80 protein-coding genes, 6 tRNA genes and 1 pseudogene (2 of these 87 running past the window's edge) are annotated in these 115,343 nt (G+C 66.7%); 26 read left to right on the top strand and 61 right to left on the bottom strand.

The window, feature by feature from the left end:
• Positions 1–225: the start of a URC4/urg3 family protein gene (locus QM741_RS10215; protein WP_415207600.1), read on the bottom strand. It extends 987 nt beyond the left edge of the window; the window shows 225 of its 1,212 coding nt (coding positions 1–225); its start codon is at positions 223–225; its stop codon lies beyond the left edge, outside the window.
• 61 nt (positions 226–286) lie between these two features.
• Complete coding sequence (locus tag QM741_RS10210) at positions 287–1,543, bottom strand: GTP cyclohydrolase II (protein ID WP_415207599.1); 1,257 nt, start codon at positions 1,541–1,543, stop codon at positions 287–289.
• Positions 1,544–1,890: 347 nt separating this feature from the next.
• On the opposite strand from QM741_RS10210, the gene metK reads away from it, so the two are divergent.
• Positions 1,891–3,084 (top strand): methionine adenosyltransferase, encoded by a 1,194-nt coding sequence (gene metK, locus QM741_RS10205; protein ID WP_415207598.1) that lies wholly within the window; start codon positions 1,891–1,893, stop codon positions 3,082–3,084.
• A 134-nt stretch (positions 3,085–3,218) separates the two neighbouring features.
• Here metK and QM741_RS10200 read toward each other — a convergent pair whose 3' ends face one another.
• Positions 3,219–3,506 (bottom strand): hypothetical protein, encoded by a 288-nt coding sequence (locus tag QM741_RS10200; protein WP_415207597.1) that lies wholly within the window; start codon positions 3,504–3,506, stop codon positions 3,219–3,221.
• A gap of 177 nt (positions 3,507–3,683) precedes the next feature.
• On the opposite strand from QM741_RS10200, the gene QM741_RS10195 reads away from it, so the two are divergent.
• Complete coding sequence (locus QM741_RS10195; protein ID WP_415207596.1) at positions 3,684–5,837, top strand: S9 family peptidase; 2,154 nt, start codon at positions 3,684–3,686, stop codon at positions 5,835–5,837.
• 195 nt (positions 5,838–6,032) lie between these two features.
• On the opposite strand, the pseudogene QM741_RS10190 reads toward QM741_RS10195, so the two are convergent.
• Positions 6,033–6,831 (bottom strand): annotated as a pseudogene (locus QM741_RS10190) (DNA-directed RNA polymerase subunit beta'); the annotation flags it as partial.
• Positions 6,832–6,860: 29 nt separating this feature from the next.
• On the opposite strand from QM741_RS10190, the gene QM741_RS10185 reads away from it, so the two are divergent.
• Genes QM741_RS10185 through QM741_RS10175 form a run of 3 tightly spaced genes read left to right on the top strand, consistent with a single transcriptional unit; the run spans position 6,861 to position 8,247 of the window.
• Positions 6,861–7,292: a putative toxin-antitoxin system toxin component, PIN family gene (locus tag QM741_RS10185; RefSeq protein WP_415207595.1), complete on the top strand. Its 432-nt coding sequence runs from the start codon at positions 6,861–6,863 to the stop codon at positions 7,290–7,292.
• Positions 7,289–7,528, top strand: a complete 240-nt coding sequence (locus QM741_RS10180) for a ribbon-helix-helix protein, CopG family (RefSeq protein ID WP_415207594.1) — start codon at positions 7,289–7,291, stop codon at positions 7,526–7,528. Before QM741_RS10185 ends, QM741_RS10180 begins: the two co-directional genes overlap by 4 nt.
• A gap of 59 nt (positions 7,529–7,587) precedes the next feature.
• Positions 7,588–8,247, top strand: a complete 660-nt coding sequence (locus QM741_RS10175; RefSeq protein WP_415207593.1) for an ECF-type sigma factor — start codon at positions 7,588–7,590, stop codon at positions 8,245–8,247.
• 22 nt (positions 8,248–8,269) lie between these two features.
• On the opposite strand, the gene QM741_RS10170 is transcribed toward QM741_RS10175, so the two are convergent.
• The gene (locus QM741_RS10170) at positions 8,270–9,583 is read right to left on the bottom strand and encodes a hypothetical protein (RefSeq protein ID WP_415207592.1); all 1,314 of its coding nucleotides are present in this window, start codon (positions 9,581–9,583) and stop codon (positions 8,270–8,272) included.
• Positions 9,584–9,660: 77 nt separating this feature from the next.
• Positions 9,661–11,223: an InlB B-repeat-containing protein gene (locus tag QM741_RS10165; protein ID WP_415207591.1), complete on the bottom strand. Its 1,563-nt coding sequence runs from the start codon at positions 11,221–11,223 to the stop codon at positions 9,661–9,663.
• Positions 11,224–11,397: 174 nt separating this feature from the next.
• On the opposite strand from QM741_RS10165, the gene QM741_RS10160 reads away from it, so the two are divergent.
• Positions 11,398–13,989 (top strand): protein kinase domain-containing protein, encoded by a 2,592-nt coding sequence (locus QM741_RS10160; RefSeq protein WP_415207590.1) that lies wholly within the window; start codon positions 11,398–11,400, stop codon positions 13,987–13,989.
• 56 nt (positions 13,990–14,045) lie between these two features.
• Here QM741_RS10160 and kdsB read toward each other — a convergent pair whose 3' ends face one another.
• The 35 genes from kdsB to QM741_RS09985 form a co-directional block, all read right to left on the bottom strand.
• Positions 14,046–14,816, bottom strand: a complete 771-nt coding sequence (gene kdsB / locus QM741_RS10155; RefSeq protein ID WP_415207589.1) for a 3-deoxy-manno-octulosonate cytidylyltransferase — start codon at positions 14,814–14,816, stop codon at positions 14,046–14,048.
• Positions 14,817–14,968: 152 nt separating this feature from the next.
• Positions 14,969–19,165: a DNA-directed RNA polymerase subunit beta' gene (rpoC, locus tag QM741_RS10150; protein ID WP_415207588.1), complete on the bottom strand. Its 4,197-nt coding sequence runs from the start codon at positions 19,163–19,165 to the stop codon at positions 14,969–14,971.
• A gap of 101 nt (positions 19,166–19,266) precedes the next feature.
• Positions 19,267–23,430: a DNA-directed RNA polymerase subunit beta gene (rpoB, locus tag QM741_RS10145; protein WP_415207587.1), complete on the bottom strand. Its 4,164-nt coding sequence runs from the start codon at positions 23,428–23,430 to the stop codon at positions 19,267–19,269.
• 240 nt (positions 23,431–23,670) lie between these two features.
• Positions 23,671–24,054 (bottom strand): 50S ribosomal protein L7/L12, encoded by a 384-nt coding sequence (rplL, locus tag QM741_RS10140; RefSeq protein ID WP_415207586.1) that lies wholly within the window; start codon positions 24,052–24,054, stop codon positions 23,671–23,673.
• 57 nt (positions 24,055–24,111) lie between these two features.
• Positions 24,112–24,639, bottom strand: coding sequence for a 50S ribosomal protein L10 (rplJ, locus tag QM741_RS10135; RefSeq protein WP_415207585.1), 528 nt, complete (start codon positions 24,637–24,639; stop codon positions 24,112–24,114).
• A gap of 383 nt (positions 24,640–25,022) precedes the next feature.
• Complete coding sequence (gene rplA, locus QM741_RS10130; RefSeq protein WP_415207584.1) at positions 25,023–25,724, bottom strand: 50S ribosomal protein L1; 702 nt, start codon at positions 25,722–25,724, stop codon at positions 25,023–25,025.
• Between the two features lie 2 nt (positions 25,725–25,726).
• Entirely contained in the window at positions 25,727–26,155 is a 429-nt protein-coding gene (gene rplK / locus QM741_RS10125; RefSeq protein ID WP_018974751.1) for a 50S ribosomal protein L11, read from the bottom strand.
• Between the two features lie 130 nt (positions 26,156–26,285).
• Positions 26,286–26,846, bottom strand: a complete 561-nt coding sequence (nusG, locus tag QM741_RS10120; RefSeq protein WP_415207583.1) for a transcription termination/antitermination protein NusG — start codon at positions 26,844–26,846, stop codon at positions 26,286–26,288.
• A 5-nt stretch (positions 26,847–26,851) separates the two neighbouring features.
• Entirely contained in the window at positions 26,852–27,235 is a 384-nt protein-coding gene (secE, locus tag QM741_RS10115; protein ID WP_415207582.1) for a preprotein translocase subunit SecE, read from the bottom strand.
• 122 nt (positions 27,236–27,357) lie between these two features.
• Positions 27,358–27,433 (bottom strand) — tRNA-Trp (locus QM741_RS10110).
• Positions 27,434–27,523: 90 nt separating this feature from the next.
• Positions 27,524–28,714 (bottom strand): elongation factor Tu, encoded by a 1,191-nt coding sequence (gene tuf, locus QM741_RS10105; RefSeq protein WP_415207581.1) that lies wholly within the window; start codon positions 28,712–28,714, stop codon positions 27,524–27,526.
• An 85-nt stretch (positions 28,715–28,799) separates the two neighbouring features.
• Positions 28,800–28,875, bottom strand: a tRNA-Thr gene (locus QM741_RS10100).
• A gap of 133 nt (positions 28,876–29,008) precedes the next feature.
• Positions 29,009–29,082, bottom strand: a tRNA-Gly gene (locus QM741_RS10095).
• A gap of 81 nt (positions 29,083–29,163) precedes the next feature.
• A tRNA-Tyr gene (locus tag QM741_RS10090) sits at positions 29,164–29,249 on the bottom strand.
• Positions 29,250–29,286: 37 nt separating this feature from the next.
• A tRNA-Tyr gene (locus QM741_RS10085) sits at positions 29,287–29,449 on the bottom strand.
• A 59-nt stretch (positions 29,450–29,508) separates the two neighbouring features.
• The gene (locus QM741_RS10080) at positions 29,509–30,021 is read right to left on the bottom strand and encodes an acyl-CoA thioesterase (RefSeq protein ID WP_415207580.1); all 513 of its coding nucleotides are present in this window, start codon (positions 30,019–30,021) and stop codon (positions 29,509–29,511) included.
• A gap of 36 nt (positions 30,022–30,057) precedes the next feature.
• Positions 30,058–31,149: a redox-regulated ATPase YchF gene (gene ychF, locus QM741_RS10075; protein WP_415207579.1), complete on the bottom strand. Its 1,092-nt coding sequence runs from the start codon at positions 31,147–31,149 to the stop codon at positions 30,058–30,060.
• Positions 31,150–31,350: 201 nt separating this feature from the next.
• The gene (pth, locus tag QM741_RS10070; protein WP_415207578.1) at positions 31,351–31,938 is read right to left on the bottom strand and encodes an aminoacyl-tRNA hydrolase; all 588 of its coding nucleotides are present in this window, start codon (positions 31,936–31,938) and stop codon (positions 31,351–31,353) included.
• A gap of 72 nt (positions 31,939–32,010) precedes the next feature.
• Positions 32,011–32,697, bottom strand: a complete 687-nt coding sequence (locus QM741_RS10065; protein WP_415207577.1) for a 50S ribosomal protein L25/general stress protein Ctc — start codon at positions 32,695–32,697, stop codon at positions 32,011–32,013.
• 152 nt (positions 32,698–32,849) lie between these two features.
• Positions 32,850–33,860, bottom strand: coding sequence for a ribose-phosphate diphosphokinase (locus QM741_RS10060; protein WP_415207576.1), 1,011 nt, complete (start codon positions 33,858–33,860; stop codon positions 32,850–32,852).
• Positions 33,861–33,900: 40 nt separating this feature from the next.
• A tRNA-Gln gene (locus QM741_RS10055) sits at positions 33,901–33,975 on the bottom strand.
• A 111-nt stretch (positions 33,976–34,086) separates the two neighbouring features.
• Positions 34,087–34,980 carry a 4-(cytidine 5'-diphospho)-2-C-methyl-D-erythritol kinase gene (gene ispE / locus QM741_RS10050; RefSeq protein WP_415207575.1) on the bottom strand — a complete coding sequence of 298 codons (894 nt, stop codon included), beginning with the start codon at positions 34,978–34,980 and terminating at the stop codon, positions 34,087–34,089.
• A complete protein-coding gene (locus tag QM741_RS10045) occupies positions 34,977–35,543 on the bottom strand; it encodes an outer membrane lipoprotein LolB (protein ID WP_415207574.1) in 567 nt (188 codons plus the stop codon). Before QM741_RS10045 ends, ispE begins: the two co-directional genes overlap by 4 nt.
• Positions 35,544–35,910: 367 nt before the next feature.
• Entirely contained in the window at positions 35,911–37,098 is a 1,188-nt protein-coding gene (locus tag QM741_RS10040) for a CaiB/BaiF CoA transferase family protein (RefSeq protein ID WP_415207573.1), read from the bottom strand.
• A 94-nt stretch (positions 37,099–37,192) separates the two neighbouring features.
• Entirely contained in the window at positions 37,193–39,046 is a 1,854-nt protein-coding gene (locus tag QM741_RS10035; RefSeq protein ID WP_415207572.1) for a glycoside hydrolase family 127 protein, read from the bottom strand.
• Positions 39,043–41,877: a ThuA domain-containing protein gene (locus QM741_RS10030; RefSeq protein ID WP_415207571.1), complete on the bottom strand. Its 2,835-nt coding sequence runs from the start codon at positions 41,875–41,877 to the stop codon at positions 39,043–39,045. Before QM741_RS10030 ends, QM741_RS10035 begins: the two co-directional genes overlap by 4 nt.
• A gap of 223 nt (positions 41,878–42,100) precedes the next feature.
• Positions 42,101–44,251, bottom strand: coding sequence for a formylglycine-generating enzyme family protein (locus QM741_RS10025; protein ID WP_415207570.1), 2,151 nt, complete (start codon positions 44,249–44,251; stop codon positions 42,101–42,103).
• Between the two features lie 141 nt (positions 44,252–44,392).
• Positions 44,393–45,667: a serine hydrolase domain-containing protein gene (locus tag QM741_RS10020; RefSeq protein ID WP_415207569.1), complete on the bottom strand. Its 1,275-nt coding sequence runs from the start codon at positions 45,665–45,667 to the stop codon at positions 44,393–44,395.
• A gap of 8 nt (positions 45,668–45,675) precedes the next feature.
• A complete protein-coding gene (locus QM741_RS10015; protein ID WP_415207568.1) occupies positions 45,676–47,853 on the bottom strand; it encodes a TonB-dependent receptor in 2,178 nt (725 codons plus the stop codon).
• 174 nt (positions 47,854–48,027) lie between these two features.
• Positions 48,028–48,912 (bottom strand): LysR family transcriptional regulator, encoded by an 885-nt coding sequence (locus QM741_RS10010; RefSeq protein WP_415207567.1) that lies wholly within the window; start codon positions 48,910–48,912, stop codon positions 48,028–48,030.
• Between the two features lie 66 nt (positions 48,913–48,978).
• Positions 48,979–51,369 (bottom strand): sodium:solute symporter family transporter, encoded by a 2,391-nt coding sequence (locus QM741_RS10005; protein WP_415207566.1) that lies wholly within the window; start codon positions 51,367–51,369, stop codon positions 48,979–48,981.
• Between the two features lie 86 nt (positions 51,370–51,455).
• Positions 51,456–52,340, bottom strand: coding sequence for an HpcH/HpaI aldolase/citrate lyase family protein (locus QM741_RS10000; RefSeq protein WP_415207565.1), 885 nt, complete (start codon positions 52,338–52,340; stop codon positions 51,456–51,458).
• Between the two features lie 103 nt (positions 52,341–52,443).
• Complete coding sequence (locus QM741_RS09995; RefSeq protein WP_415209105.1) at positions 52,444–53,526, bottom strand: DUF475 domain-containing protein; 1,083 nt, start codon at positions 53,524–53,526, stop codon at positions 52,444–52,446.
• A gap of 287 nt (positions 53,527–53,813) precedes the next feature.
• Positions 53,814–55,463: a M28 family metallopeptidase gene (locus QM741_RS09990; protein ID WP_415207564.1), complete on the bottom strand. Its 1,650-nt coding sequence runs from the start codon at positions 55,461–55,463 to the stop codon at positions 53,814–53,816.
• Between the two features lie 66 nt (positions 55,464–55,529).
• Positions 55,530–57,314, bottom strand: coding sequence for a tetratricopeptide repeat protein (locus QM741_RS09985; RefSeq protein WP_415207563.1), 1,785 nt, complete (start codon positions 57,312–57,314; stop codon positions 55,530–55,532).
• A 171-nt stretch (positions 57,315–57,485) separates the two neighbouring features.
• Between QM741_RS09985 and hemA the strand changes: the two genes are divergently transcribed.
• From hemA to ppk2, 5 genes are all read left to right on the top strand, one after another.
• Positions 57,486–58,757, top strand: a complete 1,272-nt coding sequence (hemA, locus tag QM741_RS09980) for a glutamyl-tRNA reductase (protein ID WP_415207562.1) — start codon at positions 57,486–57,488, stop codon at positions 58,755–58,757.
• A gap of 88 nt (positions 58,758–58,845) precedes the next feature.
• Positions 58,846–59,946 (top strand): peptide chain release factor 1, encoded by a 1,101-nt coding sequence (prfA, locus tag QM741_RS09975; protein WP_415207561.1) that lies wholly within the window; start codon positions 58,846–58,848, stop codon positions 59,944–59,946.
• Positions 59,943–62,021 carry a tetratricopeptide repeat protein gene (locus tag QM741_RS09970; protein WP_415207560.1) on the top strand — a complete coding sequence of 693 codons (2,079 nt, stop codon included), beginning with the start codon at positions 59,943–59,945 and terminating at the stop codon, positions 62,019–62,021. Before prfA ends, QM741_RS09970 begins: the two co-directional genes overlap by 4 nt.
• A gap of 9 nt (positions 62,022–62,030) precedes the next feature.
• Positions 62,031–62,552, top strand: coding sequence for a molybdenum cofactor biosynthesis protein B (gene moaB, locus QM741_RS09965; protein WP_415207559.1), 522 nt, complete (start codon positions 62,031–62,033; stop codon positions 62,550–62,552).
• Positions 62,553–62,610: 58 nt separating this feature from the next.
• On the top strand, positions 62,611–63,378 hold the full coding sequence (ppk2, locus tag QM741_RS09960) for a polyphosphate kinase 2 (RefSeq protein WP_415207558.1): 768 nt from the start codon (positions 62,611–62,613) through the stop codon (positions 63,376–63,378).
• A 96-nt stretch (positions 63,379–63,474) separates the two neighbouring features.
• Here the strand turns inward: ppk2 and QM741_RS09955 are convergent, their stop codons facing one another.
• Positions 63,475–63,939 (bottom strand): TlpA disulfide reductase family protein, encoded by a 465-nt coding sequence (locus QM741_RS09955; RefSeq protein ID WP_415207557.1) that lies wholly within the window; start codon positions 63,937–63,939, stop codon positions 63,475–63,477.
• Positions 63,940–63,959: 20 nt separating this feature from the next.
• Positions 63,960–65,234 carry a YihY family inner membrane protein gene (locus QM741_RS09950; protein ID WP_415207556.1) on the bottom strand — a complete coding sequence of 425 codons (1,275 nt, stop codon included), beginning with the start codon at positions 65,232–65,234 and terminating at the stop codon, positions 63,960–63,962.
• A 79-nt stretch (positions 65,235–65,313) separates the two neighbouring features.
• Here QM741_RS09950 and wrbA point away from each other — a divergent pair, with 79 nt between their 5' ends.
• The 3 genes from wrbA to QM741_RS09935 are packed head-to-tail and all read left to right on the top strand — an operon-like array spanning position 65,314 to position 67,876.
• The gene (wrbA, locus tag QM741_RS09945; RefSeq protein ID WP_415207555.1) at positions 65,314–65,907 is read left to right on the top strand and encodes an NAD(P)H:quinone oxidoreductase; all 594 of its coding nucleotides are present in this window, start codon (positions 65,314–65,316) and stop codon (positions 65,905–65,907) included.
• A complete protein-coding gene (locus tag QM741_RS09940) occupies positions 65,904–66,254 on the top strand; it encodes a DUF2069 domain-containing protein (RefSeq protein WP_415207554.1) in 351 nt (116 codons plus the stop codon). Before wrbA ends, QM741_RS09940 begins: the two co-directional genes overlap by 4 nt.
• An 8-nt stretch (positions 66,255–66,262) precedes the next feature.
• Complete coding sequence (locus QM741_RS09935) at positions 66,263–67,876, top strand: acyl-CoA dehydrogenase family protein (RefSeq protein ID WP_415207553.1); 1,614 nt, start codon at positions 66,263–66,265, stop codon at positions 67,874–67,876.
• Positions 67,877–67,953: 77 nt separating this feature from the next.
• On the opposite strand, the gene QM741_RS09930 is transcribed toward QM741_RS09935, so the two are convergent.
• Complete coding sequence (locus QM741_RS09930) at positions 67,954–68,967, bottom strand: N(4)-(beta-N-acetylglucosaminyl)-L-asparaginase (RefSeq protein WP_415207552.1); 1,014 nt, start codon at positions 68,965–68,967, stop codon at positions 67,954–67,956.
• Positions 68,968–69,060: 93 nt separating this feature from the next.
• Between QM741_RS09930 and QM741_RS09925 the strand changes: the two genes are divergently transcribed.
• Positions 69,061–69,549, top strand: a complete 489-nt coding sequence (locus QM741_RS09925; protein WP_415207551.1) for an asparaginase domain-containing protein — start codon at positions 69,061–69,063, stop codon at positions 69,547–69,549.
• Positions 69,550–69,615: 66 nt separating this feature from the next.
• Here the strand turns inward: QM741_RS09925 and sufT are convergent, their stop codons facing one another.
• Both sufT and QM741_RS09915 read right to left on the bottom strand, forming a co-directional pair.
• A complete protein-coding gene (gene sufT, locus QM741_RS09920) occupies positions 69,616–70,173 on the bottom strand; it encodes a putative Fe-S cluster assembly protein SufT (RefSeq protein ID WP_415207550.1) in 558 nt (185 codons plus the stop codon).
• A gap of 135 nt (positions 70,174–70,308) precedes the next feature.
• Positions 70,309–71,760 carry a PLP-dependent aminotransferase family protein gene (locus QM741_RS09915; protein WP_415207549.1) on the bottom strand — a complete coding sequence of 484 codons (1,452 nt, stop codon included), beginning with the start codon at positions 71,758–71,760 and terminating at the stop codon, positions 70,309–70,311.
• A gap of 101 nt (positions 71,761–71,861) precedes the next feature.
• Here QM741_RS09915 and QM741_RS09910 point away from each other — a divergent pair, with 101 nt between their 5' ends.
• From QM741_RS09910 to dusB, 5 genes are all read left to right on the top strand, one after another.
• Complete coding sequence (locus QM741_RS09910) at positions 71,862–72,500, top strand: FMN-binding negative transcriptional regulator (protein WP_415207548.1); 639 nt, start codon at positions 71,862–71,864, stop codon at positions 72,498–72,500.
• Positions 72,497–72,952, top strand: coding sequence for a GNAT family N-acetyltransferase (locus QM741_RS09905; RefSeq protein WP_415207547.1), 456 nt, complete (start codon positions 72,497–72,499; stop codon positions 72,950–72,952). The genes QM741_RS09910 and QM741_RS09905 overlap by 4 nt, the downstream gene beginning before the upstream one ends.
• Positions 72,949–73,560 carry a GNAT family N-acetyltransferase gene (locus QM741_RS09900; RefSeq protein WP_415207546.1) on the top strand — a complete coding sequence of 204 codons (612 nt, stop codon included), beginning with the start codon at positions 72,949–72,951 and terminating at the stop codon, positions 73,558–73,560. Before QM741_RS09905 ends, QM741_RS09900 begins: the two co-directional genes overlap by 4 nt.
• Before the next feature lie 117 nt (positions 73,561–73,677).
• Entirely contained in the window at positions 73,678–75,021 is a 1,344-nt protein-coding gene (locus QM741_RS09895; RefSeq protein ID WP_415207545.1) for a nucleoside permease, read from the top strand.
• A gap of 88 nt (positions 75,022–75,109) precedes the next feature.
• Entirely contained in the window at positions 75,110–76,093 is a 984-nt protein-coding gene (dusB, locus tag QM741_RS09890) for a tRNA dihydrouridine synthase DusB (RefSeq protein WP_415207544.1), read from the top strand.
• Here dusB and QM741_RS09885 read toward each other — a convergent pair.
• The gene (locus QM741_RS09885; protein WP_415207543.1) at positions 76,044–76,973 is read right to left on the bottom strand and encodes a LysR family transcriptional regulator; all 930 of its coding nucleotides are present in this window, start codon (positions 76,971–76,973) and stop codon (positions 76,044–76,046) included. The genes dusB and QM741_RS09885 overlap by 50 nt on opposite strands.
• Positions 76,974–77,063: 90 nt before the next feature.
• Between QM741_RS09885 and QM741_RS09880 the strand changes: the two genes are divergently transcribed.
• The gene (locus QM741_RS09880; RefSeq protein WP_415207542.1) at positions 77,064–78,110 is read left to right on the top strand and encodes a YeiH family protein; all 1,047 of its coding nucleotides are present in this window, start codon (positions 77,064–77,066) and stop codon (positions 78,108–78,110) included.
• Between the two features lie 42 nt (positions 78,111–78,152).
• Here QM741_RS09880 and QM741_RS09875 read toward each other — a convergent pair whose 3' ends face one another.
• Together QM741_RS09875 and QM741_RS09870 are read right to left on the bottom strand one after the other, a co-directional pair.
• A complete protein-coding gene (locus QM741_RS09875; RefSeq protein ID WP_415207541.1) occupies positions 78,153–78,932 on the bottom strand; it encodes a pseudouridine synthase in 780 nt (259 codons plus the stop codon).
• Positions 78,933–79,043: 111 nt separating this feature from the next.
• On the bottom strand, positions 79,044–80,114 hold the full coding sequence (locus QM741_RS09870) for an OmpA family protein (protein ID WP_415207540.1): 1,071 nt from the start codon (positions 80,112–80,114) through the stop codon (positions 79,044–79,046).
• Between the two features lie 410 nt (positions 80,115–80,524).
• Between QM741_RS09870 and QM741_RS09865 the strand changes: the two genes are divergently transcribed.
• A complete protein-coding gene (locus tag QM741_RS09865) occupies positions 80,525–82,534 on the top strand; it encodes an OPT family oligopeptide transporter (protein ID WP_415207539.1) in 2,010 nt (669 codons plus the stop codon).
• Positions 82,535–82,660: 126 nt separating this feature from the next.
• Complete coding sequence (locus tag QM741_RS09860; protein ID WP_415209104.1) at positions 82,661–87,331, top strand: DEAD/DEAH box helicase; 4,671 nt, start codon at positions 82,661–82,663, stop codon at positions 87,329–87,331.
• Between the two features lie 64 nt (positions 87,332–87,395).
• Here QM741_RS09860 and QM741_RS09855 read toward each other — a convergent pair whose 3' ends face one another.
• From QM741_RS09855 to QM741_RS09845, 3 genes are all read right to left on the bottom strand, one after another.
• On the bottom strand, positions 87,396–88,301 hold the full coding sequence (locus QM741_RS09855) for an RNA polymerase sigma factor RpoD/SigA (protein WP_415207538.1): 906 nt from the start codon (positions 88,299–88,301) through the stop codon (positions 87,396–87,398).
• Between the two features lie 109 nt (positions 88,302–88,410).
• Positions 88,411–89,559: an acyltransferase family protein gene (locus QM741_RS09850; RefSeq protein WP_415207537.1), complete on the bottom strand. Its 1,149-nt coding sequence runs from the start codon at positions 89,557–89,559 to the stop codon at positions 88,411–88,413.
• On the bottom strand, positions 89,556–91,874 hold the full coding sequence (locus QM741_RS09845; RefSeq protein WP_415207536.1) for an alpha-N-acetylglucosaminidase: 2,319 nt from the start codon (positions 91,872–91,874) through the stop codon (positions 89,556–89,558). Before QM741_RS09845 ends, QM741_RS09850 begins: the two co-directional genes overlap by 4 nt.
• A 127-nt stretch (positions 91,875–92,001) precedes the next feature.
• Between QM741_RS09845 and QM741_RS09840 the strand changes: the two genes are divergently transcribed.
• The gene (locus QM741_RS09840) at positions 92,002–94,143 is read left to right on the top strand and encodes a RelA/SpoT family protein (RefSeq protein WP_415207535.1); all 2,142 of its coding nucleotides are present in this window, start codon (positions 92,002–92,004) and stop codon (positions 94,141–94,143) included.
• 69 nt (positions 94,144–94,212) lie between these two features.
• Here the strand turns inward: QM741_RS09840 and QM741_RS09835 are convergent, their stop codons facing one another.
• From QM741_RS09835 to QM741_RS09825, 3 genes are all read right to left on the bottom strand, one after another.
• The gene (locus tag QM741_RS09835; RefSeq protein ID WP_415207534.1) at positions 94,213–95,301 is read right to left on the bottom strand and encodes a hypothetical protein; all 1,089 of its coding nucleotides are present in this window, start codon (positions 95,299–95,301) and stop codon (positions 94,213–94,215) included.
• A gap of 420 nt (positions 95,302–95,721) precedes the next feature.
• Positions 95,722–98,130 carry a protein kinase domain-containing protein gene (locus QM741_RS09830; RefSeq protein ID WP_415207533.1) on the bottom strand — a complete coding sequence of 803 codons (2,409 nt, stop codon included), beginning with the start codon at positions 98,128–98,130 and terminating at the stop codon, positions 95,722–95,724.
• Between the two features lie 10 nt (positions 98,131–98,140).
• Positions 98,141–98,695: an ECF-type sigma factor gene (locus QM741_RS09825; RefSeq protein WP_415207532.1), complete on the bottom strand. Its 555-nt coding sequence runs from the start codon at positions 98,693–98,695 to the stop codon at positions 98,141–98,143.
• Between the two features lie 269 nt (positions 98,696–98,964).
• Between QM741_RS09825 and QM741_RS09820 the strand changes: the two genes are divergently transcribed.
• Entirely contained in the window at positions 98,965–100,164 is a 1,200-nt protein-coding gene (locus QM741_RS09820) for a hypothetical protein (RefSeq protein WP_415207531.1), read from the top strand.
• 259 nt (positions 100,165–100,423) lie between these two features.
• On the opposite strand, the gene QM741_RS09815 is transcribed toward QM741_RS09820, so the two are convergent.
• The 6 genes from QM741_RS09815 to QM741_RS09790 all read right to left on the bottom strand — a co-directional run bounded on the left by QM741_RS09815 (position 100,424) and on the right by QM741_RS09790 (position 114,477).
• Entirely contained in the window at positions 100,424–109,705 is a 9,282-nt protein-coding gene (locus QM741_RS09815) for a PASTA domain-containing protein (RefSeq protein WP_415207530.1), read from the bottom strand.
• A gap of 198 nt (positions 109,706–109,903) precedes the next feature.
• Entirely contained in the window at positions 109,904–111,595 is a 1,692-nt protein-coding gene (locus tag QM741_RS09810; protein WP_415207529.1) for a hypothetical protein, read from the bottom strand.
• A complete protein-coding gene (locus tag QM741_RS09805; RefSeq protein ID WP_415207528.1) occupies positions 111,592–112,554 on the bottom strand; it encodes an aspartate carbamoyltransferase catalytic subunit in 963 nt (320 codons plus the stop codon). The genes QM741_RS09810 and QM741_RS09805 overlap by 4 nt, the downstream gene beginning before the upstream one ends.
• A 99-nt stretch (positions 112,555–112,653) precedes the next feature.
• Positions 112,654–113,103, bottom strand: coding sequence for a Holliday junction resolvase RuvX (ruvX, locus tag QM741_RS09800; protein WP_415207527.1), 450 nt, complete (start codon positions 113,101–113,103; stop codon positions 112,654–112,656).
• Between the two features lie 36 nt (positions 113,104–113,139).
• A complete protein-coding gene (locus tag QM741_RS09795) occupies positions 113,140–113,703 on the bottom strand; it encodes a YqgE/AlgH family protein (RefSeq protein WP_415207526.1) in 564 nt (187 codons plus the stop codon).
• Positions 113,704–113,787: 84 nt separating this feature from the next.
• Positions 113,788–114,477: a hypothetical protein gene (locus QM741_RS09790; RefSeq protein ID WP_415207525.1), complete on the bottom strand. Its 690-nt coding sequence runs from the start codon at positions 114,475–114,477 to the stop codon at positions 113,788–113,790.
• 113 nt (positions 114,478–114,590) lie between these two features.
• Between QM741_RS09790 and mtnA the strand changes: the two genes are divergently transcribed.
• A protein-coding gene (gene mtnA, locus QM741_RS09785) for an S-methyl-5-thioribose-1-phosphate isomerase (RefSeq protein ID WP_415207524.1) crosses the window boundary here: on the top strand, positions 114,591–115,343 show its 5' portion. 315 nt of this gene lie beyond the right edge of the window; only the first 753 of its 1,068 coding nucleotides appear in the window; its start codon is at positions 114,591–114,593; the stop codon falls past the right edge of the window.

Raw genomic sequence — 115,343 nt, 5'->3', positions numbered from 1 at the left:
CTGCGCGACCAGTTCGCCCCAGCGGTCGATGCCGCCGGCCTCGAAATGGCGGCGGCGGCTGTGGATCGGCACGTCGAGGTCGGGAAAGCGCTTGCGCATCACCCCGAGCACGTAGTCGGCGCAGGCGTCGAGCTTGTCCTCGTGCCAGCTGAAATGCGGCGTCCGGCCCGCTTCGGCCGCGACCATGATGCGCGCGCAGCGCTCGCGCACGGCGGCGGCGCTCAACAGTTTCAGCGCAGCGTCTCTTTCCCGATTCCCGGCTGCGGCTGCCGACTCCCCGTCGCCGTCATTCATTGAGGCCGCGTCCCTTGGCCTTCGCCAGTTCGTCCGTGCCGGGCGCGGCTTCGGTGCTGAAGTAGCCCGCGGCGACCTTCGCGTCCATCTCCACGCGCGCATCCTGCGGAATCAGCTCGTCGGGAATCGCGACGCGCTCGACCACCTCGATGCCCTGCTCGGTCAGCGCGCCATGCTTCATGTTGCTCATCGACGCCCAGCGATCGATGCGCCGGATGCCGAGCCAGTGGAACACGTCGGGCATCAGCTCCTGGAAGCGCATATCCTGCACGCCGGCGACGCATTCGGTGCGGGCGAAATAGGTCTCGGCACGATCGCCGCCCTGCTGGCGCTTGCGCGCGTTGTAGACGAGGAACTTGGTCACCTCGCCGAGCGCGCGGCCCTCCTTGCGGTTGTAGACGACGAGGCCGACGCCACCCTGCTGCGCCATTTCGATGCAGACCTCGATGCCGTGGGCGAGATACGGGCGGCAAGTGCAGATGTCCGAGCCGAACACGTCCGAGCCGTTGCATTCGTCGTGCACGCGGCAGGCGACCTTCGTTTCGTTTTTGCCGAGCCGGGTGATGTCGCCGAAGAAGTACAGCGTCATGCCGCCGATCGGCGGCAGGAACACGTGCAGGTCGGAACGCGTGACCAGCTCGGAAAACATGCCGCCGGTCTGCTCGAACAGGCCGCGGCGCAGGTCCGATTCCTTGATGCCGAAACGCTGCGCGATGCCGGGCAGATACCAGACCGGATCGACCGCGGCCTTGGTCACCTTGACGTCGCCGTTCGCATGCAGGATGTGGCCGTCGGCTTTCAGGCGCCCCGCCTCGATCGCGTCCTTGAGCTCGGGCATGTTGATGTGCGCGCGCGTCACCGCGATCGTCGGACGGATGTCGGCGCCGGCGGCGATCTCGCCGGCGAACGCGGTCGCGACCATGTGGCCCCACGGATCGAGCGAAACGATCTTGTCCTGGCCCTGCGCGTTCTTCTCCCACCACTGCGCGTGCGGACCGATCGCGTCGGCCGGCATGGTATTGGTCAGGTCGGGACGATGGCCGCGGTCGAGCCGGCCCGAGGCGATCGCCAGCGCGCGGTACACCGCGTAGGCGCCCGAATGGGTGCCGATGACGTTGCGTTTGGCGGGATCGGTCAGCGAGGCGATGATCGGCCCGCGCTGCTTCGGCGTCGGTGCTCCCCAGTGGATCGGCGCCGCCTGACTGCGGCTGTCGGGATGCGAGGTCAGGACGATATGACGTGAATTCATGTTTTTATGCGATCACAAAGATGCAGCATAGCGGGTTTTGGGAGCGTGTAAAGTGGGCCTTGTTTCCCTTCTCCCACCGGGAGAAGGTGGCGCGGCAGCGCCGGATGAGGGAAGAGCATACTGGTTCCGCAACGCATTCATGGCTGGAATGCTTTTCCCTCGTCCGCCCCTTCGGGGCACCTTCTCCCGGCGGCAGAAGGGAGGAAATGAATAGCCGTCTAAACGTCCAAACAAACAGGCGCTGAATCGCCGATGGCCGCGCGGCGACCGAAGCTGCAAACGGGTAGCGATCCGTGTATGATGCGCGATTTACATCTTTCCATCCGAATCAAAGGATAAATGCCGACATGAGCACCACCCTGTTCACCTCCGAATCGGTGTCCGAAGGTCATCCGGACAAGGTCGCCGACCAGATCTCCGACGCCGTCCTCGATGCCATCCTCGCGCAGGACAAGAAGGCGCGCGTCGCCTGCGAAACGCTGGTGAAGACGGGCGTGGCGATCGTCGCCGGCGAGATCACCACTTCGGCGTGGGTGGACATCGAGGCGCTGACGCGCAAGGTCATCCTCGACATCGGCTACAACTCCAGCGACGTCGGTTTCGATGGCGCCACCTGCGGCGTCATCAACCTGATCGGCAAGCAGTCGCCCGACATCAACCAGGGCGTCGACCGCAAGTCGCCCGAGGAACAGGGCGCCGGCGACCAGGGCCTGATGTTCGGCTACGCGACCAACGAGACGCGCGAATTCATGCCGGCCGCAATCCACTATTCGCACCGCCTCGTCGAGCAGCAGACCAAGGTGCGCAAGAAGGGCAAGCTCAAGTGGCTGCGCCCCGACGCGAAGTCGCAGGTCACGCTGCGCTACGAGGACGGCAAGGCCGTCGCGATCGACGCCGTCGTGCTGTCGACCCAGCACGATCCGTCGGTCAAGCAGAAGGACCTGATCGCCGGCGTGCGCGAGGAAATCCTCAATCCGGTGCTGCCGGCCAAGTGGATCCACAAGGGCACCAAGTTCCACATCAACCCGACCGGCAAGTTCGTGATCGGCGGCCCGGTCGGCGACTGCGGCCTGACCGGCCGCAAGATCATCGTCGACACCTACGGCGGCTGGGCCCGCCACGGCGGCGGCGCGTTCTCGGGCAAGGATCCGTCGAAGGTCGACCGCTCGGCCGCCTATGCCGCGCGCTACGTCGCCAAGAACATCGTCGCGGCCGGCCTCGCCGACCGCTGCGAAATCCAGGTCAGCTACGCGATCGGCGTGGCCGAGCCGACCAGCATCTCGGTGACCACGTTCGGCACCGGCAAGATCAGCGACGAGAAGATCGAGAAGCTGATCCGCAAGCATTTCGACCTGCGCCCGTACGGCATCATCAAGATGCTCGACCTGATCCACCCAATGTATCAGCAGACCGCCGCGCACGGCCACTTCGGCCGCGTCCCGCAGCTGGTCAGGCTGCCGAACGGCGAGACCTTCACCACGTTCTCGTGGGAAAAGACCGACAAGGCCGAGGCGCTGCGCGCGGATGCGAAGCTGAAATAACCGTCCAGCTTCGCCAACCCACGAAAAAGGCCGCGAATGCGGCCTTTTTCATTGCTACACAGCGGAAATTCCGCCGAAACCGGGCGACATGAGTCTTCATCACATCAACCGGCCTCCGACGTTCCCGGGGCGGTTCAGTTGCGCCACGACTCGACCAACGCCACGAATGTCGGCGTGTCGGTACGCAGGATTTCCCGATGCGCACGCTCTTTTTCCGGCACGTCGGCGGCAACCCACACGGAGGTTTTCGGCGCGAACACGGGCGCGAGCTCGATCACGACGCGCCCGGCCGGCAGTTGCGGATACAGCGTGTTGTCGGGATCGAGCGACGCCAGTCCGAGAGCTTGGACGCAGCCAGCACTTGATCCATCGTCGGCGGGCTGGGTGTGTCCGCCGCCATCGCGATAAAAGCCGGCAGACAACAGACGAGCCCCATCACGGTAATGCGCAAGATTTTCATCGTTCGTTTACCCGTCGCGATACACTGGATCGGCACGTTGCGCTTACCGCCGTGGCGCACACGCAATCGCCGTGGATAGTATGCAGCCTCGCGACACAGCGGCGTACGCCACCGAAATTCCGAGTCAGGAGGATTTGTCATGTACCGATCGTATTCGTTCGCGCTCGCCGCGCTTCTCGGCGTGACGTGCGTGTCGTCCAACGCGGCGGCGGCTTCATCCCGCGCCAGTTTCACGCTCGATCAGGTTCTGTCCTATTCGTTTCCGCAGAGCCTGAAGGCGGCGGAGCATGCCGACCGCATCGCGTGGACGATCAATCAGGCCGGCGTGCGCAATATGTGGGTGGCGCAAGGCCCTGCGTTCACCCCGCGGCAGGTCACGCGCTTCACGGACGACGACGGACAGGAAATCACGCAGCTCGCGTTTTCGCCCGACGGCAAGGAACTGGTATTCGTGCGCGGCGGCGATCACGATGCGAACTGGCCGGTGAAGATTCCTCCGAATCCGGCAGCAGGCACGATCGAACCCGAGGTGATGCTATGGGCGGTCGATCTGGATGCCGGCACCGCGCGCGCACTCATCGCGGGCGACGAACCCGCGATTTCGTCGACTGGCGAGCTTGCCTACATCAAGGATGGCCAGGTCTGGACCGCGCCGCTTGCCGCAGGCAGCAAGGACAAGCCCAAACGCCTGTTCTTCGATCGCGGCAAGGTCGGCGACCTGCGCTGGTCGCCGGACGGAAAGCGTTTGGCGTTCGTGTCGAACCGCGACGATCACGCCTTCATCGGCGTGTTTGTCGATGCCGCCACGCCGATCCGGTACCTCGCGCCATCGAGCGGAATGGACGGATCGCCGCGCTGGTCGCCCGACGGCACGCACATCGCCTTTACGCGCCGGCCCGGCAAGGGCGGAGCGCCGCAACCGATGCTGACGCAGACGCCGCAGCCGTGGTCCATCTGGATCGCCGATGCGGGCACCCGGGAGGGCCGTGCGGTTTGGCAAAGCCCCGACACGCTGCCCGGTTCGTATCCGCAAACGCGGGGCGAGGCGAACCTGCATTGGGCCAACGGCGGCTCGCGGCTGGTGTTCCTGGCCTACCTCGACGGCTGGCCGCACCTGTATTCGATGGCGGCCGACGGTGGCGCGCCGCTCCTGCTGACGCCGGGCGATTTCATGGTGGAAGACGTGGTGATGTCGCCCGACGCCCGCTCGGTCGTCTACAGCGCCAACACCGGCACTACGAAAGGCGACGACGACCGCCGTCATCTGTTCAAGGTGGCGGTGGATCGCGCCGCACCGGTCGCGCTGACTTCGGGTACGGACATCCAGACCTCGCCCGTCGCGGCCAGCGATGCCATCGCCTGCATCGTCGCCGGCGCGCAGCGCCCGCCGCTCGTTGCGGTGATGAATGCGTCGGGCGGCGACCGGCGCCTGCTGCAACCCGATCTGGTGCCCGGGGATTTCCCCACCGCCCAACTGGTGACCCCGCAGGCAGTGAGCTTCAAGGCCGCCGACGGCATCTCGATTCATGGCCAGCTTTTCGACAACGCCGACGCCGGCGCGCACAAACCCGGCGTGATCTTCGTGCACGGCGGGCCGGAGCGGCAGATGCTGCTCGGTTGGCACTACATGGGTTACTACGCCAACGACTATGCGGTGAACCAGTATCTGGCAACGCATGGCTTCATCGTGTTGTCGGTGAACTACCGGCTCGGAATCGGCTATGGCTACGCGTTCCACAATCCGCCGCATGCGGGCCCGGCGGGAGCGTCCGAATATCAGGATGTGGTCGCCGGCGCGAAGTTCCTGCAACAGGTGCGCGGCGTCGATCCCGCGCGCATCGGCATCTGGGGCGGCTCTTACGGCGGGTATCTCACCGCGCTCGCGCTGGCGCGCGATTCCGACATCTTCAAGGCCGGCGTGGACCTGCACGGCCTGCACGACTGGTCGCGCGACATCGGCTGGTGGTTCGACCACGATGCGAACAAACGCTACGAGCAGGGCGACTATGCGCAGGCCCTGAAGGTGGCTTGGGAATCCTCGCCGGACGCCGCCATCGCCACGTGGAAATCGCCGGTGCTGCTGATCCAGGGCGACGACGACCGCAACGTGCAGTTCTTCCAGGTGGAAGACGTGGTGCCGCGACTGAGAAAACAACAGGTGCCGTTCGAGGAAATGGTGATCCCCGACGAAATCCACGATTTCCTGCGTTATGCGTCGTGGCGGCAAGCAGACGCGGCGACCGTGGATTTCCTCGAACGCAAGCTCGGCGTCGCGCAGCGCCGCAACCAATGAACCGACGCGAACGAATCGGGCTGGCGCGGAAGCGAAACCGCCCGCGCCACGTTAATGGAATAGAGTTCTTAACTCTTCCCCTTGCCGGGTGAGTAGAGGGCTTTCACCTCCAAGCAGGTGCGCCCTGCCGCCCGCACCGAAAAAGAGCCGCTTGCGCGACCCTTTTCGTTACTGCCTGGCGAAGACTCTCGCCATTTACTCCCCGTGCGCCTCGCCGACGAACTCGGTGACGCCGCCGCGCAGCGTCTCGAAGTCGGCGTCGGACAGCGCGCCGGCCTTCTTGCGGCGCTGGCTGTGGTAGGCCAGGCCGGTGCCCGCAGGAATCAGGCGGCCGACGATGACGTTCTCCTTGAGCCCGCGCAGCGTGTCGCGCGTGCCGCGCACGGCCGCCTCGGTGAGCACGCGCGTGGTCTCCTGGAACGAAGCCGCCGAGATGAACGACTCCGTCGCCAGCGACGCCTTGGTGATGCCGAGCAGCATCGGATCGAACTGCGCCTCCCGCTCGTCGCGCGCCTTGGCGCGCGCGTTCTCGTCGGCGACCCGCTTGCGGTCGCTCTGCTCGCCCTTGAGATAGCGCGTATCGCCGGGAACGGTGATCTCGACCTTGCGCAACATCTGGCGAATGATCGCTTCGATGTGCTTGTCGTTGATGCGCACGCCCTGCAGGCGGTACACGTCCTGGATTTCCTTGACCAGGTACGCGGCCAGCGGCTCCACGCCGAGCAAACGGAGAATGTCGTGCGGATTCGGCTCGCCATCGACGACGGTTTCGCCCTTCTCCACGTGCTCGCCCTCGAACACGATGACCTGACGCCACTTCGGAATCAGTTCCTCGTGATCGTTGCCGTCGGCGTCCTTGATGATGAGGCGCTGCTTGCCCTTGGTGTCCTTGCCGAAGCTGACCACGCCGGAGACTTCCGCGAGAATCGCCGGTTCCTTCGGCTTGCGGGCTTCGAACAGAATCCGCTGCGCGAGGTAGACCGCCGGTGATGTCGGCCTTGACTGGGCTAAATGATAGCAAATATGCTGTCACTTGTGAATGACATCGTATTGGATACCAGCGTTTTCGTAGCTATCCTTCGCTCCACAGGCGGCACGGCTCGTGAAGTGCTGCGTCGCTGTTTGCAAGGACAGTACTGCCCTTTGTTCGGCAATGCGTCGTGGCTGGAATACGAAGACGTGCTGGGTCGCGGAATCGTGGACACCACAACGAGTGAAGCCGAAAGGCAGATCGTTCTGGCGGCGCTCGCGCGAACAGGGCGCTGGGTGCAGGTGTATTACGGATGGCGCCCCAACCTGCGCGACGAAGGTGACAGCCATTTGATTGAACTTGCTGTCGCAGGCAATGCCACCGCCATCGTCACGCACAATGTCCGCGACTTGCGCAGCGGCGAACTGATCTGGCCGGCACTGCGCATCCTGACGCCGGCACAATGCCTGAAGGAGTTGTCATGAGCACGCTCACCATCCGCATTCCCGACAACACAGCCGAAAGATTGAAATTGCTAGCACGCAGCCGCGGCTTGAGCGTGAACAAGCTGGTCGAGGAATTGAGCACACAGGCGCTGTCAGCGTTCGATGCGGAAACGCGATTCCGCGCAATGGCGGCGCGCGGCGATGCGGCGCAGGCGCTTGCCATCCTTGATCGTCTGGACCGACGGAGCCAAAAGGCTTCAAGAAGGTCAACCTGACCCCGTTTCCCGCGCGGCGGCATTCGCCGCCCCGCCTCCCTTCCGCCGGGCATGCCACGATGACCGACCCCGCAGCCGATTCCGAACCTCATTCCGCGGACGAAGCCCTGACCACGCTGCTGCACCGCTACGCCGCGGGCGACGACGGCGCGATGGCGCGGCTGATGCCGCGCGTCTACGACGAGTTGCACCGCGCCGCGCGCCGCCAGTTGCAGCAGGAACGCGCCGACCACACGCTGCAGCCGACCGCGCTGGTCAACGAGGTCTTCCTGCGCCTCGCCGACCGGCGCGAGCTCGAACTCAACGACCGCGCGCATTTCATCCGCCTCGCCGCGCAGATCATGCGCCACGTGCTCGTCGACCATGCGCGCGCGCAGCGCGCGCAGAAGCGCGGCGGCGACGTCGCCGTGACCAGCCTCGACCGCCTCGAACAGAGTTCCGGCGTTCCCTCGGTGAGCGACGCCGGCGCCGACGACGAAGGCGGCGCCTTGCGCGTGGAGCTGGATTTCCTCGCCCTCGATGCCGCGCTCGACAATCTCGCCAAACTGTCCGAGCGCCAGGTCCAGGTCGTCCACCTGCGTTATTTCGGCGGCCTGTCGATCGAGGAAGTCGCGCAGACGCTCGACCTCTCGCCGGCCACGGTCAAGCGCGACTGGACCATGGCGCGGCTGTTCCTGCGCCGCGAACTCGAGGCGGCGCAGGTGCAACCGCCGGGTTGACGCCGGCGGCCATCCGCCGCGATCAGTGCCCGAACAGGCCCTTGAGCGCGTCGACCGGGCCTTTCTTTTCTGCCTTGCCGCGATTGCCGTCGTCGCGGCCGCCGTCGTCGCCGCGCCCGCGGCCGTTCATCGACGCCGCGTTTTCGCCGAGCATGTTCATCGCCACCGACTTGTTGCGCACGCGCGCGACCCAGTCGGGCGACCACGAGACCGGTGCGTTCGCCGGCTTCGGCGGATACGAAAAATTCGCCTCGTTGCCGTAGGCGATGCCCTGCAGCATCGCAGTCTTCGCCTCGGCGAAGATGCCGGCCGGCACCTCGCATTCGGTCGTCGCCGGCGCGAGCAGCACCTTCTCGCGCAGCCACTTGTCGACGTTCGCGTTCGAGGCGTAGTTCATCAGGCCGGTGCCCGATTCGGGCGGCTCGGACGAACTCCATAGCACGAGGTCGGGCGCGCCGGACTTGTCCTCGCTCGCGCTCATCGCGGTGAGCAGGTAGGCGCGCGCCTGCGCGATCGGCTGCCAGCGCACGCGGATCGACTCGGCGAGCTTGCCGCCGGATTCGACGCGGAAGCTCGGCATGAAATCCTGGTCGCGCGACAGGGTGAACTTCAGATTGTCGGGCACGCCCTCGCCGCTCACGACGTGCTCGCCGGCGAGCGAGGCGCCGCGCGCGACGCGCGAGTTCTCCTTGTCGTTCGGCCAGATCGCGTAGCCTGCTTCCGCGCGCGCGCCGCGGTCGGGCACGCTGCGGCCCTGCATGAAGCCGGCATAGTCCTGCGTCGAAAAATGCGCCATGTCGATCACGCGCGGCTGGCCCGGCTTCACCGTCGCGCCGCAGCCCCAGTAGAACAGGATGCGACCGCGCGGGCGTTCGGGATACGTCGGATCGTCGCTGCCGCCGACGCCTTCGCGCGGCGGCGTGACCAAGTGCAGCGGCTCGGCGCCGAGATCGGCACGCTGCGGAATCTCCTGCGTCGCGCTCGTGCCGCCCGGCTTGTTCGCCGTGTACAGCGCGATATCGATCTGCCGGCCCGGCATGCCCATCGACTTGGTCAAGCCGAAGTTGCCGACGCCCTTGGCGCGGCGCCCGTCGCGGCCCTGCGCCGCGTGCGTGCCCATCATGCCGCCCATCATGCGGCCGGCGATGCCGCTCATTTCGGGCATCTCGTCCATGCCCATGAGGTTGTAGGTGGCCAGGTCCATCCAGTACTGCGCGATCGGGCCGCGCGCGGCGGCGGGCTTCGGCGCTTCGGCAGCGCCGGCGGTCGAGGCAAGAACGAACGCGACCGCAGCGGTCAGCGGCGAGAAACGGCGGACGAAAATCCGGATGGTCATGACGGTTTCCTTTTTCGAGTGGCGACCCCGAACGAGGTCTTTGGCAATTCATTGAGCGCGCAACCGCGCGAATCGGCTCATCGCGGCCGCAGAGTTCCCAACCCGAGCAATGCCGCCAGCGTCGCGAGCAGACACAAGGCCTGCAAGCCGAACAGCGGCGCCGGCTTGAGCGCGGCCGTGGACGCAGGCACGGCGTTGAAGCTGGCGGTGATGCTGCGCACAGCCGCGATGTTGCTCAACGTGCAGGCCGTGCCATTCACGCTGTCGCAGCCGCTGAAGCCGCTGAAGACATAGCCCGCGTTGGCGCTGACCGTGCAGGTGACCGTGCTGCCGGCGGCGGCCGTGGCGGGGCAACTCGTGAACGTGCCGGCGCCCGCGGGAGTCACGCTGGCGGCAATCGAAAACTGCGCGGGCGCGGCGGCGGCCGTGAGCTTGAATATCTGCCAGCTGTTGCTCGCCCCCACGTAAACCGTGCCGTCGCCGGCCACCGCCACGCCGACCGGACCGCTGAACGTCAGCGCCGTGCCGGTGCTGTCGCGCAGCGTGCTGATCTCGCCGGCGGCCGTGACCACGCGCACCACGCCGTCCCAGTAGTGGGTCAGGAAGACGTCGTTGCCCGCATCCACCGCCACGCCGTAGGAATAACCGAGCTTGGCCGACGAGGCCGTTCCGTCGACCACGCCCGCGCCCGCGTTGCCGTTGGCGCAATCGCCGAGCACGGTGCTCACGGTGGCGCTGGCCACGTCGATCTTGCGCAGACAGGGACTGTCGGTGTCGGTGTCGTACAGCGCGCTGCCGTCGCGGGTGATCGCCAGACCGTTCGGCCGCGCCATCTTGGCGGCCGTGCCCACGCCGTCCTGGAAAGCCTGCGTGCCGTCTCCGGCCAGCGTGCTCACCGTGCCGTCGACCGCCACCTTGCGCACGCGAAAATTCTCTAGGTCGGCTACGAACAGATTGCCCGCGCCGTCGAGCGCGATGCTGGCGGGGGTGTTGAACAGCGGCGCGGCCGGGCTATCGGCGTAACCGCTGGCGGTGCTGCCCGTCCAGGTGTCGTAGGTCGCGGCGTTCGGAGCGATCTTGTTGATGCGGTGATGGTCGCTCACGTACAGGGTGCCGTCCTGGGCCAGCGCCAAGCCGACCGTAGCGTTCATCGGCTGCCCCGGAGTGACGTTGGCGCCGCCGCCGAGGGTCGTGTCGATCTTGAACACCGAATCGCCCACGGCCGCGTAGAGAGTGGCGCCGCTCGCGTCGAGCGCCAGCGCATGAGGCGATGCGACCGTCGCCGTCAGCAACTCCGCCGTCCAGGGCTGGATGGTGAGCACGGCGGCGCTGCTGGTCGTCGTGCCGTCCGCGTTCGTCACCTTCACGCGATATTGCACGCCATTGTCGGCCAACTGTTTGGCGCCCGTGGTGTAACTGGCGGCGTTGCCGGAACCGCCGACGATGTAGTGCCAGTTGACGCCGCCGTCGGTGCTGCTTTCCCATTCGTAATCCGTGGCGCCAGTGGCCTGCACGCTCAGCGTGGCGGTCAGGCCCTGGCTGACCGCGGCGCTGGCCGGCTGCGAGGTGATGACCGGCGCGGCGGCCTGCGCCCAAGCGGTGATCAACGACAGCACTGCGCCGCATGGATATTTGTACATGATTGGTTTCTCCCGAGATGATTCGCAGGTCGTGATCCGCCGCCCGATGCGGGCGAGCGCTGTTCTGTTCCAATCTCTTCAGCGTAGAATCGGAAAAACCGGCTCATCGGGGACTGGCGCGACGAGATTCGCGCCGGGATGAGCCGTTCGGGATTGCGTTGCGCTCCAGGGGTTATGGATTCCGTACGCTGGCAGAAGCTGACCGACATCGTCGGTGAATGTCTGGACTTGCCCGTCGCCGAGCGCGATGCGTTCGTTCGTGCGCGCAGCGGCGACGACGAGGCGCTGTACCGCGAAGTGCTGGCGTGGATCGCGAACGCCGCTTCGGACGGCGACGATTTCCTGCGGCAACCGCCGCAGATGGATACGCGCTTGCTGCAGGCCGCCGCGGCCGCGGGCGGCGCGTCGAACTGGATCGGCCGGCGCTTCGGCCCTTACCGCATCGTCGGCGAGGTCGCCCGCGGCGGCATGGGCAGCGTGTTCAAGGCCGTGCGCGACGACGACGAATACCGCAAGGAAGTCGCGATCAAGCTGATCCGCTCCGATCTCGGCGGCGAGGTGATCGCCGCGCGCTTCCGCAGGGAGCGCCAGATCCTCGCCGGCCTCGACCATCCGAACATCGCGCGCCTGATCGACGGCGGCACGACCGAAGAAGGTCTGCCCTATCTGGTCATGGATTACGTCGACGGCGAGCCGATCGACCGCCATTGCCACCGGCTCGCGCTCGGCGTGCGCGAGCGCCTGCAGCTGTTCTGCGACGTCTGCGCTGCCGTCCAGTTCGCGCACCAGCGCCTGATCGTGCACCGCGACCTCAAGCCGAGCAACATCCTGATCGACCGCGACGGCAACGTGAAACTGCTCGACTTCGGCATCGCCCGCCTGATCGATTCGGCCGCTGCCGGCGAACCGACCACGATCCACGCCTTCACCCCCGAATACGCCAGCCCGGAGCAGGTCAAGGGCGAGGCGATCACCACCGCCAGCGACGTCTACTCGCTCGGCGTGCTGCTCTACCGCCTGCTCGCCGGGCGCAGCCCGTACCGTTCGGACAATTCGCAACTGCACGCGCTCGTGCACGAGATCGTCAGCACCGATCCGCCGAAGCCGAGCGCGACCGCGCAAACCGGGCGCGATTCCCCGCCCGCAGCGCAAACGCTGGACGCCGAACGCCTGCGCCGCGCGCTGCGCGGCGACCTCGACACGATCGTGCTGATGGCGCTGCGCAAGGAACCGGCGCAACGCTACGCCTCGGTCGAGCAGTTCGCCGACGACGTGCGCCGCCATCTCGACGACCGGCCCGTGCGTGCGCGCGACGGCGCGCTCGCCTACCGCGCGCGCAAGTTCCTCGTGCGCCATCGCCTCGGCGTGACCCTCGGCGCGCTCGCCGTCGCCGGTCTGCTCACGCTGTCGGTCTACGCGCTCCAACAGGCGCACAGTGCGCGTGCGGAAAGAGCGCGCGCGGAACGCCACTTCAACGGCGTGCGCGACCTGGCCAATCGCTTCATCAGCGACGTGTTCCTGCAAATCGTCGACGTGCCCGGCACGGCGAAAGCGCAGCAGACACTGCTCGACACCGGCATCGACTATCTCAATCGGCTCGGCACCGACGCCGGCAACAACCGCGCGCTGCTGCTCGAAATCGCGCTCGGCTATGTCAAGCTCGCGCAGATTCAGGAGCGCGCGTTGATGCCGCCGGCGAAACGCACGCAGGCCGCCAATCTCGCTCTCGACATGATCGAGCGCGCCGAGGCGATCGCGCCCGCCGACGTCGCATCGAAGCACCTTCGCCTGCGGGCGCAAACCCTGCTCGCCGGCAGTGAAGCCGACGCGCAGAATTTCGATGCGGCGAAAGCTCACTTCGAAGCCGCCGCCGCGCTCGCGCGCGAGGCGCACGACGCGAACGAACCGTCCGAGATGGCGGAATCGCGCGCGACCGCCTTCGCCGACTTCGCCAATTCGACGGGCATCGACATCCCCGTGGATCGCCGTCTCGCCCTGCTGCGCGAGGCCCATGCCAGCAGCGAAGCCGCGCTGCGCACGGCGAAGAACGACCGCAACCGCGACGACATCGAAAACACGCTCGCCGCGACTTCGCTCTACCTCGCCCGCGCACAACAGGAAGACCGCGCCGATCCGAAGCGGCGCGAGAAGGCGCTCGCTTACGCGCAGGATGCGATCCGCCGCCAGGGAGCGCTCTACGCGAGAGACCCGCACAACATCAAGAATCTCGTCAATCTCGCGCTCGAGTCCGCCACGGCCGCAACGATCGCGGGCCAGATGGGCGACTACGCCGCGGCGCGCGAGTTCTACCGCAAGGCCGGCGTCTACGACGAAGAAATGCAGCGCCAGGATCCGGGCCAACCCACCGCGATGGTCAACCGCATCGGCATGCGTCTGGAACGGATCGATATGGAACTGCGCGCGAACGCCTCGCCGCGCGCGCAGCTCGAAGAACTCGCCGCGACCGAACGCATGGTGCAGCAATTGCCCGACTATCTTGCCGGGCAGCGCCAGATGATCGCGGTGCGCGCATGGATCGACGCGCTCCGGGCCGAATTCAGCCTGCGCCGCAGCGAGGAAGCCGATCTTGCGCCGGCCGCGCGCATCGCGCTCAAGCGCGAAGCGATCGTCCTGTTCGAGAACTCGAACGCGTTGATTGCGCGAATCCCCGAGATGATCGACGAACAAACCCGGCACCTCGTCGAGCTCGTCCGCACCGGCGAGGCGCGCGCACGCGCCTCGCTGGATAAGCTGCAGGCGCATTGACCGGTCGTTTCGCCGGCGTCACGCCCGCGAGGACGGAGGATTGATCGAAGAGACCCTCACCGCTCGCGCAGGAGTTTGTCCGCGTGGGCCAGATCCTCGGCCGTATCGACGCCCGGCGGAAACGGCTCCGGTGCGATGCGCACCGCGATGCGGTAGCCGTGTTCGAGCGCGCGCAACTGTTCCAGCGATTCGATACGCTCGAGCGCCGTCGGCGCGAGCGCGGCGAAGCGACGCAGGAATCCGGCACGGTAGGCGTAGATGCCGATATGACGCAGGAACTCGATGCCCGCCGGCAACTTCGTCCGACTCCCGGCTTCCGCAAACGCATCGCGCGCCCAAGGCAACGGCGCGCGGCTGAAATACAACGCCGATTCGTCGCGCGCACGCACGACCTTGACGCAGTTCGGATTGAACAATTCTTCTGCCGACGCGACGGGCGTCGCCAGCGTCGCCATCGGCACGTCGTTCTGCGCGAGCGCGGCGGCGACCTCGCGGATGCCGCTCGCCGGCGCCAGCGGTTCGTCGCCCTGCAGGTTGACCACGATCGCCTCGTCGGGCCATCCCAGCGTCTGCGCGCATTCGGCGAGGCGATCGCTGCCCGAGGCGTGATCGGCGTGCGTCATCGCGACCGTCGCGCCGCAACCGTCGAGCGCCGCGACGATGCGCGCGTCGTCGGTCGCGACGACGACCTGCGCCGCGCCGGCCGTCTGCGCGCGGCGCACGACGTGGCGAATCATCGGCTCCTTCGCCAGCGGCAGCAGCGGCTTGCCGGGCAGGCGCGTGGAGGCATAGCGTGCGGGAATCGCGACGATGAAAGGAACCTGCATGGAACTTGTCCGTCCGACGAATCGTGGATGCGCCGGATGATAATCCAGGACGGCGCATGAGCGCCCGATCCGCACCTGCAACGAGAAGCAAAAAACGAAAAAGGCCGCTTGCGCGACCCTTTTCGTTACTGCCTGGCGAAGACTCTCGCCATTTACTCCCCGTGCGCCTCGCCGACGAACTCGGTGACGCCCCCACGCAGCGTCTCGAAATCGGCGTCGGACAGCGCGCCGGCCTTCTTGCGACGCTGGCTGTGGTAGGCCAAACCGGTTCCCGCCGGGATCAGGCGACCGACGATGACGTTCTCCTTGAGCCCGCGCAGCGTGTCGCGCGTGCCGCGCACGGCCGCCTCGGTGAGCACGCGCGTGGTCTCCTGGAACGAAGCCGCCGAGATGAACGACTCCGTCGCCAGCGACGCCTTGGTGATGCCGAGCAGCATCGGATCGAACTGCGCCTCCCGCTCGTCGCGCGCCTTGGCGCGCGCGTTCTCGTCGGCGACCCGCTTGCGGTCGCTCTGCTCGCCCTTGAGATAGCGCGTATCGCCGGGAACGGTGATCTCGACCTTGCGCAACATCTGGCGAATGATCGCTTCGATGTGCTTGTCGTTGATGCGCACGCCCTGCAGGCGGTACACGTCCTGGATTTCCTTGACCAGGTACGCGGCCAGCGGCTCCACGCCGAGCAAACGGAGAATGTCGTGCGGATTCGGCTCGCCATCGACGACGGTTTCGCCCTTCTCCACGTGCTCGCCCTCGAACACGATGACCTGACGCCACTTCGGAATCAGTTCCTCGTGATCGTTGCCGTCGGCGTCCTTGATGATGAGGCGCTGCTTGCCCTTGGTGTCCTTGCCGAAGCTGACCACGCCGGAGACTTCCGCGAGAATCGCCGGTTCCTTCGGCTTGCGGGCTTCGAACAGATCCGCTACGCGAGGTAGACCGCCGGTGATGTCGCGGGTCTTCGAGGTTTCCTGCGGGATACGCGCGATGACGTCGCCGACGCCGACTTCCGCGCCGTCCTGCAGCGAGATGATCGCACCGGCAGGCAGGAAGTACTGCGCCGAAATGTCGGTGCCCGGCAGGCGCAGTTCCTTGCCCTTCTTGTCTTCCAGACGCACGATCGGACGCAGATCCTTGGCCTGCGTGCCGCGGCGCTTCGGATCGGTGACGACCGCCGACTCGAGGCCGGTCAGCTCGTCGGTCTGCGCCTGCACGGTGACGCCGTCGATGAAGTCGATGAAGCGCACCTTGCCGGCCACTTCGGTGACGATCGGATGCGTGTGCGGATCCCAGTTGGCGATGGTCTGGCCGGCCTTGACCGCCGCGCCGTCCTTGACCGAGATCGTCGCGCCGTAAGGCACCTTGTAGCGCTCGCGCTCGCGGCCGTGCGCGTCCATGATCGACAGTTCGCCCGAACGCGACACGGCGACGAGGTGGCCGGCGCTGTGCTGCACGGTCTTCAAGTTATTGAACTTGACCGAGCCGGTGGTCTTGACCGAGACGTTGTCCACCGCCGCCGCGCGCGACGCCGCGCCGCCGATGTGGAACGTGCGCATGGTCAGCTGCGTGCCCGGCTCGCCGATCGACTGCGCGGCGATGACGCCGACCGCCTCGCCCTGGTTGACGAGGTGGCCGCGCGCGAGGTCGCGTCCGTAGCAGTGCGCGCAGATGCCGAAGCTCGACTCGCAGGTGATCGGCGAACGCACGAGCAGGCTCTGCACGCCGGCGGCTTCGAGCTTCTCGACCCACTTCTCGTCGAGCAGCGTGTTGCGCGTGACGATCGGCTCGTCGTCGTTGCCCGGCGCGAACGTGTCGGCCGCGACGACGCGTCCGAGCACGCGGTCCTTCAGCGGCTCGACGACGTCGCCGCCTTCCACGATCGCGGTCAGGGTCAGGCCGTTGAGCGTGCCGCAATCGGTTTCGGTGACGACCACGTCCTGGGCGACGTCGACGAGACGGCGCGTGAGGTAGCCCGAGTTCGCCGTCTTCAGCGCGGTGTCGGCCAGGCCCTTGCGCGCGCCGTGGGTCGAGTTGAAGTACTGCAGCACGTCGAGGCCTTCGCGGAAGTTGGCCTTGATCGGCGTCTCGATGATCGAGCCGTCCGGCTTGGCCATCAGGCCGCGCATGCCGGCGAGCTGGCGGATCTGCGCCTGCGAACCGCGCGCGCCCGAGTCGGCCATGATGTAGAGCGAGTTCATCGACTTCTGGTCGACGGCCTTGCCGTCGGCGGTCTTCACCTTGTCGAAGCCGATGCCCTTCATCATCGCCGCGGCGATCTTCTCGTTGGTGCGCGACCAGATGTCGACGACCTTGTTGTAGCGCTCGCCCGCGGTGACGAGGCCCGAAGCGAACTGCTCCTGGATCTCGCTCACTTCGGTTTCGGCTTCCTCGAGGATGCCGGCCTTCTCGGCCGGGATCTTCATGTCGTCGATGCCGATCGAGATGCCCGCGCGCGTCGCGTAGTGGAAGCCCGTGTACATGAGCTTGTCGGCGAACACGACCGTATCCTTGATGCCGAGACGGCGGTAGCACTGGTTGATCAGACGGCCGATCGCCTTCTTCGTCAGCTCGATGTTGACGAGTTCGAACGGCAGGCCTTCCGGAATGATTTCGGCGAGCAGCGCGCGGCCGACCGTCGTGTCGACGATCGAGGATTTCTTCGTGCGCGTACCGTCCTCAGCGACCTGCGTTTCGGTCAGACGCACCTTGATCTTGGCGTGCAGTTCGACCGCGCGGTTGTCGTAAGCGCGCTTCACCTCGGCGGTGTTGGCGAAGACCATGCCCTCGCCCTTCGCGTTGACCAACTCGCGCGTCATGTAGTACAGGCCGAGCACGACGTCCTGCGACGGCACGATCGCCGGCTCGCCGCTCGCCGGCAACAGGATGTTGTTGGTCGACATCATCAGCGCACGCGCTTCGAGCTGCGCTTCGAGCGACAGCGGCACGTGCACGGCCATCTGGTCGCCGTCGAAGTCGGCGTTGAACGCGGTACAGACGAGCGGATGCAGCTGGATCGCCTTGCCTTCGACGAGCACCGGCTCGAACGCCTGGATGCCGAGGCGATGCAGCGTCGGCGCGCGGTTGAGCAGCACCGGATGCTCGCGGATCACCTCTTCGAGGATGTCCCACACCTCGGCTTCCTCGCGCTCGACCAGCTTCTTCGCCGCCTTGATCGTCGTGGCGAGGCCGCGGCGCTGCAGCTTGGAGAAGATGAAGGGCTTGAACAGCTCCAGCGCCATTTTCTTCGGCAGGCCGCACTCGTGCAGCTTGAGCGTCGGGCCGACCACGATGACCGAGCGGCCCGAGTAGTCGACGCGCTTGCCGAGCAGGTTCTGGCGGAAGCGGCCCTGCTTGCCCTTGATCATGTCGGCGAGCGACTTCAGCGCGCGCTTGTTCGTGCCCGTGATCGCGCGGCCGCGGCGGCCGTTGTCCATCAGCGCGTCCACGGCTTCCTGCAGCATGCGCTTCTCGTTGCGCACGATGATGTCGGGCGCGTTGAGTTCGAGCAGGCGCTTCAAGCGGTTGTTGCGGTTGATGACGCGGCGGTAGAGATCGTTCAGATCGGACGTGGCGAAGCGGCCGCCATCGAGCGGGACCAGCGGACGCAGGTCGGGCGGCAGCACCGGCAGCACGGTCATGACCATGTATTCCGGACGGTTGCCCGACTCGATGAACGCCTCGACCAGCTTGATGCGCTTGGACAGGCGCTTGAGCTTCGTCTCCGAACTCGTGCCGGCGATCTCCTCGCGCAGCTTGATCAGCTCGGCGTTGAGGTCGATCGTCTTGAGCAGTTCATAGACGGCCTCGGCGCCCATGCGCGCGTCGAACTCGTCGCCGTGCTCCTCGACCGCCTGCAGGTACTGCTCTTCGTTGAGCAGCTGGCCGCGCGTCAGCGAGGTCAGGCCCGGATCGACGACGACGTAGGCTTCGAAATAAAGGATGCGCTCGATGTCGCGCAGGGTCATGTCGAGCATCAGGCCGATGCGCGAAGGCAGCGACTTCAAGAACCAGATGTGCGCGACCGGCGAAGCCAGCTCGATATGGCCCATGCGCTCGCGGCGCACCTTGGTCAGGGTCACTTCGGTGCCGCACTTCTCGCAGACGACGCCGCGGTGCTTCATGCGCTTGTACTTGCCGCACAGGCACTCGTAGTCCTTGATCGGGCCGAAGATGGCGGCGCAGAACAGGCCGTCGCGCTCGGGCTTGAACGTGCGGTAGTTGATCGTTTCGGGCTTCTTCACTTCGCCGAACGACCAGGAGCGGATCAGCTCGGGCGAGGCCAGCGCGATCTTGATCGAGTCGAAGTCGAGCGACTGGCGAGTCTGGTTGAAGAGGTTGAGCAGGTCTTTCATCGTGTATCTCCGGGAGGAGGAATTCTTTCGTAGGGGCGCAATTCATTGCGCCCGCTTGGGTCATGCGGAAGAGCCGGGCGCGATGAATCGCGCCCCTACGGTCAATGCTCCTCGAGCTCCATGTTGATCGCGAGAGAACGGATCTCCTTGACCAGCACGTTGAACGACTCGGGCATGCCCGCAGCCATCTCGTGGTTGCCGTCGACGATGTTCTTGTACATCTGGTTGCGGCCCGGCACGTCGTCGGACTTCACCGTCAGCATCTCCTGCAGCGTGTAGGCCGCGCCATAGGCCTCGAGCGCCCAGACTTCCATTTCGCCGAAGCGCTGGCCGCCGAACTGCGCCTTGCCGCCGAGCGGCTGCTGGGTGACGAGCGAGTACGGGCCGGTCGAACGCGCGTGCATCTTGTCGTCGACGAGGTGGTTGAGCTTGAGCATGTGCATGTAGCCTACCGTGACCGGACGGTCGAACGCGTCGCCCGTGCGGCCGTCGTACAGCGTGATCTGGCCCGACTCGGGCAGGTCGGCGAGCTTGAGCATGTGCTTGATCTCGCTCTCGGCCGCGCCGTCGAACACCGGCGTCGACATCGGCACGCCTTCCTGCAGGTTGGTCGCGAGCGCGAGGATTTCCTCGTCGCTGAGCGACTTCAGGTTGACGCGCTGGCCGAACGCATCCTTGTCGTGGTTGTAGATCTCGTCGAGATACTTGCGCAGCTCGCTCACCTTGGCCTGCGCCTCGAGCATGCGCTGGATCTTCTCGCCGAGGCCCTTCGCGGCCCAGCCGAGGTGCACCTCGAGGATCTGGCCGATGTTCATGCGCGAGGGCACGCCGAGCGGATTGAGCACGATGTCGATCGACTGGCCGTTGGCCATGTACGGCATGTCCTCGACCGGACGGATCATCGACACGACGCCCTTGTTGCCGTGGCGGCCCGCCATCTTGTCGCCCGGCTGGATGCGGCGCTTGACGGCGAGGTATACTTTTACCATTTTCAGCACGCCCGGAGCGAGGTCGTCGCCCGCGGTGATCTTGGCCTGCTTGGCCTTGAAGCGCTTGTCGAACTCGGCGCGGTGCGCATCGATCTGCGCCTTGGCCTTCTCGAGCAGGTCGGCCGCGTCCTCGTCCTTCATGCGCAGCGAGAACCATTCTTCCTTCTTCAGGCCGTCGAGGTAGTCGCCGGTCAGCGCGGTGCCCTTCTTGATGCCCGCCGGGCCGCCGTTGGCGACCTGGCCGATCAGCTGGCCGCGCAGGCGCGCGTAGATCGCGCCTTCGAGGATGCGGAACTGGTCGTCGAAGTCCTTCTTGACGCGCTTGACCTCCATCTGCTCGATCTGCAGCGCGCGCTTGTCCTTCTCGATGCCGTCGCGGGTGAACACGGTCACGTCGATGACCGTGCCGTCCATGCCCGGCGGCACGCGCAGCGACGAATCCTTCACGTCGCTCGCCTTCTCGCCGAAGATCGCGCGCAGCAGCTTCTCTTCCGGCGTCAGCTGGCTCTCGCCCTTCGGCGTGACCTTGCCGACGAGGATGTCGCCCGCCTTCACTTCGGCGCCGATGTAGACGACGCCCGACTCGTCGAGGCGCGACAGCGCCTGCTCGCCGACGTTCGGGATGTCCGCGGTGATTTCTTCCGGCCCGAGCTTGGTGTCGCGCGCCTGGATCGTCAGCTCTTCGATGTGGATCGTCGTGTAGCGGTCTTCCTCGACGACGCGCTCGGAGAGCAGGATCGAGTCCTCGAAGTTGTAACCGTTCCACGGCATGAACGCGACCAGCATGTTCTGGCCGAGCGCAAGCTCGCCGAGGTCCGTCGACGAACCGTCCGCGAGCACGTCGCCCTTCGCCACCTTGTCGCCGACGTTGACGAGCGGACGCTGGTTGAGGTTCGTGTTCTGATTCGAACGCGTGTACTTGGTCAGCGTGTAGATGTCGACGCCGGCGTCGTTCTCGCCGATCTCGTTCTCGTTGACGCGCACGACGATGCGGCCCGCGTCGACCTGATCGATCACGCCGCCGCGGCGCGCGGCCGCGGTGACGCCCGAGTCGCGCGCGACCGGACGCTCGATGCCGGTGCCGACGAGCGGCGTGGTCGAGCGCAGCGTCGGCACGGCCTGGCGCTGCATGTTCGCGCCCATCAGCGCGCGGTTCGCATCGTCGTGCTCGAGGAACGGCACGAGCGCGGCCGCGACCGACACGGTCTGCATCGGCGAGACGTCCATGTACTGGATGTCGGCGCCGTGGCGCAGTTCGGATTCGCCCTTGTAGCGGCAGGCGACGAAGTCTTCGGCGAAGCTGCCATTGTCGTTGAGGATCGAGTTCGCCTGCGCGATCACGAACTCGCCTTCCTCGATCGCCGACAGGTATTCGGTCTTGTCCGTCACCTTGCCGTTGACGACCTTGCGGTACGGCGTTTCGAGGAAGCCGTAGGAGTTGGTCCGCGCGTAGACGGCGAGCGAGTTGATCAGGCCGATGTTCGGGCCTTCCGGTGTTTCGATCGTGCAGACGCGGCCGTAATGGGTCGGATGCACGTCGCGCACTTCGAAGCCGGCGCGCTCGCGCGTCAGGCCGCCCGGGCCGAGCGCCGAGACGCGGCGCTTGTGGGTGACTTCCGACAGCGGGTTGTTCTGGTCCATGAACTGCGACAGCTGCGAGGAACCGAAGAACTCCTTGATCGCCGCGCCGACCGGCTTGGCGTTGATCAGGTCCTGCGGCGTGAGGCCCTCGGCCTCGGCCAGCGACAGGCGCTCGCGCACCGCGCGCTCAACGCGGACGAGGCCGATGCGGAACACGTTCTCGGCCATTTCGCCGACCGAACGCACGCGGCGGTTGCCGAGGTGATCGATGTCGTCGACCGTGCCGCGACCGTTGCGGATGTCGACCAGCACCTTGAGCACGTCCAGGATGTCGGAGGTCTTGCCGTACTTGGCGACCAGCGACTTCGACTCGGCGTCGTTGCGCGCGGAGAAGTACTTATGATCGTAAAGCACGCCCGTACCGGTGACTTCCTTGCGGCCGACGCGGCGGTTGAACTTCATGCGGCCGACGGCCGAGAGATCGTAGCGCTCGAACGTGAAGAACAGGTTGAAGAACAGGTTCTGCGCGGCTTCCTTGGTCGGCGGTTCGCCAGGGCGCATCATGCGGTAGATTTCGACCAGCGCCTCGAGCGGCGTCTTGGTCGAGTCGATGCGCAGCGTGTTCGAGATGTACGGGCCACGGTCGAGATCGTTGACGAACAGCGTACCGATCTTGTCGATGCCGGCCTTGCGGAAGTTGGCCAGATGCGTCGCGTCGATTTCCGAGTTCGCAGCGGCGAGCAGTTCGCCCGTCTTCGCGTCCACGATGTCGTGCGCGAGGATGCGGCCGAGCAGATACTCGTCCGGCACTTCGAGCGACTTGAGCTTGGCGTCCTGCAGCAGGCGCACGTGGCGCGCGGTGATGCGCTTGCCGGCCTCGACGACGACCTTGTCGCCGGCCTTGACGTCGAAGTTCAGCGTTTCGCCGCGCAGGCGCTCGGCGACGAGCTCGAGCTTGGCGCCTTCCTTCTTGTCGAGGTGGAAGACGTTCTTCTCGAAGAAGATGTCGAGGATTTCCTCGTTGTTGTAGCCGAGCGCGCGCAGCAGCTGCGTCACCGGCAGCTTGCGGCGGCGGTCGATGCGCGTGAACAGCGCGTCCTTCGGATCGAACTCGAAATCGAGCCACGAGCCGCGGTAGGGAATGATGCGCGCCGAGTACAGCAGCTTGCCCGAGCTGTGCGTCTTGCCGCGGTCGTGGTCGAAGAACACGCCCGGCGAGCGGTGCAGCTGCGAAACGATGACGCGCTCGGTGCCGTTGATGATGAAGGTGCCCGTATCCGTCATCAGGGGCAGTTCGCCCATGTAGACTTCCTGCTCCTTGACGTACTTGATCGCCTTGTTCGACGCCGGCGAATCCTTGTCGTAGATGACCAGGCGCACGAGCACGCGCAGCGGCGCGCCGTAGCTCATCCCGCGCGAACGGCACTCGCGCTCGTCGAACGCCGGCTCGCCGAGACGGTAGCTGACGTATTCGAGCGCGGCGTTGCCCGAGTAGCTGACGATCGGAAACACCGACTTGAGCGCGGCATGCAGGCCGTGGTCGGCGCGCGCCTTGACGTCTACGCCTTCCTGCAGGAACTCGCGATAGGAATCGGTCTGGATCGCGAGCAGCGGCGGCACGCCGAGCACGACCGGGCGTTTGCCGAAGTCTTTGCGGATGCGCTTCTTTTCGGTGAAGGAGTAGGTTGTCGACATGGCGGGCACCACCTTGAGTTGTGCGCCGCCTCGCGCAGGCGAGGCGGCTGGGGGGAGAAGAAGGCGTCAGACAGAAGACGTGAAGCGAGGCCGAAACACAGGTCTTTCAATGAATCGTTTCGAGCCCCGAAACCTCACATCTTCTGTCTGCCGTCTTGCGCGTGCATCAACGAACAAAGCCCGGGGGCGAAAACGCCCCCAGGCTCGACGACACTTGGCGAACCAAGCGTCTCAATCGCCTTACTTGATCTCGACGGTCGCGCCGGCAGCTTCGAGTTCCTTCTTGAACTTCGCGGAGTCGTCCTTGTTCACGCCTTCCTTCACGGTGGCGGGAGCGGACTCGACGAGGTCCTTGGCTTCCTTCAGACCCAGACCCGTGATCGTGCGCACGGCTTTGATCACTTCGACCTTCTTCTCGCCGGCGGCCTTCAGGACGACGGTGAACTCGGTCTTCTCTTCCACCGGAGCGGCAGCGGCGGCTGCGCCACCGCCGACGGCGGCGACGGCCACCGGAGCGGCGGCGGACACGCCGAACTTCTCTTCCATCAGCTTGACCAGATCGGTCACGTCGATCAGCGAGAGATTGGCGATTGCATCAACGATTTCTTCTTTCGTAACGGCCATTGTGATTTACCTCAATGAAATTTGTATAAAAGTTGCCTTTGCGGCAATGTGGATCGATCAGCCGGCGGCCTTCTGGTCGCGTACCGCCGCGACCGCACGCGCAACCTGCGCGGCGGGCTCGGCCAGCGTGCGGACCAGCTTGGTAATCGGCGCCTGGATCACGCCGAGCAGCATCGACAAGGCCTGTTCGCGGGTCGGCAGCGACGCGAGCTTCTCGACGTGAGAGCCCGGGAACATCTGCCCGCCGATCGCGACGACCTTGGGGACCAGCTTGTCGTTCGCCTTGGAGAACTCCTTGACCAGACGCCCCGCGGCACCCGGGTCTTCCTCGGAAAAGGCGTACAGCATCGGCCCGACCAGCGCGTCCTTGACGACGGCGTAGTCGGTGCCTTCCACTGCGCGCCGCACCAGGGTGTTCTTCGCGACCTTCACGAAGACCTTGGATTGGCGAGCCTTCTTGCGCAGCTCGGTGAGCTGCTCCACGGTAAGACCTGCGTACTCGGAGGCGACCAGGGAGTGCGCCTTGGCGGCCACATTCGCCAGTTCGGCAACGACGACTTTCTTTTGCTCGAGATTGAGCGCCATTGCTTTACCTTTCTTCAGTGGAACGCTTTCCGCGCTTGCCTGCGGGCTACGTTCCGCCATTCACTCAAGCCCGCGTCCTGCGGGCCTGCTGGCATCTCGCGATGCCGAACTGGTGGCCGTTACGAATTTCGATTCTTCACGGGCAACACCATCTACGCAGGCTGTCTTCCCTTTCGATTAAGGCCCGATGCCGCTCGCTGCGAACCGCGCTTCCTGCGCCCGGCGAGTACTTCCCTGCGGCGACACCGCAACCACCTGCGGTCTTTGACGGCTACCGGTCTCGTTGCCGATCCCGGACGCCCTCAAAATTTTGTTAGGTTATTTTTGCGCTCATCCTTGATCACAGAGATCACAAAGCGGCCATCCATGGCCGCACTTTTCAATTAAGAGCTCAGCGACACCTGATCGACCGGAATGCCCAAGCCCATCGTGCTCGACACGTAGACCTTCTGCAGATACACGCCCTTCGCCGTGGACGGCTTGGCCTTGTTGAGATCGGCGATCAACGCATTGAGGTTGTCCTTGAGCGCGGCGACCTCGAAGTTCACCTTGCCGATCGAGGCGTGGACGATGCCGGCCTTGTCGTTGCGGAACTTGACCTGGCCCGCCTTCGCGTTCTTCACCGCGGTGACGACGTCGGCGGTGACCGAGCCGTCCTTCGGGTTCGGCATCAGGCCGCGCGGACCGAGCAGCTGGCCGAGCTTGCCGACGACGCGCATGGCGTCCGGAGTGGCGATGACGCGGCCGAAATTCAAGTCCCCGGCCTGCATCTTCTCGGCGAGGTCGTCCATGCCCACGGCGTCGGCGCCGGCGGCCTTGGCCGCTTCCGCCTTCTCGCCGGCCGGGCAGAACACCGCCACGCGCACCGTCTTGCCGGTGCCGTGCGGCAGCAGCACGGAGCCGCGCACGCCCTGGTCGGACTTCTTCGCGTCGATGCCGAGGCGGATCGCCACGTCCACCGACTCGACGAACTTGGTCTTGGCGTTGTCCTTGAGGATCTTGAAGGCCTCGTCGACCGGGTAGACCTTGCCTTCGACGACCGCGCCCTTCATCGCCTTGATACGTTTTGCAATCTTCGTCGTCATGGTCAGATCTCCGTGTTGAGGCCCATGCTGCGCGCGCTGCCCGCAATGGTGCGCACGGCGGCATCGAGGTCGGCGGCGGTGAGATCCGCCTGCTTGACCTTGACGATTTCCTCGAGCTGCTTGCGCGTCACCTTGCCCACCTTCTCGGTGTTGGGGCGCTTGCTGCCCGAGGTGATGCCCGCGGCCTTCTTCAGCAGGATCGACGCCGGCGGCGACTTCATGATGAAGGTGAAGCTGCGGTCCGAATACGCGGTGATGATCACCGGGATCGGCAGACCGGGTTCCATCTTCTGCGTCGCGGCGTTGAACGCCTTGCAGAATTCCATGATGTTGAGGCCGCGCTGACCGAGCGCGGGACCGACCGGCGGCGAGGGGTTGGCCTGACCGGCCTTCACCTGCAGCTTGATGTAGCCAACTACTTTCTTTGCCATTGTTTATCTCCTCGAGTTCAAACGCCTGCACGTTCGAAGCGAACTGCGGGGCTCCTCGTTGGTGGACCGTCCCTGGCTGATATACAACCGGGCTCCGTGCCCGGCCGTTGCCGCTTTCGCGGCGTATTCCTCAGGCCTTCTCGACCTGGCCGAACTCGAGCTCGACCGGCGTCGAACGACCGAAAATCAGCACCGCCACGCGCAGGCGGCTCTTCTCGTAATTCACTTCCTCGACCACGCCGTTGAAGTCGTTGAACGGGCCCTCGGTGACGCGCACCATCTCGCCCGGCTCGAACAGCACCTTCGGCCGCGGCTTCTCGACGCCTTCCTGCACGCGCTGCAGGATCGCATCGGCTTCGCTGTCCTTGATCGGCAACGGCCGGTCGGCCGTCCCGCCGATAAAGCCCATGACCTTCGGCGTTTCCTTGATCAGATGCCAGGACTCGTCATCGATCTTGACCGCCTTGTTGTCCGTGCTCGTCTCGATCTGCACGAGCACGTAACCCGGGAAGAACTTGCGCTCGCTGCGGCGCTTCTGGCCGCCGCGCATCTCGATCACTTCCTCGGTCGGCACGAGCACGTCGCCGAACTTGTCCTGCATGCCGGCGCGCGCGACGCGCTCTTTCAGCGTGCGCGCGACCTGATGCTCGAAGCCCGAGTAGGCGTGAACCACATACCAGCGCTTGGCCATCGTCCTCAGCCTCCCTTCAACACACCGTCGAGGATCGCCCACTTCAGCAGCAGGTCGATCAGACCGAGAATCAGACTGAGCACGATGACGACGACGAAGATCACGGCCGTGGTCTGGATCGTCTCCTGACGCGTCGGCCACACGACCTTGCGCAACTCGAACAGCGATTCGCCGAGGAACTCCTTCGCCGCACGGCCCGAATGCGTGAAATACGCAATGACGCCGGAAACGACGAAGCCGCCGAGCAGGATCAGCAGGCGCTGCCACGACTGGAAATCGTTGTACCAGTAATACGCAAAGACCGCCGCGCCGAGAATCAGCAGTGCGACGACGAGTTTTGCGATGTCGGCCGGGGAGTTTCCGCCGACCTGAACGGCTTTTGTGTTCATAGATTTCTCAGCCGTCATCCTCGACGGCGAACTTCGGACCGGCCGATCCAGCCGGAGCATTCATGCCCTCGTCCATGACGGCGCAAATGGAAAACCGGTCATCCCGTCCGGACTTCATTTACTGGCACGCCAGGAGGGACTCGAACCCCCAACCTGCGGTTTTGGAGACCGCTGCTCTGCCAATTGAGCTACTGGCGTATTCATGCGTTCCTCCCTGAACGCAAAGATCAAAGCGGCATCCATGCCGGACTTTTCAACAACAGCGGTTTCCGACTGGCGTCGTTGCGGTCACTTGATGATCTTCGCCACCACGCCCGCGCCGACCGTGCGGCCGCCCTCGCGGATCGCGAAGCGCAGGCCCTCGTCCATCGCGATCGGGTTGATCAGGCTCACCACCATCTTGATGTTGTCGCCCGGCATCACCATCTCCACGCCCTCGGGCAGTTGCACGCTGCCCGTCACGTCCGTCGTGCGGAAGTAGAACTGCGGGCGGTAGCCCTTGAAGAACGGCGTATGACGCCCGCCCTCTTCCTTGCTCAGCACGTACACCTCCGCCTCGAAGTCCGTGTGCGGCGTGATCGTGCCCGGCTTCGCCAGCACCTGACCGCGCTCCACCTCGTCGCGCTTCGTGCCGCGCAGCAGAATGCCCGTGTTGTCGCCCGCCCGGCCCTCGTCCAGCAGCTTGCGGAACATCTCCACCCCCGTGCACGTCGTCTTCACCGTCGGCCGGATGCCCACGATCTCGATTTCGTCGCCCACCTTCACGATCCCGCGCTCGATTCTTCCGGTCACCACCGTGCCGCGGCCCGAGATGCTGAACACGTCTTCCACCGGCATCAGGAACGGCTTGTCGATGTCGCGCTTGGGCTCCGGAATGTACGTGTCCAGCGCGTCCACCAGCTTGATGATCGCCGGCACACCAATCTCCGACTGGTCGCCTTCCAGCGCCTTCAGCGCCGAACCCTTGATGATCGGCGTGTCGTCGCCCGGGAAGTTGTACTTCGAGAGCAGGTCGCGCACTTCCATTTCAACCAGTTCGAGCAGCTCGGCGTCGTCCACCATGTCCGCCTTGTTCAGGAACACGACGATGTACGGCACGCCCACCTGGCGGCTCAACAGGATGTGCTCGCGCGTCTGCGGCATCGGGCCGTCCGCGGCCGAACACACCAGGATCGCGCCGTCCATCTGCGCCGCGCCCGTGATCATGTTCTTCACGTAGTCCGCATGCCCCGGGCAGTCGACGTGCGCGTAGTGGCGCGTCGGGCTTTCGTACTCGACGTGCGCCGTCGAGATCGTGATCCCGCGCGCCTTCTCTTCCGGCGCCGCATCGATCTGGTCGTACGCCTTGAACTCGCCGCCGAACCGTTCCGCTCCGACCTTCGTCAGCGCCGCCGTCAGCGTCGTCTTGCCGTGGTCCACGTGGCCGATCGTGCCTACGTTCACGTGCGGCTTGGTGCGCTCGAATTTGCCTTTTGCCATGACCTGAAACCTCGGGTAGTTCTTCTGTGATGGGAAAATGAAAAAGTATAAAAACGGATATTGCGACGACGGTACTGCGAAAATATGGTGCTCACGAATGGAATCGAACCATCGACCTCCTCCTTACCAAGGAGGTGCTCTACCGACTGAGCTACGTGAGCGAAGGACATCCATGCCGCAACTTTTGTGAAAACGGTCGCAGCGAAACCGCGCCACGTTTTCCGCCGCGCAAAAGCCGCGACATTTGCGCATCCCGCACAAATTTTCGATCCTTGCCTCACTACGGGGTTTCAATGGAGCGGGAGACGGGAATCGAACCCGCACTAGTAGCTTGGAAGGCTACAGTTCTACCATTGAACTACTCCCGCCCGGAGTACTTCCTTGCTTCGTCGTTCCGGCGAAAGCTGGAACCCAGCTTTCCCATCGGCGCGACGAATTTTCACAAAATCTGGTGGAGGGAGGTGGATTCGAACCACCGAAGGCATGAGCCAGCAGATTTACAGTCTGCCCCCGTTGGCCGCTTGGGTATCCCTCCAGAACTCTCGAAAACCTCTACGTTGTTGAAACCTCGTCGGGGGGAGGTGGATATACTCGTCTCATCCCGAGACTCGCCCTTCGGGCCATTCCGCTTCGCGGAATGTTCAAAATCGTTCCAGACGATTTTGTCGAACCACCGAAGGCATGAACCAGCAGATTTACAGTCTGCCCCCCCGTTGGCCGCTTGGGTATCCCTCCACGGAGCCGCCTATTTTCGGATTCCGCAACCCTTTTTGTCAAGGAGAGTTTTACCTTGCTCAGGCTGGGCGGCCGCCGGTCCAGGCCAAATGCGCCGCGTCGCGGTAACGGGCGATCTCCTGCTCGATGTTCTTGTCCAGTTCCATGAGCTTCTGCGCATAGGCGGCGAGGGCCTTGTCGTCGTCGCTTTGCGGCTGCCATTTCGGCACCGCGGTCGGCCTGCCGTCCTTGTCGGTCGCAACCATGACGATGACGCAATGCGTGGCGAGCTTTTCCTCGCCGGTTTCCAGCCGCCGGGCGATCACGTCGACGCTGAAGTGCATACTCGTGTTGCCGGTGTAGATCAATTGGCAGTGGACAGTAACCATGTCGCCGATCAGGATCGGATTGACGAAGCGGATGCCGCCGACCGCCACGGTCACGCAATACTGCCCGCTCCAGGCCACTGCGCAGGCGTAGCCCGCCTGGTCGATCCACTTCATCACCATGCCGCCGTGCACCTTGCCGCCGAAATTGACGTCGGTCGGCTGGGCGAGGAAACAGAAGCGGACTTCGCGATCGATACCGGGCATGGCCGAACTCCTGAATCGTTTGAAATCAATACGTTATCAGACGTTGAAGCGAAAGTGCAGTACGTCGCCTTCCTTGACGAGGTAGTCCTTGCCTTCGAGGCGCAGGCGGCCCGCGTCGCGCGCGCCCGCTTCGCCCTTGTACTTGATGTAGTCGTCGTAGGCGATCGTCTCGGCGCGGATGAAGCCGCGCTCGAAATCGGTGTGGATCACGCCGGCGGCCTGCGGCGCCGTGGCGCCCTTCCTGACCTGCCAGGCGCGCACTTCCTTCTCGCCGGCGGTGAAGTAGGTTTGCAGGCCGAGCAGCTTGTAGCCGGCGCGGATGACGCGGTTCAGGCCGGGCTCGTCGAGGCCCATGTCCTGCAGGAAGACGAGCTTGTCGGCGTCGTCGAGCTGCGACAGCTCCTCCTCGATCGCCGCGCATACCGGCACGACCTCGGCGCCCCCGGCCTTGGCGCGCTCGACGACCTTGTCGAGGAACGGATTGTTGCTGAAGCCGTCCTCCTTGACGTTGGCGATGTACATCAGCGGCTTCAGCGTCAGCAGGAACAGGTCGCGCACGAGCGCCTTCTCGTCGTCGTCGAGGCCGGCCGCGCGCGCGGGCCGGCCTTCGTTGAGGATCGCGGCGAGCTTTTGCAGCACCGGACGCTTGGCCAGCGCCTCCTTGTCGTTCGCCTTGGCCGCGCGCTCGACGCGCGCCAGCGCCTTGTCGACCGAGTCGAGGTCGGCGAGCGCGAGTTCGGTGTCGATCGTGTCGATGTCGGAAATCGGATCGATTTTGCCGGCGACATGGACGATGTCGGTGTTCTCGAAGCAGCGCACGACGTGCGCGATCGCGTCGACCTCGCGGATGTGGGCGAGGAATTTGTTGCCGAGCCCCTCGCCCTTGGACGCGCCGGCGACGAGACCGGCGATGTCGACGAACTCGATCGAGGTCGGAATGATCTTGAACGGCTTGGCGATGCCCGCGAGCGCATCGAGGCGCGGATCGGGCACCGGCACGACGCCGACGTTCGGATCGATCGTGCAGAACGGAAAATTCGCCGCGGCGATGCCCGCCTTGGTCAGCGCGTTGAAAAGAGTCGACTTGCCGACGTTCGGCAGGCCGACGATGCCGCATTTGATGCCCATTGACTGTCCGTGATTCGTGATTCGTGATTCGTGATTCGTGATTCGTGATTCGTGATTCGTGATTCGTGATTCGTGATTCGTGATTCGTGATTCGTGATTCGTGATTCGTGATTCGTGATTCGTGATTCGTGATTCGTGATTCGTGATTCGTGATTGAAGAAGCGCCGGGGCTCTTACGAATCGCAAATCACGAATCACCAATCAGCGCGGCTCCGCCGCCGTATGCAACCGCTTCATCGCCTCGTTGAACTCCCCCTGCGCCGCGAGCGGCAGCACGTCGAGCGCGCGGCCGACCGCATCGATGATCGCCTTCTCGTCTTCGACGCCGGGACGGCCGAGCACCCAGGACGTGACGCGGTTCTTGTCGCCCGGATGACCGATGCCGAGGCGCAGCCGATGGAACCTGCCGTGGCTCAGATGCGCGAGAATATCGCGCAATCCGTTCTGACCGCCGTGGCCGCCGTCGAACTTGAGCCGCGCGGCACCGGCCGACAGATCGAGATCGTCGTGGACGACGAGCATTTCCTCGGGCTCGATCTTCCAATAACGCAGCGCGGACTGAACCGCGATGCCGCTCTTGTTCATGTAGGTGGTCGGCTTCAGCAGCCATAGCGACTGGCCGTCGATCGCCGCTTTCGCCGTTTCGCCGTGCAGTTTCGACTCCATGCCGAAACGCGCACCCTGCGCCTGCGCGAGAGCATCAATAAACCAGAACCCGGCGTTGTGCCGGGTTCTGATATGTTCGGCGCCGGGGTTGCCGAGGCCGACGAGTAGCCGCAGATTCGCCATGACGAACCGGGTGACATGCACCCGCCGGAAACGGCTCCCGCGACGCGAGGGAGCGAGCGGGAGCCGGGACGGTTACTTCTTCTCGTCTTTCTTCGCCGCAGCCGGCGCCGCGGCCGGAGCAGCGCCCGCCGCCGGAGCCGCCGCTGCCGCATCGGCAGCCGGAACTTCCTCGACTTCTTCCTTGACTTCCGCCGCCGTGACCACGGCCGCATCGTGCTCCTTGCCGAGACGCAGTTCGGGAATTTCCACGCCTTCCGGCAGCTTGATCTCCGACAGGTGGATGATGTCGCCCACGTCGAGATCGCCCAGGTCGACTTCGACGTACTCCGGCAGATGCTTCGGCAGGCAGGAGATTTCCAGCTCGTTGAGCGCGTGCGAGATCAGCACGCCCGCCTTCTTGCCGGCCGGCGACTTCTCCTGGTTGAGGAAGTGCAGCGGCACACGCACGCGGATCGGCTTGTTCTCGTCGACGCGCTGGAAGTCCAGGTGCAGCAGTTGCTGCTTGAACGGATGACGCTGCAGATCGCGCAGCAGCACCTTCTGCACGTCGCCGTTGAGCGACAGATCGAGAATGGCCGAGTAGAACCACTCGTGCTGCGAAGCGAGCCAGACGTCGTTGTGCTCGATCTGGATGCTGACCGGGGCGAGCTCGCCGCCGTAGACGATGGCCGGAACCTTGCCCGTGTTGCGCAGGCGGCGGCTCGCACCCCTCCCGTCGTTTTCACGGCGTTCGACCTTGATTTCATGTGTGATTGCCATTTGAAGCTACCTTTTGGTGTTGCAGTTGAACCGCCTCGCGGCGGCGATGAAACTCCCCCGCGACCAGGGGAGTGGTTAGAAACGTGATTGGTGATTTCGTGATTCGAAAAAGCACCCAACTCTTGCGAATCACGAATCACGAATCACGCCCCTCAGTCCACGTACAACGAACTCACCGACTCGCCGAACGCGATGCGGCGGATCGTTTCGCCGAGCAGCTCCGCCACGCTGAGTTGGCGGATGCGGCCGCAGGCCTTGGCCTCGTCCGACAGCGCGATCGTGTCGGTGACGACGAGCTCGTCGAGCTGCGATCCGTTGATGTTGCGGATCGCCGGCCCCGACAGCACCGGATGCGTGCAGTACGCGACCACGCGCTTGGCGCCGTTCTTCTTCAGCACCTCCGCGCCCGCGCACAACGTGCCCGCGGTGTCGACGATGTCGTCGATCAGCACGCAGACCTTGCCCTCGACGTCACCGATGATGTTCATTACCGCGACCTCGTTCGCGCGCGGACGGCGCTTGTCGATGATCGCGAGGTCGGCGTCGTCGAGGCGCTTGGCGATCGCCCGCGCGCGCGCCACGCCGCCCACGTCGGGGCTGACCACGATCAACTCTTCGGGGCGGTTGTATCGCCAGATGTCGGCGAGAATGACCGGTGAAGAGTATACATTGTCCAACGGCACATCGAAAAATCCCTGGATCTGGTCCGCGTGCAGGTCCACGGTCAGCACGTGGTCGGTGCCGATCGTGGAAATCATCTTCGCGGCCACCTTGGCCGTGATCGGCACGCGCGCCGAACGCAGGCGACGGTCCTGCCGCGCATAGCCGAAATACGGGATCACCGCGGTCACGCTGGCCGCCGAGGCGCGCTTGAGCGCATCGATCATCACCAGCAGTTCCATGAAGTTTTCCGCGGTCGGCGCCGAGGTCGGCTGGATCACGAACACTTCCTGCCGGCGCACGTTCTCGTCGATCTCCACGCGCACCTCGCCGTCGGAGAACGTCGTCACCTGCGCCTTGCCGAGCGGCACGTTCAGGACGCGGCAGATATCGAGCGCGAGCTGCCGGTTGGCGTTGCCCGAAAAAATCTGCCAGCCGCTGCGCGCGCCGCGATCGAGCGGATAGCTGCTGCCGTAGCCCGCCGCCGGATTGATCGTATTCACGGAACCAGACCCTTTCAGGTTTGTGTCGTTCGCAAAAAAATGGCTGGGGCGGCAGGATTCGAACCTGCGGATGCCGGGATCAAAACCCGGTGCCTTACCGCTTGGCGACGCCCCAGTGTCACTTCAGCCGCCCTCCATGACGGCAGAGAACAAACCCGCATCCCTGCGGGACTCTTCAAACGAGCCCATTCCGGCGCAAGCCGGGATTCCTTTCATCTTTCCAGCTCTACGGCTTGTCCTTTCCGTTTTCCGCCATTCGATGCGCATCCACCGCATCCAGCAACGGCGACCTATTCACTCCACTCGCGACATACGCCGAAAATTCCGGCGGACACGCATGCGCAATCTCATCGGCCTCGTCGCGCGAATCCGTCGCGAGAAACACGCAACCGCCGCTGCCGCTCAAGCGCGCATCGCCATGCCGGCCAAGCCAGTCCAGCGCCGCCGCAACGCGCGGGTAACGCGCGCGCGCGACCGGAGCGAAGGCATTGTTCGTCCCGATCCCTGAAAGATAGCTCTCTATTGTCGCCGGAGGAGAATTTCGTGTCAATTCCGCAGCTTGGAACAAGCCGGCCGTGGGAACCGTCACATGCGGATCGAGAATGACGTATTCGCGCGGCGGTAGCGCAATCGGCGCGAGCTTTTCGCCCACACCCTCGGCCCAGGCGGAATGGCCGCGCACGAACACCGGCACATCGGCGCCGAGACGCAGACCCAAGTCCGCCAATTCGTCGCCCGTCAAACCCGTTTCCCACAACTCGTTCAGCGCGACGAGCACGGTCGCCGCGTCCGAACTGCCGCCGCCGAGGCCGCCGCCGATCGGCACACGCTTTTCGAGCGCGATGTCGACGCCGAATTCCGCTTCGGCGCATTCGGCCAGCGCGCGCGCGGCGCGCACGCAGAGGTCCTGCTCGACCGCCACGCCCGGCGCGCCGTTCACGCGCACGATACGCGCATCGTTGCGCACGCGCAGGCGCAGCGTGTCGCCCCAATCGAGCAACTGGAACACGGTCTGCAACAGGTGATAACCGTCGGCGCGGCGGCCGACGATGTGCAGGAACAGGTTGAGCTTGGCCGGCGCGGGCCACGCGCTCCAGCCGTCTTCGCCCGCGGCCGTCAATCGAAACTCCACGACTGGATCACGAGTTTGACCTTGTCCCTGCCGCGCGCGGCGAACACCTTCTTCGGCAGCGGCGGCGATTGTTCGCCGAACCAGTCGAGGTAATCGACCGTCCAGCCGTCCTGCACGAGTTGCGCAGGCAGATTCCGTTCGTCGAATTGCATCTGCGCTGGCTCTCCCGCGACGCGCAAGCCCAGCGCCCAGCGGCGTAGCGCCGCAAACGGCACTTCGGCACCAAGCCGATCGCGCAACAGCATCTGCGGATCGCCGCCGACATCGGGATGCGCATCGACGCCTTCGAGCACGGCCTGCGCTGCGTCGCCGTGCAAGCGCAACGTCCTGGCGTTCGCGCCGCGCACGCTGAACGAATACGCATCGCCGTCCTGGCGCCAGACCAGATCGCCCGAACCGCCGTTCTCACCCGACACGGCGATACGCGCCTCGAGCGTCCAGCGTGATTTCCCGGCCAGCGCCGCCTCGCGCGCCTCTTGTGCGGCCAGCGCTTCGGGCGTCGCCGAGTTCTGCTTCACGCGCATGGGCGCGCAGGCGGCAAGTACGCTCATCAACGCAAGCGATGCCCAATTGCGTAACCAGCACATCGCACGCCGATGATCGGAACCAGTCATCGAACACTCTGAAAAATTCTCGTTGCCGTCATTCCTGCGCAGGCGGGATTCCATTTTGGTCTTGCTCATGAGTCGGAAAAACAGGCGACGCTTGGGTGCTCGAAGAGTAAGCGCGTGAACGCAGGACAAGCGGCGATGCCGCAAATCGCGTGTGAGCTCATGCTGTCAGATTATCGCCTGCCAGCAATGGCATGCGCGAGGTCAATAGTATCTCAGCTTGAAATCCCTTTGCCCCGAGCTCCGTCGAAGGGCTCAACGCGACGGCTGGAAATTCAAGCTGAGACGCCCGCCAAAGTTCCCGGCCTCAGGCCGTATCCTCGTCCGCCCCGCCAATCCGCTCAATGACGGCACGCGAGTCTTGATCGAAGCTCGGCGCGGCAAATGGGATGGGGCCCGGCGTGCGGCCGAATTTGATCGGGTTGGCAACCCCATGATAGCGACCGACGACGGGATGCTCGATCGTCGCGACCATGTTCTCGGCGAGCACCTGCGGATGCTCGAACATGTCCTCGATGCGGCGCGCGGCGGCGCAGGGCACCTCGTCGCCGAACCGCGCCTCCCATTCGAGCGCGCTGTGCGCGGCGAGCGCGGCATGCAGCCGCGGGATGATCTCGGCGGCATGTTCGGCGCGCTTGCGCACGCTGTCGTAGCGCGGATCGGCGGCGAGCGACTGCAGGCCGGTCTTCTCGCACAGCGCCTTCCAGAAGCGCGGCGTATTGGCCGAGATGTAGAGATGGCCCTCGCGCGTCGGATGGATGCCGGTGACGCCGCCCGAGCGCATGTCGCGGCCGATGTCGAGCGACTCGCCGTCGGCCCAGATCATGCGCGCGGACTGCATCGTCAACGCGCTGCGCAGCAGCGATACGCCGACGAACTGGCCGCGGCCCGAGCGCTCGCGCTCGTACAGCGCGGAGGCAACGCCTGCGCTGAGCAGCGCGGCGGCGTAGTAATCCACGACCGAGCCGTAGATGATCTCGGGCGGCCCGCCGCGCTTGCCTTGCAGCGCGCACATGCCGGTCATCGTCTGCAGCACCTGGTCGTAGCCGGCCTTGTCCTTCATCGGCCCGGTCTCGCCGTAGCCGGAAACCGCGCAGTAGATCAGGCGCGGATTGATCAGATTGAGCTGTTCGTGATCGATGCCGAGGCGTTTCGGCACGCTCGGGCGGAAGCTGTGCACGAGCACGTCGGCCTCGCGCACGAGGCGCAGCAGCGCCGTGTGCCCTGCGGGCGACTTGAGGTCGAGCGCGATGCCGAGCTTGGAACGGTTCACGCCCATGAAGGCGCGGCTTTCGGCGGCCAGCGTCGACGGGTAGTTGCGCAGGTTGTCGCCGTCGGGCGGCTCGATCTTGATGACTTCGGCGCCCTGGTCGGCGAGCAGCGTGCAGCCGTACGGGCCGGCGATGTAGCTCGACAGGTCGAGCACGCGCACGCCCGAGAGCGGTCCCGCTGCACCCCTGCGTTCGACCAGGTTGAAGGCGGACGACGTAGCCATGAAACTTCCTATTCCCCTTGCGCTGCCAGTCTGCGCGGCGGTCCGGCGAAGAAACAGGCTGCCCGGCTAGTTTCTTGCGCTACAAATTCTTGCGTCATGCGTTTGCATCCGGCGCGAGCGGCATCCAGGTCAGCCGCCAGGCGCCGTCGACGCGACCGCCCGCTCGATAGTACGGCACGAACGCCAGCGGCGCGCGCCGCTCGGGTTCGAGCACGATCGCGGCACCCTCGTCGTTGCCCGATTCCGGCCCCACATGCAGCCACTGCTCGGGCGGTCCGGACGGCAGCAGCAGCGACTCCTCGGTCTTGTAGCCGTCGACCAGCCCGGTCGCGTAGACGAGCGGGCCGCGTGTGATGCCCAGGTAGTCGTGGCGCAGCACTTCCTGGCGCACGGGCGAGCCGTCGGGAGCGCGCGATTCCTGCACGTTGCGGTGCGTGCGGCGATGGATCTGCGGCGTCATCGGCAGATCGAGGGCGACGGTGTCTTCGCTGCGCCATTCGCGTTCGAGCGTGGCGTAGTCGCCGGGGCGGACTTCGACTGCCGCGCGCTCGCCGTTGACGCGGATCGCGGCGTTCTTCGCCCACGACGGAATGCGCAGGCGCAGCGCGAAGCGCGCCGGGCGTTCGAGCGCCAGGCGCAGGCGCGCGCTGCCGTCGAACGGATAGCGCGTCTGCTGTTCGATCGTGACTCTGCCGCCCTGCGCCAGTGGCAACGTCGCCGTGCTCGGCGCGTAAAGGTTCACGTCGATGCCGTGCGATCTGCTCGAGTAGACCAACGCCGGCAATTCCTCCAGCGCCATCGCGCCCGAGGATTTGCAGCAGCGCCAGTACGTGGTGTGCACGCGCTTGCCGTTCGCGTAGGAGTAATAGCACCAGTCCTCGCCGTTCGGCGCGAACGCGCCGAGCAGATCGTTGTACGCGCTGCGCTCGATCTCCTCGGCGTATTTCGCCGCGCCGGTGATCGCGAGCAACTCGCGGTTGAGCTGGATCCAGGCCAGCGTCGAGCAGGTCTCGACGTAGGCCTGCGGGAAAAACGTGCCCGGCGCGTTGAACACCTCGCGCGAGCGGTGCGCGACGCCGCCCCACGGGCCGCCGCCGAGACTCAGATGCTGCTCGCGGATGTTCGCCCACAGGTTCTCGACGGCGCGCAGGTATTCCGGCGCGCCGGTCGCGCGATGCAGCTTGGCCAGGCCGACGAGATTCCAGATCAGCTGGTACGCCTTGCCCGTCGCGATCTCGCTCGCATCCGCGCCGCCGAGCGCTTTCGCGAGCAGGGCGAGATCGGGATTCGCGTCGGCCTGCTTCAGGATCAGCAGGGCCAGCTCGAGATAGCGCCGTTCGTCCGTCGCGAAATGCAACTCGACCGCCGCGTCGAGCAGCACGGTCGCCGACATGCCGTGATGGTTGCCGAGTTCGCAGATGTCGATGCCGCCGTCGGTCAATACGCGCCAGCACAGATCGCCGATGCGTCGCGCCGCGTCGAGGGTGCGCGCGTCGGGAAAATGCCTGTTCACTTCGACGAGGCCGAGGATCAGATAGGAATGGATCCAGATATCCCAGGTGCGCGGCACCGGTTCGCCGTTCCACGACTTCGGCTTCGGCGGATGTTTGACCATGAAGCGCCGCTCGGGCGCGTAGGTGCCGAGATAGCCGTCGGCATCCTGGTGCGAGACGAGGAAATCGGCGATGCGGCGGAGGTGGGCGATCAACCGCGCATCCTGCGTGCGCGCCGCGCTTTTCGCCGCGGCGTACAGCCACTTGCCCGCGTGCTCGCCGTACCAGTCGCCTTCGCGGTTCTGCGCGACGTGTTCCGCGCCGAAGATCGCGATCGCCGGGCTGCTTTCGTCGACGATGAAATGGCTGAGCCGTCCCGCCGCGTTCGCGCGCAGCGCCTCGCCGAGCAAGCCGTGCGGCTCGATGCGAATGGGAGGCGAGGCGGATTCGGTCATGGGTGCAGGTACTCGGCGATCGCGCGGATTTCCTCGTTGCTCAAGCCGTGCGCCTGCGCGCGCATCGCGCCCTGGGTCAGCGCTTCGACGATGGCGGTGCGGCCGCGCGCGGCGATCTGCCGGCGCGGCGGAATCGCGCCCTGCGCGTGATCGTGGCAGGCGGAGCAGCGCGCGGCATACAGCGCGTCGCCGCTGATCGGCCCTGCGTGTTTCACGTCCGTCGATTCCTTCGTTTCATTTTTCGCGGCTACGTCGTGCCGCACGACGGATTTGCCGAGACCGAACGCCTGGATGCGGTCGCTGCCGACGAACACCTGGCCGTGCGCGAACGCCGGCTCGTTGTACTTGCCGCTCGTGTACAGCTCGCCGGTTTCGCTGCGCCAGAGCAGGTCGAGGGTCATCGCATCGAAAGCGTACAGCACGGGTCGCGGCGAGTCCTCGCCCGAGAGCAAGGCCGCGCGCGTTGCGTTCTCGTCGAGCACCCAGACGACCGCGTCGTTCGCGCCGTTGCTGGTGACCACGGGCGGGCCCGGATTTTCGAGCACGACCGAGTCCTGCGTGCGCGCACGTTGCAAATACGCGGGCCGGTTCGCCCGCGCGACGACTTCGAGTCGCGCCAGCGACGGCGCGACGCTGACCGACGAGCCCGGCGCCTTCTTCGTGTTGCCGGTGACGAAGACATGGTCCGTTCCCTGCGCGTCGCGGAACACCGCCGGCACCGAGCGCGAGCGCGCGGCGCCGAGCGCGGCGTCCTGCTCCGAATACGGCCCGAACACGTTGAGCGGGCCGCGCCTGCCGAACTGCGGCTGCGCTTCGGGCGCGAGCAGCGACGCATCCGAATCCGGATTTACGCCGCACGGCGGGCGCCGATCGAGGCGGCCGGGCAGACGCGCGCGGTCGAGCAGGTAAACGTTGCCCTGCTTGCCGCCGACCGCGAGCAGGCGCGGCGTCGCGCTCGCCGCCGCATCGAGCACCGGCAGCAGCGCGATGCCGCCCGAGCCGAGGTCGACGTCGTTGGCCACGGTCGCGCAGTGGTTGAACGGCGTGTACGTGCCGGTCAGCGTGAGCGCGCCGTCGGCGTAGGCGAACTTCAGCACCGATTGGGTCCAGTCGTGCGCCTGGTCGACGTAGCCGCCGAAACCGGTGCCGGTGACGGCGAACACGCTGCCGTCGTCGTCCACGCTCGCACCGGCCGAGCCCCAGATACCGCCGCTGCCGCGATGCGGCATCGCCGACACGGCGAACGCGCTCGCCACTTTCGCGCGCTGCGTGTCGACCGCGACCAGCCAGCCGGTTTCGGTTTCGCCGAAGCCGATGTAGAGCGCGCTGCCGTCCGGGCTCAGGTTGAGCGCGCCGCGCTGCACGCGGAAATCGAAGCGGCGCTTCGGCGGCACGGGCGTCGGTCCCGCGTTGCGGTTGAGCGCGTTGAACGTCTTCTCGTCGAGCGGCACGGGCCAGCCAGCCAGTACCGCGCCACTGCCGAGATCGAGCGCGTACGCCTGCCAGCGTTTTTCCGGATCGCAGCTGGTGACGTACAGACGGTTGCGCGCGCGATCGATCACGGGCGTGGCGAGCACGCCGGTCGGCACGCCGTCGAGCGGCGCGGGCTGCAGGCGGCATGGCGCGGCGAGACGCGTGCGCCAGAGGATGCGGCCCGGCGCGATGTCGCCGTTCTTCTGTGCATTGATCGCGTAGACGTAGCCGTTGCTGCTCGCGGCGATCACGGTGGCGAACGTCTGTGTCCTGAACGGACCGGCGGAGATTTCCAGGCCGTCGAGGCAGAGCGGCGAGGCGTACAGCCGCGGCGGCTCGCCGTCGACCGCGTCGAGCGGCGGCGATTCCCATTGCAGGCCGAGCGAGGAGGCGCGGATCCGCGCCGGCGTCAACGCCGTCTCCGCCGCGTACCAGCCGCTGCGCTGCGCGTCGCGGTGGAATGTCGGCACGTCGGCTGCGGCGGATATCGTCCGAGGCGGCGCAGCCGGTTCGCTCGCCGTCGGTGGTGCAGGCGAATGCATGCCGTTCGCCGGCACCTCGGCATGCGCGGTCCAAAGGATCGCGTTGAGCAGCATCTTGCGCAGCGGTTCCACCTCGAACGCGGCGAGGAAGTGCGCGCCGCTGTAAGTGAACGAGCGGCCGCCGCCGTCGCGCTCGAACGTCCAGGCGACGACGGTGTCCTCGGGCCGGTCGTCGACGACCGCGGCGCCGTCGCGGTACTGCACGTGCAGCGTGGCGTGCAGGGTCGGCGCGATCGGCTTGCCGCCGCGGCGGAAGGTCGGATAGAACTCGTCGCGATAGGCGAACGCATCGACGCCGCGAACGATCGGATGATTCGGCTGCTCGAGTCGAATCTCGGCGTATTCGGTCGTACGGTCGAACATGCCGTAGCGCGCCGCGCCGAGCCAGCGCGGCAGATCGACGCTCGTATCGCCGGCCGGCAGGGTCGAGGACTGATGCAGTGCGACGAGGCCGACACCTCGTGCGAGAACCCGTGCGAACTGCTTGCGCCGCGTCGCGTCGAACAGCGGATGTTTTTCCGCGCCGTCGAAGTACCAGACCACGCTCGCGGCGCCGTCGAACGCGTGCGGATCCGTCGGCCAGCCGTCGGGATAGCTCTTCACCCGCAATCCGCGCGGCGCATCGGGCGAGGACGCGAGCGCGCGTTCGAGCAGGCGCACTCCCGCGGGATAGTCATGCTTGCCCGGACCTTCGCTTTTCGCTCCGCCGATCAGCACGATGCGGAACGGTCCGTTCTCGCCGGGTGACGCCGCTTCGGCGCGCAGGCAGGCACTCGAAGCCAGAAGCAGGGCGAAGCAGAGACGAAGCGTGCGCATGCTCAGAACCTGCTTGAAAACCGTAGCGAGCGAAGAGATGTTGCGCGTCGCCGGAGCGCAGGAACCGGAGCATACACACGAGTATGTGAGGATAACTCGCCGCATCAGCGGCTCGCCCTTCGGGCCGTTCGCTTCGCGAATGTTCGCTCCGGCATCCTGCCTGCGCAGTCCGAGCACCGCCGGCGCGCAACATATCGAGCGCAATAGGTTTTCAAGTAGGTTCTCAGGCATCGACGACGCAGCGAAAGCCGATCAGGCCGGAGCGGTCCTTGCACGGCGCCATCAGCAGGTACTTGCCGTGCTGGTCGAGCCGCAACGCGCGCGGGAAATACCAGTGCGACGTCTGCGGCGCGTACGAACTGCCGCCGCGCAGCACCGCGGCGCGCGTGTGCTCGTCCGCGTATTCGTCGGTCCACTGCCAGACGTTGCCGGCGAGGTCGAGCACGCCGAACGGACTGGCGCCTAGCGGATGCGCGTCGACGTCGGCCGGCGGCGCAAGCGCGCGGCCGCGATTCGTCTTCGGCGCGGCGGCATCGACCCAGTCGTTGCCCCACGGATAGAGGCGACCGTCGTTGCCCTGCGCGGCGTACTGCCATTCCCATTCGCGCGGCAGGCGCTTGCCGGCCCAGGCCGCGTAGGCGCGCGCGTCCTCGAGCGAAACCCAGGTGACCGGCTTGTTCTCCCAGCCCGGCCGCGGCGCGCCGTCTTTCCAGTCGCGCAAAAAGTTGTGCGCGTCGCGCGGGGTATACTTTGCCGCATCGAGGAAGCGCTTGTATTGCGCGTTCGTCACCGGCGTGCGGTCGATATGGAACTTCTCGATATGCAGGCGCCGGCGATGGCCGCGCCGCGCGCTCGATTCCCACGGATACTGCACGTCGAGGCCGGCCCAGGTCTGGCCCTCGATCTCGATGCCGTGTACGACGAAATCGAAGTCGCCCGCGGGAACCGTCACCATGCCGTCGGGAGCGTCCGCGACACGCTGCGTCGCCTCGATCGCGACGAGCCGCTGCGGCAGCGCCTGCCACGCGTTCGGCAGCGACTGCAGCGGCGTCTGTGCGCGCTCGCGCATCTGCGCGAGCAACGCATCGAGGCCGTCGACTCGCACGCCGGCATCGACGGCGAGCAGCGCGCCGAAGCCGCGCGCTTCGAGCGCGAACTCGAATACCGCCTTGCCTGCGTCGAGGCGCGGCTTCAGCGCGACGCCGTGCCAGAGATCGAAATAGCGCGCGCCGTCGCGGTGCGCAACCGCGATCTGCTCGCCGTCGACGGCGTATTCGTTGCGGTTGACGAGGTTCCACACGGTCACGCCGTCGCGCGGGAATTCGCTCGCGAACACGCCGGCCTGCAGCGTCTTCGCGTATGGGCGCCAGTCGACACTGGTCATCTGCGCGGCGAATCGGCGTTCGATCAGCATGCAGCGGCGCAGCGTTTCCGCGTTGCGCGGCGTGAACCCGTTCCAGATGCCCCAGACGTTTTCCCAGGCGTTGTAGCCGATGCCGTTGAAGAACATGTACTGCAGGTCGTTCGTGCGCTCGCGGCCCCAGCGGTTTTCGTAGTGGATCATGTGGCGCGGTTCGAGCCATTTGAACTTGGCCACCGACGGCACGACGTCGGCCGGCGCCTTCTTGCCCCAGCTCGACACGTTCCAGATCAGTTGCTCCTCGGCGCTGATCGTCGACTCGGGTTCGAGCACGACCGGGCAGCCGAGCGCGTCGCAGGCGTCGAAGAACGCGCGCGGCACGCCGTTGTAGGTGTCGCCGTTGAGGCCGTCGGCGCCGACCGCCTGGACGATCTTCGCGACCGCGAGCCAGTCGGCCTCGCCCTGCTCGCGCGTGCCGTGATCCCACGGCATCGTCGGCAGGAACACCTTGACGCCGCGGCGGTGGAAGTCCTCGACCGCACCGCGCAGGCCTTCGAGGCCGCCCGGCAAGTCGCGCGCGAGGTCGAACTGGTTGCGGTCGTCCACGCCGATGTTCGGATACACGTACCAGATCAGCACGCTGTCGACGCCGCCGTAGCGCGCTTCGAGATCGTCGAGGTAGCGGTCGATGGTATATTTCTGCGCAATGGGGTCGTAGAAGTAGCGATCCTCGACCATCATCTGCACATGGACGAAATTGCGCTGCGCCCATTGCAGCTCGGCGCGGCGGTAGTTCGCGTCGTCGTAGCCGATGCGCGCGAGGTGCTCGCGCCGCCAGTCGCGCAGGGAGGCGATCCAGTCGTCGCTGCTCGCGTTGACGTCGATCGTCCAGTGGCCGATCTCGGCGAACGGCCAACCTGGCGCCTTGCCCGGCGTCGGCAGGTAGCGGCCCGTGGTGACGTGCGAGAAGTGGTAGTGCGTCTTGCGCGGCTTGTCGTCGGACGGCGAAGTCATGGAAGCGTCTTGAAGGTCAATGCGATAGCCCGCAATTCGCGTGCAGGCGCGGGCGTTGAGCACAACCCTGATGCCCGCGGCACCCGGCACCTGCGTGGCGCGCAGCCGGCGACCGGAACGGCATGGGGGAAAAGGCTGCGCTCATGGATTCAACGCCTGATAGACGAGGTTGTGGAACGTGGCGTTGATTTTAGGCAGATCGTGCCCTTCATTGCGCGGCAGATATTGCGCCAAAAGTATGGCGACGAGCCGTTCCCGCGGATCGATCAGATAATACGTCGAGGCCGCGCCGGACCAGCCGAATGCGCCGTCGGAGGCAAGGCGGCCGCGTCGCGTCGCGTCGAGCACGACCGAACCGCCGAGGCCGAAGCCCTCGCCCTCGTGGAGTCCGGGCGCCGGCAGCAGCGCATTGGCGAGATGATTGCGCAGCATCGTTTCAACGGTCTTGCGACCGAGCAGGGTCACGCCATTGACCGTACCGCCATCGAGCAGCATCCGAGCGAAGCGCGCGTAATCGCTCGCGGTCGAGTACAGGCCGCCTGCGCCGCTCGGATAGGCATTCAGCATTGCCCCCGGCTCGCGCACGCCGCGCATGTCGGCGGCCACGAGCCGGCCGTCGGCGTCGCTCGTGACGAGTTCGACCAGGCGTGCGCGTTTTTCGCGTGGCACCGAGAAGCCGGTATCGCGCATGCCGAGCGGAGCGAGGATGCGTGCTTCGACGAAGCGGTCGAACGGCTGGCCGCCAACGACTTCGACGAGGCGCGCGAGCGGTTCGATCGACATGCCGTCGTAACCGAAGCGCGTTCCCGGATCATGGGCGAGCGGAACGCGCGCGAGTCGGGCCACGTACTCGTCGAGACTCGCGGCGGCGTGCAAGTCGGCGCGTTCGACCAGCGCGGCACGCCCTTCATCGCCTGCCGCGCCCGTAGCAAAACCGGCCGTATGCGTGAGCAGATCGTGGATCGTGATGGCACGGGCCGGCGCCCGCAGTCGCGGCACGTCGGCCGTGCCGCCGGCGAATACGCGCACATCGGCGAACGCGGGCAGGTATCCGGCAATCGGATCGTCGAGGCCGATCCTGCCCTCTTCGAGCAGCATCAGCACTGCGACCGTGGTGACGGTCTTGCTCATCGAATAGATGCGGAAAATGGCGTCGACCGGCATCGGCTCCGTGCGCGCGAGATCGCGGTAGCCGTAGGTGCGCAGCGTCGGGGCTTCACCGTCGCGCGCAAGCAGCACGACAGCGCCCGGATAACCGTGGGCGCCGGTAACGCGCTGCAGGAAGTCGTCCAGGCGTTTGAGCCGCGTGGCGGAGAAGCCCGCCGGCGCGTCCGTTTCAATCGCCGGCGCGGAGCCGGCGGCAAACGCTTGCGCGAAAAGCAGTGCGAAAAGCGCCGGCGTGCGCCAGTGAAGCATCGTGCGAATCAGAACGTGAACTTGTCGGTGATCGAGACGACGCGGCCGCGCCCGGCGAAGAAGTCCTGGTAGTTGTCGATCTGGTTGTAGGCGAGGATGTAGTACTTGTCGAACAGGTTCTCGACGCCGAGCGTGAGCTTGCCGAATTTGCGCGTGTCGTAATTCAACTCGAAATCCCACAACGTATAGCCGTGGATCTGCTCGAACGCGGTCGTGTTCTGGTTGACGGAGCGCGAGAGCAGCGTCGTCTCGCCGAGCGTGGCGTTGCCGTACGGGGAGAAGCTCCAGGTCACCGACGCGCCGATCTTCGCCGGACTGATGTCGTTGATGCCCATGTGCTTGGTCAGCGGGCCGTTGGCGACGAACGTGGTGTAGCCCATCGCGCGCGAATAGAGCAGCGTCGCCTTCCAGTCCTCGGCGATGTTGAGGTCGCCGGAGAATTCGTAGCCTTTGATGTCGACCGGCGCGCGGTTCATGATGTAGTCGCCCGTGGTCGGATCGACCGAGAGCGACACGCCGAACTGCGAAGTCGATTTGTACGTCGACGCGGAAAAGCCCGCGCGCTCGCCGCGCCAGTTGATGCCGACCTCCTCGTTGCGCACGATGATCGCCTGCAGGTCCTGCATCTGCGACACCGACACGCCGGGCTTGTTGACGTTGCGCAGCGGAATGCCCGCGTTGGGCAGGGTGAAGCCCTTGCTCCACGAAGCGAACGCGGACCAACCGTCGGCGAAGCGCCAGATCGCGCCGACGTTGGGCAGGTTGGATTCGTAGTCGATCGTGCCGCCTTTCACCGCGACGCTGTTGCGGTAGTACGTCGTCGTGTAGTCGTCCACCTCGAGCTGGCCGTTCTCGCGGCGGATGCCACCAACCAGCGTGACCGGACCTATGTCCCACGACAACTGCGCGTACGGCGCCCAGCTCGTGTAGTCCATCGGCGGCACCCACAGGCGGTTGGTGATCGCGAGCTTCTGCTGCGCCACGTCCTCGACCAGGTCGACGCCGGTGTGCAGCTCGAGTCCGCTGATGCCGAAGATGTCCGGCCGCGTCCACGACGTGCGCAGGCCTTTCTTCTGCGAATTGATTTCCGACTGGTCGATCAGGGTGCCGAGCGGCGCGATGCTCGGGTCCTGCTTGTCGGGTGTCGCCTCGGGCAGGAAGCGCATCGCCTGGCTCGCCTTGTAGACGTCCATCGCCAGCGTGCCGCCGAGGAAGTCGCTGTTGAGGTATTTGAGCTGGGCCTGCCAGAAATCGTTGAACGGCGTGTAGGTACCCGGATTGTGGCCGCGCACCGAGGTGTCGGTGATGCCCTTGCTGCGGTCGCCGAGCTCTTCGATGTAGTTGTCCTTGCCGTCGATCTTGAACTTGCTCAGGGTCAGCTGCAGGCGCTGCGAATTGCCTTCGCCGAAGTCGTAGCCGAACTTGGCGAAGAAGTTGTCCGAGGTCGTGTCGGCGAGCGAACCGGACTGGTTCATGCCGATGCGCCGGCCGTTCGCGTCCCAGGTGATGCCGCGATCGATGTACGAACCGGCGAGGTACATGTCGAAGTCGCCGCTCTTGTGCGCCCAGTTCACGCCGACCTTGTAGCCCGAGGAATCGTCCTCGAACTGGGTCGAGTAGCGCATGGTCAGGTCGACCTGATCGCCTTCCTTCTGCGCGGTCTTCGAGATGTAGTTGATGATGCCGCCCGCGGCACCGATGCCTTCGGCGGCCGAAGGACCGTTGATCACCTCGATGCGATCGACGATGCCCATGTCGGTGAACGTCGCGTTGCGCGTACCTTCGCGCAACGGCGAGCCCTGTGGGATACCATCGAACAGGCGCAGTGGAATGCGCCCACGCAGGTTCTCGCCGGTGTTGCTCATCGCTTGCGAGGATTCGGCGTAACCGGGTACGGTACGCGCGAGGACGGCGGTGGCGTCATCGGTCAGCGCGAGCGTGCGGTCGACCTCGGCCTTGGTCACCACCACGATCGCGCCCGGAATCTTGTCCACCGCCTTGGCGCTGCGCGAGCCCGTGGTCACAGTGACGGTTTCGAGTTCCTGTTTGGGTTTGTCGTTAGGCGCTGCGTTGTCGGCCTGCGCCGCGTTCGCGGCGGAATTCGCGGCGGCGGAATCGTCGGCGTGCACGCTTGCGGCGGCCGCGAGCGCGATGCAGCCGAGCGCGGCGATAATGGGTCTGGTCATTGCGTTCTCCCCGATCATTTTTAGGTGGAGCCGCACGACTCGGCTCCGCTGGCGTCGCAGCCTGCCCCGGGCAGACTGTGTGCTGCGCGTCTCGCTGCGGACGCTTCGGATACAGCACTCGACAATCGGAGCCTAGGCGCTCGCAGCGAAGAGAGGAATCGCCCGCGCCTATGTTCAGATTCTACTTTTTGTTGTCATCGCCCCGCGCGCCTCGGCGAGCAGCACGGTGACCAAGCGGATGCGCACGGTCGAGCGCGACCAGACCGTGCCGATGCGGCGCGGCTCGCTCGGCTGCGGCAGCGGCATGCGCACGAGATGCAGCCCTTCCGGCCACGGCTGCGCGTAGTCGGGCACGATCGACACGCCGAGACCGCGGTCGACCATGACCGCGATCGCGTTGAGCGCATTCAGCTCGAAGCGCTCGTGCGGCACGATGCCGTTCTCGCGCAGATAGGCGTCGGCGAGGCGGCCGCCCCACTGGTTGCGGTCGTAGCGGATCAGCGGTTCGTTCGCGAGCAGTTCGTGCGGGTCGCGCCCGGCGTACTTCTTCGGCGCGATCAGCACGAGCGGCTCCTCGCGCAGCAGCAGCCAATCGCAGGTCTTGGGCAGAGGATACGGCGCCTGCAGCACGAGCGCCGCGTCGAGCTCCCCGCCCTCGACCGCGCGGTACAGCTCCGCCGAGTAGCCGGGGCGGATGAACACGTTGATCTGCGGGAATTTCGCGACCATGCGCGCGAGGACGTCGGGCAGCATGCCCGCGAGCGCGGTCGGACATGCGCCGAGACGCAACTCGCCCGATACGGAACTGTCGTTGGCGATGCTGCGCAGGTCGGCGACGTCGCGCAGCAACGCACGCGCGTGCTCCAGGATGCGCGCACCTTTCTCGGTCACGCTGACCGTGCGCCCGACGCGGGCGATCAGCGTCACGCCGATCTCGCGTTCAAGCGTGCGGATTTGCTGGGCGACGGCCGCAGGCGTGATGTTGAGCACGCGCGCCGCGGCGGCCATCGAGCCGCGCTCGACCACGCTGACGAAGGTGTTGAGGAATTGGGTATCCACGTTCGTATCCTAACGGCTGAAGCGCCTCAGTAGCAGGCTCTGCATGCGATCATCGCGGCAACGCCGTCACGGCTCCCGGTCGCGGAAGATCGTCAATCCCGCGAGCGAATGCGCCGGCGGCGGGAACAACAAGCTTGCGAGATAGCCGATCACGATGCACAGCAGGATCGAAATCGCGAGATAGAAATACGGGTGCACGATCTTGAACGACCAGATCGCGAGTGTCAGCACCATGCTCGAGGCGATGCCGATGGCCACGCCGGGCGAATTGGCGCGACGGGTGAACATGCCGAGCGTGTATGCGCCGGCAAAGCCGCCGCCGAGCAGGCCGGCGAGTTCGATCGAGACGTCGAACAGCGAATGGACGTCGAAACGCGACAGCAGCAGCGCGATGCCGATGCCGACGAGACCCGCGACGACGGTCATGACCTCGGCGAAGCGCACGCTTTTGCGCGGATCGGGACTCTTCACGAGCTTCTCGTAGAAATCGACCGAGGCCAGCGTGGCCACCGAGTTCATGATGCCCGACAGCGTCGCCATCGCCGCGGCGAAGATGCCGGCGATGATCAGGCCGGTCACGCCGCTCGGCAATTCCGCCGCGATGAACAGCGGAAACGTCGCATCGATCGGCAGCAGCGGATTCACGCGCTCCGGATGCGTCTTGTAGAACACGAACAGCGCCGTGCCGATGGTGTAGAAGACGAAGCCGCCCGGAACCATGATCGCGGCGAAGGCCCAGATCGAACGGCCGGCCTCCTTGTCGGACGGGGTCGAGAGCACGCGCTGCATCAACACCTGGTCCTTCGGAAACGTCAGCACCACGTCAAACAGCACGAGGAACAGGAAGCCCCACACCGTCGCACGGGTCAGATCGAAGCGGAAGTCGAACAGCTTGGTCTTGTGCCCGGCGAGCGCGGTCGCGGCGAATTCGCCGAAGCCGCCGTGCAGATGCCAGACGATGAAGCCGATCGCGAAGATCGCGCCGCCCATCTTGACGACGACCTGGACGACGTCGGTCCAGATCACCGCCTTCATGCCGCCGAGCGCGGTGTAGACGATGGTGAAGCCACCCATCAACAGGATGCTCCAGGTCACATCGATGCCGGTAATCGTCGCTATCGCGAGGGCGGGCAGGTACAGGATCACGCTCATGCGGCTGCCGAGCTGCATGGCGATGCACAACGCGCTGGCAAGCATGCGTATCGCCGGATGGAAGCGCGTCTCCAGATACGAGAACACGCTCATCAGGTCGAGCCGGCGCAGCAGCGGCACGATCCAGATGGCGACGAAGACCAGGCCAACCACGGCGGTGAGGTTGTTCGCCATGTAGGTCCAATTCGTCTCGAACGCCTTGGCCGGGATCGCGATGAAGCTGATCGAGCTGGTATTCGCCGCATACAGACTTACGCCGGCGGCCCAGAACGGGATGCTGCGGCCGCCGACGAAGAATTCCGAAGTCGAAGCGTTCTTGTCGCGCAGGTAGAAATACATGCCGATGCCGATCATGCCGGCGAGGTAGACGGCAATGACGACCCAGTCCAGCCAATTGAGCAGCACCTTGCCGGCCTCGATCTCGGAGTAGCCGAATGCGATCGCGCCGTTCGCATCGGCTCGTGCCCACAGCATGCCGTTGTTCCATGCGGCCACGCCGTTCGCATCGGCCGTTCCCGCTTCGGCGAGCGTAGCCCAGCTGCCGGTGATGGTGTGGTAGCTGACCATCTTCGTCGCAGCGTCATTCGGAGAAACAGCTTCGCGCACGAGATAGAGAATCGTGGCCTGACCGATCGCACGTGCCGAATTCGGCACGATTGCACCTGGCGCGTTCGATCCGGATACCCAGCCGCTTTCGCCCGACCAGCGCCAGATATGGTCGATGCCGGCTTCCGGCACAGTGACGTAGACCGCCGCCCCTTGCTGTGCGACCGAGCTCGCCGCGCCGCCCGGCCAACCGGCGACGGTTTTCCATTGCGCGCCGGCTATGAACGATTCAAGTTGCAAGAGCACCGTGCCGCCGCCCGCGGCGTCGAGACCGACGACGGACAGCATGCCGTCCCGAGTTGCGGCATGCGCGTCCACCAGCGCCGTCGGCAGGGATGCGAGCTGCCGCGATCGGAGCACGCCGTTCACGAGCGTGAGCACGCCGATCGAGTCGACCGCCTGCGACGACGTCGCACCGCACAGGGCATAAGCGCGCACGCCATCCCCGAAAACGACGCGGATCGCTTGCCCGGACGCCATTTCCAGCCTCGCCGGACGCCATTCCTTGCGGTCTTCATCGAGCACGAAAGCGCCGGCCGCACCGAAAGCCGCGATGCGCCCCTGGATCGTCGCGAGCCCCGTCAGGGAAATGGCGTGCTGCAACGGCGGCAACGACCCGGTATCGACCGAAATCAGGCTCCGCATGTCGGCGTGCGCGGTGCAACTGAACAGCAAAGCGCAGATCGCGAGGCGGCGCAAGACTCCTGCGAATGAAAACTCAATTGCCAGCAAACCGCCCTCCCCTCCAGATTCTTTTTCATGATCCCGCCTGCGCCGGGCGAGGGTCATTTCATTTTCGGTGGTATGTCGTCCGCCGCCGCGATTATCGCTTCGGCTCGACGCAGGTACGGAGCGTCGATCATGCTCCCGTCGACAAGCACGGCGCCACAATCGCTCTTGGCGGCAAGCCGCGCGGCAGCGACGATGCGCCGGGCGCGTTCGATCTCCTGCGGGCCCGCAGTGAATGCCGCATTGGCGAGCGCTACCTGCTTCGGATGGATGCAGGTCTTGCCGACAAAACCGAGCTGCCTCGCCATGTGCGCTTCGGCGCGGTAGCCTTCTTCGTCGTCGATCTCGGCGAACGCGGCATCGCAGCAAAACACGCCCGCTTCCGCCGCCGCCATGCGCAAGGCGAACATCGCCGCATGCACGTTCCGAGGGTCGCGGCGGTCGATGCCGAACGGTTCGAACAGATCGCCCAAACCCAGTTGCAACCCTTTCACGCGCGGATGAGCTGTGGCGATGGAGACCGCGAGACGCAGCGCTTTCGGCGTTTCGACGTTGACCAGCAACCCGACCGGCGCAGCGCGATGCGCAGCGGCTTCGACTCGCTCCAGGACTGCGGCGGCGGCGATCACGGCCTGTGCGGATTCGCATTTGGGCAGATTGATCAGGTCGACGTCCAATCCCGCGAACGCCTCCACGTCGGCGACGAAATGCGGCGAATCCAGCGCGTTGACGCGCACGATTACCCGCTTGCCCGAGCCTTGCATGTCCGTGTCGCGCACGAACTCGGCCACCTGCGCGCGCGCGCGCGCCTTGGCGTCTTCCGGCACCGCATCCTCGAGATCGAAGGAGATCGCATCCGCAGTGCCGCCGAACGCCTTGGCGAACAGTTCGGGCCGTGTGCCAGGCACGAACAGCTTGCTGCGCAGTAAAGGCATTTTCATGACCGACAGTGTGCGTGGATGGGACGCAAAATAAACCCGTCATGTCGAGGTTTCAGACGAAAGATTTCGTGATGACCGGCGCGCGCGCAGGCGCACCCGAGCGTCAGGCGCCATCGCGAGTCGCACACCCGCGCGCCTCGCGTTGTACCCGCGCGATGGACGACCATATGGACGCTGCGATGAAGGCTGCGCCGACCAGGGATGCGAACGACGACTCGTGCACAGGCAAGACGGCGCATGCAAGCATGGCCACCGCGAGCGTGCCGATCGCATAATGCGCTCCATGCTCCAGATAGACGTAGCGGTGCAGAATGCCGCTGCGAACGAAGTGCAACGTCAGCGAACGAACGAAGACTGCGCCGACGGCCAAGCCCAATGCGATCACGACGATGTCGCGTGTCACCGCGAACGCACCGATCACGCCATCGAACGAGAACGACATGTCGAGCATTTCCAGGTAGAGGAAATTGGCGAAGTTGGCGCGCCACGCCGATTTTGCCGGCACACCCGGCTGCGCTTGCATGAACATCGCACCGATGCCCTGGACGACGAGGTAGAGGATGATGCCCGCCACTGCCGCCGCCAATACCGGGAAATAACGCGGCGCGGGCAACCACAGGCGCAGGCCGGACACGGCACAAAGCGCGATCAACACGGCGCTTCCATCGAATTTCGCCGCCTTCGCCAGGCGTTTCTCGACCCGGCCTATCCAATGAACATCCCGGCTCCCGTCGAAGACGAAATCGAGAAAGACGAGGAGCAGGAAGCTGCCGCCGAAGGCGGAAATCAGTGGGTAAACCGAGTTCAGCAAGCGCGCATAACCGTCCGGATCCTCCCATGCCATGCGCGTGACCGAACCCGGATACTCGCCGGTCGAAGTGCTGACGATGAGAATCGGAAAGACCAGCCGCACTGCGAACACCGCGACCAGGATTCCCAGTGTTAGGAAAAGCCGGCGCCATCTCTCGCTCATCCTTTCCAGGACGCGAGCATTCAAGACGGCATTGTCAAACGACAGGCCTATTTCGAGCAGCGCCAGCACGAACGTCAGCCAAAGCGCAGACGGCCCGCCGAGAGCGGCATGACTGCCGCGCCAATAAGCGACGGCGAAGCACAGCAACGTGACCGCAAAGCATGCCTTAAAATCGCGCACGCCCGGACCTCGTTGCCGACTGCGCGTCGCCATCCCGCACCGTCGGCGTCGGCCGCCGTGAACGGTATAGATCGGGAGCTGCAATAACGAGACGTCCCAGCCCATGCGGGCAACCGTCGTCTGCATGGCCAAGCGTCGTTCCCATGCCGCGCAATGTGAGCGAATGCCATCTGCGAAACAGCCTGCAACGGCAAAATTCAGACGATAGTTTTCGTTACGCGTGTCGGACTTGAACGGATCGCGCCGCGCCGACGCTTAGGGTCTCGCGGAAAAGTGCAATCGCCATTGCTGCTTCCGCAGCAATGGCGATTGACAGCCCATCAATGGCTTGATGCCGCGCTCTTGTCGCGCAACGCCTTGAACTCCGAACCCGCCTTCCACTCGGGCCAGCGTGCGGAGTCGGCGAGGTCGCGGCCAATGTCGTACATCAACGCTATGTCCTGCACCGCACCGTCGAGCTTCCAGTCGGGACCGTACGCGTCGCAGGGCTGGTGATAGCAATGGCCGGTGTAGTCGTCGACCCACTTCTGCCCGGCCGCGCGGCCGCCGTCGACGAGGTCGGAAGCGCCGGCGATGCCCATCATCAGCAGTACCGGCACACCGCGCTTGGCGAACGAGAAATGGTCGGCGCGGTAGAACAGGCCGCGCTCGGGCAGGCTTTCGGGCGTGACCGTGCGGCCCTGCGCCTTGGCGAAGCGCGCGAGGTCGTCCTCGAGCGTGTCCTGCCCCGCGCCGACGAGGATCACGTCGCGCGCCTTGCCGGCGGTTTGCAGCACGTCGATGGTCAGGTTGGCGACGGTCTTTTCCATCGGATAGACCGGAGCCAGCGCATAGGCTTCAGAGCCGAGCAGGCCGCGCTCTTCCGCGGTCCAGACGCCGAAGACGACGCTGCGCTTCGGCGCCGGCTGCGCCTTGAACTGGCGCGCGATCTCGATCAGGCCGGCGACGCCGATGCCGTCGTCGTTGGCACCGCGGCGGATCGTGTTGCCCTGCGCGTCCGCCGGCCCCCTGCCATAGGCGTCCCAATGCGCGCCGTAGAAGACGACTTCGTCGGCATGCGTCGTGCCTGGAATCTTCGCCAGCACGTTGTGGCTTTCGACGACTTCGTGCTCGACCGGGATGTCGGCCGAGAACGTCTCGCCCTTGAGCATGACCGGGCGAAAATCCGCGCGCCGCGCCGCCTTGCGCTGCGCGGCCAGATCGAAGCCCGCAGCGGCGAACAGCTTCGTCGCCGCTTCGCCCGAGATCCAGCCCTGCAGCGCTAGGCTGCTCAGCTTGTCCGCCGCGCGCACGATGTCGAAGTTCTCGCCCTGCGGACTGACGACGACGTTCCAGCCGTAGCCCGCGCCGGGCGTGTCGTGCACGATCAGCGCCCCGATCGCGCCGCGGCGCGCCGCTTCCTCGTACTTGTAGGTCCAGCGGCCGTAGTAGGTCATGGTCTTGCCGCCGAAGCGGCCGTAAACCGGCTCGCCCTTCGCCGCCTCGAAATCCGGATCGTTGACCAGGAACACCGCGACCTTGCCCTTGAGATCGACGCCTTTGTAGTCGTCCCACTTGCGCTCCGGCGCGCTGACACCGTAGCCGACGAACACCATCGGCGCACGCTCGATCAGCGCGCGGTCGTCCGGGCGAATCGTCGACAGGTAGACCTCCTTGCCGCGCTGCCACGGCCGCAAGCTGTCGCCGACGTCGACGCCGAGCGTCTTCGCATCGCCAAGCTTCGTATGCAGCAACGGCGCCGCCTGCACCCAACTGCCGTCCTTGCCGCCCGGCTGCAGGCCGAGCGCCTCGAACTGGCCGATCAGGTAGCCGACCGACCGCTCTTCGCCTCGCGTCCCTGGCGCGCGACCTTCGAAGAAATCCGAGGACAAGGTCTGCACCGTGGCCGCGATGCGGTCGGCGCTGAGTTGCTGGGCGGCGGCGGGCAAGGCGAAGGCGCAGAACGCCAGCGCAACAGGCAAAATTTTCATCATGGCACCCTTTGGAAGAACGGCATGATTCTATGCCGAATGTCTTCGAAGCGATGCTATTTGCGACTATGACGCCAGCCGCTTGATCGTGTCGAGCAGCACCTTGTTGTCGCCGCCCTTCTTGCGCCCTTCCTCCCAGACCTGGCGCGCTTCGTTGCGGTGCCCGGACACCCACAGCACTTCGCCCAGGTGCGCGGCGATCTCGGGATCGGGCTGCTTCGCATAGGCGATGCGCAGTTGCGCCACCGCGGCGTCGAGGTTGCCGAGGCGGTACTGCACCCAGCCGAGGCTGTCGATGATCGCGGGTTCGTCGGGCTTGAGCTTGATCGCCTTCTCGATCAGCGCGAGCGCTTCGGCCTTCTTGTCGGTGCGGTCGGCCAGCGTGTAGCCGAGTGCGTTCATCGCGTCGGCATTCTCCGGTTGCAGTTCGAGCACGCGACGCAAGTCGCGAATCGCCTCGTCGGTGCGGTCGGCGTCCGCGTTGGCGAGCGCGCGGGCATAAAGCAGGCGCACGTCGTCCGGCAGCGCGGCAAGGCCGCGATCGTAGACCTGGACCGCATCGGCCGGGTGCGACTTGCCGGCGAGATCGGCTTCGAGCAGGAACACTTCGCCGAGCGTCTTCGCCTCGTCGGCGACGCGCGCCTCGAGTTCGTGCAGCAGGTTCATCGCCTCGACCGCGCGGCCCGTGTCGTGGAGCAGGATCGCGGTGCGCTGCTGGGCGTCGAACCATTCGTCGTCGTCCTCGCCGACCTGGGCATACCACTTGAGCGCTTCGGAGCTGCGCCCGGCCAGTTCGCTGAGTTGGCCGAGCAGAAGCAGGCGTATGGACGGGCGCGGCCCGGATTCGGCCAACACCTGCCTGTACAGCGCTTCGACCTGCGCGCGATTCGCCTTGGTGTCGCCACGCGCGAGATAGGCCGCACGCGCGGCGAAGACGCGGTCGTTCTGCGGCCCCTGCGCGAGCACGGCCGACGCCTGCGCATAGTCGCCGAGATCGCCGAGCAACGCGGCGTAGGCGACGCGCAGGCGCGCGCCGTCCTCGCGCCCTTCCTTGCCGGGCACGGCCTTGGCGTGGCTCAGCGCGTCGGCGAACAGGCGACGCGCGCCGTCCTTGTCGCCGGCCAGCATGCGCAGTTGGGCGGCCCAGGCATAGGTTTCCGGCGTGTGGAACCGGTCCACCGCGCGCTGCGCCAGGGCCTTGGCGATGTCGCTGCGATCGAGGCGTGCGGCGAGCTGCCCGACCGCGATCCAGACCTGCGCATCGTCGCCGAGATCGGCCGCCTGCACGGTATTGCCCGGCGTGGCGCCGTCGCCGCGCAGCAGGCGTTCGAGCTGGCGCGCCGCCGCGCTCTTGTCCTCGGCGCCAAGCAAGGCCTGCGACACCGCGCGCCAGCCGCCGGGCCGGTGCGCGAGCCAGGCCAGATCGACGAACGCCGCGTCGTCCGCGCCCGCATGCAGCGCGAGCATCGCGCGCGCCTGGCGCACACCGACCTCGTCGCCTTTCAGCGTCTCCCAGCGCAGCAATGCCGCGTGCGCGACCTCCCACTGCCGGCCCGCGATCGCAACGTGCGTGGCCTGTTCGGCGATCGTCGCGTCCTCGCTCGCCTGCGCCGCGTCGGCATAGCGCCGCGCGGCGGTCACGGGGTCGGCATCGGTCAACGCCAGTTCGCCGGCGATGAGGTTGGCCATGAGATCGCGCTGTTTCGCGTCGGGCGCGACCTCGAGACCCTGCAACGGTTGCGCCGCAGCCAGCGCGGCCGGCCTATCGGCGGGCACGCCGGCGCATGCGGCGAGCGCCGCGGCCACCGCCGCCCCCATCCAAGCCCGCCATCGCATCAGGGAATCGTTCACCGTTTCGTCCAACGTTGCTGCGGCGAATTGTCGCCGTCCACCGGTACCTCAGGGCGCGGAGCCGCGATTTCAAACGGCCGCGTCGCCGCCGTTTGCTTGCCATCGCCGCGTGCGGGCCGCACAATTTCGCCGATTTTCGCAGCGTCTGCGCTCGCGTAGCTTAGCCCATTCATGGCCCTGATCGCCCTCGGACTCAACCACCTCACCGCGCCGCTCGACTTGCGCGAGAAGGTAGCGTTCGCGCCCGAGGCCACGCCCGGCGCGCTCAGCGACCTCGCCCGCCAACCCGGCATCAACGAAGCGATGATCCTGTCGACCTGCAACCGCACCGAGCTCTACGTCGAGACCGACGTGGGCGCGGAAAGCGCGGTCCAGCGCTGGCTGCTCGATCACCACGGATTGACCGGACATCGCCTCGACGAGTTCCTCTACCGCCACGAAGACCAGGGTGCCGTGCGCCACCTGTTCCGCGTGGCGACCGGCCTCGACTCGATGGTGCTCGGCGAACCGCAGATCCTCGGCCAGGTCAAGGACGCCTACCAGACCGCGCGCAGCGCCGGCACCCTGCGCACGTCGATGGAACGCCTGCTGCAACAGACCTTCGCCGTGGCCAAGCGCGTGCGCACCGACACGCGCATCGGTGCGAACCCGGTTTCCGTCGCCTACACCGCGGTGCGCATGGCCGAGCGCCTGTTCGCCAATCTCGCCGACGCCTGCGTGATGCTTATCGGTGCGGGCGAGACGATCGAACTGGCCGCGCGCCATCTCGCCGAATCCAGCGTGCGCCGGCTGATCGTCGCCAACCGCACGCTCGAGAACGCGCAGGCGCTGGCCGGGCGCTTCGGCGCCTACGCGATCGCGCTCGCGGACCTGCCGCAGCATCTGGCCGATGCCGACATCGTGATTTCCTCCACCGCGAGCACCGCGCCGATCATCGGCCGCGGGCTGATCGAGAACGCGATCCGCGCGCGCAAGCGCAAACCGATGTTCCTCGTCGACATCGCCGTGCCGCGCGACATCGAACCCGCCGTGGCCGAGGTCGACGATGTCTTCCTCTACACCGTCGACGATCTCAAGCAGGTGATCGACGACAACCTGCGCTCGCGCCAGGCGGCGGCGAACGAAGCCGAAGCCATCATCGAACTGCAAGTCGAGCACTATCTCGCCTGGCGCCGCGCGCTCGACGTGCGCAATCCGCTGGCCGCGCTGCGCGGCGAGGCCGAAGCGCAGCGCGACGCCACGCTCGACAAGGCGCGCGCGCTGCTGGCGAGCGGCCGCACGCCCGAGCAGGCGCTGGAATTCCTCGCCCATACGCTGACCAACAAGCTCCTGCACGCGCCGAGCGCCAACCTGCGCGCCGCCGCACTGCGCGGCGACGTCGAACTGCTGCGCGCCGCCGAGGCGCTGTTCGATCCCGGTTCCAACGGCGACAAAAGCGTTTAGGCAGCGTTGAGCCGACTCTCCCTCTTGCCGTCATTCCCGCTTTCGCGGGAATGACGGCCCTTCGGGCGTTGTTCTAAAATTCGTTCCAATGAACCCATCGATCCGGCGCAAGCTCGACGAGCTTGCCGAGCGCCATCAGGAAGTCTCCCTGCTGCTCGCCCAACCCGACATCCTCGCCGACAACGCGCGCTTCCGCGATTTGTCGCGCGAGTTTGCGCAGCTCGAACCGCTCACGGCCTCGCTGCACGCCTACGACGCCGCCGGGAAAAATCTCGATGCGGCCAGGGCGCTGTTGAAAGATCCGGAGATGAAAGAACTCGCCGAGGGCGAAGTCGCCGAACTCGAAGCGCGGCGCGACGCGCTCGATCGCGAATTGAACCTGCTGCTGCTGCCGAAGGACGCGCGCGACGAGGCGAACATCTTCCTCGAAGTGCGCGCCGGCACCGGCGGCGACGAGGCGGCGATTTTCGCCGGCGACCTGTTCCGCATGTACGCGCGTTACGCCGAGACGCAGGGCTGGCGCGTGGAGATCCTGTCCGCCAATCCGGGCGAGCACGGCGGCTACAAGGAAGTCATCGCGCGCGTCGAGGGCAAAGGCGTGTTCTCGAAACTGAAATTCGAATCCGGCACGCACCGCGTGCAGCGCGTGCCCGAGACCGAAGCGCAGGGCCGCATCCATACCTCGGCCGCGACGGTGGCGATCCTGCCCGAGATGGACGAGGTCGAGGACGTCGAACTGAATCCGGTCGACCTGAAAGTGGACACGTTCCGCGCGAGCGGCGCGGGCGGCCAGCACGTCAACAAGACCGACTCGGCGATCCGCATCACCCATCTGCCGAGCGGCATCGTCGTCGAATGCCAGGACGAGCGCAGCCAGCACAAGAATCGCGCACGCGCCATGTCGCTGCTCAGGGCGCGTCTCACCGACGAGCGGCGCAGCAAGCAAACCGCGGCGCAGGCCGAATCGCGACGCCTGCAGGTCGGCTCGGGCGACCGCAGCCAGCGCATCCGCACGTACAACTTCCCGCAGGGGCGCGTCACCGACCATCGCATCAACCTGACCCTGTACAGCCTGCCGGCCATCATTGCCGGCGACCTCGATCCGCTGCTCGCGCCGCTGGCGCAGGAATATCAGGCGGATCAAATGAAGTCGTTGACCGAAGGCGATCTCGCCGGCGGCGGCGGATGAACGCCATGCTGCTGCCGGCGGCGATCGACGCGATCGCCACGCTGATCGAACGCGGCGATCTCGCCGGCGCCGAGCAGCGTGCGCAAGCGGCGCTGCAAACGTTGCCGCCGCACGCGGAAATCTGGCGCCTGCTCGCGATCACGCAGATCCGGCGCGGCCAGCTCGAGGCCGCGTCGCGCTCGCTGCAGCAGGCGCAACGGCTCGATCCGGACTCGATCGAAGTGCTGTGCAATCTCGCCACGGTCGAACTGCGCAGCGGACGTGCGGAAAATGCAAGAGATATCCTCGAGCGCGCTTTCGTTCTCGCGCCGAACCATATCGGCGTGCTCAACAATCTCGGTCGTCTGCGCCATCAACTCGGCGACTACGCGCGTGCGGCGCAATGCTTCGAACTGAGCCTGCGCGCGGATCCCGCCAAGGTCATGACCTGGTTCGACCTGGCCAACGCCAACGTCGCGCAGCATCGCTGGAATGCCGCGGAGTCGCACGTACGCCGCGGCCTCGGCCTGGCCCCACGTTCGGCCGACGGCTGGTATCTGCTCGGCTACCTGTATGAACGTCAGGGCCGGCTGGCCGACGCACTTGCGCCCTATCGCACCTCGATGGAACTCGCTCCGCGTGCGCGGACAGCGCACAATCTCGCCCTCGTGTTCGACCAGCTCGGCCACTGGCGGAGCGCCGCGCAGATGATGGAACAGGCCCTGCGGCTCGAGCCCGCCATGCATTCGGCACTCAGCCATCTCGTCCACATCAAACGCAAGCTGTGCGACTGGACCGGCCTCGCCGAACTCGGCGCGCGCATCCTCGCCGCGGTCGATGCGGACGCCGCGGGCGTCGGCCCGTTCGCGCTGCTCGCCGAAAATGCGACCCCCGCGCAGCAGCTGCGCTGCGCACACGCATCCGCGCGCCAATACCGTCACGAAGCGCGGCAAAGCGTGCAAATGGCGATGGCGGCGGGGGCGCTACGCGTCGGCTTCGTTTCTTCGGGCTTCAACCAGCACGCGACCGGCCTGCTCATCGTCGAGCTGATCGAACGACTGCGTACATCCAGGCTGGCCACGGTCGCGTTCGCGACGGCGCCGAACGACCGCAGCGCGCTGCGTCAGCGCCTGGCCCGGGCGTTCCACGAATTCCACGAGGTGGCACTGCAATCGCCCGAAGCGATCGCGCAGAAGATCCACGATGCGCGCATCGATATTCTCGTCGACGTCGACGGTTACTGCATGAACTCGATGCCGCGCATCTTCGCGCTGCGGCCCGCGCCGATCCAGGTCAACTACCTCGCCTATCCCGGCTCGCTCGGCGCGCCGTGGTACGACTATCTGATCGCCGATGATGTCGTGATTCCGGCTGCGCAGCGTGCGCATTACGACGAGAGGATCGCTTACCTGCCGCGCTGCTATCAGCCGATCGACACGACGCGCGCCGTGACCGAAGCACCGACGCGCGAAGCTTTGGGCCTACCCGCGAACGGCTTCGTCTATTGCTGCTTCAACGCCAACTGGAAGATCACGCCCGAGCGCTTCGCGCTATGGATGCGCATTCTCGCTGCCGTGCCCGGCAGCGTGCTCTGGCTGCTCGACGAGCGCCCCGGCAACGGCGTGGTCGAACGCCTGCGCGAGGCGGCGCGGTGTGCCGGCGTCGATCCGCAACGCCTCGTGTTCGCGCCGAAGGCCGATCACGCCGCGTATCTCGCCCGCTACAAGCATGCCGACCTGTTCCTCGACACGAGTCCCTACAACGCGCATACGACCGCATCCGACGCGCTCTACGCCGGCGTCCCCGTGCTGACGCGGCCGGGCGACACGTTCGCTTCGCGCGTCGCCGCCAGCCTCAACCGCCAGCTCGGCCTCGACGAGACGATCGTCGGCAGCGACGGGGACTATGTCGCCCTCGCGATCGAACTCTCCACGCAGGCCGCCCGTCTCGATGCATTGCGCGCGCGTTTGCGCGATCCCACCGTGCGCGCGCGACTGTTCGACATGCAGGCCTATGCCGCCGACTTCGTCGCCTTGCTGGACCGCATGGCCGCGCTCGCGCGCTCGGGGCAGCCCGCCCAGGACATTTCCCTGTAGGATGGCGGCATGACCGCCGCCAAAGACTTCGCCCCGCTCGATCTCTGCGTGTTGACCGTGTCCGACACGCGCACGACGCAGAACGACACTTCGGGCGATTACCTCTGCAACGCCCTCGCCGAAGCGGGCCATCGCCTGCATGCGCGCGCGATCAGCCGCGACGACAAGTATCGGATGCGCGCGATCGTATCCGCGTGGATCGCGGAAGCCGGCGTGCACGGCATCCTCGTCACCGGCGGCACCGGCTTCACCGGCCGCGACTCGACGCCGGAAGCGCTGCGCCCGCTGCTCGACAAGGAAATGCCGGGTTTCGGCGAGATGTTCCGCGTGCTTTCGTTCGAGGAGATCGGCACCTCGACGCTGCAATCGCGCGCGTTCGCCGGCCTCGCCAACGACAAGTTCCTGTTCTGCCTGCCCGGCTCGACCTCGGCCTGCCGCACGGCCTGGGAAAAACTCATTCGCGCCCAGCTCGACGCGCGCACGTCGCCGTGCAACCTCGCCAATCTGCGCCCGCGCCTGCCCGAAACTTGAAAAGCAAAATTCGGCCACGGAGTACGCGACTAAAAAAGCTCTTTGACAAGAGCTCACCATGAAAAAGAAGAAATACGAACATCACCTGAAGGAACTCGCGGTCGAACTGGTGGAATTCCAACGTTGGCTGGCGCACACCGGCAAGCGCGTCGTCGTGCTCTTTGAGGGACGCGACGCGGCCGGCAAGGGCGGCACGATCAAGGCGATCACCGAATATCTCGACACGCGCCATTACCGCATCGTCGCACTGTCCAAGCCGAACGAGCGCGAGCGCACGCAGTGGTACTACCAGCGCTACGTGGAGCATCTGCCGAGCGCCGGCGAAATCGTGCTGTTCGACCGCAGCTGGTACAACCGCGCCGGCGTGGAGAAGGTTATGGGCTTCTGCACGAACGAGGAATACAAGCGCTTCCTAGCCGAGTGTCCGGTGTTCGAGCGCGGCCTCGTCGACGACGGCATCCTGCTGTACAAATACTGGCTCGCGGTCGATCAGGCCGAGCAGGAGGAGCGCTTCGCCGAGCGCGCGGAGAATCCGCTCAAGCGCTTCAAGATCTCGCCGGTCGACATCGCCGCGCGCAACAAATACCGCGAATACGGCGAGGCGCGCGACGCGATGATCGCGGCCACGAACACCGAGTACGCGCCGTGGCACGTCGTCGATTTCAACGACCAGCCGCGCGGGCGGCTCAACCTCATCCGCCACCTGCTCGACCACCTCCCCGACCGCAAGATCGCGGTCAAGCCGCTCAAGCTGCCCAAGCTCAAGGGCGACCCCGGCGTCGAGGAGCTGGCGGACAGTTCGCTCTGGGTGAAGGACGTTTACTGAGGCCGCGGTGGACCGCGCATCCGCTCTTCTTCGTCATTCCCGCGTAGAGCGGAATCCGCAAACGCCGTCATTCCCGCGAAAGCGGGAATGACGGCATCAAGGCTCCCGGACGATTGCGTCGAGGTCCTTCATCCGGATCGGCCCGAGAAAGGCCTTGGCGATATGGCCGTCGGGCGCGATCAGATACGTATTCGGCAGGCCCTTCGGCACGTCGAAATCCTTCGGCGGGTCCATCACGTCGAGCTGCGCGACCGGATAGGTCAGCGGATGCGCCTTGAGGAATTTCTCGATGTCGGCCTTGTCGCTGTCCTCGAAGGCGAGGCCGATCGCGGCGACCTTGTCCTTGTGCTTGTCGACGTAGGCCGAGATGTCGGGCAGCTCCTTGATGCACGGCGAGCACCAGGTCGCCCAGAAATTGACGATGACCCATTTGCCGTTCTGCGCGGCGAGATCGAAGGTCTTGCCATCGAGCGTGGTGACTTTCAACTGCGGCTGCGGCGCGGCGGCGAACGCGGCGGATGACAGCAGTACGAAGAGAGCGGAAGCAAGAAAACGTCTCATGGATCGGCCTTTGATAAACATCATGTTTCCTTGGACCGCGTCATCGACGGAAAAATTTCACTGAGCGGCACGTCCAGCGCCGTACGCAGCCCGTTCCCGGCATCGCCGAGCTTTTCCGTCGCCGCCGCGTCCAGCGCGGCATCGCCGGCGATCGGCAACGGCTCTTGCAGCGGAATGCGATAGCCGCTCGCGGCGTACAATTCGTATAGGCTTGTCGAGGAAAGATCGCGGGCGAGCACGAAATCGCCGTCCTCGCTGCGCCGGATCAATCCGGCCCTGGTCAGATCGCCGAGATACTGCTGGGTCAGCGCATCGCTGAGAAACGGTTCGCGCTTGCGCAGTTCGTCGGCGGTGAGCCCCTCGCCTGCGCGCTGCGCGGCCACGAAATGCGCGAGCACGCGCACGAGGCCGCGGAATTCGTCTCCCGGCGCGAGCTTCGGCGCATCCGGGCGATAGTCGAACGCGGCCAACGTCGCCGCGATCGAAGCGCCGACGAGCACGATGATCCACGAAAAATAAATCCAGACGATGAACATCGGCAGGATCGCGAGCGCACCGTAGACCTGGTTGTAGCTCTTGCCGACGTAGGCGACGAATCCGCGCTTGGCCAGCTCCGACGCGATCGCCGCGACCAGCGCGCCGATCAGCGCGTGGCGCACGCGCACGCGGCAATTCGGCACGAGCACGTAGATCGCGGTCAGCATGAACCAGGAAATCGCGAACGGCAGCAATCCGAGCAGGCGCGCCTTGAGCTGGAACGAGTCGCCGGCCTGCGCGAGCAGCGGCAACGCGAACACGTAGGACGAGATCGCCAGCGCGCCGACCATCAGGATCGGCCCGGCGGTCAGCACGGCCCAGTACATCAGCAGGCGCGAGGCCAGCGGCCGCCCGGTCGGCACGCGCCAGATGCGGTTGAACGCGTCCTCGATGCTCATCATCAGCGAGATCGAGCTGAACAGCAGCACGAGGATGCCGATCGCGGTCGCCTTGCCGGCGTTCGCGGTGAATTGGGTGAAGTAGCCGCGGATCGTGTCGCCGGCCGACGGCACGAAGTTGTCGAACATGTACTGGACGATCTTGTCCTGGTACTCGGCGAACGCCGGAAACGCGCTGAGGATGCCGAGCACGGCGGTGATCAGCGGCACGAGCGCGAACAGCGTCGTGTAGGCGAGCGCGCCGGCCGCCTGCGGACAGCGGTCCTCGAGGAAGCGCCGCAGCATGAAGCGGCCGAAGCTCAGGTAGCGGTTGCGGTCGAGTAGCATGTGGAGCGAGGGACGAGGAATGAGGGAGAGCATAAAAGCTTCGTCATTCCAGCGAAAGCTGGAATGACGAGCTTATACTTCGACCGTCCATCCTCAACCATCGCGCCGCTTCATGAGCGAAATCCTGATCGTTTACTACAGCCGCACCGGCAACGTCGCCCAACTCGCGCGACTCGTCGCGCGCGGCGTCGAGGAAGTGCCCGGCATGCGCGCGCGCCCGCGCAGCGTGCCGCCGGTCGCGCCGCTCACCGAAATCGCGGCGCCGCCAGTGCCCGACGAAGGGGCGCCGTACGTGACGCCGGCCGACCTGCGCGAATGCGCGGGGCTGATCCTCGGCAGTCCGACGCGCTTCGGCAACATGGCCGCGCCGCTCAAGCATTTCCTCGACTCGACCGGCGCCGAATGGGCCTCGGGCGCGCTCGTCGGCAAGCCCGCCGCGGCGTTCACCTCGACCGCCACGATGCACGGCGGCCAGGAATCGACCCTGCTCACGATGCTGCTGCCGCTGCTGCATCACGGCGCGCTGATCGTCGGCCTGCCCTACACCGAAGCCGCGCTCAACACGACGCGCGCCGGCGGCACGCCGTATGGCGCGAGCCATGTCGCCGGCGCGAATGCCGACCGCGCGATCGGCGACGAAGCGAAAATCCTCGCGCGCGCGCTCGGCCGGCGCGTCGCGACGATCGCAGCGAAACTCGGCTCATGAATTCCGCACTGCGCACCGCCGTCGGCGCACTGGTCGCCCTGCTCGTGTTGCAGTTCGCCTGGCATGCGTGGCTCGCGCCGCCGAAATCGGGACTGCTCGCGCCGACGCTGCTGCTTGCGACCGCACCGTTATTTTTCTGCCTATGGATCGCCGCGACGTCGTTGCGCCGCGGTGTGCTGATCGGCGGCATGGCCTGCCTGTTCTATTTCTCGCACGGCATAGTCGAACTCTGGATCGGCGCGCCGCCGCGCTGGCCCGCCGCCGTCGAGATCGCGCTCGCCTTGATCGTCGTGTTCGCGCCGGGTTGGGAGGTACGCTCGGCGAAACGAGCATCGCACCAATCGTAGGAGGCCGCATGTCTTTCGTACAACCCGCTCCGCAACTCGGCAACCAGTATCGCGACGACGCGTTGTTGTGCTCGTACCTGCGCCGCGCGCTCGATGCGCGGACGCTGGCGGCAATCGAACCGGACCTCGATGCGCTCGGCCAATTCGCAGCCGAAGCTTGGGCGTCGGCGCGCGCGCGCGCCGACGAGGAACCGATACTCACGCAGTGGGACGCTTGGGGAAACCGCATCGATCGCATCGAGCTGACGCACGCCTGGCGCATGGCGGCACCGCTCGCAGCACAATACGGCCTCGTCGCCGCGGGGCACGAATCCATCCATGGCGCGGCGGCACGCACGCACCAATTCTCGCTTGTATATTTGTATCACTGCGCAAGCGAGTTCCACTCCTGCCCGCTCGCGATGAGCGACGGCGCCGCGACCGCGATCAAAGCGTCGGGCAATGTCGAACTCGCCGCGCACGCGCTGCCGCATCTGCTGAGCCGCGATCCGGCACGGCACTGGATCAGCGGCCAGTGGATGACCGAGAACGCCGGCGGCTCCGACGTTTCGAACAGCGAAACGGTCGCGCGCCTCGTCGACGGCCAATGGCGACTGTACGGGCGCAAATGGTTCGCCTCGGCGATCAACACGCAGATGGCGCTCGCGCTCGCGCGGCCCGAAGGCGCACCGCCGGGCGCCGACGGCCTCGCCCTGTTCTACCTCGAGTCGCGCGACGCGCAGGGACGCTTGCTGAACGTCACGCTCGACCGCCTCAAGCACAAACTCGGCACGCGCGAATTGCCGACGGCGGAAATCCATCTCGACGGCGCGCCCGCACGGCTCGTCGCCGGCGCGGATCATGGCGTGCGCGCGATCGCACCGATGCTCAACGTCACCCGTACCTGGAACGCCGTCTGCGCCGTGGCGACGATGCGCCGCGCGCTCGCGCTTGCCGAGGATTATGCGCAGCGCCGCCGGGCGTTCGGCAAACCGCTCGACGAACAGCCGCTGCACCGCGCGACGCTGGCGAACCTGCGCGCGCAGTTCGAGGCGGCGTTTCATCTCGCCTTCCACGTCGCCGAACTGCTCGGCCTCGCGCAGGCCGGCGAGGCAAGCCCGGCCCAGCAGGACCGGCTGCGCCTGCTCACGCCGCTCGCGAAGCTCTGGACCGGAAAACTCGCCGTCGTCATCGCCTCCGAAGCCTGCGAATGCTTCGGCGGCGCCGGCTATCTCGAAGACACCGGCATGCCGCAACTGCTGCGCGACGCGCAGGTGTTCCCGATCTGGGAAGGCACCACGAATGTGCTGGCGCTCGATTTCCTGCGCGCGCTGCGCGGCGCGGGCGGTGCGCAGACGCTGATCGACGCACAGCACGAACTGCGTGCAGAAATCGAAACAAGCGAGCTTGCGCGCTGCGCGGCGATCGCAAGTTCACACGCCGAACACGCCGCCGGCAAACTCGAATCGCTGAGACACGACCGCGACGCGCTCGAAGCGAACGCCCGCGATATCGCATTCGCGTTCGCGCGAGGTTTCGCGCTCAGCCTCGCCGCTCGTCACGCGGACTGGGCGCAGCGCAACGAAAACGCTACGGCTTATGCCGTCTCGGCATCGCGCTTCGCAGACATATTGCAGGCATAAGCGCTTCCGTTCGTCATTCCGGCTTTCGCCGGAATGACGAGCGAGAGTAAAGACATGCCACCCGGCTAACTGCCCGACTACAACGCGCTCACCGAATCGAACAGCGTATCCTGCTTGCCGGCATCGCAGACGGCGTAGGTAAATCCTTTCTGGATCGCATACGCGCCGACTTCGCCCGCGCGGCTCAGCGCGAGAAACCCGACCTGCAAATCCTTGTCCATCTTCATGCGCCGACGCATGATGCGCTTGACCGCCTCCTCGCAGGCCTGTTGCGGCGAGCGGCCCTGGCGCATCAGCTCGACCACGAGGAAGCTGCCGGCGGTGCGGATCACTTCCTCGCCGACGCCGGTCGAGGTCGCGCCGCCGACCTCGTTGTCGACGTAGAGGCCGGCGCCGATGATCGGGCTGTCGCCGACGCGGCCGTGCAGCTTCCAAGCCATGCCGCTGGTCGTGCAGGCGCCCGCGAGCCGGCCCTGCGCATCGACCGCGAGCAGGCCGAGCGTGTCGTGATTGCCTGCGCCGCCCGGCTTGCCTGCGCCGTAGGTCTTGTTCTCGCTGTTCGCCGACGGCTTGTATTCGCTCTTCTTGAGCCATTCCTTCCAGGCCTGCTCGGATTCGGGCGTGAGCAGATCTTCCTTCGGAAAATCCTGCTCGAGGGCGAACTGCAATGCGCCGTCGCCGACCAGCAGCACATGCGGCGTCTTCTCCATCACGCGCCGCGCGACCGAGATCGGATGAGCGATGTGTTCGATCGCGGCGACCGCGCCGCAATCCCCGTTGCCGTCCATGATGCTCGCGTCGAGCGTCAGGCGGCCGTCGCGGTCGGGATAGCCGGCGCGGCCGACGCTGTGATTGTTCGGATCGGCCTCGGGCACGCGTGCGCCGGCCTCGACCGCGTCGAGCACGCTGCCGCCCTTGCCCAGGATCTGCCAGGCCGCCTTGTTCGCGGCGACGCCGAAATCCCAGGTCGAGACGACTCGCGGCCGTAACCGCCCCGCCGGTTTTGTGGGGGAGGCGTGAGTATCACGCGGTAGCGTCGCCGCGGCAGTTGCAGCGAGCGAGGCGGCGAGGAAGCGGCGGCGATCGGTCATGGCGTGCGGTGCTCGGACTGGATGGCTGCCGCGAGTGTAGCCGAAAGCCTTGCCTGATAAACTTCCGATCCACGTCTCCATGCGGAACGCGCCATGCTCCAGCATCTGACCATCGTCACCACCGGCGGCACGATCGACAAAGTATACTTTGACGACAAATCCACTTTTCAGATCGGTGCGCCGGCGATCGGCGACATCCTCAAGCAACTCGGCGTGGCCTTCGATTTCGACGTGATCGCGCTGCTGCGCAAGGATTCGCTGCACATCACCGAGGAGGACCGCGACCTGATCAAGCGCACGATCGAGGCGCAGCCGCACCGCCAAATCCTCGTCACCCACGGCACCGACACGATGGTCGAGACCGCGCGCGTGCTGCAGGCGATCCCCGGCAAGGTGATCGTGCTGACCGGCGCGCTCAACCCGGCGCGCTTCCAGGGTTCGGATGCGGTGTTCAACATCGGCTGCGCGGTCGGCGCGCTGCAAACCTTGCCCGACGGCGTCTACGTGGCGATGAACGGGCGCATCTGGGACCCGCTGCGCGTGCGCAAGAACCGCGACGCGAACTGCTTCGAAGCCGCCTGAACCGCCTTCCGCGGCGATGAAGAAGAAGGGCCGCTTTCGCGGCCGGCGCGTTCGTTTTTGTGCCTGCTACATCATCCCGGTTTCGAGCTTGGCGACCTCGGACATCATCGAATGGTTCCAGGGCGGGTCGAAGATCAGCTCGACGTCGGCCTCCGCGACCGTCGGCACCGCCTCGACCTTCGTGCGCACGTCGTCGACGAGGATGTCGCCCATGCCGCAGCCCGGCGCGGTCAGGGTCATCGAGATCTTCACCTTGCGCTCGCCGCTGTCGGTCTTTTCGATCGCGCATTCGTAGACCAGGCCGAGATCGACGATGTTGACCGGAATCTCCGGGTCGAAACAAGTGCGCATCTGCTGCCAGACGAGCTTCTCGACGTCCTCGTCGCTCGCATCCGCGGCCAGCTCGATCGACGCCGGCGGCTCCTTGCCGATCGCGTCGGCGTCCTTGCCGTCGATGCGGAACAGGTTGCCGTCGACGAACACCGTGAAACTGCCGCCGAGCGCCTGGGTGATGTAGCCGTTCTGCCCCGCGGGCAGACTGACGGTCTGCCCCTGCGGCACCATGACGGCATTGCAGTCGCGGGCGAAGACGATCGGTTCGGAAGTCTGACTGTAGCCGCCCATGATGTTTTTCTGTCGAATCGAAAACGGATTATCGCAGGTTCGCTGCCCGCCATCCGATGTGTGTGCCCGGCGGTCGATTGCAAGCGCAAGGCCGACTTGCGTCGCAACGCTTTCCCGAACCGGCGACTCGCCCGCCTAGATCTCGCGCAGGCATTCGCCGAGGATGCGCATCGCGGCCTGCAGGTCGGCCGCGGGCAGGTCGGCGAATCCGAGCAGCAGGCCGGGACGCGCGGGCGCCTTGAGAAAATACGGCGAGATCGGATAGAGCCCGAGTCCGCGTTCTTTTGCGCGCGCGACGAGCTGGCGCGCCTGCGCAAGCTTGAGCCGCGTCAGCCACGCGACCACGTGCATGCCCGCGCTCGAATCGCCGACTTCGACTTCGCCGCCGGCGTGCTTGCGCAGTGCCGCGAGCAAGGTCGCGCGGCGCGCCTTGAGCGATTTCGCCGCCGCGCGCAGATGGCGTTCGAACGCGCCGTCGGCCATCAGTTTCGCCAGCGCGGCCTGCTCGATCGCCGGACAACCGCGGTCGGTCAGCCATTTCGCGCCGATGAAGGCGTCGCGCAGCCCGGGCGGCAGCACGATGTAGCCGAGCCGCAGCGAAGGAAAAAGCACTTTGGAAAAAGTACCAAAGTATAAAACGCGACCGTCGCGGTCCAGCGATTTCAACGCCGCGAGCGGGCGCGCGTCGTAGCGGAATTCGCCGTCGTAGTCGTCCTCGATGATCCAGCAACCGCTCGATGCCGCCCAGGCAAGCAGTTCCATGCGCCGCGCGAGGCTCATCACCGCGCCGCTCGGAAACTGATGGGAAGGCGTGACGAGCGCGAGCTTGGTCCTGCCCTGGGTGGGCAAATCGGTGGTGACGATGCCGTTCTCGTCGACGCGGCAGCCGACGATCTCGGCGCCACTGGCCTGCATGATCTGACGCTCGCCCTGGTAGTGCGGATCTTCGAGCACGACGCGATCGCCCTCGTCGAGCAGCAATTCGGCGGCGAGCGTGAACGCCTGCTGCGCGCCGCTGACGATCAGCACGTCCTCGGGCGCGGCAAGGATGCCACGCCGGCGCGCGAGGTAGTCGCAAATCTGCCGACGCAGCGCGAGCAGCCCTTGCGGATCGGGATAGTCCGTCTGCGCGTGCGCCGCCGCATGCGCGAGTTCGCGGCGCCATGCGCTGGCGAGCTGCGGATTCGTCATCGGCATGCCGTACTGCAGGTTGTAGCGCAGGCCGATGTGCTCGCGGCCCGGGATGCGCCGGTCCCAGAGTTCGCGGATGCGCTCGCCGCGACGCGACAGCGGCGCGCGCGCGGCGCCGCTGCGCGCCGGCGCCTTCGCGACCGGCTGCGGCGCCTGCATAGCGCCGATCGCGGCGACGTAACAACCCGAGCCGACGCGGCCTTCAATGAAACCTTCGGCGGCCAATTGCTCGTAGGCCGCGAGCACCGTGTTGCGCGACAGGTCGAGATCGCGCGCGAGCACGCGCGTGGCCGGCAGGCGCGAGTGCGCATTGATGCGGCCGCCGAGAATCGCCTGCTTCAATCCGCGCGTGAGCTGGGCGTAGCGCGGACCTTGTCCGTCGAGTTCGAGGTACATGATTGGCTCCATTATCCACGGATATTGCGGTTCTGGATAGGGCCATTACCTGCGCCCACACTGCGGCGTCGAACCGTTCGATGCGCCTCGAGGTGGCGGCCATGTTCATCCCCTCCAGCTTCGCCGAATCACGTACCGGCGTGATGCAAGCCTTTATGCGCGAGCATCCGCTCGCGACGCTCGTGATCGCCGGCGAACGAGGACTGGACGCACATCATCTGCCGGTGCATCTGGATACGGAGCGCGGCGCATTCGGTACGCTGCAGGGGCACATCGCCCGCGCCAACCTCCTGGCGACGGATTGCGTGCAGCCCATCAACGCCGTTGCGATATTCCACGGCCCCGCGGCCTACATCACGCCGTCCTGGTACGCGACCAAGCGCGAGACCGGCAAGGTCGTGCCGACGTGGAACTACGTGGCCGTGCACGCGCACGGACGCCTGCGCGCGATCGACGATGCGCAATGGCTGCGCGCGCATCTCGAGCAGATCGTTGCGGAAAACGAATCGCGCGAAGTCTTGCCATGGAAAATTTCCGATGCGCCGCCCGACTATATCGAAGCCATGCTGCGCGGCATCGTCGGTTTCGAGTTCGAGATCACGCGGCTCGAAGGCAAGTGGAAAGCCAGCCAGAACCATCCCGCCGCGAATCGCGAAGGCGTGATCGACGGCCTGCGCCGGCGCGCCACGCCGGGCGCAATGGAAATGGCCGATATCGTGTTCAAAAGGGGGCCGCAATGAACGCGCGCGTCCGCCTGGCGACGATCCACGATCTCGATACGCTGACCTCGCTATTCGACGCCTACCGGCAGTTCTACCGGCAGCCTGGCGATCTCGACTACGCTCGCGCCTTCCTGCGCGAGCGCTTCGCCCATCACGAGTCGACGGTCCTCCTGGCGTTCGCTGCGGACGATGCGGCTGTCGGCTTCACCCATCTCTATCCACTGTTCTCGTCGGTGCGCTGCGTGCGCACCTACTTGCTCAACGATCTGTTCGTGGCACCGGGCGCGCGCCGTCACGGAGTCGGCAAGGCGCTGCTGAACGCCGCTGCCGATTTCGCGCGCGCGAACGGCGCCGCGTCGCTGTCGCTGAGCACCGCCACCGACAATCTCCCGGCGCAGCGCCTGTACGAATCGCTCGGCTGGATGCGCGAAACCGGCTTCCTCGAATACCATCTGCCCTTGCCGACATGAACCCGCAGACCCGCCCCTGGCCCGATACCGTCACGCTGCGCGGAACGCTCGTCACCATCGTGCCGCTGACCGACGCGCACCACGATGCGCTCGCCGATGCCGTCCGCGACGGCGAGCTATGGAAGCTCTGGTACACCAACGTGCCGTCGCCCGAAACGATGCGCGCCGACATCGAGCGCCGCTTGGCGCTGCGCGAACGCGGCAGCATGCTGCCGTTCGTCGTCGTCGACAATGCGCGAAACGGGCTCGTCGGCGCGACGAGTTACATGAACATCGATGCCGCGAATCGCCGCGTCGAGATCGGCAGCACCTGGTACGCGCGAAGCGCGCAACGTACCGGCATCAACACCGAGTGCAAATACCTGCTTTTGCGCCATGCGTTCGAAGCGCTGGACTGCATCGCCGTGGAGTTTCGCACCGGATCGATCAACTTCCAGAGCCGCTGCGCGATCGAACGCCTCGGCGCCAAGCTCGACGGCGTGTTGCGCTGCCACCAGCGCTACTCGAACGGCGCACTGCGCGACACCTGCGTCTACAGCGTCGCCGCCGCGGAATGGCCTACAGTGAAAGCGCACCTCGAATGGCAGGTGACCAAGCCGCGCGCGTAGCGGCTCGCCGCGACCCGTCCATCCAATTGCCGGGCGCTCGCGCGGCCTTGGCGATGGAAAAGTTTGCGCATTGTTGCATTGCTGCTACGCTGCGCGCAATCCGTAGGGGAGCGAAGAATGAGCCTGAAACTGCGCCTGATCGTGATGAATTTCCTCCAGTTCTTCGTCTGGGGTTGTTGGCTGATCTCGATCGGCGCGTACTGGTTCCAGAACAGGCACTGGTCGGGCACGCAGTTCGGCGCGATCTTCTCGACGATGGGCATCGCCTCCCTGTTCATGCCGACGATCGCCGGCATCCTCGCCGACCGCTTCATCAACGCCGAGCGCCTGTACGGCATCCTGCACCTGCTTGGCGGCGCGCTGCTGCTGGTGCTGCCGACGATCGAGGACCCCGGCACGTTCTTCTGGGTCATCCTGCTGACGATGATGTGCTACATGCCGACGATCGCGCTCGCGATCGCGGTGTCGTACAACGCGCTCAAGCAGGGCGGCGAGGACATCGTGCAGGTGTATCCGCCGATCCGCGTCTGGGGCACGGTCGGTTTCGTCGTCGCGCTGTGGGTGATCGCGCTGCTGCACCTCGGCACTTCGCCGGGCCAGTTCTATGTCGCCGCGGCCGCCGCCTTCGCGCTCGGCCTCTACGCGTTCACGCTGCCACCGTGCCCGCCCAAGCTCGGCCGGCCGTTCGACCAGGCGCTCGGCGACCCGCAGCGCCTGGGCGTACCGGCGCTCGATGCGTTCGGACGCTCGAACCGCTTCGCCCTGCTCGTCGATACCTTGGGTCTGCGCGCCTTCGCGCTGTTCAGGAACCCGAAGCTTGCGATCTTTTTCGTGTTCGCCATGCTGCTCGGCGCAGCGCTGCAACTGACCAACGCCTACGGCGACACCTTCCTGCACGATTTCGCCAAACTCGACGCGTTCAAGGAACGCTTCGCGGTGCGCTATCCCGAATTCATCATGTCGATCTCGCAGATTTCGGAGACGCTCTGCATCCTGCTGATTCCGTTCTTTCTCAAGCGCTTCGGCATCAAGATGGTGATGCTGCTTTCCATGATCGCGTGGACGCTGCGGTTCGGGCTGTTCGCCGTCGGCGATCCCGCATCGGGCCTGTGGATGATCGTGCTGTCGTGCATCGTCTACGGCCTCGCCTTCGACTTCTTCAACATCTCCGGCTCCCTGTTCGTCGAGGGCCAGAGCGAGGAGAAGATCCGCGCCAGCGCCCAGGGCCTGTTCATGCTGATGACCAACGGCATCGGCGCCGTGCTCGGCAGCACGATCTCGGGCTACGTCATCGACCGCTTCTTCACCGACCACGCCTGCAGCGAAGCGACCGCGATCTGCAAGAACTGGCCGGGCATCTGGACGACGTTCGCGCTGTACGCGCTCGTCACCGGCGTTGCCTTCGCGCTGCTGTTCAAGCACAAGCACGGGCCTACGGCAGTGCGGAACATCGCGCATTGATGCAACGGCTGCGGACCGCTTTTTCCGTCATTCCAGCGAAAGCTGGAATGACGGGCTAGGGGACGCCGGCTGCTTGTACAATTCGCCCATGCGAATCGGCCTGCACCTCATCGACCCGCCCGTTGCGCTCGCGCCGATGGCGGGCGTAACCGACAAACCGTTCCGCCAGCTGTGCAAGAAGCTCGGCGCGGGCTTGGCCGTGTCCGAGATGACGACCAGCGATCCGCGCCTGTGGACGACGCGCAAGTCGCTCAAGCGCATGGACCACGCCGGCGAGCCCGATCCGGTCAGCGTGCAGATCGCCGGCACCGATCCGGCGAGGCTCGCCGAGGCGGCACGCTACAACGTCGACCACGGCGCGCAGATCGTCGACATCAACATGGGCTGCCCGGCGAAAAAGGTCTGCAACGTCTACGCGGGTTCTGCGCTGCTGCAGGACGAGGCACTCGTCGCGCGCATCTGCGAGGCGACCGCGCGCGCCGTGAACGTGCCGGTGACGCTGAAGATCCGCACCGGCTGGAACCGCGACAACCGCAACGGCGTGCGCATCGCACGGATCGCGCAGGACTCGGGCATCGCCGCGCTCGCCGTGCACGGCCGCACGCGCGCCGACCTGTACAACGGCGAGGCGGAGTACGACACGATCGCCGAGATCAAGGCCGCCGTGTCGATCCCGGTGTTCGCCAACGGCGACATCGACTCGCCGCAGAAGGCGCGCGCCGTGCTCGCGTACACGCAATGCGACGGCGTGCTGATCGGCCGCGCCGCGCAGGGCCGGCCGTGGATCTTCCGCGAGATCGCGCATTTTCTCGCCACCGGCAAGACGCTCGCGCCACCCTCGCCCACCGAGATCTGTGCGATCCTCGTCGAGCACCTGGAAAATTTGTATATCTTTTACGGCGAGCCACAAGGCGTGCGCATCGCGCGCAAGCATCTCGGCTGGTATGCGAAGGATCGCAAGGAAAACGCTGCTTTCCGCAGCGTGGTCAACCGAGCCGAAACGAGTGCCGAGCAGTTACGCCTCACGCGCGAGCACTTCGGCGAAGCTTCGACGCTCGCGCAGGCGGCTTGACCGCGATCGCATCGTCGAGAAATGCCGTTACCAGCGCGCCGTGGTATTTCGACCGGCGCACGATCCACGACAGGCGGCGGCGCAAGTCGAGGAACGGCGTTCGCAAAGCCGCCAGCCGCCGCGTCTTGACCGCATCGGCCACCGCGACCGCCGGCAGGCAGGCGATGCCGAGGCCGGCGATCACGGCCTGCTTGATCGCCTCGCTCTGGCCGAGTTCCAGCACGGTCTGTCCCGGCGGAAGCGCGGCGAGGATGCGCTCGGTGACCGCGCGCGTGCCGGAACCGTCCTCGCGCAGGATCCAACGCGCCCCGGAAAAATCGTCAGCGTGCAGCCGCTTGCGCTTCGCGAGTGGGTGATCGGGACGAGTGCAAATGACCAGTTCGTCCTCGCGCCAGGAGCGGGCCTCGATGTCGGCATGCGCGACCGCGCCTTCGACGCAGCCGAGATCGAGCGCATGGTCGAGCACGCCCCTGACGATCGCGTCGGTGTTGCCGACGGTGAGTCGCACGGCGACCTGCGGATGCCCCGCGGTGAATGCGCCGAGCAGGTCGCCGACCATGTAGTTGCCGATCGTGTTGCTCGCACCGAGGCGCAACTCGCCCTCGAATGCGGCGCCGCGCCCGTGCATGTTGTGCTTGAACTCGACCGTGCGCTCGAGGATCTCTTGCGCGAGCGGCACCGCATCGCGGCCGCGTTCGCTCAGGTACAAACGCCCGCGCTTGCGGTCGAATAGGTCGGCGCCGAGGTGGGATTCGAGTTCAGCCAGCGCCATGCTCAGCGCGGGCTGCGACAGGTGCAGTTTCCCGGCCGCTGCGCGCACGCTGCCCTCCTGCGCGACAGCGACGAAGACTTCGAGTTGGCGCAACGAGATTCCTAGCATCAGGAAATCTTATTCCTTGAATAAATAGTTTTCAATTTTCTTATCGATTCGCGCGCGGGAAAATATCGCAAATTCCATCGGATCGCATCCATGAGCGCCACAAGCATCGCTACCTCCGCAACCAACCCGGCCGGCATGCCGATCATGCGCCACATACCCGGCCTTTTGCTCGCCGTCGCGCTCGGCGTCGCCGGGTTGCTGCTCGCGCAATGGGCGCCGTTCCAGCGCGCGCAGATCAGCGCGCTGACGATCGCGATCGTGCTCGGCATGGTGATCGGCAACAGCTTCGGCGCGCAGTTGCCGGCGACGCTCTCTCCGGGCGTACTGACTGCGCAGCAGAAGCTGCTGCGCCTCGGCGTCATCCTCTACGGCCTGCGCATTTCGTTCGGCCAGATCGCGGCGATCGGGCCGGCCGGTCTCGCGATCGACCTGGTCATCGTCGTCGGTACGCTGGCGCTGGGGTCGTTCCTCGGCCGGCGCGTGTTCGGCCTCGACCGCGACAATGCGCTGCTGACCAGCGTCGGCAGCGCGATCTGCGGCGCCGCGGCGGTGCTCGCGCTCGAGCGCGTGCTCAAGCCCGACCCGGCCAAGGTGGCCATCGCGGTCGCCACGGTCGTGCTGTTCGGCACGCTCGACATTTTTCTTTATCCAGCGATTTATCCGTACCTGCACATGGATGCGGCGCATTTCGGTCTGTACACCGGCGCGAGCGTGCACGAGGTCGCCCAGGTGATCGCCGTCGGCAGCGCGGTCGATCCCGCCACGGCCGACTCCGCCGTCGTCGTCAAACTCACGCGCGTGATGCTGCTCGTGCCGGTGCTGTTCTTCTTCGGCTGGCGCCAGGTCAGGCTCGCGCAGAGCGAATCCGGCACGAAGGCAAAGGTGCCGCTGCCGTGGTTCGCGCTCGCATTCGTCGCGGTCAGCGCAATCAATTCGGTCGTCGCTTTCCCGCCGGACATCAAAGGGCCATTGCTGACCCTCGATACGCTGCTGCTCGCTGCCGCAATGGGCGCCCTCGGACTCGAAACGCGCGTCGCCAAGCTGCGCGCGCTCGGCCCGAAGCCGCTGCTGCTCGCTGCGCTGTTGTGGGTATGGCTGATCGTCGGCGGTGCGGCGATGGTGCGCTTCGCTGCGTGAAGTCCGACACGCCGGCAAACTCGCGCCGTGCGTCGTCGATGCTCAGCGCTTCTGCTTAGGAAGCCCTGGAAACATCTGTGCCAATCGCGCCACTTCGCCTTCGGTCAATGCACGCGTATGGCCCTTGGCGAGGTCGCCGAGTGCGAGCGGCCCGATGGCGACGCGCACGAGGCGCAACACGTCGATGCCGAACGCCGCGACCGCGCGGCGGATCTGCCGGTTACGGCCTTCGTCGAGCACGATTTCGAGCCAGGAATTTTTCTCGCCGCGGCGCAATTCGCATACCGATTTCAACGCCAACCTTTCGCCGCCATCGACGACTCCTTCGCGCAGGCGCGCGAGCAGTTCCGCATCCGCCAGCGCGTCGATCTGCACGTGATAGGTCTTGTCGAGATGCGAGGCGGGATCGGTCAGGCGGGCCGCCCAAGCGCTGTCGTTGGTGAACAGCAGCAAGCCTTCGCTGGCCTTGTCGAGCCGCCCCACCGGCGCGAGCCAGTTCGCCGCCGTGCCCTCGTGTCGTTCCAGCAAGTCGTATACCGTTTCACGGCCGCGCTCGTCGCGGGCGGTGGTCACGTAACCGCGCGGTTTGTTGAGCACAAGGTAGATTTTCGCTCGCGCGACGGTTTCCCGCCCGTCGACGGTGATGCGATCACGCGTCGCGTCGGTCGGCGATTCGGGATCGCGCACGACACGCCCGTTCACGCGCACGCACCCTGCGCGCACGAGCGCCTGCGCCCGGCTGCGCGAACAAATGCCGAGCTTGCTCAGCACGCGCGCCAAGCCGTATCGAGATGGAAGATGTTCGTCGAGAAGTGCGGCCATGGATGGCCGCTTCTTGATTTTCGCGATCATGGATGAGCGCAAAGATACTTCAACAAAAAAGCCCGGCTTGCGCCGGGCTTTTTCCTGTTGCTTGCACCAACTCGAGCGATCTTACTGCTTGAGTTCGACGCGGCGGTTGCGCTGACGGCCTTCCGCAGTGTCGTTGGTGTCGATCGGCTGCGACTCGCCGAAGCCCTTGGCACCGGTGATCTGGCTTTCCGGCACGCCGTGGGCGATCAGGTAGTCGTACACGCCCTTGGCGCGACGCTCCGACAGCTTCTGGTTGTAGGCGTCCGTACCCTTCGAGTCGGTGTGACCATCGACTTCCACGCGCACGTCCGGATTGCGCTTGAGCGTATCGACGGCTTCGTCGAGGATCGCGACGGAAGCGGCGGTCGGCACCTTCAGCGACGGGACGAGCTTCTCGCCCGGACGCGGATGGTCGAACTTGAACTCGACACCCTTGAGGTCGATGACGGCCGGCGGGGGCGGCGGCGGCGGCGGCGGCGCAGCCGGCGGGGGCGGCGGCGGGGGCGGCGGCGGCGGCGGCGCCGGCGGAGCACCGAAGCTGTAGGTCAAGCCGACCGTGACGAGACCGTCGGTGAAACCACTCTGGCGCTTGAAGCCCCAGGCCTGGCCGAGACTCGAGTTGAGCGAGTTGGTGTCGCGGTCGTAGCGCGCCGCGATTTCGCCGCGGAACGCGAGGCGGTCGGACAGGCTGTACTGCACACCGACACCGAGCAGGGCCATCGCACCCCAGCCACCACCCGCGGACAGGCCCTCGGCCTGCAGCAGCGAACCGGACCACGCCTTGTGACGCATCGCGCCGACGGCGCCGACCACGTACGGACGCCAGCCGGAACCGACGTCGCCGAAGAACCAGCGGGCGGCAACGTCGAGCTGCACGTTCTCCCACTCATGGGTCGCGCGCGGCGAACTGTTCTTGAAGCCGGCGTTGTTGATGCCGTATTCGAAGTCGACGGCGAAGTTCGGGTTCACCCACACGCCGATGCCGATGCCGCCGAAGCCCGACACCTTGGTGGTGCGGTTGCTGTCCGGAACTACTGCGCCCAAGCGCGGGGCGATGTACCAGGAACCGGAGTCCTGGGCCTGCGCCGTGCCGACTGCGCCGACACCGCCCAGGGCAAGGGCGATCACGGCAAACAAAGTGTTACGTTTCATTCGGAGTCTCCTTTTGCATGGTTTTTCTTCGGGCGCCCGCCAAACCCCGTTTGCGGCACGCATTTGTAACATCACTCCACACCAAAACATGATGCGTGCGTCGCGTTAATAAAACGTTAGGCAGCGGCAACGCGAGCGTGCCTATGTTAGCAAACTTGAGCGTCCGACTCCACCCCCAGCCTTAACCATTCAGAATCGAGTCAGGCGGAGCGCCGAGCGCGTTCGTTTTCTCTTTGTTCGGATTGAATATTTTCTTTAGTCTGCCCCGCATAAGAGCCCACGGAATCCCGCTTGGGGAATGCGCCCAAGCAATCCATTTTGTCGCTTTGCAACATACGGCGACCGGAGATCCGTATGGGCCGCGCCCGCAATCTTTGCGATACTCGCCGCTTTGGAATCGGGGAACATCCATGACGAACAACAACACGCAGGCTGCGGACCCGGGCCCCGAACTGACCTGGCGCGGAATCGTCCTCGGCATCGTCATCACCGTGCTGTTCACCGCGGCGAACGTGTTCTTCGGCCTGAAGATCGGCCTGACCGTGACGACGTCGATTCCCGCGGCGGTGATTTCAATGGCGCTGCTGCGCGGTTTCAGGGACTCGACCGTACAGGAAAACAACATCGTGCAGACGATCGCATCGGCGGCGGGCACCTTGTCCGCGATGTGTTTCGTGCTGCCGGGATTCCTGATGATCGGCTGGTGGACTGGTTTTCCATTCTGGATTTCGTTCGCGATCTGCGCGCTCGGCGGCGTGCTCGGCGTGATGTATTCGATTCCTCTGCGGCGCGCGCTGGTCACGGGTTCCGACTTGCCGTTTCCCGAAGGCGTCGCCTGCGCCGAAGTGCTCAAGGTGGGCAGTCCCGGCGACGCAGGCACCGCGGCCGGCGTGGAGGAAAGCCGTCAGGGCCTGCTGGCGGTCGTGTGGGGCTCGATCGTCGCGACATTGTTTGCCGTCGTCGTCGCCACGCGCCTGTTCGCCAGCGACGTGGCGCAGTACTTCCGTTTCGGCGGCGAACGCGGCCCGGTCAGCGGATACGATTTCAGTCTGTCGATGGCGTTGTTCGCGGTCGGCCACCTCGTCGGTCTTTGGGTCGGCATCGCGATGCTGGTCGGCGCGGCCATCGCATGGATCTGGGGAGTGCCGCACTACTCGGCCCTTGCCGCAATGGCCGGGGATGCGGCAAAGGTCGCGACCGACATTTCGAAAACGCAGATTCGTTTCATCGGCGCCGGCACGATCGGCATCGCCGCGATCTGGACGCTGCTCAAGCTCGTGAAGCCGGTCGCCTCGGGCCTCGCTTCGGCCTTCGCTGCGCAGCGCGCGCGCAAAGCCGGCCAGGGCGCCTCGATGCCGCGCACCGAGCAGGACATCCCGATCACCTTGGTCGGCATCACTATGCTGGCCTGCTTCGTACCGGTCGCCCTCCTGCTCGGCTATTTCGCCGTGCATGGCGGCCTGGGCGGGCATGTCTGGGTACTCGCGCTCGGCGGACTGGTCTATTGCGTGCTGATGGGTTTCTTCGTTTCCGCCGTGACCGGCTACATGGCCGGGTTGATCGGCGCGTCGAACAGCCCGCTGTCCGGCGTCGGCATTCTCGTCGTGATCGGCGCGGCGCTGCTGCTTGCGCTGGGCATCAAACCCTACGTGCCGCCCGAAATGGAAAAAGCGCTGGTCGCTTTTGCGCTGTTCGTCACTTCCGTCGTGTTCGCCATCGGCACGATCGCGAACAACAATCTGCAGGATCTCAAGACCGGACAACTCGTCGACGCGACGCCGTCGAAACAGCAATGGGCCCTCGTGATCGGCGTGATTGCGGGCGCACTGATCATCCCGCCGGTGCTCGAAATCCTCAACCAGGGCTACGGCTTCGTCGGCGTGCCCGGAAACACGCACGAAAATCCGCTCGCGGCGCCGCAGGCGGGCCTGATTTCCGCCCTGGCGCAGGGCGTGATCCAGAACAACATCCACTGGGACCTGATCGGCGTCGGCGCAGGCATCGGCGCCGTGCTGATCGCGCTCGACGAAGTGCTGCGGCGAGTGACGAAATCGGCGCATCTCTCGCCGCTCGCCGTCGGATTGGGAATCTATCTGCCTACCGCGAGCACCTTGATGGTCGTCGTCGGCGCGATCGCCGGCGCGTATTACAACAAGCGCGCCGAGCGCGCGGCGAAGCCCGAATCGGTTAAGCAGCTCGGCGTGCTGCTGGCCTCGGGCATGATCGTCGGCGAAGGGCTGATCGGCGTCGTCATCGCCGCCATCGTCGCGTTTTCCGGCAAGGACTTTCCGCTCGGCCTCGTCGGCGACGGCTTCGCCTCCGCCTCGATCTGGATCGGCGGCCTCGTCTTCGCCGCGGCGATCTTCCTGCTCTACCGCTGGGCCGAACGCACCAGCCACCGGCTCGCGAATTCGCGCTGACGGGCCGCGTCGCAAAACCTGAGACGCCGATGCCGCATCGTCGCGAGGATGCGGCAAACGAATCTCAGCCTCTCGCGCAACGCCGCGAAATCGATCACCGCCATCGCACAGGCGCATAATGCGCCGATGGCGCTGCACGACTTCCACCCCGCCGTCGCCGCGTGGTTCGCGCGGGCGTTTCCCGCGCCCACGCCCGCGCAGATGCGCGCGTGGCCCGCGATCCGCTCGGGCCGGCACACGCTGATCGCCGCGCCCACGGGTTCCGGCAAGACGCTCGCCGCGTTCCTCGCCGCGATCGACGATCTCGTGCGCCAGGGTTGCGACGGCGCGCTCGCCGACGAAACGCAGATCGTCTACGTCTCGCCGCTCAAGGCATTGTCGAACGACGTGCAGATCAACCTGCAGGCGCCGATAGAAGGAATCCGCACGCAGCTTGCCGAACTCGGCCATCCCGACGTGGAGATCCGCGCCAGCGTGCGCACCGGCGACACGCCGCAGAGCGAACGCGAGGCGATGAAGCGGCGCGCGCCGCACATCGTCGTGACCACGCCGGAATCGCTCTACATTTTGCTCGGCTCCGACTCGGGCCGCGCGATGCTGGCGACGACGCGCAGCGTGATCGTCGACGAAATCCATGCGCTCGCGCCGTCGAAGCGCGGCGCGCATCTGGCGCTGTCGCTCGAACGCCTCGACGCGCTGTGCGGGCGCAAGCTCACGCGCATCGGCCTGTCGGCGACGCAGAAACCGATTTCCGAAGTCGCGAAGTTTCTCATTGGTTCTTCGCTTCTCCCACCGGGAGAAGGTGCCCGAAGGGCGGATGAGGGAAGAGCATCACGCGATGGCGACTCCGATCCAACTTGTAATGCTCCTCCCTCACACGCCGCGCTACGCGCGTCGACCTCTCCCGATGGGAGAGGTGAAGCAACCTGCGAAATCATCGACGTCGGCTACGCACGCGAACGCGATCTCGCGCTCGAACTGCCGCCGGCGCCGCTCAGCGCGGTCATGTCGGGCGACGTCTGGCTCACGGTCTACCAGCGCCTCGCCGAGCTGATCCAGGCGCACAAGACCACGCTGATCTTCGTCAACACGCGGCGCATGGCCGAACGCCTCGCCAAGCACCTCTCCGACCTGCTCGGCAAGGACGCGGTGACTTCGCATCACGGCAGTCTCGCGCGCGAGCAGCGCCTCGCCGCCGAACAGCGCTTGAAACGCGGCGAGCTGCGCGCGCTCGTCGCCACGGCCTCGCTCGAACTCGGCATCGACATCGGCGACGTCGACCTCGTCTGCCAGATCGCCTCGCCGCGTTCGATCTCGACCTTCCTGCAGCGCGTCGGCCGCGCCAACCATTCGGTCGACGGCACGCCGAAGGCGCGCCTGTTCCCGCTGTCGCGCGACGATCTCGTCGAATGCGCGGCGCTGCTCGACGCGGTGCGCCGCGGCGAACTCGACACGCTGCGCATCGAACGCGACGCGCGCGACGTGCTCGCGCAGCAGATCGTCGCCGAGGTCGCCTGCCGCGAATGGAGCGAGCAGGAGTTGTTCGACACGATTCGCCGCGCGTATCCGTTCGCCGACCTCACGCTCGACGCCTACCGCGACATCCTGCGTATGCTCGCCGAGGGTTACACGACCCGGCGCGGGCCGCGTTCCGCCTACCTGCACCGAGACGCGGTCAACGGCGTGCTGCGCGCACGCCGCGGCGCGCGTCTGACCGCGTTGACTTCCGGCGGCGCGATTCCCGACACGGCCGACTACGAGGTCGTGCTCGAACCGCAGGGCGCGCGCATCGGCACCGTGCACGAGGATTTCGCCGTCGAGAGCATGGCCGGCGACATCTTCCAGCTCGGCAACACCTCGTATCGCGTGCTGCGCGTCGAACGCGGGCGGCTGCGCGTCGAGGACGCGAAGGGCGCGCCGCCGACGCTGCCGTTCTGGCTCGGCGAAGCGCCGGGACGCAGCGACGAACTGTCGTTCGCCGTGTCGCGGCTGCGCGAGGACGTCTCCGCGCAGCTCGAATTCGGTTCAGACCATGCCGAGCGCCGGCTGCGCGATGACATTGGTCTGAGCGAATCCGCCGCACGCCAGATCGTCGACTATCTCGGCGCGACCCAGGCCGCGCTCGGCCTGCTGCCGACGCAGACGCAGCTCGCGATGGAGCGCTTCTTCGACGAATCGGGCGGCACCCAACTCGTCGTCCATTCGCCGTTCGGCAGCCGCATGAACCGCGCCTGGGGGCTCGCGCTGCGCAAGCGTTTTTGTCGCACATTCAACTTCGAACTGCAGGCCGCGGCGACCGAGGATGCGATCGTGCTGTCGCTGTCGACCAGCCATAGCTTTCCGCTCGACGACGTGTCGCGCTACCTGCACTCGAACACGGCCGAGCACGTGCTGATCCAGGCTCTGCTCGACGCACCGATGTTCGGTCTGCGCTGGCGCTGGAATGCGGTGACCGCGCTCGCGCTGCCGCGCTTCCAGGGCGGCAGCAAGGTGCCGCCGCAGTTGCAGCGCATGAAGAGCGAGGACCTGCTCGCAACGGTGTTCCCCGATCAGGTCGCCTGTGCCGAAAACCTCGTCGGCGAGCGCCAGATTCCCGACCATCCGCTCGTCGCGCAAACGCTGCACGACTGCCTGCACGAGGCAATGGACGTCGACGCTCTGCTGCGCCTGCTGAAAATGCTCGAAAGTGGGGAAATCCACATTGTCGCAAAGGACCTCACCGCACCGTCGCCGCTCGCCGCGGAAATCCTGACCGCGCGCCCCTACGCCTTCCTCGACGATGCGCCGCTCGAGGAACGCCGCACGCAGGCCGTGCAGAGCCGGCGCTGGGGCGACATCGAGACGACCGACGACTTCGGCCGGCTCGATGCCGATGCGATCGCCTCGGTGCGCGAGGAAGCCTGGCCCGAGGCGCGCGATGCGGACGAGTTGCACGAGGTATTGATGGGGTTGGGGTTTGTCACGAAAGAAGAACTGCGCCACAACCCGCGCTGGCTCGAAACGTTCCATGAATTGATCGAGCAGCGGCGCGCAACGTGGCTCTTTGCTTCCCTTCTCCCACCGAGAGAAGCCGCGTCACTCCAGCGCCGGATGAGGGAAGGATATTCCGCGGACACAACCTCGCCGGAACTTCATAGTCGCCTCCCTCATCCGCCCTCCGGGCACCTTCTCCCGGAGGGAGAAGGAAAAGTAATTTGCATTCCTGCCGAACGCCTGCCGCAGTTTGCGGCGATTTTTCCGGAACAGCATTGCGAACCCGCGATAACCGCGCCCGAGGAGTACGCCAGCGTCGAATGGACGCGCGAAGACGCCCTGGTCGAAATCGTGCGCTCGCGCCTGACCGGACTCGGCCCGGTGACGGCAACCGGTATCGTCGCGTCGCTCGGCGTCAAACAATCCGATATCGACCTCGCGCTGCTTACGCTGCAAAGCCAGGGCTTCGTCATGCAGGGCCGCTTCACTCCAGAAGCGACCGCCACCGAATGGTGCGAGCGCCATCTGCTCGCGCGCATCCACCGATACACGGTCAACCGTCTGCGCCGCGAGATCGAACCGGTCGAGCCGCGCGACTACCTGCGCTTCCTGTTCGAATGGCAGCGCACTGCTCCGGGCACGCAAGTCACCGGACCGGATGCGCTCGCCGGTGTTCTCGCGCAGCTCGAGGGCTTCGAGGCGCCGGCCGCCGCGTGGGAAACCGAGATTCTTCCCGTGCGCGTGAGCGGCTACGAAATTTCCTGGCTCGACGATCTCTGCCTGTCCGGGCGCGTCGTGTGGACCAGGCTGCGTGCGCCGACCGTGCGCGTGGACGCAGGCGATCCGCAGCCGCGCACCCCAGCCGGCCCCGTGCGCGCGACGCCGATCGTACTGTTGCAGCGGCGCAATCTGGCGTCGTGGAATGCGCTCGGGACGAACGCGCAGCAAGCCGCGTTGTCCTCGCGCGCGCAGGCCGTGGCCGACGCGCTGCGCGATCACGGCGCCTCGTTTTTCGACGAACTGCTCGACGCGACGCGCCTGCTGCACGCCGAACTCGAAGACGCGCTGGCCGAACTGGTCGCCGCAGGCCTGATCAATTCGGACAGCTTCGCCGGACTGCGCGCGCTGCTCGTGCCGGCATCGAAGCGGCCATCGCCGGTGCGCCGGCGCGGCCGCCGCACGTCGTTGCTCGGCATCGCCGACGCGGGGCGATGGTCGTTGCTGCGGAGAGCCGGGAATCGGGAACCGGAAAGCGGGAAGCGGGGAAACAAAGCGCGCGACGTGGCCGCCGAGACGACCGAGCACGTCGTGCGTACGCTGCTCAAGCGCTACGGCCTGATCTGCTGGCGCCTGGTCGCGCGCGAAGCGGCATGGCTGCCGCCGTGGCGCGAGATGCTGCGCGTCTGCCATCGCCTCGAAGCGCGCGGCGAGATTCGCGGCGGACGCTTCATCGCCGGCCTCACCGGCGAGCAGTTCGCCCTGCCCGAGGCGATCGCGCCGCTGCGCGCGATCCGCAACCGGCCGCGTGACGGCGGTCTCGTCGCCGTCTGCGGCGCCGATCCGCTCAACCTGGTCGGACATCTGCTCGCCGGCGAGCGCGTGCCGAACCTCGCCAACGCACGCGTGCTGTATCGCGACGGCGCGCCGATCGCAACGCTGATCGCCGGTGAATTCACCGCACTCGAACCGATGGACGAGGGCGCGCAATGGGCGGCGAAGAAGCGCCTGCTGCAAGGCGCCCCGTATCCGATTCGCAGCGATGAACCTGCGGATGTCATTCCGGCAGGGATCGCAGGAATCCAGACTGCAGGGATGCCACGTTAGCGAACCGCGTCGCCTGCCATCCGTGGCTTCCGGATTCCGGTGATCCTTGCCGGAATGACGCTCGTCAGTGGCGATCCGCGTTCCCGCTTTCGACCAGCCCGCGCAACCTGGCCAGCGCTTCGCTCTGGATCTGCCTTACGCGTTCGCGCGTCAAGCCGAGTTCGGCCGCGATCTCGGCGAGCGACTGCGTGGCGTGGTCGTTGAGTCCGTAGCGCCGTTCCAGCACGAGGCGCTGGCGCTCGCTCAGCCGTGCGAAACAGTCCTCGACGCGCGGGCCGCGCGGATCGGCCGCGGCGTTCGTCACCGCCGTGCCCATGTCGTCGACGATTAGTTGCTCGATCAGCGCGCGGTCGTCGCTCATCGACAAAGGTGCATCGAGCGAGGAAATGTGGTCGGTGACGGTGAACAGCCCGGCCACGTCGGCGCCCGGTTTGCCGAGGCTGCGCGCAAGCTCGTCGATGCTCGGCATGCGGCCGAGTTCGTGCGTGAGCTGGCGGCGCGCGCGCAGCACCTGCGCGAACTCGCGCAGCACGTGCACGGGCAGGCGCACGGTGCGGCCCTGGCTCATCAGCGCGCGCTGCACGCCGTCACGGATCCACCACGTCGCATAGGTCGAAAAGCGCAGGCGCCGCGACGCATCGAATTTCTCCACCGCACGGATCAGGCCGAGATTGCCTTCGGCGATCAGGTCGAGCAGCGGCACGCCGCGGCCGACATAGCTTCGCGCGACCGAAACGACGAGACGCAAGTTGGCCTCGATCATGCGCCGGCGCGCGTCGGCATCGCCCTCGGCCACGCGCTCGGCAAGACGGCGTTCATCGGCTGCATCGAGCAGCGGAATCAAACCGATTTCGTTGAGATAGGCGCTGGTCGAATCGCGCGCCTCGTCGTCCTGCGCGGGCTCGATCGCCTGGATCAGCTCGAGCAACTCGTCCGATTCGATGTCGTCGGCGCGATCCGTGGAATTCATCGGCGAAGCATACTACGCCGCACTCGGGGCCGACGCACGGATAGGCGCCTCGAGCAGTGAACCCGCGACTTGCGGGAGAGGCGCGCGCACCGATGATGCCGACTCGCGGCTAAATCTTGAGGAAAATGCGCTTTCTGCACAGCAGCCAGGTCGGCACCCAGCAAACCGCCAGATAAAGCGGGGAGTAGACGGTCGCCGCCGCGGTGCCGTCGGCAACGATCCGGCCGAGGACATTCGCGATGCCCTGCTGCAAGCTGACATCATTGCCGACAGGGATCGTCCACAGCAGCGCCGCGAGCAGTTCCGAGAGCATGTAGGCGAAGATCGTGTTGGTGCCGAACACAAGCAGGAATCGCTGCCACCCGGAGCGGCTATTGGCGCCATTCGCGGAGCCGCGCGCGTCCGTGAACCGGAGCATCGCGGCCAGCAGCAGCAGGCTCCAACCGCCAGCGAAGAGCACGAAGGAACTGGTCCACAGTTTCTTGTTGATCGGGAAGCCGAAGTTCCACAGCGCTCCGATCGCCACGCAGACGATGCCGGCCAACACGATGCTGCGAATCTTCGTACGTAATGGCGCGGCGCCGCGCAGCCAAAGCCCGGTCGCGACGCCGAGCGCGGCTGTGGCCAGCGCGGGCAGCGTGCTCAGCAGGCCTTCGGGATCGCGCGTTTTTTCGAACAGGTGGCCGGCGGAAAAAATCCGCCGGTCGATCCAGGCAACGAGGTTGCGGTCGGGATCGAGCAGCGGCACGTCGCGCACCGGCATGCCGAAGCCCGGCACGGGCACGAAGCGCATCAACAGCCAGTAGCCGACGAGGGCGCCTGCGGCGAGCGCCAGCGCACCGCGCCAGCGCAGGCCACGGACGTAGGCCGTGGCGAGTACGAGATAACACAGCGCAATGCGTTGCAGGACGCCGTAGACGCGCAACGTGTCTAGGCGGAACAGCGGGAAGTTGTTCACGACGAGGCCGAACAGGAACAGGATCGCGCTGCGCCAGAGGATATGCTTGACCAGCGTTCCGACATCGTCATTGCGGGCGAGCCGCGCCTCGACCGAATACGGAATGGCGACGCCGACGAGGAACAGGAACGTCGGAAAGACCAGGTCGGTCGGCGTGAAGCCGTTCCAGTCGGCGTGTTTAAGAAACCAGAACGCGTCCTCGCCGCCGTTGTTGTTGGCGAGGATCATGAACGCGACGGTGAGGCCGCGCAGCAGGTCGATCGCGACGAGGCGTTGCGGTGGTGCGGCGGTCGGCGTCATGGCGGCGTCTTCTCCGCTTTGGATGCAGCATCGGCCTGATCGGGAGCAAGATCCAACGCGCGCGCAATGGCGAGCGCGGCGCGCCAGGGATCGCCTTCGGCCTTGGCCGGATACGTTTTCATGCTGCGGTTGAAGCGCTCGCCCACGGCGTACCAGTCGATCGTTTCGGGCGGCTTGCCGGTGGCCAACGAGCGCTCGAGCGAGGCGAAATACATCCGCCAGCGCGGCAGGTAGTAGTCGGCCGTGAGGCCGGCCCAGTCGCGGTTGGCGTAGTCCCACAGGCCGCGCGCGTCTTGGGAGCGGCGGTCGCTCCAGGTCGTCATGATCGAGCGCGCGTCGTAGTCGAGTTGCGCAAGTTCCTGTTGCGAGGAAGCCCACGGCGGTACGCGTGCGAGCCATGCGCCGAGCAGAAAATAGTCGTTCGTGCGCAGCAGCGATTCCTGCAATTGGATGTCGCGCGTCCACTCCCCGGTCAGCGCCTTGAAACGCGGGCGGTCTTTCGCCTCGTAAGCGGCCTCGATCAACGGCAACAGGCGGCGGCTTTCGTTGGCCAGCGTCTGGCGCGCGACATCGACGATGTCGTAACGATACGTTTCGGTCGTGCGCAAGGGCGCCGCGACTTGCAGCAGCTCGGCGAGCGCCGAGCGGAACTCGTTCGCGTCGTAGCGCGGGGTCGGCGGCGACCACGACGCGGCATGCGTGATCGTCAGCGACGGCACGGCGGCGAACAGCGAGTCGTGGGCCGCGTCGCGGTCGCCGGCATCGTTGACGGCGACGACATCGGCGCGGAAGCCGTAGGCCGTTTTCGCGATGATCTGCCATGCGCGTTCGGCATGCGCATCGTTGCCGCCGTAGCGGCGCTGCGCGTAGTCGCGCGTCCACGCGGCGAGATCGACCGGCGCGTCGCGCCACGCCATGTCGTAATACAGATCGAACGCGAACGGATTCGTGTCGAGCCCTTCGGTGAACAGGCCGACGCCGGCGATGTGGTTGCCCGGCACCGAAGCCATGCGCGGCAGACGCACGGCGTAGTCGTACAGCGGCGCGCCGAACGTGGTGCGTCCGCCGAATTGCCACAGGCCGCCATACAGCCACGGGATGCCCTTGAACTGCATGTCACGGTTTTCGCGCGCGATGCGACCCTGTTCGATGTCGATGATGAGCGTGTGCGCCGGATCGAGAGCATCGACGAGTTCGGGCAGCGGATTCTTCTGCCACGCCATCATCATCCAGCGCGCGTTCGGATGCGCGCGCAGCAGCGCGGCCTGCACGGCCTTCGCGCCGTCGCCGACCGGCACGTCGCCGGCCGTGCCGCCTTCCTGGAAGATCTCCATGTCGTACAACTCGCCGAGCGGCGGCAACCCTCGCGCGTCGCGTGTCTTCGGGATATCCGCGGCCGCATCGCCGTAAAGCTCGCGCTCGTACCGGTAGAACGCCTCGGCGATCTTCGCGAACCACGGGTCGCGCGGATCGATCCAGCCGGGCCGCGCGAACCCGCCCCAGTCGCCCTGTTCGATCACGTGCGCGCCGGGATGCTTCTTGGCGAAGTCCGCCGGCACGACGCCGTAATAGCCCTGGAACACCGGCTCGATGCCGAGTTCACGCAGCATCGCGGCGATGCGCCGGCCCGAAGCCGCGCGCTTGTCGAGCAGCGCCTGCGCAATCGGTCCGTTGAAGCAGCACATATTGCCCATCAACTGCCAGTTCTGGTGCGCCGGCGTCGTGATCCAGGCGCGGATCTCCTCGTCGCCGTAGCCGAAATCGCGGAACGTGCGATACAGCACCGCGTCCATGCCGCGTTCGACGAGCACCGCGTTGACGCCGTGCAACGCGAGGATGTCGATCTCGCGCCGCCAACGCGCCTCGTCCCAGTACGGTGTGGTGTAGCCGTCGGTGTTTTCGTTGAGCGCATAGCGCCACGGATAGTGCGCCGGCTTCTCGATCGGCGCCGGCGGCGCGGGCAGCACGAAGCCCTTGGGGCCGAGCCGCACGCCGTTGGTCGAGACTTGCAGATGCGCGACCGTTTTCAGGTATTCGTTGACGCCGGCCAGCAAGGTCGGCATCGTCGCCGCGCGGACTTCGATGTGGCCGGCGCTGCCGCCGATGCGGAAGTAGTCCCGGCCATCCGCGCGTTGTTCGAGCTTCAGCGCGAACTGCGGGGCCAGGCCGGGCATCAGCCGTTGCAGGACGCCGTCGGCGGCTGCGGACGAGGCGGCGTTCGCGCCGGTCCAGCAGCCGGCCAGACAGAGCAGCGCGAATCTTTTCGGAATCCCGCTCGCGCTGCCGCGCAGGACCGCGTCGAGGGCGCGAAGCATATCGATATTCCCGGATTCGAACGGCGCCGCATTGTAGCGGCTCGGACGAACACGGCGCATGTGCCGGCTCGATGCAGTGGCCCGTCGCAAAGTCGATGCCGGTGGAAGATGCCGATAGAATCGGCCGATGAAATCCGCGCCGCAAAAAAACGCATCGCTGGCCGCGTGGCTCGCGCGCGCGCCGCGCGCGGGCGATGCGGCATTCGACCTGGCCGCCGCCGCCATCGCGCAGCCCAACGCGCAGGCGACGCTCGCCGCGGTCGAGCCCGAACTGCTCGCCACGCTGCAATTGCTCGAATCGCTCGACCTCGACCGCGAAACGCTCGCGGCCTACGTGCTGCACACATTGCAGCAAAACGCTATCCCGCCCGATCCGCAGAAGACGGCCAAACTACCCGCCGGCCTGCGCGACCTGCTCGACGGCCAGCAGGCCGCGGACAAGGTCGGCGCGCTGTACGCGGCGCGCAGCGGCGGCGGCAATGCCGAGGGCCTGCGCCGGCTGCTGCTCGCGATCATCCGCGACCTGCGCGTCGTCTTCATCCTGCTCGCGCGCCAGCTCGCGCGCCTGCGCGCGGCCGAACGGCTCGAACCCGAGCAGCGCCGCGAGCTGGCCCAGCTCACCGCCGACATCCATGCGCCGCTCGCCAACCGGCTCGGCGTCTGGCAGCTGAAATGGGAGCTCGAAGACCTTGCGTTCCGTTATCTGCAACCGGATACCTACCGCCGCATCGTACGCCTGCTCGACGAGCGCCGCAGCGAGCGCGACGGTTTCATCGAGACGACGATCCGCACGCTGCGCGGCGCGCTCGACAAGGCCGGGGTCAAGGCCGACATCGCCGGCCGCTCCAAGCACATCTATTCGATCTGGAAGAAGATGCAGCGCAAGGGCGGCGACTTTTCCGCGCTGTACGACATCCGCGCGGTGCGCCTGCTCGTCGACGACGTGGCCGCGTGCTACGCGGCGCTCGGCATCGTGCACACGCTGTGGCCGCCGATCCCGAGCGAGTTCGACGACTACATCGCGCGGCCGAAGGGCAACAACTACCAGTCGCTGCACACGGCTGTCGTCGGCCCGCAGGGCAAGACGCTCGAAGTGCAGATCCGCACCCACGAGATGCACGCGTTCGCCGAGCGCGGCGTCGCCGCGCACTGGCGCTACAAGGAAGGCGGCGGTTCCGACCAGAGCTTCGAGCGCAAGGTCGCCTGGATGCGCTCCCTGCTCGAAGCGAAGGACGAGTCCGGCGACGAAGCCGCGCTGCTCGCCGACTTCAAGACCGATCTGCTCGAGGACCGCGCCTACCTGCTCACGCCGGCCGGCGAGGTCATCGACCTGCCGCGCGGCGCGACCGTGCTCGACTTCGCCTACACCGTGCACACCGACGTCGGCCATCGCACGCGCGGCGCCAAGGTCAACGGCCGCATCGTGCCGCTGACGTTCGCGCCGGTGTCGGGCGACCGCGTCGAAATCCTCACCGGCAAGAGTGCCGAGCCGCGCCGCGACTGGATGAACGCGCAGTCGGGATACCTGACCACCCAGCGCGCGCGCGCCAAGGTGCGCGCCTGGTTCAAGAAGATCGACCAGGACGTCAACCTCGCCGCGGGCCGCGAGATTCTCGAACGCGAGTTCAAGCGGCTCGCGCTGCACAACGTCGACCTCGATTCGCTGCCGGCGCGGTTCCACTACAAGACCCTCGACGAATTCCTCATCGCGCTCGCGCTCGGCGACATCACCGCGGGCCACGTGGCGCGCCTGCTGCACGAGGCGCAGGCGCCCGCGCCGCCCGCCGCGCCGGCACCGGTGCGCGCACCGAAGCGCGACAAGGATGCGATCGTCATCGAAGGCGTCGGCAACCTGCTGACCACGATCGCGCGCTGCTGCCAGCCGCTGCCGGGCGACGCGATCGCCGGCTACATCACCCAGGGGCGCGGTGTGTCGATCCATCGCGCCGACTGCGCGAGCTTCGCGCGCCTGCGTGCGCGCGATCCGGGCCGCGCGATCGAGGTCGAGTGGGGCGGCGCGCGCAAGGCCGACTACGACGTCGACCTCGTCGTGCGCGGCTACGACCGCAAGGGCCTGCACAAGGACGTGACCAACGTCATCGCCGCGGCCAACATCAACCTGATCGCGGTCAACGCGCGCGTCGACGCGACCACGGGCCTGGTGACGATGAATTTCTCCGTGCGCGTCGCCGACTTCGAGCAACTGTCGTCGCTGCTCGCGCGCCTCGCCGGCGTGCCGAACGTGACCGAGGCGCGGCGCGTGGCGTGAAGGCCACGCGCTGTCTGCGCTTGCCGCATCCCTCAAGCGCGAGCCGAAAGTCCGCGCCGGGCGAACGGGTCAGCGGCCGGGCACGCGGCAACACCGGGCCGAGGCTACGGCATTGTGTGCGTTCGACGGATCCAGGTTCTTCATCAGACAGGAGGCGCTGAGCACGTTCAGCGTGTAGACGTTCGAAGAAAGCAGAAAATCCGAAACGCAATACGTCGCCGTTTGCGTATATCCGCTCGGGCAGGTGCCCGCCTGGATATAGGAGACGCCGCCGTTGGCCGACAGCGACACGGTCGTACCGTCCACTGTCGTGCATTCCAGTGCCGTCGGTTGCGGCGCGATGAAGACGCCGAAGGTATCGACGATGACCTGGGTCGGCGCGTTGGACACTACCGAAAATTCGCCGTTCGCCTGGTTCAGGCTGATGACGCCGGCATTGGCGATGACCTCGCCCGGGCCGAAGTTGATGAAGCTCGTGGTCGTGCTGCCGCCCTGCGGATAGATTTGCAGGTAGGAGCCGACGGGAATCCCGGTGATGCCGCTCTCGGCGACGGTCACGTTGGCGGCAAAGGCCGCGGCAGCGGTGGTGCCGGGAATCTGTCCGGTAACCGAACATGAGCCGTTACCGACGTTGGAAGCATAGAAGAAATAGCTCTTCACGGTGCCGGCCGGAACGGGCGCGCCGCCCACGCGCGTGTCGACGATGCGGCAGGGGGAGATTGGCACATAGACCAAGTCGGTCGTGGCGCTGCCCAGTCCCGCGGCGACCGACGATGCGCTGGAGTCCGCAGCCGCCGCGCTGTCGTTTGAGGGGGCCGATGCCGCGTTGCCGGCATGCGCGACCGCGATCGAGGCACTCATGGCGTCCGTGTACGAACGTGCGAGCGACACCGAGGCGAAATTCGCCTCACTGCCCTTCATGAGATTGGCGACCATCTCGAAGCGCCAGGTATCGCCGGTTATGCCTTCGGCGGTGGCCTGCGCCTTGAACTGGTCGACAATTTGCAGTGCGTGGGCGAACTTCGCCTCGGCCCGGGCCAGCGCCTGTGTGTCGACGGCCGGATTGGTGGAGGTCGTGCGCGGGCCGCCGGCAAACGCGGCGCCGACGGCAAGGCTGAGCAAGGATGCGGTGAAACGGATGGTCGTGGCTGTTTTCATTGCGTACTCCTCGAGGTTGAACGTGCAACGGTGACGGAGCGGCCTGCGCTTGCGCCCGATTTGCCTGGCGATCGCGCAGGTTTGCAACCCCATCGTTCTGTGTCGTTCAAGGAAGACGTAAAAAGTCGGTCGGAGGTGTCAAATTCCCGTCGACGCGCCTGCGGCCGGCTCGTGGGCGGCTCGGGGACGAGCTCGCGGATGCCGGTTCGCGGATATGCGGCCGGCCGCCGGCCGCGGACCGATCGGCGGCGCGACGAGGTTGCCGTCGGGCGACGAGGATGCAATCGGTATCGAAGGCGTCGGCAGCCTGGTTGCCGGCCGCTGCCGGCGGACGCGATCGCGGGCTATGTCACCCGAGGTGCCTCGCCGACGTGCCAAAAATGCTCGAGCCGCCGCGTGGGGTGACGCGTCCGCTCGCGCTCACGGCGAAGGCAGCGCGCGGATCCGGTCGAGATTGCGCTTGGCCGCGATCGTGACTTCGAATTTCTCGCCTCGGCCCGCGAGCAGGCGCTCGTAGGCGCCGCGAGCGAGCGCTTCGCCGCGCGCACGCTCGCCGCTCGTCGCGAGCGCGAGGCCGAGCCAGCTTTCGAGCGAGGCGAGGTTGAAGTCGTCGGCCGGGAAGATCGCCTTCGCCAGCGCCAGCGCGCGTTCGAGCGGCGGCACGGCCTCGCTGCTGCGATCGACGCGGATCAGGCTGATGCCGTAGCGCTTGAGCGCCGTGAACTTCCATTGGTTGTCGTCGGGCAGCTTGTCCGCGATGCGGTTGGCGCGTTGCGCGTAGTCGAGCATCGCGGCCTTGTCGCCGCGTTCGTATTCCATGCCGGCGAGGTTGGTCAGCGTCCAGACGACGTCCGGGGAATTCTCGCCGAGCGTCTCGATCTGTTTCGGCAGCACGCGCGTGGTCAGCACATCGATGGCCTCGCCGAGCCGGCCGTTGAGGCGCAGCGCTGCCGCGAGGTTGCCGTACAGCGCAATGCCTTCGGGGCCGCCGTCGCGCTGGACCGCAGCGAGTACGCCGATGCCTTCGCGGTACCTCGCGAGCGACGCGGCCTCGTCGCCGCGACGGTGCTCGGCGCTGCCGTAGTTGTTGAGCACGGCCGAGCGGTCTGCGACGTCGTCGGCCGGAAACTCGGCGAGCGCGCGGTCGTACCAGGCGAATGCCTGCGCCAGATCGCCGCGCTCCATCGCGAGCTGCCCGAGCAGCGAGGCGGTGTCGCCGCGCTGCCGCGCGTCGCCCCGCGCCTCGGCGCGCGTGCGCGCTCTCTGCGCGTGTCCGGCCGCACGCGTGTAGTCGCCGAGATCGTACAGCGCCGTCGCGAGCGCGTAGTCGGCCTCGATGCGCAGCGCGGGTTCGTCGCGGTCGCCGAGCAACGCGCGTGCGCGCTCGGCGCAGTCGCGCGCCGCGTCGTAGTCGGCAAGCGCGCGATAGGTGCCGGCGAGCACGATCTGCATCGACGCCGCCGTGACCGGATCGGCGGCGAGGTCGGCGTCGGCGAGCTTGCGCGCGCGCGCGAGCACGTCGACGACGGTCGCCTTGCGACCCATGTCGGAGGGATTCGCGGCGCCCAGGGTGTCGGACAAGAACTTGTTGACGCGCTGCACGCGGTCGCGCTCGAACGTCGCGATGCGCGCCTGTTCGCGCGCGGCGTGCGCCTGCCACAGCGCGACCGCGCTGCCGGCGAGCAGCGCGAGCGCGGCGACCGCGCCCGCGGCGACCGCGACGCGATGGCGGCGCACGAAGCGGCGCACGCGTTCGGCGCGCGCCGGCGCGCGCGCGCTCACGCTTTCGCCGGCGAGCCAGCGGCGCAGGTCGTCGGCGAATTCGGCGGCGCTGCGATAGCGGCGCCGCGGCGATTTTTCCAGCGCCTTGAGCAGCACCGCGTCGAGGTCGCGGTCGATGCCGGACGCGTCCGCGGCGATGCGGCTCGGCGGCGCCGGCCAGGTTTCGCCGATCACGCGCTCGACCGTCGACGGCCGCGCATCGGCGAACGCGTACGGCAGGCGTCCGGCGAGCACCTCGAACAGCAGCACGCCGAGCGAATACACGTCGGAGGCGACGCCGACCGGCTCGCCGCGTGCCTGCTCGGGACTGGCGTATTCGGGCGTGAGCGGCGCGAACCCGGTGCGCGTGCGTGCCTCGGCGGCGGCTCCGTCGTCGTCGAGCACCTTGGCGATGCCGAAATCGAGCAGCTTGACCGCGCCGTGCGCGTCGACGAGCACGTTGCCGGGCTTGATGTCGCGATGCACGACGAGTTGCGCGTGCGCGGCCTGCACCGCGTCGAGCACGGGCAGGAACAGCTCGACGCGCGCGCGCGTGGCAAGCGCGCGATCGCGCGCGTAGCGCGTGATCGGCACGCCGCCTTCGACGTATTCCATGACGATGTATGGCGCGCCGCGCGCGTCGACACCGACGTCGAGCAGGGTCGCGATGTGCGCGTGGCGCAGGTGGCCGAGGATGCGCTGCTCGCGCGCGAAGCGCGCGCGCAGGTCGCCGGCGTCGAAGGCGAGCAGCTTGATCGCGACCGGTTTGTCGAACGCGCCGTCGGCGCGCGTCGCGCGGTACACGCTGCCCATGCCGCCCGCGCCGATGGGCGCATCGAGGCGGTACGCGCCGACGACTTCGCCCGTGCGTTCGGGCGGCGGCGCGGCGAGCGCGAGCGGCGCGGCGAGAAAGGCGTCGTCGCGCGCGTCGGCGGCGAGCATCTTTTCGACCTGGGCGCGCAGTTCCGCATCGTTCGCGCAGGCTTCGTCGAGCCAGGCGGCGCGCTGTGCCGGTTCGCGCGTCAACGCTTCGCTGAACAGTTCCAGCGCAAGAACGATCCGGCTCATGCGCCGCGTTTCACCGATCCAGCGCCACGCGCAGCCATGCCTGCGCGGCGCGGTAGTCGCGCGCGAGCGTCGCCGGCGAGATGCCGAGCAGCTCGGCGATATCGTCGAATTCCATGCCGCCGAACGTGCGCAGTTCGATCGCGCGCGCCTTGCGCGCGTCGTGCCTTTCGAGTTCGCTCAATGCCTGGTCGAGCGCGAGCAGGTCGAGCGGCCGCGCCGGATCGGCCTGCTCGAACGTGGTCAGCGTGACGATGTCGCCGCTGCGCTTGGCCGCGCGCCGCGCCGATTCGTGGTCGATCAGCACCTGGCGCATCGCGCGCGCGGCGATCGCGTAGAAGTGCCTGCGGTCGTTCGCGTCGGGCACGCCGCGGTCGAGCTTGAGAAAGGCCTCGTGCACGAGTTCGCCGGGGGCGAGGCTGACCGGCGCGGCATGGCCGTCGATCTGGCGCCGCGCGATGCCGTGCAGCACGCCGTAGATTTGGCCGAGCAGCGCGTTCGCGGCACGCTCGTCGCCCGCACGCCAGCGCGCGACCAGATCGGTAATCGGTAGGTCCCCTGCAGCCACCGCACGCATCCGCCCAATGGATACGAGGCGATCTTACACCACGCGCGCGGCAGCGACGCGGCGCGTGCGCACGACCCGACTCGTTGCGCTCGCCGCGATGAGACTTGGCCGATCCCTTCGCCGTATTGCCTTGACAAGACGCTGCACTGGAGCAGCCCGAGAACTCTGCCATGACCATTCGTTATCGTGATGCAATCCGTACGCGTGTCCACGCGGCGCAAACGGGAGTCCTACCGCCATCGTTGCGGCTTGGCCGGTGCCTGGTCTGGTTGGCGTGCGCACTCGCCCTGCAAGCCTGCGGCGGTGCGCAGAGCGGCGGTCCGGCGTCGGCGTTGGCCGCGGAGTACCCGCCCCGGCCGGCGCCGGTCGCAGCCGAACCGCACACCGGATTGCGCGACGATACGGGGACGACCGCCGCGCCGCCCGACGCGCGCCCGACGTTGCGCAAAGTCGTCGACACCCGGCAGTGTGGCATGGTCGCCGCGGCGTTTGCCGCGCCCGCGTCGTGGACCGACCATAGCGAGATCGAATGGAACTACGCCGACATGTCGCGGCCGATGACGATGACGGTCGCGGTGAAGAATCCGCAGGGCGTGGAAGGGTTCTGGTCGTTTCCCTCGCTCGACCTGTTCTGGAGCCCGCAGGCGGCGCGCATTTACCGGCCGGGCCAGCACACCGGCGGGCTCATCTTCGCCCAGCCGATGGCGCCGCTGGCGACGCTCGAGCAGTTCGTGCGCGAAACCCGCGCGAACGTGCAGAACCTGCGCTTCGTCGCCGAACGCGAATTGCCGGACGCGCCGCGCTCGCCGGAATTGCCACCATCGGCGAACCAGCGCGGCGTGTTGGTTGCGGTGAACTACGAAATCGATCATCGCCCGGTCGAGGAGGAATTCCACGCCACGTATTACGTGTTCGACGCGCCCTACGACGGCCCGCATGGCCGCGTCTGGCAGCGCGACTGGGGCCTCAAGGCGCCGGGCAGCATCCGCGCGGCGAGCGGCCGCCTCGATGCGCTGCGGCCGACCTTCAACGCAATCTCCGCGTCGTTCCAGGTCAACCCCGCCTGGCTGCAGCGCGTGCAGCAGGTCGACCGTGCGCTCGCGCAACGCTTCGACGCCGTGATCCGCAAGGACTTCGCCGACATCGACGCGGCCGGCGAGCGCGGGCGGCAGATCGTCGCGCAGAGCAACGCCTTCCTCGCCCGGATCGACCAGCAGATCGTCGCCTCGCGCCAGACCGGTGGCGGCGGTGTCGGCGGCGGACGCAGCCAGAACGACCTGCAGGACGACTACATCCGCGGCGTCGAGACTACCGACGATCCGACTCTGGGCACCTCGCAGCACTCGCTGATGCAGACCTACCACTGGACCGACGGCAACGGCGGCTACCGCGACAGCAACGACGCGAACTACAACCCGAACCACACCGAGAACGGCAACTGGGTGCAAATGCCGGCGGCGAGCCACTGATTCCGATTTCGTTCTATCATGCTTATCCGCTTTGCTGACAAAGAAATCAAAAGTAAAGCTTGAACCACGAAGAACACGAAGAAAACATCTGATTTTCACGCCCTTCTTCGTGTTCTCCGTGGTTCAGTCTGTTGATCTTGTCAACTGATGGGATAAGCATGCGTTCTCTACCCGCAGGATTTTCGCGGGGGAAAGGGTCGGGTTCGGAATATTGCCCACGGTCTTCGCCCGTCATTCGCATCGCGTTTCCGCCCCGTGGTCAATGATGCTTCGGTTTCGGCTTCGATTTCGGATGCGGCGTGTGGCTGTGGTGTCCGCCGCCATGATGGGAGGGGAAGGAATAACCGAAGATTTCGAAGCCATGTCCATTGGCTTCCATGAACGGATATTCGAGTTTCACCGGCAGGATGTGGGCCTCCAGCGCCAAAGCCAGTTCCGCCGACCAGCCCTTGCGCAGATTGGTGAAGCCCTTGCCCGCCTGCTTGGAGGCGACGCCCTCCACGGCCAGTTTCGCCACGGGTACGACACCGCAGGCGTTGATCGCGAACAGAGTCACCTCGGAGCCGCCGCCGAGATTGATGCCATGCTCCTGGTCGTATGCGATCTTCACGAAATGCGCCCCCGAGGCGTCTCCTTCGCCGACCTCGGAGTCGAACAGAAACTTCACCGAACCGGCGACCGAGCCCGCCCCATGATGATTCTTGCGCAGGATGTCGACGGCAACGCCCGACAACGGTGACAAGCCGTGGACGTGGAACTCCTTCGAGAACCCCGCGCTGCTTCCGTTCAACTGCCTGGACACTTGAACCGCCGAATACGCCAGCGACGTGAAGCCGACGACCTTGCTGATGGTTTGGACGGTGCTCGTCAGCGCGCAGGCCTTTTCGGCCAGTTCGCCGGTGTAAATGGCGTCCAGCGCCGCATCGACCGAGAACGTGGCCAGCAAGCCCGCCAAGCCTCCTTCTCCTTCCTCACCCGTCGGATCGATGTAATCCACCGGATCGTCGTAGCCGTAGAGATAGCGGTGCAGCGAGGCCGGATCGTCCGCTTCGCCCGACAGCGGATCGCGCGCCATGAAGCGGCCGGAGACGGGATCGTAGTAGCGCGCCCGCAACTGATAGAACACGGTGTCGGCGTCGAGGCGCTCGCCGCGGTAGCGGTACGGGTTGACCGTCGAGCCGGTGACCGCGACCGGGTTGCCGTGGGCGTCGTACCAGTACGCGTCCGTGATCGCCGCGCTCGCGTCGGTCAGCGCCGTGACGCTGCCCGAGCCGTCGCCGAGCGGCACGTGGCTGCCGGCCGTGCCGGTCAGGCCGACGAGGTCGTCGCCGAAGACGTAGCTGGCCTGCAGCGTGTTGCTGGCGTCACGCTCCTCGAGCACCTGCGAGAGGCCGGTCGGGTTGTTGTCGTCGACGAGGAAGTTGACCGTGCCGCCGGCGTTGGTCGCCTGCACGCGGTTGCCGTCGTCGTCGTAGACGTATTGATTCGACAGGCCGCCGCCCAGCACCGAGACGAGGCGGTTCTCGGGATCGTAGGCGTACTGCACCACGCCGGCCGCCGAGGTCTTGCTCGCGAGATTGCCGTTCGCATCCCACGCGTAGGTCGCGTCGCCGTCGCTGACGAGGCGGTCGTCGCTGTCGTAGCTGTAGGTCGTCGTCGTGCCGCCGCGCGTGGTCTGCGTGCGGTTGCCGACCGCGTCGTAGGTGTGCGTGGCCGTGAACGCATGCGTGCCGGTGCGCGTCTGCGCGGCAAGGCGGCCCTTGGCGTCGTAGCTGTAGGCGTCGACCGAGCCGTCGTTCTCGGTCGTCTGCATGAGGCGGCTCGCCGGCGAGTACGTGTGCGCGTAGGAGCGCAGCAGCGTGCCGCCCGCGGTCTTGTGGGTGAGCTGGATCGGGCGGTTGCGCACATCGTAGGTCGTGTCGCTGACGATGCCGTTCTGCGCGGTCAGGCGCAGCCGGTTGCCGGCCAGGTCGTAGGCCGAGGTGGTCGTGCCGGTCGGCGCGGTCACCTGGGCGAGGCGGTCGTTCGCATCGTACTGGTAGGCGACCGTCGCCGCGGGCGAGGCCAGTTCGGTGAGGTTGTCGTTGCCGTCGTAGGCGTAGTGCAGCGCCGCGCCGTTCGGCTTCGTCTGCGTGGCGAGGCGGCCGGCGGCGTCGTAGGCGTAACTCGTCGTGCCGCGCGCGTCGGTGACGCTGGTGCGCTGGCCGTCCGCGGCATAGGTGTAGGTCACCGTCGCGCCGCCCGGCAGCACCTTGCGCGTGAGGCGGTCCATCGCATCGTAGGCGTAGCTCGTCACGCGGCCCAGGCCGTCGGTATAGGCGACGACGTTGCCGATGGCATCGTAGGCGTACTGCTCGGTCTCGCCGCCCGGATACGTGCGCTGGAGCAGGCGGCCGAGCGCGTCGTAGCTGAATTGGGTGACGTGGCCGAGCGCATCGGTCTGGGTGAGGAGATTGCCGGCTTCGTCGTAGGTGTACTGCTCGCTGCCGTTCAGGCCCGACACGGCGACGAGGCGGCCCAGGCCGTCGTAGCTGTAGTTCGTCACCTGGCCTTCCTCGTTGGTCGTGCTCGTGCGCCGGCCGACGGCGTCGAAGGTCTGCTGCACGGTATGGCCGTCGGGCAGCGTGGTCTGTACCAGTTTGCCGTTGCCGTCGTAGCTCATCTGCGTCACGTTGCCGTTGGCGTCGGTGAGGCTCGTGGGCTGGCCGCTCGCGTTGAGCACGCTCGTCACCTGCGGGCGCGTGAGCGCGCCGCCGGGGCCGTTGGCGACCGCGGGATACTGCACCGACACCTGGCGGCCGGCCGAGTCGTAGGCGTAGTCGGTGCGGTTGCCGTTGGCGTCGATCGTCGCGTCGACGCGGCCGCCCGCCGAGTAGATCGTCTGCGTCGTGCTGCCGCCGGGCGTCGTCGTCGAGACCTCGCGGCCCAGTTCGTCGTAGGCGTGGCTGGTGACGCGGCCGGCCGGATCGGTCTCGGTGAGGACGTTGCCGTTCGCATCGTAGCTGCTCGACGCCGTGCTGCCGTCGGGATACGTCGTCTTGACCAGCCGGCCGAGCGCGTCGTAGGTCATCGTCGTGCGCCGGCCGAGCGCGTCGACCTGCGCGGTGACGCGGCCGGCGGCGTCGTACTCGGTGCGCGAGACGTTGCCGAGCGCATCGGTGGTCGCGACCAGGCGGTTCGAGGCGTCGTAGGCGAACGTGGTCGTCTGCGCGGTCAGCGTGCCGCCGACCGTGCGCCACACCGTCTCGGTGAGCTTGTTGCCGTTCGCATCATAGGTGTGGTCGGTGCGGCTGAGCAGGTTCGAGGACGCATCGCGCACGTCCGCGCGCGTCTCGTTGCCGGCGCTGTCGTAGCTGTAGCTCTTCACCGTGCCGATCGAATCGGTGCTCGTCGCGAGATTGCCGCTGCCGTCGAACGTGCCGTCGAACGTGCCCATGCCGGGCACGCTCATCTGCGGCGAGAGGCCGTTCGCCAGGTAGCTCATCGTCGTCGCGTGGCCGCCCGCGTCGGTCAACCGGGTCGGGTTGTCGTTCGCATCGTAGGCGTAGCTCGTCGTCAGCGCGAGGCCGGACGGATCGACGACCTGGGTCAGCGGGTTGTAGCCGTTCCAGGTGTTCTGCGTCGCGATGCCGTCGGGATTCGTGTTCGTCAGCGCATTGCCGAGGCTGTCGTAGGTGCTCGTCGTCGTCGCGAGCACGAGGCTGCCATCGATGGTGACCGGCGTCTGCGTCGCGGTGACGTTGCCGTCGGCGTCGTAGGCGATCGTGCTGACGTTGCCGAGGCGGTCGGTGACGACGGTGGTCTGCGTGTCCGGATCGTTCGAATAGGCGATCGTGTGCCCGGCCGCGTCGGTGCTCGACACGAGATGCCCCGCGGCGTCGTAGGTGTTGCGCACGGCCTGGTTGCCGTCGGGGTCGATCGCCGAGATCAGGTCGTGCTGGTAGTCGTAGGCGTACTTCGAGGTGCCGCCCGCGGCCGTGGTGTGGGCGACGAGATCGCCGTTGACGTCGTAGGTGTACGTCTGCACGCGGCCGGACGGATCGGTGATCGCGGTGATGCGGTTCTGGCTGTCGCGCGCGAACGCGACGCTCTGGCCCGACGAGGACGTGATGCCGGTCGCGGAGAACGTGGTGCTGTTGCCGCGCGCGTCGGTCACCTTGGTGACACCCGTCGCGTCGAACTCGAACTGCGTACCGTCGACGTTGGTGTAGCGGAAGTGTTTCGGATCGAACGTGCCCAGCGTGGTGTCGTCGAGCAGCGTGACGACGCCCGGCTGCGAGTCGGCGATCAGCAGGTTGGTGTTGTCCAGGCATTGCAGCGTGCCGACCATGCCGGGTTCGGGCACGTACGAGGCGTTCAGCGTCGAGAACGGCACGTAGTTCGAGGTATTGGGCGTGATCCGCAGGTCGAACGTCTGCACGTGCCCGTCCGGCAGCGTCACGCTGACCGAGTGCACGCGGTCGGCGACGAGCGCATAGCTCGTGCCGCCGCCGAGCACGCGCCAGGCATTGCCCTGTACCGTGCTTTGCGACACGCGCATCGTGTTGACGCCGAGCCGCCAACCGATGCCGAAATCGCCGATCGTCTTGTCGCGGCTGTCGTAGCTGCGCGTCACCGTGATCGGGGTGCCGGCCGCGGCGACGTTGAGGTCGACGTAGCCCAGCGTGAACAGGCCCGGTTTCTGTTGACCCATGACGACGATGCCGATCGTCGCGTCGGTCTCGTTGCCGCCCGCGTCGAACACGGCCAGGCGCAGCGTGTACGCGCCGTTGACACGCGCGGTCGGGTCGAGTTTGCCGAGCGTGCCCGACGATACCGGCGAGGTGCCCGTAGCGAGCGTGGTCCAGTCGCTCGTGCCGGCCGGCGCGAGCGCGAGCTCGTAACGCAGGAAGTGCGCGTCGCTCGCCGTGCCGGTAACGTCCGTCGGCGCGGTGACGTTGTCGTTGTCGCCTGGCGAGTCGATCTGCGCGACCGGCCCGGTCTGGTCACCGGCTGCGAACGACACCACGGTCAGCGCCGAGGTGCCGCTGACGCCGTTCAGCGTGGCCTTGATCGTCGTGTTGCCCGGCGCGAGCGCGACCGTGTCGCCGCCGCTGACGATCTGCGCGATGCCGGCCGGCGTCGCGCTCCAGGTCGCGGCGATCGTCACGTCCGCGCTGGTGCCGTCGGCGAGGATCGCGGTCGCGGTGTAGCCGAAGCTTTCGTTGACCACGTGCGCCTGCGGCGCGCCCGGCGAGACGACGATCTGCGTCACCGTGCCGGTCAACGGCGGACCGCTCGACACCTTCAGTGTCACCGGGCCCGGCGGCGCGAGCAGCGTGCCCGGCGCCGGGCTTTCGTTCAGCACTTCGCCTTCCGGCGCGGTCGTCGTCGCGACGGGCACGATCACCACCGAGGTGAAGCCCGGCCCCGCGAGCGTCTGGCGCGCCGCGGGCAGCGCCAGGCCGACGACATTCGGCAGCGCGGTCGGCGGCGGTCCGAGCGAGACGGTCAGGTCCACCGCCGAACCGAGGTTCGCGCTGCCGCCGGCGGAAGGATACTGGCTCAACACCTGTCCGGCCGGTGCCGGCGCATGGATCTGGCTGATCGAACCCACGCCGAAGTCCGCGGCGGCGAGCGTGCTCGTCGCGTCGGCCTGCGTCTTGCCGACCACGTCGGGCACCGTGGCGGTGCCGCCGCTCTCGCGCAACTGAATCGTCTGGTATGTCGTCGCGCCCTGCGAATCGGTCGCGGCGATGATGATGGTGTTGAAGCCCAACCCGGAGTCGCCGTCGCCCATCTGGCAAACGCCCGACGTCGATGCCGGCGTGAATGCGCCGCTGGTCGCATCGATCGTGCAGCCCACGAGGTCGCCGCGCGCGGACACCACGCTGTAGGTGACCGTGTCGCCGACGTCGGGATCGACCGCATGCGGATGGTAGAGGTCGGCGAGGTTCTGCCCATGCAACCAAGTGGTCGGCGGCGTGGTGACGAACACCGGCGGGCGGTTCTGCGGCACGAGGTTTATCGTCACCGTCGCGGGCGCCGACGTGAGCCCGTTCGCGTTCGCCGCATAGGTGAAGCTCGTCTGCATCGCCTTGCGCGGATCGACGGCGGCTGCGATCTGCGGCTGCGTGCCGAACACGTTGGTGGCCGGCGTTTCGAAATTGTCGACGAGCGGAAACTGCGGAATGCTGCCATCGTCGTTGATGTCGGCGACGTGGTAGTCGTAGCCGCCGAACACCGGGCGCGTCGGCCGCCAGTCGTTGTTCTGCGCGGCGAGCGCGTAGACATAGCTCGTTCCCGTGTAGCCGCCGCTCGGCGCGCCGAACACGAGGCTGGCATGGCCGCTGCCGTCGATGTCGCCCAACAGCGGAGACAGACGCGTGGCGGAATTGATGTTGGTGACTCCCATGTCGGCGAAATCGAGGTGGGTTTTCACCGTGCCGTCGTTGCCGTGCAGGAAATCGACGCCGCCCAGGCGGGTGCCGTAGTTGGGGCCCTGGCCCCACTGGTAGACGACTTCGGCTTCGCCGTCGCCGTCGAGGTCGAAGATCACCGGGCGGTTCTGCACCTCGATCGTGCTGTCGGCGTTCGGACCGAGCGAATGGACCCAGCGCACCTGGCCGTGGCGGTCGAACGCCCAGATCGCCGGGCCGAGATGGGTGACGATCTCGGGCAGTCCATCGCCGTCGAGGTCGCCGACGGTCAGCGCGCCGGTGTTGACGTTGCCCCAGTCCGGCAGCTCGGTCTTCCAGATCACGCTGGCGTCGGCGGCGCGGCGCGCGACGAGTCCGCCGTGGCCGCCGAGCTCCAGGCTCACGATCGCCGCGGCGCCGTCGCCGAGCTTGACGACCGCGGTGTCCTGCACGGCGCTGTTGTCCATCCAGTTCGAGATCAGGTTGCCGTCGGGGCCCCAGACCGCGCCGTTGGCGATCAGGCACGGCGCGCACACGCCGCTGATCGTGGCGACAACGAGATGGCCGAAGGCGTCGCGTCCGCCGTTCGATTCTCCGCCATAGGCCTGATAATAGTCCGCCGGCGCGACCCATTCCTGGCGCACCGTGCCATCGGCGCCATCGAGGCCGATGACGCCGGTGCACATCGTCAGCGTCGTGCTCGCGTCGTACTGGCTGCAGAACTCGGTGTCGGCGCTGTAACGGTTGATGTAGCCGCCGCCCGCACGCTTGAGCAGCACGGTCGGCGTCTCGCCCGCGTGCAGGCGCGCGATTACCGGCGTCACGCCGAAGACGATATTGTAATAGCCGCCGCCGTTGTCGGCGTTCAGGTGGAATCCGAGCGGATCGCTGATCCATTTGACGCTGCCGTCCGCGGCGCTCAGCGCCAGCATGCGGGTGTCGTCGGCGTCGGGGGAGCCCGAGCAGTGGCCGACGGCCGTGACGATGGCGGGGACGCCGCTGTCGTCGATGTCGCCGATCGCGCTCTGGTCGTAACCGTCGCTGTCGTCGGGCTGGCAATCGCCGAGCGATGCGTACTTGTCCGGCATGACCAGATGCTCGCCGACTTCCCAGACTTCCTCGCCGGTCGCGCCGTCGAACGCGACGAAGCCGTTGTAGTCCGCAGTGAAGGGCACGATCACCAACGGCGCCGCGCGCCCCGGCACGCGCACGATGCGCGCGTTGCCGTAGAGGTACCAATTCAGCCGACCCACGCTCCACTTCACGACCGGTTTGAAGGCCGGCGGCGAGAGCGTCGGCGGCGCGGTGAACGTGAAGCTGCCGGCGGCGTTGAACGTGTTCAACGTTCCCTTGTCGGGCTCGCTGAGCTTGTTCGCCGTCAGCGCCGCGCCCGGCGGCGTGTAGTCGTTCGCGAGCACGCCACTCGCCGCAGCGACCGTCAGCGTGTCGCCCAGGCGCACGCTGTACTCGTCGTCGTGCGCCACCGGCGCCACCGCCGGCAGCACGTGCAGCGTGAACGTGCGCGTGTCGGACAGGCCACCCGCATCGCTCACCTTCACCGTCGCCGCGTAGTCGCCCGCCGTGACGTTCGCCGTCCACATCAGATGCGCGCCGGCCAGCGTCATGCCCGCCGGACCCGACACGAGCGCGAACGTCAGCGTGTCGCCCGCGTCGAGGTCGCTCGCCATCAGCGTGCGCGTGAAGTTCGCCCCGATCGCGACGGTCTCGTCCGGCTGCGCCGCCAGCACCGGCGCATGGTTCGTCTGCGTGACGGTGACGTGGAACGTCGTCGTCGCCGTGTCGCCGGTGCCGTCGGTCACCTGCGCGGTGAACGCGTGCGTGCCGAGCTGGTTCGCATCCGGCGTCCAGTCCACCAGCGGCGAGGGGTTCAGCGCCGCGCCCGTCGGCGCGCTCGGCAGCGTGTACGTGAGCGACTGCGCCGAGGCCGTGCCGGTCACCTGCAGCACCTGCTGGTAGCGCGTGCCGAGCACGATGCTGCGGTCGGCCACGGGCACGAGGGACAGGGCGCCCGTGTTCGTCGTCGCGGCATTCACCGTCACCGTCGTCGTCGCGCTGTTGCTGATCGTGCCGTCGCTCGCGGTCAGTTTGAGCACGTAGATGCCGGCCTGGTCGAACGCGGCCGTCGTCACCGCCTGCGTGGCATCGCCGAATGTCGTGGTGCCGGGGCCGGCCTGCTGGGTCCACGCCAGCGTGAGCGTACCCGCCGGGTTGCGCGTGGCGCTGCCGTTGAGCGGGGCCGTGTTCGGCAGCGTGATGGTCTGGTCGGTGCCGGCGCTGACGGTGATGGTCGCGGTGGCGGTGGTCGTGTCGGGTTCGACGTCCGCATCGATGCGGAAGTAGAGGTTGCCGTCCGCCTTCTGCCAGTACACCGCCAGCAGGTCCGCGTCGACCGGCCCGTTCTGCGGCGAGGTCACCGCCGGGCTCACCCCGGCCCAGTCGCCGACATTGCCGTCGAGCATCACCGCGGTGCCGACCGCGCCGGCCAATGTCGTGAGCAGCGCCAGACCCACGATCAGCAACGGCGAGAACGCCTGCGGATGGCGCCGCCGCCACCCCAACGCCACGACCAGCACGGCCAGCGCGAGCGCCAGCGACAGCAACGCGGACAGCGGCGCGGGCACCGCCGTGCCGGTGCCGCCCGTGCTCCCGTCGCCGAGCGGCACGGCGAACGCCGCGGTTTCGTCCTGCCCGCCCGAGGCATTCGTGCTGACCGGCGTCACCCGCATCGTGCCCGTGGTCGGCAGCAGCGACAGCGATATCGCCGTCTCGATCGCCGCGGTGCCGTTGCTGCCGTTGCCGATTCCCGCCGACCAGCTTCCCGGATCGAGCACGCTGGCCGCGCCGAGGCTGCCGCCCGAGCAGACCTGGCGCTCGATGCGCGAGACGGTCGCGTCCGTGGTCGAGGTCGTCACCACCGTCGTCAGCACCTGCTCGACGCCGGTCACCGCGCCGTTCGGCGCCGCTAGCGTGCAACCCGTCGCGGCGTTCGCGTCGGTGTCGAGGTACAGCGCGAAGCGGTGCTCGCCGGCCCGCGCCAGCCCGCTCAATGCCAGACAGCACAACAGGACGGCCGCCCAGCCGCCCCGCCCATCCGCGTTTTTCCCGACCTCGCGCCCGTACATGAAATGCCCCCTGAGCCGTGACCAATGGTTGTCAGGCCCATACGGCGCAGAGGGGGCGCAACTCTCATCACGCGGAAAATTTCTTCGGGCGGGAATCCGGAATCCAGCCGTTCCGGCAGGGTCGAAGCGACAGCGAACCGAGGGAAACGACGAACCGAAGCCGGAACGACGGGGCGTCTCCCGTCGTCGAATTCCCGGTCAGTTCCCCAACTCCATCGCTTCGCGCACGCCGATGCCGTTCGCGTTGATCTCGGCCGTGATCTCGCCCGAGCGGAACATTTTTTCGTAGAGCGGGAACAACCGGGTCGCGGCAAAGTCGTCTTTCTTGTCCGCGGACATCCGCGCCTGCATCACGTCGACGTACTGGCCGAGCAGGCCGTAGAGTGCGCCGGAAAAGTGGATGCGCAGGAACACCGGCGTCGGGCTCGGCGGCGCGGCGAAGAAGGTGGCGAGCGCGGCGTCCTCCCCCTGGCCCGCGGCGAGCGCGATGGCCTTGTCGGTCGTCGCCACGGACACCGGCGGCAACTGCGCCGACGCGGGCACGAGGCCGGCCGGCAACGCGACCGGCTTGCCGTCGGGCCGGATCTGCAAGTCCTTCAGTTGCGGCAACGCCATCTGCGCCATGCCGATCGCGGCGAGCGGATTGTTCGAGCCGATCAGCAGGCGCGCGGCGACGTCGGGCGCTTTCGCGTCCTTGCGCAGGTCGAGCCGGTCGAGCGTGAGACGCAGGCCGGTGAGGTCGCTGAACGGCGGCGAGATGGTCGCCCCGAGCTGCTGCCTCGACTTGGCGAACGTCTCGTTGAGATCGGCGAACTCGGGGCAGGCGAACGGCTTCGCCGCGACCGCGTCGGCCTGCTTAAGCCAGAAGTCCTTGAGCTTGAGCAGCGGCGTGGCGAGGCCGATGTCGACCAGACCTTGCGCCGGCGCGCCGGTGCCGGGCGCGGCGATGAACGCCGCCATCAGCGCCTGCGCGAGCGCGGGTTCGGTTTCGAGTTGCACGGCGACGCTCAACTGCGGCGGGGCATAGGCTTCCGCACCGACGACGAGGCGCGGGAATTTCTGCGCGATCGCCTTCGCCTCCCCGGCGCAGACCGGATTTGCGTCGGCGATGTAGGTCGGCAGCTTCAGCGCCCTGGCGATTTCGAGATCGCTCCCGGTCTGCGTGGTGGTGAAGCGCTGCACGAGCGCGGCGATGTCGAGGTAGCCCTCGCCGTACGGCGAAAATCGATACTTCTTCGCAATCGCCTGCAGGCTACCGGCATCGAGCAGGTTCGACGCCGGCCGGGTGACGCCGAGCAGCAACTGCCTGACCGTGTCGTTCGCGCCGGCCGGCCACAGCGTGGCGACGAGATGCGCACCCTGCACGGCGACGGCGACCGTCACGTCGTCGTCGCCGAACTGCCAGTATTCCTGATCGCCCGTCTTGCCGGTCGGAATCTTCTCGCCGGCCTTGCCTTCGACGCGCGCGATCATCGCCTTGAACGCGGCGGGGTCGGCCAGTTCCAGGCGCGCCACCGGAACGAAGCCGATGCCGTAGACCGCCATGCGCGCATCGGGCTTGTAGCCGATCTCGCGCAGCTTCTCGAACGTGTCGCGCCCGCGCAGTTCGTCGAGCAGGCCCGCAAGGATTTTCGCTCCGCCATCGCCTTGCGTCTTCCGCTTCTCGAGCAGGCCGTCGTAGGTGTCGAGCAGGATCGGCATCAGCGACGACATCTGGCGCTGCCACCAGTCGATCATCGCTTTCGGCGGTGGCTCGAGATTGGCGTAGGCGTAAGGCGTGTCCGCCGGCGCGTAGGCGAGCGGCGGCTCGCTGCCCGACTGCGGTTTGGCGCAGGCGGCGAGGACGGCGGCGCCGAGGGCGAGCACGGCGTAACGGACGAGCTTGTTCATGCGGCACTTCCTCCGAGCAGTTCGGCGAGCACGGCCATGCGCGCGAACACGCCGTTGGCGACCTGTTCCAGGATCAACGACTGTGCGCCGTCGGCCACGTCGTCGGCGATCTCGACGTTGCGGTTGATCGGACCGGGGTGCATGACGAGGCAGCCCGGCTTCGCGCGCGCGAGGCGCGCGGCGGTAAGGCCGTAGCGCGCGAAGTAGTCGGCCTCGGACGGAATCGCCGCGGCTTCCATGCGCTCCTTCTGCAGGCGCAGCATGATCGCCGCGTCGCAGCCGGCGACGGCGTCGTCGAAATTGTGGAAAAGTGTACATTGCGCAAACTCCGCCGTGCCGGGCGCGGGCAGCAGTTCGGGCGGCGCGCACAGGCGCAGGTCGCGCACGCCGAGCGTACGCAGCACGTCCACGTCCGAGCGCGCGACGCGCGAGTGGCGGATGTCGCCGCAGACGACGACGCTCAAGCGGGAAAAGTCCCCGACGCGGCGGCGCAGGGTCAGCGCATCGAGCAACCCCTGGGTCGGATGCGCATGGCTGCCGTCGCCCGCGTTGAGCACACAGGCGTGCGAACGCAGGTGGCGAGCGATGGTTTCCGGCGTGCCCGATTCCTTGTGGCGCACGACGAACGCATCGCAGTGCATCGCTTCGAGGGTGTGGATCGTGTCGAGCAGGCTTTCGCCTTTCACCGTGGACGAACGTTCGATGTCGAAGTTGATCACGAGTGCGCCGAGCCGCTGCGCGGCGAGGTCGAACGAGGTGCGCGTGCGCGTCGACGGCTCGAAGAACAGGTTGATCAGCGTGCGTCCGGCGAGCAGGTCGAGCGGGCGCGCGCCGTCGCGGCTGTCGCGGCGCATCGCCTCGGCGCGGTCGAGGACGCGTTCGATGACCGCGCGCGGCAGGCCGGCGAGCGTGATGAGGTGGCGCAGGCGGCCGTCGGAGGTGAGTTGCAGGTTTTGCATGGTTTGCCGACAACGAAAGCGGGAGAAGGAGCGGTGCAACGGAAGAAGCGGATTTTCTTGAAAAGTGCGGCCATGGATGGCCGCTTCTTGATCTTGCGATCAAGGACGAGCGCAAAAACTACTCTCGCGCAGCCATTGTTCGACGATGACCTCCGCCGCGATCGCGTCGAGCGCCGCGACGTGCTTGCGCCTGGCCGTGCCGCCCGCGCGGCGCTCTGCGAAGCGTTCGGACGCGGCGTGCGAGGTGAGGCGCTCGTCGACAAGGTCCACCGGCAAGGCGTGGCGTTCGCGCAACGCCTCGGCGAACGCGCGCGCATTCCGGCTGTTCGCCTGTTCGCCCGAATCCAAGGTCAGCGGCAGTCCGACGAGCAGCGCGTCGGGGCGCCATTCACGCAGCAATGCGGCGATGCGCGCGAAATCCGGCCCGTTGGCGCCGTTGCCGACGACTTCGAGCGCGCGTGCGCTGGCGGTCACGCGGTTGCCGACGGCCACGCCGATGCGCCGCGCGCCGTAGTCGAAGCCGAGCACGACGGTGGCCGCTGCGCTCACGCCGCTGCCCTCGCACGGCGGCGGCGAACCATGCCGTTACGCATTGCCGGAGAAACTCGACAGGTTGGCCATGCTGACGCCGATCAGCTTCGCCGCCGCGTCCCAGCGCTGCTCCAGCGGCGTGTCGAACAGCACGCGCTGGTCGGGTTCGACCGTGAGCCACGCGTTCTGCTTGATCTCCTCCTCGAGCTGGCCCGCGCCCCAGCCGGCGTAGCCGAGCGTGACGAGCGCGCGCTGCGGACCGCGCCCTTCCGCGATCGCGACGAGCACGTCGCGCGAAGTGGTCACGCTGAGCGATTCGGAAACGCGGTACGAGGATTCCCACACGCCGTCGGCCGAATGCAGCACGAAGCCGCGTTCGGGCTGCACCGGGCCGCCGATCAGCACGGGCGCGTCCTCGATTTCGGCGTACGGCGATTTCAGGCCCATCTGCGCGAGCACGTCGCCGAGGCGGTACTCGGACAGGCGGTTGATCACCACGCCCATCGCGCCGTCGTTCGAATGCTGGCAGATCAGCGCCACGCTGCGCACGAAGCTCGGGTCGCGCATGTTCGGCATCGCGAGCAGCAACTGGTTGGCGAGCGAGGTGGGCGCGTACATGGACGCGATTGTACCGGAGCGGCGCACGGCGCAGGGACGGCCCCTGACGGTGGCGTACGCGCCCGCAAGGCCCGGGATGCGCGGCTATTCGACGGCGCCGGTCCTGCGCCGGCCCAGGCGCACCATTCGGCGCAACGCATCGCCGACCATGCCCAGCGAAGTCTTCACCGCGTCCACGGACCAATCGAGCACGCGCCGCTCGTCGACGCCGCTGAACGCGCGCATCACGTCCGGCATGTTCGTGATCGGCGCGTCCTTCCATTTCGCCGCGGCTTGCGCGCGCTTGCCGATCGCGTAGGTCACGCTCGCGTTGCTGACCGCCGAGGAAACGATACCCGCGATCGGCACGAAGCGCCGCGTCACTACGCCGCCGGCGCGCCCGGCGAGCCGGCGCAGCGCGCCGCGCACGAGCACGTCGCCGGCGATGCTCACGCTTGCGCCCATCGTCTGCACGCGCTCGACCAGTTCCGCGTGCAGGGCCGCGGGCAGCGTCAGCGAATAGAGCGCGAACGTATCCTCGACCAGTTCGCGCTGGACGCGCGCGAGGAATTTCGCATCGAGCACTTCGCCGAAGACGAAGCCGAGTACGCGGCCGAGTCCCGGAATCGACTCGATCGCCGCGGTCAGCGCGCCGGTCAGCGCGGCGCGCGTGCACTTGCGCCGCAGCAAGGCGACGAATCGCGCGTCGAGGTCGTCGGCACGCACGGCGGCGATTTGCGTGCTCGTCCGGCCTGCGCGGAGTTTGCTTTCCGGGTTGCGTGGGATGCGCAGCATGGCGGCATGCTAGCGGAAATCGCCGACCGGCGTGCGCAACGACGGTTCGGCGCGGGCGAGGCGCAATGCTCCTGGGTTATCCTTGGCGACCTGCCCGTCTTTTTGAACTGGACATGCCCGACCCCGCTTCCGCTTCGCTGGATCGCCACGACACGATCCGCGCCGTGATCCATGTAGACGGCGCATTGCGCCTGCTCGACCAGCGCGAGCTGCCGTTCGCGGAAACGTTCGTCGAGTGCCGCAACGCGCCCGACGTGGCGAAGGCGATCAAGGATCTCGTCGTGCGCGGCGCGCCGGCGATCGGCATCGCCGCGGCCTGGGGCGTGGTGCTGCAGGCCGCGCTGCTCGCCGGCGCCGGCCATGCGGTCACCGTTGCCGCGCTCGCATCGACTTTCGATGCGCTCAACGCCGCGCGCCCGACCGCGGTGAACCTCGCCTGGGCGCTGGCGCGCATGCGCGGCGCGCTGGCGCTCGCGAAAACCGATCCGCTTGCCGCGCTGGCCGCCGAGGCGCGCGCGATCCAGGACGAAGACCTCGCCGCGAACCGCAAGATGGGCGGGATCGGCGCAGGCTTTCTCGACCGCGGCAGCGGCGTGCTCACCCACTGCAATACCGGCTCGCTCGCGACCGCCGGTTTCGGCACCGCGCTCGGCGTGATCCGCGCCGGATTCGCGGACAGGAAAATTGTACAAGTATACGCAGGCGAAACCCGGCCCTGGCTGCAGGGCGCGCGCCTGACCATGTGGGAACTCGTGCGCGACCAAATTCCGGCGAAGTTGATCGCCGATTCCGCCGCCTCGCACCTGATGAAATCCGGCGCCGTGCAATGGGTGATCGTCGGCGCCGACCGCATCGCCGCAAACGGC

This window comes from Rudaea sp., from assembly GCF_047601565.1.
GTDB lineage: Bacteria > Pseudomonadota > Gammaproteobacteria > Xanthomonadales > Rhodanobacteraceae > Rudaea.
This window is presented reverse-complemented; position numbering and strand designations above follow the sequence as displayed.

Coding starts and splice junctions, on each gene's coding strand:
- QM741_RS10210 (WP_415207599.1), bottom strand. CDS start 1,543: ATGAATTCACGTCATATCGTCCTGACCTCGCATCCCGACAGCCGCAGT.
- metK (WP_415207598.1), top strand. CDS start 1,891: ATGAGCACCACCCTGTTCACCTCCGAATCGGTGTCCGAAGGTCATCCG.
- QM741_RS10195 (WP_415207596.1), top strand. CDS start 3,684: ATGTACCGATCGTATTCGTTCGCGCTCGCCGCGCTTCTCGGCGTGACG.
- QM741_RS10185 (WP_415207595.1), top strand. CDS start 6,861: ATGCTGTCACTTGTGAATGACATCGTATTGGATACCAGCGTTTTCGTA.
- QM741_RS10180 (WP_415207594.1), top strand. CDS start 7,289: ATGAGCACGCTCACCATCCGCATTCCCGACAACACAGCCGAAAGATTG.
- QM741_RS10175 (WP_415207593.1), top strand. CDS start 7,588: ATGACCGACCCCGCAGCCGATTCCGAACCTCATTCCGCGGACGAAGCC.
- QM741_RS10170 (WP_415207592.1), bottom strand. CDS start 9,583: ATGACCATCCGGATTTTCGTCCGCCGTTTCTCGCCGCTGACCGCTGCG.
- QM741_RS10165 (WP_415207591.1), bottom strand. CDS start 11,223: ATGTACAAATATCCATGCGGCGCAGTGCTGTCGTTGATCACCGCTTGG.
- QM741_RS10160 (WP_415207590.1), top strand. CDS start 11,398: ATGGATTCCGTACGCTGGCAGAAGCTGACCGACATCGTCGGTGAATGT.
- kdsB (WP_415207589.1), bottom strand. CDS start 14,816: ATGCAGGTTCCTTTCATCGTCGCGATTCCCGCACGCTATGCCTCCACG.
- rpoC (WP_415207588.1), bottom strand. CDS start 19,165: ATGAAAGACCTGCTCAACCTCTTCAACCAGACTCGCCAGTCGCTCGAC.
- rpoB (WP_415207587.1), bottom strand. CDS start 23,430: ATGTCGACAACCTACTCCTTCACCGAAAAGAAGCGCATCCGCAAAGAC.
- rplL (WP_415207586.1), bottom strand. CDS start 24,054: ATGGCCGTTACGAAAGAAGAAATCGTTGATGCAATCGCCAATCTCTCG.
- rplJ (WP_415207585.1), bottom strand. CDS start 24,639: ATGGCGCTCAATCTCGAGCAAAAGAAAGTCGTCGTTGCCGAACTGGCG.
- rplA (WP_415207584.1), bottom strand. CDS start 25,724: ATGACGACGAAGATTGCAAAACGTATCAAGGCGATGAAGGGCGCGGTC.
- rplK (WP_018974751.1), bottom strand. CDS start 26,155: ATGGCAAAGAAAGTAGTTGGCTACATCAAGCTGCAGGTGAAGGCCGGT.
- nusG (WP_415207583.1), bottom strand. CDS start 26,846: ATGGCCAAGCGCTGGTATGTGGTTCACGCCTACTCGGGCTTCGAGCAT.
- secE (WP_415207582.1), bottom strand. CDS start 27,235: ATGAACACAAAAGCCGTTCAGGTCGGCGGAAACTCCCCGGCCGACATC.
- tuf (WP_415207581.1), bottom strand. CDS start 28,714: ATGGCAAAAGGCAAATTCGAGCGCACCAAGCCGCACGTGAACGTAGGC.
- QM741_RS10080 (WP_415207580.1), bottom strand. CDS start 30,021: ATGCCCGGTATCGATCGCGAAGTCCGCTTCTGTTTCCTCGCCCAGCCG.
- ychF (WP_415207579.1), bottom strand. CDS start 31,149: ATGGGCATCAAATGCGGCATCGTCGGCCTGCCGAACGTCGGCAAGTCG.
- pth (WP_415207578.1), bottom strand. CDS start 31,938: ATGGCGAATCTGCGGCTACTCGTCGGCCTCGGCAACCCCGGCGCCGAA.
- QM741_RS10065 (WP_415207577.1), bottom strand. CDS start 32,697: ATGGCAATCACACATGAAATCAAGGTCGAACGCCGTGAAAACGACGGG.
- QM741_RS10045 (WP_415207574.1), bottom strand. CDS start 35,543: ATGAGCGTACTTGCCGCCTGCGCGCCCATGCGCGTGAAGCAGAACTCG.
- QM741_RS10040 (WP_415207573.1), bottom strand. CDS start 37,098: ATGGCTACGTCGTCCGCCTTCAACCTGGTCGAACGCAGGGGTGCAGCG.
- QM741_RS10035 (WP_415207572.1), bottom strand. CDS start 39,046: ATGACCGAATCCGCCTCGCCTCCCATTCGCATCGAGCCGCACGGCTTG.
- QM741_RS10030 (WP_415207571.1), bottom strand. CDS start 41,877: ATGCGCACGCTTCGTCTCTGCTTCGCCCTGCTTCTGGCTTCGAGTGCC.
- QM741_RS10025 (WP_415207570.1), bottom strand. CDS start 44,251: ATGACTTCGCCGTCCGACGACAAGCCGCGCAAGACGCACTACCACTTC.
- QM741_RS10020 (WP_415207569.1), bottom strand. CDS start 45,667: ATGCTTCACTGGCGCACGCCGGCGCTTTTCGCACTGCTTTTCGCGCAA.
- QM741_RS10015 (WP_415207568.1), bottom strand. CDS start 47,853: ATGACCAGACCCATTATCGCCGCGCTCGGCTGCATCGCGCTCGCGGCC.
- QM741_RS10000 (WP_415207565.1), bottom strand. CDS start 52,340: ATGAAAATGCCTTTACTGCGCAGCAAGCTGTTCGTGCCTGGCACACGG.
- QM741_RS09995 (WP_415209105.1), bottom strand. CDS start 53,526: ATGGCGACGCGCAGTCGGCAACGAGGTCCGGGCGTGCGCGATTTTAAG.
- QM741_RS09990 (WP_415207564.1), bottom strand. CDS start 55,463: ATGAAAATTTTGCCTGTTGCGCTGGCGTTCTGCGCCTTCGCCTTGCCC.
- hemA (WP_415207562.1), top strand. CDS start 57,486: ATGGCCCTGATCGCCCTCGGACTCAACCACCTCACCGCGCCGCTCGAC.
- prfA (WP_415207561.1), top strand. CDS start 58,846: ATGAACCCATCGATCCGGCGCAAGCTCGACGAGCTTGCCGAGCGCCAT.
- QM741_RS09970 (WP_415207560.1), top strand. CDS start 59,943: ATGAACGCCATGCTGCTGCCGGCGGCGATCGACGCGATCGCCACGCTG.
- moaB (WP_415207559.1), top strand. CDS start 62,031: ATGACCGCCGCCAAAGACTTCGCCCCGCTCGATCTCTGCGTGTTGACC.
- ppk2 (WP_415207558.1), top strand. CDS start 62,611: ATGAAAAAGAAGAAATACGAACATCACCTGAAGGAACTCGCGGTCGAA.
- QM741_RS09955 (WP_415207557.1), bottom strand. CDS start 63,939: ATGAGACGTTTTCTTGCTTCCGCTCTCTTCGTACTGCTGTCATCCGCC.
- QM741_RS09950 (WP_415207556.1), bottom strand. CDS start 65,234: ATGCTCTCCCTCATTCCTCGTCCCTCGCTCCACATGCTACTCGACCGC.
- wrbA (WP_415207555.1), top strand. CDS start 65,314: ATGAGCGAAATCCTGATCGTTTACTACAGCCGCACCGGCAACGTCGCC.
- QM741_RS09940 (WP_415207554.1), top strand. CDS start 65,904: ATGAATTCCGCACTGCGCACCGCCGTCGGCGCACTGGTCGCCCTGCTC.
- QM741_RS09935 (WP_415207553.1), top strand. CDS start 66,263: ATGTCTTTCGTACAACCCGCTCCGCAACTCGGCAACCAGTATCGCGAC.
- QM741_RS09930 (WP_415207552.1), bottom strand. CDS start 68,967: ATGACCGATCGCCGCCGCTTCCTCGCCGCCTCGCTCGCTGCAACTGCC.
- QM741_RS09925 (WP_415207551.1), top strand. CDS start 69,061: ATGCTCCAGCATCTGACCATCGTCACCACCGGCGGCACGATCGACAAA.
- sufT (WP_415207550.1), bottom strand. CDS start 70,173: ATGGGCGGCTACAGTCAGACTTCCGAACCGATCGTCTTCGCCCGCGAC.
- QM741_RS09915 (WP_415207549.1), bottom strand. CDS start 71,760: ATGTACCTCGAACTCGACGGACAAGGTCCGCGCTACGCCCAGCTCACG.
- QM741_RS09910 (WP_415207548.1), top strand. CDS start 71,862: ATGTTCATCCCCTCCAGCTTCGCCGAATCACGTACCGGCGTGATGCAA.
- QM741_RS09905 (WP_415207547.1), top strand. CDS start 72,497: ATGAACGCGCGCGTCCGCCTGGCGACGATCCACGATCTCGATACGCTG.
- QM741_RS09900 (WP_415207546.1), top strand. CDS start 72,949: ATGAACCCGCAGACCCGCCCCTGGCCCGATACCGTCACGCTGCGCGGA.
- QM741_RS09895 (WP_415207545.1), top strand. CDS start 73,678: ATGAGCCTGAAACTGCGCCTGATCGTGATGAATTTCCTCCAGTTCTTC.
- dusB (WP_415207544.1), top strand. CDS start 75,110: ATGCGAATCGGCCTGCACCTCATCGACCCGCCCGTTGCGCTCGCGCCG.
- QM741_RS09885 (WP_415207543.1), bottom strand. CDS start 76,973: ATGCTAGGAATCTCGTTGCGCCAACTCGAAGTCTTCGTCGCTGTCGCG.
- QM741_RS09880 (WP_415207542.1), top strand. CDS start 77,064: ATGAGCGCCACAAGCATCGCTACCTCCGCAACCAACCCGGCCGGCATG.
- QM741_RS09875 (WP_415207541.1), bottom strand. CDS start 78,932: ATGGCCGCACTTCTCGACGAACATCTTCCATCTCGATACGGCTTGGCG.
- QM741_RS09870 (WP_415207540.1), bottom strand. CDS start 80,114: ATGAAACGTAACACTTTGTTTGCCGTGATCGCCCTTGCCCTGGGCGGT.
- QM741_RS09865 (WP_415207539.1), top strand. CDS start 80,525: ATGACGAACAACAACACGCAGGCTGCGGACCCGGGCCCCGAACTGACC.
- QM741_RS09860 (WP_415209104.1), top strand. CDS start 82,661: ATGGCGCTGCACGACTTCCACCCCGCCGTCGCCGCGTGGTTCGCGCGG.
- QM741_RS09855 (WP_415207538.1), bottom strand. CDS start 88,301: ATGAATTCCACGGATCGCGCCGACGACATCGAATCGGACGAGTTGCTC.
- QM741_RS09850 (WP_415207537.1), bottom strand. CDS start 89,559: ATGACGCCGACCGCCGCACCACCGCAACGCCTCGTCGCGATCGACCTG.
- QM741_RS09845 (WP_415207536.1), bottom strand. CDS start 91,874: ATGCTTCGCGCCCTCGACGCGGTCCTGCGCGGCAGCGCGAGCGGGATT.
- QM741_RS09840 (WP_415207535.1), top strand. CDS start 92,002: ATGAAATCCGCGCCGCAAAAAAACGCATCGCTGGCCGCGTGGCTCGCG.
- QM741_RS09835 (WP_415207534.1), bottom strand. CDS start 95,301: ATGAAAACAGCCACGACCATCCGTTTCACCGCATCCTTGCTCAGCCTT.
- QM741_RS09830 (WP_415207533.1), bottom strand. CDS start 98,130: ATGAGCCGGATCGTTCTTGCGCTGGAACTGTTCAGCGAAGCGTTGACG.
- QM741_RS09815 (WP_415207530.1), bottom strand. CDS start 109,705: ATGTACGGGCGCGAGGTCGGGAAAAACGCGGATGGGCGGGGCGGCTGG.
- QM741_RS09810 (WP_415207529.1), bottom strand. CDS start 111,595: ATGAACAAGCTCGTCCGTTACGCCGTGCTCGCCCTCGGCGCCGCCGTC.
- QM741_RS09805 (WP_415207528.1), bottom strand. CDS start 112,554: ATGCAAAACCTGCAACTCACCTCCGACGGCCGCCTGCGCCACCTCATC.
- QM741_RS09795 (WP_415207526.1), bottom strand. CDS start 113,703: ATGTACGCGCCCACCTCGCTCGCCAACCAGTTGCTGCTCGCGATGCCG.
- QM741_RS09790 (WP_415207525.1), bottom strand. CDS start 114,477: ATGCTGCGCATCCCACGCAACCCGGAAAGCAAACTCCGCGCAGGCCGG.